Genomic DNA, 113,196 nt, shown 5'->3' with positions numbered 1-113,196 from the left:
GCCGAGCGCGGAGTCGTGCAGGAACTTCAGGCCCGGGTGCCGCACCCACGTCGGCTGGCGCGCGGTGCGCCAGGCGGCGTCCACGGTGCGCCAGCCGGATCCGCTGAGCACCTCGTGGCTCGCGCCGTGCGAGGTGACCATCCAGGCTCCCCACGGCATGCGTACCGCCGGGCCCATGGCCCGCAGCTCGTCGTAGACGGCGTGGGGGTCGGCGCGCCCTTCGGGCGTGCTCAGGTGCCGGATCAGCTTGGTCACGCGGCGGCGGGACCCGCGGTCCGAACTGGCTGCGGCGGCGTCTGTCGTCTTCCGGGATCTACCGCTGTGGTCAGGCACTGGGGGCTCCTTCTTCAGCCAAGACACCATCTCGTCTGCGGACGGACAACGTTAAACATAACGTGCATACCGGGCAGAACATTCGGCCCTTGTGGGTCACTGTGTAACCATTGCGTAAAGAAGTGACTATGGGCAGCCATATGACGGCGTAGGTAGTCTTGTGCGCCGTTGGCGCAACCTGGCAGCCTCGGCAACCGCCTGCCACGCCGACCCCGGTGTCGAAGACCCCCTGTCGGTTCGTCACGAACGACACCGTCATTGCCGGGTCGGTCGGCGGAGAGGTGCGACGCCTCGGGCAGGCTGCGGTGGACGAGGTCGAGTCCTGGGTGCGCACCGGGACGTTCCGTACGCCGGTGCACCCAAAGACCCTCGCCATCACGGCCTGAGTCACCCAGCCGCTGGTGCTCGTCCCGAGCATCGGTAGATCGAGTCGCCAACATCCTCGACGAGGCACGCTGGAACCTCGAGTTCATGCTCAAGATGCAGGTCCCCGACGGCGAACCTCGCGCGGGCATGGCGCACGAAGACTTGCGTGAACGGCAAGGCGCACGTCGATGCCGTCTGACGCTCCAGGGGCCTGACGCTCCAGGGGCAGGTCAGACGCGGGCAGGCGTGCGGGCGGCCTGGCGCTCGGGAGTGAACGTCACCGGCAGCGTCGACGGGTAGCGCGACCACGGCGATGGCGCCCACTTCACCACCGGGTCGGTGAGCCTCAGGTCGAGCCGCTCCATGAGGCTCTCCACCGCGATCTTGACCACGAGCCGCCCGGGGCGCTTGGCGGGGCATGCGTGCGGCCCGACGCCGAAGGACAGGTGCGACTGGTTGCCCGCCTCGAAGAGGTCGTCGCTGGTGCGTACCCGCGGGTCGTTGTTCGCGGCGGCCACGCCCATCACTATCGCGTCACCGGCGCGGATCCGGGCGGTGCCGAGGGTGCAGTCGGTCACGGCATACCGGGCGGGCAGGTTCGCCACAGGCGGCTCGCTCCACAGCGTCTCGTCCATCGCGTCGTCCAGGCCGCGGCGCACGCCGGTGACGCGGCCGGTGTACCGGGGGTCGGTGAGCATGCGGCGCAGCGTGGCCGCGATCCAGGTAACGAGCATCTCGTTGGCCGCGCAGATCGCCACGACCATGGAGTGCACGATCTCCGTGTCGTCCTCGAAACTCGGGTGCTTGATGAAGCTGGCGGTCAGGTTCGGGCCTGGCTTCGCCCGGGTCGCGATGACGTGGTCCAGCACGATCTGGTCCATCCGGACCAGGGCTGACACGGGATCGCCGCCGTGCCCGAAGATCTCGCTCGCGCAGCGCAACAGGTCGACCCCCTGCCGCTCGTCGAACCCGAACATGCCCGACACCGCCAGGAACGACACCGCCGCCGCATACTCGCCCATCAGATCCGCACTGCCCTTGGCGGCGAACGAGTCGATGAGCCGGGCGCAGACGACGCGCACGAGCGCTGCCGTCCGGACCTCGTCCATCTCGGCGAACGCCTCGTCCACCGGGAGCCGCAGCCGCCGGTGCTCCGCGCCGTCCGAGAAGTACAGGTTCCGCCGTCCGGTCGGGGACAGGATGGCGTGCAGGGTCGACTGCGGTGGTAGCTGCTCTCTCCAGTGCCGTGGGTTCCGGGCGAAGACGCTCTCCGTGCGCATCACCTCCATGACCTCGGCGTGCCCCAGCACGAGCCAGCCCGGTACGCCTGGCTCCAGGTCCACGGGGGCCACCGGCCCCCACTGGTCCTGCAGCTTGCGCAGTGCCGCAGTCATGTCCTCTGCACCGGTCAGGTCCACCAGCGCGACCCGGCCCTCGCTCCGCTGCGGTTCCAGGTCAGGCATGCCTCTCCACCCGTCGACATCCATCTAAATTATCCATCGAAATATGGGGCGACCTGCGTAGACGCCCGATGAGGCGTTTCTATCACGGGCAGCAGAGAACACGAAACACGCTGCGTTCTTCCCCACGGCGGCCAGGTCCGGGCTCATCGCCGTCGCGAACGCCGGCACCCGGAACGCCTCTCGCGAGACCCCCGCTCTGTTCATGACCGCTCAGGGCCAGCTCGGCCCCATCCTGTGGTGACCTGCGGTCCGCTCCGGTAGAACGATCGCTACGAGCTCGGTGGCGAACGTCATGATCTCGGTCGACATGGACGACACCGAGAACGCGGAGGCGCTGAGCGAGTGGCTGCGGACAGAAGCCCCCCGCCGGTCGAGTCCCGCTCGTACCGAGCGAGGACGACGAGGTCTTCTATCGGGAGTGACGAGCCAAGCACAAGGCCGTTCACACTCGGACGGCGGCGAGCCTGCACGCGGTCCGATAGAAGAGCCGCTCGGTACACATCGGGTACACATGACCGCCGTCTGAGGCCATCCGACGCCACCTCCACCGACGCGCCCCGGACCCGGCAGAACAGCGAAGTTCCAACGATCTCGCGGTGCCCAACCCACTTGTCGGACACCGCGAGACATACCAGCACACCATCCGGGAGAACCCGGCGTACAGACCGGCTCGTCCGCTCTTAACGCACTTCGCCGCGCGATCAGCGAAGTGAGTCCAGCTCGTCGAGGGCACGATGGCCGCGCTCGACCACCTGGGGAACGACGTCGTCACGCCCGTCACGGATGGGGAACTCGAGCATGTGCAGGGTGTGTGCCGCGGTAAGCACCGCCGCCCCCTCCCCACCGACCAGGTCGAGAATCCTCGTCCACAGCCGCCCTCGAACGTCGTCCAGCAGCGGGTCCTTGAAGCAGTACCAGACGAGGGTCGCGAGATCGATCGCCCGAGTGCCGCTACCCGCGTTCCCGATGTCTACGACCGCGACGACTGTTCCGTCAACGACCAGGACATTGCCGGGGGTCGCGAGATCGGCATGGACCATGTCGGGTGCGTCTCGTGGCGGTGGGACGTCGGCGGACACGAGCCGCAGGCGTTCGACCAGGGCCGACACAGCGGGGGAGTACCCCGAGAGCCCGGCGATGGACCGGCGGAGCCGCGACTGCTCGGGCGCCTCGTCGGGATCCCGTCCGGCGGCAGCCGGTTCCTGACCCGTGGCGACCCGCCAGGCGTACGACCAGTGGTCGTAGGGCTCGGAGGCCTGGCCGGCCTGGAGCTCGATGATCTCCATCAGCTGCTCCACGAGGGACGGGGTCAGCTCCGACGCGGGAGCCGCGTCGACGAAATCCATCAGCTGCCACACGTGGGTGGCTGTGGCCCCCACGGCGAGCCAGGCCGGCGTGGGATAGCCGCGCCCACGCATGTGCTCGACCACTCTCTGGGCGCGCAATGTCTCGTCCAGGTGGTGGGGGTGTGCCCGGGGCGCTGCCTTGAGAACTGCATCCGTCCTTCCGGCTACCTGGACGCGCACCGCGCCCCCGTTGATGCCCCCGGGGAGGCGGCTGACACGAGTGACCTCTGCCCTGACCGCGCTGGCCACGTCATCCAGGACCTCGGTCGGCAGCTCTTCGGGCGGGGTGCCCTGGTTCATCGGCTCGTGGCCGCAACGGCGGGTGCGCAGCACATGCGCGACACCCTACGGCCGGACGCGCCCACTCCCAACGGACTGCCGTCACCCCCGCGCCGGCGTCGGCGCGAACTCCCGCAGTTCCTCCCGGCCGCCCCGGACGACGAGGCACGTGGACTCCGGCACCTCGCGCCACGCTCCGTACAGGTCCCCGAGCGGTTCGGACACCACGAGCCGTGCGTCGTCGGACAGTTCGTGCAGCACCGGGTTGTCGGGGTACTGGTGCCTGAGCGTGGAGACGTCGGTGCTGTGGAACAGCGACCGGGACCTACCCACGCTGGAGTAGCGGAAAGCCCACGTGGTCTCCCCGTCGGTGGTGGCCACCGTCATCTGGATCGGGTGCTCGACGCCGTGGCGTCGTCCCGTCTCCTCGATGAGGCCGACCGCTCGGGCCACCGCTGCGGGAGGGTCCTCCTCCAGGCCGAAGGTCAGGGCCAGGTAGAAGAAGACCTCGGAGTCCGTCGATCCCTCGATCCCCGGGTAGAGGGCAGGGTCGACGGCCATCGCCAGGTCGCGCTTCACCGCCGCGAAGTCCGCGATGGACCCGTTGTGCATCCAGAGCCACCGGTGGTGACGGAACGGATGACAGTTGGTCTGCTGCACGTCCGTGCCGGTCGAGGCACGGATGTGCGCGAAGACCCGCCCGGCGGCCGCGTGGGCCGAGATCTCCTGCAGGTTGCGGTCGTTCCAGGCCGGCTCGGTGCTGTGGTAGACGCCCGGTTCCTCCAGGGCGCCGTACCAGCCGACGCCGAAGCCGTCACCGTTGATGGTCTCCGCGCCCAGCCGTGAGTGCCTGCTCTGCACCACCAGTGAGTTCTCCGGCTTGTAGAGCAGATCTTCCAGAAGTACCGGCGAACCGGAGTACGCGAGCCAACGACACATCTTTGACCTCACTCTCGACGCCAGGATGCGTCGGGAACGGGCCTCGCGCGTCATCCGAATCGGGTGAGGTCGGGCTCAGCGCCTCGTCTCGTACCGGTTCATGACCACACCACCGGGGAAGGTCCGTGTCCCCACCAGGTTCAGGTTCACCCAGCCGTCCAGGGCGGCGAAGAACGGTCTGCCGCCACCCAGGAGGATCGGATGGGTGACGACCGCGTACTCGTCGATGAGCCCGGCCCGCATGGCGGCCCCGGCGATCGCGGCGCCGCCGACCCGCATCGGCCCGCCGTTCTCAGCCTTGAGCCGGGTGATCTCCGCGATGGCGTCGCCGTCGAACAGGCGGGCGTTCCAGTCGACCGTGCCGATCGTCGACGAGAACACCACCTTGGGCGTGTCCCGCCAGTTCCGCGCGAACTCGATCTGCGCCGGGGTGGCGTCCGGCTGCTGGTCGCCCGTCGGCCAGTAGGAGCTCATGATCTCCCAGAGCTTGCGCCCGTACAGGAACAGCTCGATCGCGCGCTCCTCGTCGAGCCACCACTGGAACAGCTCGTCGTTCGGCTCGCTCCAGCCGATGTCGTCGCCGGGCGCGGCGATGTAGCCGTCCAGGCTCACGTTCATCCCGTAGCGCAGTTTCCGCATGGCTCCAGCCTTTCCCGTCAGTCGGTCTCCAGGCAGAGACCGGGACGACGCGGGAAACTCATCGGTGCGGCTGTTGCCGGCCGAGCCGATCAGCCACGCTTGGAAACGGCGTCGTTCGCGCGCTGCCACATCTCGTAGTTCCCGCATTCCGCGGTGATATCGGCCGTCGCCTGAGCCGCCGCGAAGAAATCGTCGGCCAGAGGCGAGGTTCGCGACGCCGCCATGGCGAGGTAGATCTGCTCGGGCGCCAGATCCGGGATGGGCACATAACTGATATCCGGACGTGAGTAGAACACGGTCTCCGAACGCCCCACGAACGAGATACCCCGGCCGGCGGCGACGTGCTCGAGCTTCTCCTCCACCCCGCGCACCCGGAGCCCGGAGTCGGGGTGCGGGAGCCTGGTGGGCTGCGTGCTCGCGTCGGCGTGCCAGACCAGCGGCTCACCGGCCAGGTCGGCCTCGCTGACCTCTTCCTTGCCGGCCAACCGGTGACCGGCGGGCAGCACCACCATGAGCGGCTCGGTGTAGAGCGGCGTGAGCCGCAGGCCGGTCTCGTCGATGGGCAGCCGCACGTAGCCGACGTCGACGCGGCCGTCGAGCAGCATCGGGGCCTGGTCGTCCCATTCCAGGCGCTGGACGTCCACGACGACGTCGGGGTGCCGGGTCTCGAACTCCCGGGCCGCCGGGATGACCGGGATGCCGGCCCGGAAGCCGACCACCAAACGCTTGCTGCCGTGGGCGGCGGCGGACACCCGGTGCCGGACGGCGTGTGCGGAGGCGAGCAGGGGACCGGCGTCGTCCAGCAGCTGTCGACCCGCGTCGGTCAGCGCTGCGCCGTGGCTGTTCCTCGTGAACAACGTGGCGCCGAGCTCGTGTTCGAGTGCGCGGATCTGCCGGCTGAGCACCGGTTGTGCGATGTGCAGGTCCTCGGCGGCGCGGCCGAAGTGCAGCCTGTCGGCGACGGCGACGAAGTAGCGCAGCTTGCGCAGGTCCAGATCCATGGCGCCTCCCGGTGCGGCAATGCCCCCAAGGTATCACCACGGCTGAAAAGGGTCTTGGACACAAAGTTCACGCCAATGGCATCGTTCATGGGAGCCCGAGCTGAGCGGTTCAAAGAATTCGGTTCAAGAATTCAGGACAAGAACTCAACACGGGCTTTTATTGCAATACCCATCAAGGCAACGGAGTGATCGTGGGAAAGCTCGATGGCAAGGTAGCGGTGATCACCGGCGGTTCCACCGGAATGGCACTGGCGGGCGCGAAGCTGTTCGTGGAGGAGGGGGCGCACGTCTTCATCCAGGCCCGGCGGCAGGAGGCGCTGGACGATGCCGTGCAGGCGATCGGCCGCAACGTCACCGCCGTCCAGGGCGACGCCGCCGACCTGGACGATCTCGACCGTCTGTACGACACCGTCAAGCGGGAGAAGGGCTCGATCGACGTGCTGTGGGCCAGCGCCGGGATGGGCGAGCCCGCCGCCCTCGGCGAGATCACCGAGGAACAGTTCGACCGCGCGTTCTCGCTCAATGCGCGCGGCACCCTGTTCACGGTGCAGAAGGCACTGCCGCTGTTCAACGACAACGGCTCGATCCTCATGACCGGGTCCAACGCCTCCCTCGGCGCTTTTCCCGGCTGGAGCCTCTACGCGGGGAGCAAGGCCGTCCAGCAGGCATGGGCCCGGGTCTGGCTCAACGAGCTGCGGGACCGCAGGATCCGGGTCAACGTCCTGACCCCCGGCCAGGTCGCCACGGCCAAGCAGGAGGAGCTGTTCGACGAAGCGACCAAGGCCGCCTTCGAGTCCCTCATCCCGCGCGGAGCGATGGGCCGCCCCGACGAGATCGCCACCATCGCCCTGTTCCTCGCCTCGGACGACTCCAGCTACGTCAACGGCCTGGAGCTGGTCGCCGACGGCGGCACCACCGCCATCTGACGCACGCACCAGAACCACGCACCAGAACCAAGCACCAGGAAGAGAGCACACCTCATGAGCAGCATCACCCTTATCGGTACGGGGAACATGGCCCGTGCCATCGGCACGCTCGCGGTGGCGGGCGGCAACACCGTCGAGGTCATGGGACGCGACCAGGCCAAGGCCGATGCCCTGGCCACGGCACTGGGGAGCGGCACGACGGCGGGCACGTGGGGCGCCGTCCCTGCCGGGGACATCGTCATCACGGCCCTGTTGGCCGACGGCGTCGTCCCGGTCGTCACCGAGTACGGGGACGCCCTGGCGGGCAAGGTCATCGTCGACATCAGCAACCCCTTCAACGCCACGTTCGACGGACTTGCCCACGGCGGCGAGGAGACCTCGATCGCGCAGGAGGTCGCCACGGTGGCCCCGGCCGGCGCCGCCGTGGTCAAGGCGTTCAACACGATCTTCCGCAACGTCCTGGAGCAGGGCCGGCCCGGCGTCTTCATCGCCGGCGACGACGCGCAGGCCAAGGCCGACGTGGCCGCGTTCGTCGAGAGCCTCGGGCTCCGCCCGCTGGACGTCGGCGGCCTCAGGATGGCGCACTGGCTGGAAGGGATGGGCCTGATCACGGTGAGCCTCGCCGGCAACGGCGTCGGCCACTGGGACTTCGCTCTCGGCGTCGACGAGTTCACCGGCTGAGCGCGCCCGCCCGCCCGCACGGCTCACCGATAGCTCACCCGCACACTCACAAGGAGCAGCAGCTTGCACGTCTTCGTCACCGGCGGGACCGGCCACTCCGGTTCGCACATCATCCCCGAGCTCGTCGCCGCCGGGCACGAGGTCACCGGCCTGGCCCGGTCGGACACCGCCGCGGCGGCCCTGTCTGCCCTCGGCGCCACGGTGCGCCGCGGCGACCTTGAAGACCTCGACGGGCTCAAGGAGGCGGCGGCGGACTCCGACGGCGTCATCCACGTCGCGCACCGGCAGGACCTGCTTCCGTCCGGCGGGATCGACGCCGTGGCCGCCGCGGAGATCCCGATCATGCTCGCGTACGGCGAGGCCCTCGCGGGAACCGGAAAGCCGCTGGTCGCGGCGGGAAGCATCGGCTCGCCCGGCACCGGGCGGGACCTGGGACGACCGTCCACCGAGGACGACCCGGCCCTTCCCGTCGGTGACGAGCACAAGGGCACCCTCCGGGCCCGTAACGTCGTGGAGACCACGGTCATCGGACTCGCCGAGCGGGGAGTCCGGTCCTCGATCGTGCGGATCGCCAACATCGCGCACAGCACGACGGACCGTGCCGGGTTCCTCCCGACACTGATCGCGCTCGCGCAGGAGAAGGGCTTCGCCGGCTACCCCGGAGACGGCGCCAACCAGTGGAACGCCGTGCACGCCCGCGATCTCGCCTCCCTGTTCCGCCTGGCGCTGGAGAAGGGCCCGGCCGGAAGGTACTGGCACGCGGTCGGGGACGGGGGCATCCCGGTCCGTGAGATCGCCGAGGCCATCGGCAGCCGGCTGGGCCTGCCCGCCGTGAGCGTGCCCGTGGACGAGCTGATGCTGCCGGCGCACTTCGGGTTCCTCGCGAACGTCGTCACGCAGAGCTACCCGGCGTCCAACGTCATCAGCCGCGAGACCCTCGGCTGGGAACCCGCTCAGCCCGGCCTGCTCGCCGATCTCGACAACGGCCACTACTTCCCCGCCGGCTGACGGCGGGGAACCCGGATCGGGGCAGGTCCCCGGATCACCAGGCGCCTCCCGTTCCTAGACTGTCGGCCATGACACGACCGTCGCAGATCCAGGAGCGGGAGCACGCGGCGCTCGTCGCCGACCTCCGCACGCTGACGCCCGAGCAGTGGCGCTCGCCGACGCTGTGCGGCGACTGGGACGTCGAGGACGTCGTCGCGCACCTGGGTGCCGCATCCCGGCTGACGTTCTGGGGCTGGCTGTGCAGCATCGCCGGTGCCCGCTTCGACGCGGACGTGCACAACCAGCGGCGGCTGGAGGAGTTCCGCGGGGACTCGTCCGCACAGACGCTGGAGCGCTACGCCGCCGTCGGGCCGATCGCGCTTCCCCGGAGGGAGAGTGTCGCGGGGCTGGGCGAGCTGGTCGTGCACGCCGAGGACATCCGCCACCCGCTGGGCCTGAAGCACGAGCCGGACGCCGAGGGCCTGCTCCTGGTCGCGCGGTTCTTCGCGGCCAAGGACTTCGCGGTGAACAGCAGGTCGCTGGTCAAGGGGCTCAGACTGACGGCTACGGACGCGGAGTTCCGGACCGGCGACGGGCCGGCCGCCACGGGTCCGCTGCTCTCCCTGGTCATGGCGATGGCGGGACGGCGCGAGGCGCTGGCGGACCTGGAGGGCGACGGCGTGCCGGTGCTGAGCCGGCGGCTGGGGGCGTGACGACCGGACGGTCGGATGTGGCGCGTCGCCGGGCCCCTGCGAGCAGGCCAGTACGCAGGCTGGCTCGTCCGCTGCTGGAGCCGAACTTCCGTCGATTTCCTGGCGGCTCGGTGGCACGCTTCACCCCATGAGCGACGAGACGGTCGACGAGACCAGCAGCACCCCGAAGGCCGCGTCCACGAGGCAGGTCGTGCACAGCTCGGCCAGCTCGCTCACGATCGGGCTCTGCCTGATCCTCGGGGGTGGGGTCGTCATCTTCCTGGCGGGCGTGCTCGTCGCTGGGCCTCTCCCAGGTGGATCCATGATCTTGATGTTCCTCGGGGGCACGGCGATCGTCTTCGGCGTTGTCCAGCTCGTCATCGGTGTCTACCAGCTCGCCGACAACATCGACCGGACGGCGCAGGCCGTGCTCAACGGGCAGCGACGCTAGCTCGACTCCCAGACCACGAGGTCGAACGCGACGGTCTCGGCGTCGGCATTGACCGCCGCGATGTGCGCGTACGCGGTGCGTCGCTCGTTGGTCTGCACGCAGAGGTGCATCCCTTCGGCCACCGCATCTGTGGCGATGGTCTGCTGCCAGGTCGTCTGCGCCTCGCAGTCCGCCCGGCCGGGGGCGCCGCTCATGATGGTGAGGCGCGCGCCCTCGACGCCGGCGTCGCCGTAGCAGAGGTCCTGGGGGACCGACGCGGCGCCCCAGTCGGCCGACGTCGTGTCCAGGTTGAGGCAGGTGTGGAGCATCACCTGGACGGGAGCGGCCGTCTCGCGCCTGATACCCGAGACGACGGCGGAGGCGCCCCCGGCGGAATCGTCCGGTGCCGTCCCGTCGTCAGCCCCTGCGTCGGTCCCGTCGTCAGCCCGGGCACCGTCGCCCGCGCTCGCCTGATCACGCAGCCGCTGGTTCTCCTCGCGCAGCTCCTGGTTCTGCGCTTCGAGGTCGTCGAGCTCGGCCTGCCGGCTGTCGTTCTCGGCGCGCAGGGAGGCCAGCTCCGCCTCGAGCTGGCCGTTGGCCGCCTCCAGATCCTTGACCCTGGCCTCCAGCACCCGGACCTGCTCCCCGGAGTCCGACGCGCCCGGCGTGAACAGGTTCTCGCCCCAGGCCGTCGCCACGCCGCCGAGCACCGCAGCGACGACGGCCGCCACGACGGCGACCGAGTGCTGGCCGAACCAGCCCGCCCGGCGGCTCGGCGGACTCTCCTGGGTGTCCACCATCGTGAGGATACGGGCATATGCCGCGAAAGCCAGGGGTAGTCGGGGAGCCCCGAGGCACAGGCGCTCGGCCCTCGCGCCGCTAACCTGGCGAGGTGCTGATCGAGCGAGTGAGCGTCAAACCCGCCCTGGTCGACGACGGCGTCTGGCCGTGGACGGTGCCCGCCGTCGCCGAGATCGCCGCGCGTGGCGTGCGGCTGACCAGCAGCATCGTGGTCCTGATGGGGGCGAACGGGTCCGGCAAGTCCACCGTGCTCGAAGCAATCGCGGAGCAGTACGGCATCGACGTGCGGGGCGGCCACGGCGGCAGACGGTACGCGAGCCAGCTCGACAGGAGCCCGCTGGGCGAGGCGCTCGTCCTGGACCGGACGATCGCCGGGGCCCGGATGCTCCGGCAGAAGGCGAAGGGGTTCTACCTGCGCGCCGAGACGGCCGCGGGGATGCTGGAGTTCATGACGGGCGCCGGGGTGAGCGGCTACGGCGACCGGCTGTCGACGGAGGTCAGCCACGGGGAGTCCTACCTCCAGGCCATCTCCGGCAGGTTCGAAGGCCCCGGCCTCTACCTCCTGGACGAGGCCGAGGGACCGCTGTCGTTCGAGTCCACGCTGCAGCTCCTGTACCGGCTGCAGGACCTGGTCGCCGACCACGCCGCCCAGGTGATCTACGCGACGCACTCACCGCTCGTGGCCGCGATCCCCGGGGCGCAGATCCTGGAGATGACCGAGCACGGCATCGCCGAGCGCACGTGGTCCGAGCTGGAGTCGGTCGCCCTCTGGAAGAGATTCCTGGGCCGCCCGGAGACGTTCTTCGACGGCGTCTGACCGGCCGACACCCGGTACAAGGGCGGATATGAGCTGGGTGGCGAACGCGATGATCTCGGTGGACACGACCGACAACGAGAACGTCGAGACATCGAGACGTTGAGCGAGTGGCTGCGAACAGCGGCTCCGCACCGGACGGGAACCGGTGCGACCGGAGTGGGGTTATCTCAGCCGGCTCTTCGGGCCCGGCAATCCGGGTGGGGCGGGTGGAAGGCGCCCGAGTGCGAGGTATGGGCAGGCGCCTTGAACCACGCTGATCTCGATGCACTCCGGCAGCGCTTCTTCGCGACGCCGTGGCATGAGCCGAACGAGGTGCAACTGCTCGTGATGGACCAGGAAGAGGGTTCTTCAGGTTATGGATGATCCGCGGTGGAAGCTGCGACAGTTCGCGCCCCTGGTCCCGACCGAAGAGGAAGACGACTTCTACCGGGGTTGAAGGCGCGGGAGGATCATCCGCTGAAGTGGCCGATCATGGCCTGTTCGTTGTCGGCCATCCGCTGGTAGAAGGTCCGCAGCTCGACGTGGAGGGCATCGATCAGCCCCCAGAACTGGTCGACGGTCCCTGGCTCGGTCGTGCCGAAGGTCTGGAGCCCCTCCAAAGGCGTCCGGGTGCCCACCATGTCGAGGTTGTCCCGGGCGAAGGCGTCCAGCTCTTCGCGTACGTCCCTGGCCGGTTTCGAGAGCGTGGCTGTCAACGTGACAACCTCGTCAGGCGACATGAGGAAGTACCACTCGCTGTACTCGTCCTCGCCGTACTTGACCTGTTCGCGGGCGAACCAGGAGTACGGATCGATCCCGTACGCCGCCTCGAGGTACGGATTGATCAGGTTCACGTAGTGGTGCTGGTATCGCAGCAGGTAGAAGCTGCGCGGGTCCTCCGTCGGCGCCGATTCGTCCTGCTCCCAGGCCCAGAACGCGTCGTCCCGCTCCCGGGTGTACTCGTCGAGCCACTCCTCTGTCCGCCGAACTACGGCGGGATCGACGGGGTACATCTCGAAGTAGATACCCATGAATCGCGATCGTAGGGCCAACCACTGACACGCCTCCGCCCGGTCAGAGCTCCGTCGTCAGGAACAGCGAGTCCCCGGGCACGGCGTCGTTCTCCACGCGGCCGGACTCCACGAACCCGATCTTGGCCAGCACCCGAGCGACGCGTCGTTCCAGTCCCGCACCGTGGCCCACAGCCGCCGGTGGCCCGACTCCCGCGCCGGCAGCCCGAGGGAGCCGGGCGGGGCGCCGTCGCGGACCCAGCCCTCGACGTCCTCGACGGTGGGGTGGCCGTCGGCGCGGATCCGCCGGTGCGCCGGAACCCGCGGGTCGCACTCGGACCACGTCTCGTGCGACGACCCCTGGACGCACCAGCCCGCGCGACGCCCGCGTGGCAGCATGCGGGGCATGAAGCTGCACGAACGCATCGAGGGCCGGCTGCGCGAGTTCGTCGACCGGCAGCCCATGTTCTTCGTGGCGACGGCTCCCCTGGCCGCCGACGGCCACGTCAACCTCTCGCCCCGCGGCGTCCCCGGCACCTTCGGCGTGGTCGACGACCACACGTTCGCCTGGCTCGACGCCACCGGCAGCGGCAGCGAGACCATCGCGCACCTGCGCGAGAACGGCCGCGTCACGATCATGTTCTGCGCGTTCGACGGCCCGCCGAACATCGTCCGGCTGCACGGCACCGGCCGCGTCGTGACCCGGTACGACGACGGGTACGCGGCGCTCGCGGGTCGGTTCGTCGAGGTGCCCGGCGCCCGCGCGGTCATCGTGGTCGACGTCGACCGCGTCTCCGACAGCTGCGGCTGGGGCGTGCCGCTCATGGCGTACGAGGGCGAGCGGGACCTCATGGGCCCCTACTTCGAGCGCAAGGGCGAGGCCGGACAGCAGGAGTACCGGCGTCGCAAGAACCTGACGAGCATCGACGGTCTCCGCGCCTTCGACGACGACCCGGCCGAAGCCCCCGCCGACGAACTGGCCGCCCGCCCGGCCCCTGCCACTCAGTAACCCGTACCGGTCTTGGCCTGCATCCGCTCGATCGGGTGCGCGCCGCCCTTGAGGTCGAGGGTCGTGCAGGCATCCTCGATGTCCTGGGTCAGCCGGTCCACCTGGGCCCGGCTCATCGTCTCCTTGACCAGGGCGCGGAGGATCTTCACGTCCTGCGCGTCGGGCGGGAGCGTGTACGCCGGCACCATCCAGCCGCGCTCCGCCGAGAGCTGCCAGGCGATGTCCGACTCGTCGTACCCTACGTGGTCACCCGCCAGCCGGAAGGCGACCAGCGGCAGCTGCTCGGCGTCGTCGCCGATCACCTCGAACCGCCCCGTGGCGCGCAGGTTGGCCGCCAGCACCCGCGCGTTCTGCTGCATCTGCTTCATCACGTACGTGTAGCCCTCACGGCCGAGCCGCACGAAGTTGTAGTACTGGGCCAGCACCATCGCCGCGCCGGTCGAGAAGTTGAGCGTGAAGGTCGCATCCGTCTTGCCGAGGTAGTTCTCGTAGAACACGAGATCCTTCGCGAGGTCCGACGTCTCGCGGAAGACCAGCCAGCCGATCCCGGGATAGACCAGGCCGTACTTGTGGCCCGACACGTTGATGGACCGGACCTGCTCCAGCCGGAAGTCCCACGGCGAGTCGGGGTACAGGAACGGCCAGACGAAGCCGCCGCTCGCGCCGTCGACGTGCATCGGGATGTCGAGCCCACGCTCAGCCCGGACGTCCAGGAGCAGCCGGTTGATGCCGACGATGTCGTCCATGTGCCCCGTGAAGGTGGTGCCGAGCACGGCCGCGACGCCGATCGTGTTCTCGTCGAGGTACGGGGCCACGTCGTCCGGCCCGATCGTGTACTTGTCCTTCGCCAGCGGGATGATCCGGGGCTCGACGTCGAAGTAGCGGCAGAACTTCTCCCAGACCACGTGCACGTCCCCGCCGAAGACCAGGTTGGGGCGGTCGACCGGCTGCCCGGCCGCCTCGCGGCGCTCCTTCCACTTCCACTTCAGCGAGAGCGCACCCAGCATGATCGCCTCCGACGACCCCTGGGTGCGGCACCCGGTGGTCTCCCCGGGGGCGTGGAAGAGGTCCGCGAGCATCCGCACGCAGCGCTGCTCGATCTCCGCGGAGATCGGGTACTCCGCGTGGTCGATGAAGTTGCGGTGCAGGTTCTCGGCGATGATCCGCTGCGCCTCGGGCTCCATCCAGGTCGTGACGAAGGTCGCCAGGTTGCGCATCGGGTCGCCCTCGAGCGCCAGGTCCTCATCCAGCATCCGCATGGTGTCGGTGGGACTCATTCCCACGGCCGGGAACACCGTGGAGGGTGCCTCCTCGGTGAGGAATCGGTTGCCGTAGAGCGCCGTCGTGCGCTCGTCGCGCGTGCCCATGTTTTCGAGTCAAGCACGGCGCCCTGGCCCCGGCGACCCGGGGCCGGGCGAACTTCGCCCGGCGCCCGCGGGATCGGTTCGCAGGGTCAGCGGTCCGGGCGTTCCGCGAGCTGCAGCCCTCCGCCGACGACGAAGCAGACCGCCCCCGCGAACGTGCCCCAGTTGACCAGGCCCAGGTCGACCACGGTCGACGTGGCCGGCCGGGTGAAGGCGGCGAGCCCGGCGAGGAAGAAGAAGACCGAGCCGACCTGGTTGACCGCCACCACCCACCAGCCGAGCTCGCGCGGCCGCAGCCCGATGCGCCCGTGACAGACCTCGACCAGGGCCAGGTGCCCCGAGACGAGGAAGCAGACGCAGCCCACGATGTCCGGGAACCAGACCCAGCTGTCGGACTGCCGGGCCGTGAGGCCGGAGGCGAACGCGGCGACCAGGCTGACCCCGAAGAACAGGGTCCCGGCGAACAGCACCGCCGCGCTGAGCCAGCCGATCTGCCGCGGCCACCACGCCCACCACCGCCACCTGGTGGTGCGCAGCGTGCCGCGTTCGTCGATGTCGGTCGGCAGGTTCGACGCCTGCACCACCGAGGCGTAGCCGCCGGCACTGAAGAACACCCCGCCGACGAGGTAGACCGTGTCGACGACCCGGACGTTCCCGGCGCCGAACTGGGCCAGCAGGGGGCCGAGGGCGAACAGGGACCCGCCGATCATGAAGGCGATGCCCGCCGCGAGGTTCGTCCGGGCCAGCCGGGTCGCGGTCGCGGGTTCGGCGCCGACGACGCGGGTCACGTTCCCGTCGGCGTCCCGGATCTCGACCCGGCCGCGGCGGCGTGCCGCGCGTGACGCCCAGCGGACCGAGGAGCCGTCGACGAGGTGCCAGGTCATCCGGGTGACGAACCCGCCCGAACGCTCGACCCGGCCCAGCGCCCACCGCGCCGGGCGGGCGATACGCAGGCCGTGCGGCGCGTCGTCAGCCACCTTCCGAAAGTAGCACCCGGGCCTTCCTCGGCCGATGCCGGCCGGACCCGCCCCGTCGGGGAGAATGCGCCCATGCGACTTCTGCTGCTGCGCCACGGACAGACCCCCTCGAACGTGGAAGGCCTGCTCGACACGGCGCACCCCGGGCCGGGCCTGACCCGGCTCGGCGAGCGGCAGGCCGCTGCCGTCCCCGCGGCGCTGCGCGACCGGCAGATCGACGCGATCGCCGTCTCCTCGCTGGTGCGGACGTCGTTCACCGCGGCGCCCATCGCCCAGGAGCGCGGCCTCGAGCCGCAGGTGCTGGACGGCCTGCGCGAGATCGACGCCGGCGACCTGGAGATGGCCGGCGCGCACGAGGCGCACCTGCGCTACCTCGACACGGTCTTCGGCTGGGCGCGCGGGGACGTCGGCCGCGCGATGCCCGGCGGCCCGGACGGCGTCGCGTTCCTCGCCCGGTACGACGACGCCGTCGCGCAGCTCGCCGCCCAGGGGCTGGAGAGTGTCCTCGTGGTCTCGCACGGCGCCGCGATCCGTGCGTGGGCGGCGGCGCGCGCGACGGACGTCGACGTCGACCACGCCGAGCGGACGCCGCTGGCGAACACCGGGCTGGTGGAGGTCGAGGGCGATCCCGTGGGCGGCTGGCGCGTGACCTCCTGGAACGCCGAGCCCGTAGGCGGGGCCGAGCTGGCTCCGCTGGTGGGGGAGGACCCGACGGGGGAGCCCGTCGAGCCCTGACGCCCCTTCACGTCGTGCCGACGTCGTGCCGGACGCCCGTGGCGACGGCCCCGAGCTTGTCCGGGTTGGCCACGTTGTGGATGGCCGTGATGCGGCCCTCGGCGTCGACGTCGAACGTGACCGTGGAGATGACGCGGCCGGCACCGCTGAACAGCATGCCCGGCCCGCCGTTGATCTCGACGAGCTCCGCCCGCATGTCGGCTGGGTCGATGCCCTGATAGGTGACCGTCCCCAGCGCCGCGAACCAGCCGGCCACCGTGTCCGCGCCCACCACGGGCTTCAGCGCCTGGCGGACCTTGCCGCCGCCGTCGGTCCACAGGGTGACGTCGGGCGACAGGAGCTCCAGCAACGCGTTGAGGTCGCCGCCGGTCGTGGCCGCGAAGAACCGCTCGGTCACCTCGCGCTGCCGGGCCCGGTCGGCGCTGTACCGCGGACGCCGGGCCTGCACGTGCTCGCGGGCCCGGTGCGCCGCCTGTCGCACCGCCGGCTCGGTGCGCTCCGTGGCCTCGGCGATCTCGGCATGGCTGAAGCCGAAGACGTCCTTGAGCACGAACACCGCCCGTTCGAGCGGGCTCAGCGACTCGAGCACGACGAGCATCGCCATCGAGACGGACTCGGCGCTCACTGCGGCGTCGGACGCGTCCCCGCCGGTCAGGATCGGCTCCGGCAGCCACGGGCCCACGTAGGTCTCGCGCTGGTGCCGGGTGGAGCGCAGCCGCTCCAGCGCCAGGTTGGAGACGATCCGCGTCAGGTAGGCCTTGGGGTCGGCCACCTGGGACCGGTCCGCGGAGGACCACCTGATCCATGCGTCCTGGACCGCGTCCTCGGCGTCGGCGGCGCTGCCCAGCAGGCGGTAGGCCACGGAGAACAGCAGCCGGCGGTGGTCCTGGAAGGCCTGCTGCCCGGGTGCGATGTCCTGCCCGGGTGCGACATCGTTCATCGCGCCGCCTCCCGGGTGAAGCGCCCGCCGGTGGGCCAGAACGCGCCGGAGGCGGGAACCTTCTTCATGCGGCCGTACGTGGGCCAGGGTGATGCGGTCACGGTCTCCTTGTACCGCATCGCCGTCCGCCCGGTCAGGCTGATCCGGCGCGGGCTGTCGTCCGGGTGCGTGAACTGGACCACGGCGTCCGCCCGGCCCAGGCTCACCGGCGTGTGGTAGTAGCCGAAGCGGAACGGCTTGGGCTCCTTGCCGCGCACCAGCCGGTCGATCGACAGCGCGGCGTGCACGCCGGTCGGCATGCCGCCCTGGCAGGTGCCGTGCATGACGCCGTAGCCCTGCCGGATCGCGGCCGCGTCCCCGATCGCCCAGACGTCCGGGTGCGACACCGAGCGCAGCGCCGCGTCGGTGACGATCCGCCCGCGGTCGTCGACCTCCAGGCCCGCGACGGCCGCCAAAGGGGACACCCGCGCGCCCCCTGTCCAGAGCACGACGTCGGCGGCGACGCGCTCGCCACCGGCCAGCTCGACGGCGTCGGGCCGCACCCGCACCGCGTCCGCGCCGGTGCGGACGGTGACGCCCAGGCGGTCGAGGGCGCCCCGCAGGTACGTCCGGGCCCTCGCGTTCAGCGTGGCGCCGGGCTCGGTGCGGCCCACCAGGACGACGGCGAGGTCCGGCCGCTGCTCGGCGATCTCCGCGGCCGACTCGACCCCCGTGAGCCCGGTGCCCACGACCACCACGGTGCCGCCCCGGAGCTGGCCCAGCCGGTCGGCCAGCAGCTCGGCGTCCTGTGCGCCGCTCAGGGTGTAGGCGTGGTCGTCGGCCCCCGGGACCTGCGCCGTGTCGGCCGCGCTGCCCAGCCCGTACACCAGGGTGTCGTAGGGCAGCACGCGGTCGTCGTCGATCCGCACCGTCCGTGCGTCGGCGTCGACCGCCGTCACCCAGCCGCGGACGAACCGCGCGCCCGTGCCGTCGAGCATCTCCGGGATGCTCAGCTCCGCGACCTGCTGCCCGGTCGCCGTCATGTGCAGCCGGAGCCGCTCGGTGAACCGCTCCTGCGCGTTGACGACGGTCACCTGCACCGCTCCGCCGCGCCGGGTCCGGGCGGCGAGCTGCACGGCCGCCGCCATGCCCGCGTAGCCCGCTCCCAGGATCACCACCCGGTGGGCGGTGGTGGCAGTGGCGGTGGTAGCAGCGGTGTTGGCGGTGGTGCCGGCGTCGGTTCGCTGTGCGCTCATGGTTCCTGCTCCTCGGGTCGGTCTCATTCGATGGTGTTGCCCGGTAGATGGAGGCAGGCCGCCCGTCCGTGACATCCGTCCGGTGTGACGCGTGACACAGCTCGACGGGTCCCGGGATCTCGTGAGTACAGCATTCCGTGAATACACGATCCCGTGTACTGTCGCGCCCATGACCGAGACGATCGCCGCGTCGGTGACGCTGACCCATACCGCCGCCCTCGCGCGGCTCGGGCACGCGCTGTCCGACGAGACGCGCACCCGCATCCTGCTCGCGCTGCGCGAGGCGCCCGCCTACCCGTCCGACCTCGCCGACGCGCTCGGCGTCTCCCGGCAGGTGATGTCCAACCAGCTCGCCTGCCTGCGCGGCTGCGGGCTGGTGGAGTCCGTCAAGGACGGACGGCATTCCTGGTACCGCCTCGCGGACACCCGGCTCGCGCCCGCACTGGGCGACCTGCTCGGCCTGGTGCTGGCAGTCGACCCCGCCTGCTGCGGCCCCGACTGCACGTGCGCATGACAGTGCTCCCCGTGCCCCGGCCGCCGAGCGCCGCCCGGCGTACCGTGCTGGCCCGCCGCATCCGCTGGGTCGTGGCCGCCACGATCAGCTACAACGTGATCGAGGCGGCGGTCGCCCTGGCCGCCGGGCACACGGCCTCCTCCAGCGCGCTGATCGGGTTCGGCCTGGACTCCGTGGTCGAGGTGCTGTCGGCGGCCGCCGTCGCCTGGCAGTTCGCGGGCCGCGACCCGGAGGCACGCGAGCAGGTCGCGATGCGCCTGATCGCCGTCTCCTTCTTCGGCCTGGCCGCGTTCGTCACCGTCGACGCCGCCCGCGCCCTGCTCGGCGCATCCTCGCCCGAACACTCCACGGTCGGCATCGTCCTGGCTGCCGTCAGCCTGCTCGTCATGCCGGGGCTGTCCTGGTTCGAGCGCCGCACGGGGCGCGAGCTCGGCTCCGCCTCCGCCGTGGCCGACTCCCGGCAGACCCTGATCTGCTCCTACCTCTCGGCGGCCCTGCTCGCCGGGCTCCTGCTCAACAGCCTGCTCGGCTGGTGGTGGGCCGACCCGGTCGCGGCCGTGGTCATCGCGGGCTTCGCCGTCCGCGAGGGCTGGGAGGCGTGGCACGGTGACGCCTGCTGCACCCCCGTGGCCCAGCTCGTGGGCGAGAGCGAGCGCGGGGCCGATCGCGGCGGCGAGCGCACGAGTGAGCAGGGGTGCAGCGACGACGGCTGCTGCTGCGGGAGCTAGCCCGCGACGCCGAGCTCCGGCGGCAGGTCGCCGTCGTGCCGCACCACCAGCGACGTGACCGCGCGGGTGAGGCAGACGTAGAGGCGGCGCAGGCCCGTGGCGTGGTTCGGCTCGGCGGCGACGATCGCGGCCGGGTCGTGCAGCACCACGTGGTCGAACTCCAGACCCTTCGCCAGGGACGCGGGCACCAGGTCTAGGTGGACGTCGAACTCCGAGGAGTCGTCCGGCTCCGCGCCGTCGCCCGCGTCGTCGTCCCCGGCGGCGCCTCCCGTGGCCGGGACGGCGTCCTCCTGCTCGCCCACGACGGCGAAGGTGAGCCCGACGGCGGCGAGCGTCTCGCGGACGTCCGGCACGGCGGCATCGGGCACGATGAGGCCGACCGAGCCCTCCAGGTCGGAGATGCCGACGCCGACGAGCACGTCGTCGAGCGGCTCCGTGGTGAACCGGAGCCGGCCCTTGGCACGCCGGACCGCGGTCGGCGGCTCCAGGCCGGGGGCGATGCTGGGCAGCAGCCGGGCAGCGAGCTCGATCACGTCGGCCGGCACGCGGAAGCCCGCCGTGAGCTGTTCCACGTACCCGTCCGGCTTGGCCAGGTGGCGCAGCACGTCCGCCCAGTCGCGGGCTGCCCACGGCGTCGTGGCCTGGGCCAGGTCGCCGAGCACGGTGAGCGAGCCGGTGGCGGCGCGCCGGCCGAGGGAGCGCAGCATCATCGCGGACAGGTCCTGCGCCTCGTCGACCACGATGTGCGCCACCGACGTGGTCCGGTCCAGCAGGTCGGCGATCTCGTCGAGCAGCACGAGGTCCGCCGTCGTCCAGCGGGCGGAGCCGGCGGCGCGGGGCGGTCTGGCCCAGGTCAGGAGGGCCTGCTCCGCGTCCGTCAGGACGTCCTCGGCGCACTCGGCCAGGAACTCCGGGTCGGAGTACAGGCGGAACAGCAGCTTGCGCGGGTCCACCGCGGGCCAGACGGCCGCGGCGTAGTCGCGGACCGGCTTGGTGCGGGCGAGCACGTCCCAGGCCTTGTCGTCGAGGGCGTCACCGGTCTCCTCGATCTGTACGAGCACCCGGTGCGCCAGAGCGTGCCGCAGCTGGGCCGCGCCGAGCGCGTACGGCACGTTCCGGCTCATGACCTGCTCCACGGCCTCGCGCGCCTCGTAGGCCGGGACCCGCCAGCGGAACGAGCCGCGCGGCAGCACGAGGGTCTCCTCCGGGGTGGCGACGTGCGACCAGACGGCGCGGCGCAGCACCTCGGCGAGCCGGCCGTCGCCCTTGAGGGTCGCGACGTCGGCGGGATCCGTGGCGCGGACCGGGGCGTGGCCGCTCACGATCTCCTCGATCGTCGCCTGCGTCGCGTGGATCTCGCCCAGGGCGGGCAGGACGTCGCGGATGTACCGCAGGAAGCTCTTGTTCGGCCCGACGACGAGCACGCCGCGGCGGGTGAGCTGGTCGCGGTGCGCGTACAGGAGGTACGCCGCGCGGTGCAGGCCCACCGCCGTCTTCCCCGTGCCCGGCGCGCCCTGGACCACGAGCGTGCGTTCGAGCGGCATGCGGACGATGACGTCCTGCTCGGGCTGGATCGTCGCGACGATGTCGCGCATGGGGCCGGAGCGCGGCCGCTCGATCTCGGCCTCGAGGATCTCGGAGTGCGTGCCGCCGTCACCCTGCTCGCCCTGTTCCCCCAGGTCGGCGCGGGTCAGGGTCTCGTCCTCGAACGCCGTCAGGTGGCCGCGGGCGAACCCGTACCGGCGCCGGGCGGTGATGCCCATCGGCTCCTTGGCCGTGGCGCGGTAGAACGGGGTGCTCACGGGGGCCCGCCAGTCCACGACCATCGGCTCGCCGTCCGGGTCGGACACGTGACGGCGTCCGATGTGGAAGGTCTCGCCGGCCGCGAGGTCGATGCGGCCGAAGAACAGCGGGATCTCCGGGTCGTCCGTGAGCTGCTCCATCCGGCGCGCGAGCGTGGCCTCCAGGACCTCGGCGCTCACCCAGTCGCCCGCGTAGCTGCCGTCGAGCGCGGCGACCTTGTCGCGCATCCGGCCGAGCTGTGAGCGGGCCTCGGCCAGGAACTCCCGCTCCGTGGCGAGCTCGGACGCGTCGGCGGGCATGGGAGGTCCTCCAGGGTGGGTGAGCGGGGTGGGCGAGCGGGGTGCATGAGCAGGGGTCCGTGCGGCCGTTCGGCGCGCGAGGCGCTCGTGCGAACAGCCGCGTGAGTCTAGTGCCCGGGACCTGAACGTGGCGGCATATTTTCTTGACCAGGTCGGTAGCTCGGCCGGTCAGGAACCATATGTCCTTCGAGTCCGTTTCCACTGTCGCGCCAACCTGCCCCACGGTACGGTCGGTGCACCGCCCGGCCTAACGAGGAGCCTCAGTGTCGTCCGACGAGCTGCCCCAGGAGTTCCAGATCGACGTGCCCGACGAGATGGAGACCGGCGTACCCGCCGACTTCGCCTCGGTGTGGCACACGCCGACGTCGTTCATCCTGGACTTCATCGCCGTGAAGCAGCCGCCGAGCCCCGTCTCGGACCCGGAGTCGGGAGAGGTCACGTCGATCACCGTGCCGGGCCGGGTGGTTTCGCGCGTGCGCATTCCTCCGCAGCAGGTGTTCGAGCTCGCCAAGGCACTCACTATGCAGCTCGATGCATGGGAGAAGGAAAGCGCACCGAACGTTCGCAATCCCGGTGCCTCCGAAGGCCCGGACGGCCCCAATCGGTCGTCGGAGAATTGATTCCGGTGAATTTTTTTCTTGGACGTATGTCCAACTCGGTATCTTTATGTCCGATCTGACCGGGAGTCTTGTGCTAGTTTGCCCGGAGAAATACTGGGTTATACCAGTGCGGCCTTGGAAATGTAACCCTTCCAGGCTGTTCCACTTGCGATCTTCACGGATGTAGGCTGCCCGTGATCGCGACGAAGGCGTTGCAATCTCCCAGAGTTGCCCGGGGGGTCGGGTGACCCGTTCCGGCGGCCATGTCGGGGAGCAATGAACAGGGGCGATGCAAGTGAGCAACACCGAATTCGACAACAGGGGGCGCACGGGCGGGATCCTGTTCGAGGAACAGGCTCGCACGAGCGTCGTGAGCATGTGGGGAGAGATCGATGTCTCTTTGCGCGGTGAGTCGAGTGCTGCCATAGCCAACGCCCTCGAGCGGGCCAAGGCGGTGGTCATCGACACGTCCAAGGTGACGTTCATGGACTCGACCGGCGTCGCGTTCCTCATGCAGATGTACACCTACGGGACGCAGGAGGGCCTGACCGTCAGCCTTCCGGAGCCGCCGCCGGTGGTCCGGAACGTCATCGAGATGCTCGGGGTCGACGCGCTCTTCGCGCACCCCGCGCACCGCGGCGCGGCGCGCGAGGCCTGACCGCGCCCGGCCCGGAGGCCGGGCGCCCGCCTCAGCGTCCGGCGGCCAGGGCCGCGGCCCCGACGATGCCGGCCGCGTTGCGCAGCTGCGCCGGGACGATCGGCGCCCGCAGGTGCAGGTGCGGCAGGTACTTCTCGTGGTGCTTGCTGACGCCGCCCCCCACGACGATGAGGTCGGGGGAGATCAGGTCCTCGACCACCCCGAAGTACCGCTGCAGCCGCTCGGCCCAGTCCTCCCAGGACAGGTCCTCGCGCTCCCGCGCGGAGTCGGCGGCGCGCGACTCGGCGTCGTGCCCGTCGATCTCCAGGTGGCCCAGCTCGGTGTTGGGCACCAGGATGCCGTCGACCACGAGGGCCGACCCGATCCCCGTGCCGAGCGTCGCCACCAGCACCACGCCGTCCGCGTCGCGCGCGGCGCCGTAGCGCACCTCGCCCACGCCCGCCGCGTCGGCGTCGTTCACCGCGACGACGTGGCGCCCGGTCGCGCGCTGCACGAGCGCGGGCAGGTCCACGCCGGTCCAGGACTGGTCGAGGTTCGCCATGGAGCGCACCACGCCGTGCTGCATCGGGGCGGGGAAGGCGACGCCGATGGGGACGTCGTCGGGCAGGTGGTACGTGTCGACGAGCTCCGCGAGCACGTCCGCCACGGCCTGCGGGGTGGACGGTTGGGGCGTGGGGATGCGGGTCCGCTTCTCCGCGTACTCGCCTGCCGTGAGATCGACGGGCGCACCCTTGATCCCCGAACCTCCGATGTCTATGCCGAACGCCAGGTCGCTCATGTCAGGATCGTCTCATGAGCACCGAGGAGCAGTACTGGTACAACACCGAGACCCGGGCGGTCGAAGTGGGACGCCGTTCGTCCTGGTCGCACCTGATGGGTCCCTACAGCACCCGGGCCGAGGCCGAGCGGGCGCTGGAGAGCGCGCGCTCGCGCAACGAGTCCTGGGACAAGGAGGACGAGGACTGGCGCAAGAACTAAGCGCCGGCCGCCGTGTCAGGCGTACAGGTCACCCGGGTGACCTGTCCGTCTGACACGCTACGCCCGACGACGCGCGTCACTTCTCGAACGAGTGCGCCTCGTCCGGGAACGAGGCGTCCTTGACCTCGGAGACGTAGTCCTCCGCGGCCTGCTGCAGCGCCGAGCCGAGCTCGGCGTAGCGCCGGGCGAACTTCGGCGACCAGTCGGTCATCCCGGCCATGTCCGTCCACACCAGCACCTGGCCGTCGCAGTGCGGCCCGGCGCCGATGCCGATGGTGGGGATGCGCACGATCTCCGTGATCCGTGCGGCGACGTCGGTGGGCACCATCTCCAGCACGACGGCGACGGCGCCGGCCTCCTCGACGGCCTTCGCGTCGTCGGCCAGGCGCTCGACGGCGTCGTCGCCCCGGCCCTGCACGCGCGGCCCGCCCAGCAGGTTCTCCGACTGCGGCGTGTAACCGAGGTGCGCGACGACGGGGATGCCGGCGTCGGTGAGCGCCCGGATCTGCGGGGCGGAGCGGACGCCGCCCTCCAGCTTGACGGCGTCGGCGCCGGTCTCCTTGAAGATCCGCACCGACGTCTCCAGCGCCTGCTGCGGCCCGGCCTCGTACGAGCCGAACGGCAGGTCGATCACCACGAACGCGCGCTTGGTGGCCCGCGCGACGGCGCGGGCGGCCGGGATCATGTCGTCCACGGTCACGGGGATCGTGCTGGTGTGCCCGTGCATGACGTTCCCGATGGAGTCGCCCACCAGCAGGATGTCCAGGCCGGCCGCGTCGAAGATCGCGGCGGTCACCGCGTCGTACGCGGTGAGCATCGCGAGCTTCTCACCCTTGGCCTTGGCCTCGGCCAGATGGTGCACGCGGACCCTCTTGGGACCCTGAGTGGGTGAGGTGTGGGCGGACATGGTCCTCCTGTGGTTCGAACGGCCTCGGTGCCGCTGGAAAGCCTACGACCGGTCGTCCATGCTCGGTACACGCACCTGTAACAGGTTTAGTGCAAGATGGGCCCATGGACAGGCAGCAGGAGTTCGTGCTCCGCACGGTCGAGGAGCGCGACATCCGCTTCATCCGGCTTTGGTTCACCGACGTGCTCGGCGTGCTGAAGTCGGTAGCTGTGGCACCCGCCGAGCTCGAGTCGGCGTTCAGCGAGGGCATCGGCTTCGACGGCAGCGCCATCGAGGGGCTCACCCGGGTCTTCGAGGCGGACATGGTCGCCAAGCCGGACCCGACCACCTTCCAGGTGCTCCCGTGGCGCGGCGAGCGGCACGGTACGGGCCGCATGTTCTGCGACATCCTGACGCCGGACGGCGAGCCGTCGCTGGCGGACTCGCGCAACGTGCTCAAGCGCACCCTCGCCAAGGCGAGCGACCGCGGGTTCACCTTCTACACGCACCCCGAGGTCGAGTTCTACCTGTTCAACCAGCTCACCAAGTCGGACCCGAAGCTGGAGCCGGTGGACCAGGGCGGGTACTTCGACCACCTGGCCCGGGGATCGACGCACGACTTCCGCCGTGCCGCGATCACGATGCTGGAGTCCATGGGCATCTCGGTCGAGTTCTCGCACCACGAGGCCGGCCCCGGCCAGAACGAGATCGACCTGCGGTACGCCGACGCGCTGACCACCGCGGACAACCTCATGACGTTCCGCACCGTGGTCAAGGAGGTGGCGCTCGAGCAGGGCGTCTTCGCGTCCTTCATGCCCAAGCCGCTGGCCGACCAGCCCGGCTCCGGCATGCACACGCACGTGTCGCTGTTCGAGGACGACCGCAACGCGTTCTACGAGCCCGGCGCCCAGTTCGAGCTGTCCAAGACGGCGCGCCAGTTCATCGCGGGCCTCATGGTGCACGCGGGCGAGATCACCGCCGTCACCAACCAGTACGTCAACAGCTACAAGCGGCTCTGGGGCGGGCAGGAGGCCCCGAGCTACGTGAGCTGGGGCCACAACAACCGCTCGGCGCTGGTCCGCGTGCCGATGTACAAGCCCGGCAAGGGCAACTCCGCGCGCATCGAGTACCGCGCGCTGGACTCGGCCGCCAACCCGTACCTCGCGTTCGCCGTGATCCTCGCGGCCGGCCTCAAGGGCATCGAGGAGGGCTACGACCTCCTGGACCACACCGAGGACGACGTCTGGGAGCTGACGCCGGCCGAGCGCCGCGCGCTGGGCATCGCGCCGCTGCCGCGCGACCTCGACGAGGCCATCCAGTTCATGGAGAAGTCCGAGCTCGTGGCCGAGACCCTCGGCGAGCACGTCTTCGACTACTTCCTGCGCAACAAGCGCGAGGAGTGGGAGGCGTACAGCGCCCAGGTGACGCCGTTCGAGCTCAAGCGGTTCCTCCAGCTCTGACAGGGGTGCTGCACCCCCCCGCCCGCGTCGTAGGGTCGGGGGGTGCAGAGCCGCCGACCCGAGACCCTGACGACCCATCTGATCCGGGCCGGGTTCGCCGACCTCACCCGGTCCGCCGCGCTGTGGCGCGACCCCGACCTGGTCGCCGTCCTCGACAGCCGCCGCCCGGACGACGGGGCGGGCCGCGCGGCCGGCCCCGACCGCGGTGCGGTCGTCCTGGAGCCCGCCGACGTGGCGCTCCTGCGCTCGCTCGCCGGCGTCGCCGACCCCGACCTGGCGCTGCTCCAGCTCGTCCGGCTCGCGGCGGCCGCCCCGGACCGGCTGCGCCAGGTCCTCGCGGCCTTCGGGCCGGCCGACTCCGCCCCGGACAACGGGGGACCTGCCAACGGGAAACTTGCCAACGGCGGCACGGACACCGGGACGGCCACCGGGACCGGCTCCGGCCCGGCCGACGACGACGCGCCCCGCCCGACCGCCGTCGACCGGCTGCTGCGCGTGCTGGGCTCGTCCTCGGCGCTCGGCGACGAGCTGGTCCGCCACCCCGCGCTGCTCGACCTGATCCGCGACCTCACCCCGGGCACCGGCGTCCCCGCCGAGGACGTGCGCGCCGAGCTGCTGCGCGCGATCGACGCTGACCCGGACTCCGCCGAGCCCGTCGCGGGCACCCACCCTCAGACGGGGCAGGCGGCGCCGGACGAGGGCGCCTCGCCGTCGTACACGGACCGGCTGCGCCGGGCGTACCGCGCCCGCCTGCTGCGGATCGCGGCGACCGACGTCACCGCGTCCGAGCCGACGGCGGTGCTGCCCGCCGTCGCGGCGGCGCTCGCCGACCTGGCGGCCGCCGCGCTGGAGGGCGCGCTCGCCGTGGCGCGCTCCGAGGAGGAGGACCACGCGGCCGGCGTCCGCCTGGCCGTGCTCGGCATGGGCAAGACCGGCGGGCGGGAGCTGAACTACATCTCCGACGTGGACGTCATCTACGTGGCCGAGCCGGGCGTGCTGCCCGACGGCGCGCCCGCGTGCGACGAGGACCACGCCCTGCGGGTCGCCACGCGGCTCGCGGGCCGCCTGGCCCAGGTGTGCTCGGGCGCGTCGGCGGAACCCGCGTTGTGGCAGGTCGACGCGGCGCTGCGGCCGGAGGGCAAGCAGGGGCCGCTCGTGCGCACCCTGGCCAGCCACGTCGCGTACTACGAGCGGTGGGCCGTGACCTGGGAGTTCCAGGCGCTGCTCAAGGCGCGTCCCGTGGCGGGCGACCTGGCGCTGGGGGAGGCGTACGTCGCCGCCGTCGGGCCGCTGGTGTGGCAGGCCGTGGAGCGACCGAACTTCGTCGAGGACGCCCGCGCGATGCGCAAGCGCGTCGAGGACAACGTGCCGGTGGCCGAGGCCGACCGGCAGATCAAGCTCGGCAAGGGCGGCCTGCGCGACGTCGAGTTCACCGTGCAGCTCCTGCAGCTCGTGCACGGGCGCGCGGACGAGGACATCCGGTCGAGAACCACGCTCGACGCCCTCGCGGCGCTGTCCCGGGGCGGTTACGTGGGGCGCGAGCACGCCCGCCGGATGGGGGAGTGCTACCGGTTCCTGCGGGCGCTGGAGCACCGGATCCAGCTCTTCCGCCTGCGCAGGACCCACCTCATGCCGACCGCCGAGGCGGAGCTGCGGCGGCTGGCCCGCGGGCTGGGGCAGGGCGGCGCGGACGACCTGGTCAAGACCTGGCGGTCCGTGCGGCGTGAGGTGCGCGACCTGCACGAGGCCGTCTACTACCGGCCGCTCCTGCCGGCCACGGCGCTGCTGTCCACGAGCGAGGCCTCGCTCGCGCCGCGCGCGGCCATGGCCCGGTTCGCGGCGATCGGCTACCGCGACCCGGCCGGCGCGATGCGCCACGTCCAGGCCCTGACCGACGGCGTCTCGCGGCGCGCGGCGATCCAGCGGCAGCTCCTGCCGGTGCTGCTCGGCTGGTTCGCCGAGGGCGCCGACCCCGACGAGGGGCTGCTCGCGTTCCGCAAGCTGTCGGACACGCTGGGCTCGACCCACTGGTACCTGCGGCTGCTGCGCGACTCCGCGGAGGCGGCGTCGCACCTGGCCCAGGTGCTGTCCTCGTCGCGCTACCTCGCTGAAGCGATCGGCAGGTCGCCGGAGTCGGTGCGCTGGCTGGCGCAGTCCGACTCGCTGGCGCCGCGGGGCGCGCGGCGGCTGGCCGCGGAGGCGGACGCGCTGCTCGGACGCGCCCAGGAGGTGGACGCGGCCACGATCGCCCTGCGCGCGCTGCGCCGCCGCGAGCTGGCCCGCACGGGCGTCGCCGAGGTGCTGGGCGAGCTCGGGCCGGTCGACGCCGCGCGGGCGATCTCGGACGCCGCCGACGTCGTCCTGGCGGGCGGGCTGCGCATCGCGGAGCACGAGGCCCGCGGCGAGCGGAACATCGCGCGCGGGGACGAGCCCGCCCGGCTGCTCATCGTCGCGATGGGCCGGCTCGGCGGCCAGGAGATGGGGTACGGCTCGGACGCCGACATCATGTTCGTCTACGAGGCGGTGGGCGGCGCAGGCGACAAGGAGGCCAACGACTACGCCCTGACGGTCGCGAAGGGCATGCGGCGCATCCTCACCGCCGTCGGGCCGGAGCCGGGCCTGCCCGTGGACGCCGACCTGCGGCCCGAGGGCCGCAACGGGCCCCTGGTGCGCTCCTTCCAGTCGTACGTCGAGTACTACAGCCGCTGGTCCTCGCCCTGGGAGGCCCAGGCGCTGCTGCGGGCCCGTGCCCTGTCGGGCACGCTCAGCGTCGTCGCGGCGGGCGGCCCGGACGAGGGTGCGGTCGCGGCCTCGCTGTCGGACGGCGGAGACGGGCTGCCGGACGGCGGGAGCGAGCTCGACCTCGGCCCCGGCGCCGAGGGCGGCCGGTCGCTGGGCGCGCGGTTCACCGAGCTCGTCGACCCCCTGCGCTACCCGGAGGGCGGGCTGGACGCCGCCGTGCTGCGTGAGGTACGGCGCATCAAGGCGCGCGTCGAGTCGGAGCGACTGCCGCGCGGGGCCGACCCGGCGCGGCACCTGAAGCTGGGCCGGGGCGGGGTCTCCGACGTCGAGTGGACCGTGCAGCTCCTGCAGCTCCAGCACGCGTACGAGGTGCCGGGCCTGCGGACCACGGGGACGGTCTCCGCGCTCCAGGCCGCGAACGAGGCCGGCCTGCTGACCGACGACGACGCCGAGGTGCTGCTGGAGGCCTGGGTGCTCGCGTCCCGGCTGCGGTCGGCGATCGTGCTGTGGTCCGGGCGGACGACGGGCGCCGGCGTCGACATGCTGCCGCACGACAGCCACGCCCTGACCGGCATCGCCCGCCTGCTCGGCGACGTGGGCACAGGCCCGGAGCTGGAGGAGCTGTACCTGCGGCTGGCCCGGCGGGCGCGCGCCGTGATGGAGCGGGTGTTCTACGGGGCGGAATGACGTGCGCGCCGACGGCGGTCTCGGCGTCCGTCAGGCGGTCAGACCCGCGCGGGTCGCGACCTCCTTGGCGACCTCGGCGGGCCGCAGGGTCGTCGTGTCGATCACCTCGGTGCGTGCGGTGAGCCAGGGGAGGGCCGCGCGGTAGTCGGCGGCGCGGTGGCGGCGCCAGCCCACGCCGTCGTCGTCGATCGTGATCTCCTCGATCGTGGCGTTCGTGACCGTGTCGCCGGCGATCCGCCGCTCGTGCTCGTCGGGGGTGCAGTCCAGCGTGAACGCCTTGAGCGCCACCCCGGCGGCCGCCAGGCCCGACGTGATCTCGTCCCAGTACTGCTCCACGACCACCGTCTGCGGGGCCACGATCGTGCGGCCGGTGTGGCGGTCCAGCGACGTCAGCGCCGCCACGACCAGCTCGCGCCACGGCCGCCAGTCCTGGAAGTCGCTGACCGGCTCGATGCCCGACAGCGTGGGCACCAGGGGTGGGCCCATCGACTCCGGGTCGAACACCACCGCTCCCGGCAGGAGCGCGTCGAGCTCAGCCGCCGTCGTGGTCTTGCCGCCGCCAAAGGGTCCGTTGAGCCACACGATCATGCGGGCAGGTTAGCGCGGGCCGACCCGTCCCGGCCGGTCTGGCCCGTCTGGTCGGCTCCTCGTGCCTCGGTGCCTCGGTGCCTCGGTGTTGAGCACAGCAGTTGCTGCCATGACCAGGCTCCTCCTGGCAGCAACTGCTGTGGTCAACACCGAGGCCGCTGGGAAAAGGCCAGGACCGGGGGCGTCAGGGGTCGTTAGCGTGGCGGCGTGGCCGCTCCTGTTCCGTTCCGCCCGATTCCACTCGACCTCGACGACGTGCGGTACGAGCTCGGGCCCGACTCGCGACGGCGTCCTGAGGTCCCGCCGGGCGAGACCGTCGAGCTGCGCCTGGACGACAGCGCCGTCTACCCCGGCACGACCCGCCGCGTGTGGATCCACGTGCCCGACGGCGTCGATGCGGCCGCCGTCGACCTTGCCGCCGTCGACCCAGCCGCCCACGACCTCGCCGAACCCGCCGGGCTCCTCGTGTTCCAGGACGGCTGGTGGTACCTCGACCCCGACGGCGACGTCCGCGGCGGCATCGTGCTGGACAACCTGGTGCACGACGGCGCGATCCCGCCGACGATCGGCGTCTTCGTCGACCCCGGCCTCTTCGCGGACCGAGCAGATCCCGCCGCGCGCAAGAACCGCAACACCGAGTACGACGCCGCCGACGACCGCTACGTCACCTTCCTGCTGACGGAGGTGATCCCGGAGGTCCGCCGCCGGTACGCCGTCAGCGACGACCCGGACCGCTGGGGCATCGTGGGCGGCAGCAGCGGCGGGAACTGCGCGTTCACCGCCGGATGGCACCGCCCCGACTGGTTCCGCCGCGTCGTCGGCTTCCTGTCGAGCTTCGCCCAGATGCCCGGCGGCAACCCCTACCCCGCCGCGCTCGCCGCCGAGCCGCGCAAGCCGCTGCGGATCTTCCTCCAGGCCGGGCACCGCGACCTCGGCTGGGACCGGCCCGAGCGCAACTGGCTCGCCGAGAACCTGCGGGTCGCGGCGGCGCTCGCGGAGGCCGGCTACGACTTCCGGCTCGTGCTCGGCGACGGCGGCCACAACCCGAACCACGCCGGCGTCCTGCTGCCCGACGCGTTGCGCTGGGCGTGGCGGGACGCGGCGCCGTCCGACTCGGTCACCGCCCCGCCGTCCGCCGTGGTAACCGGCCCGACCACCGCCCCGCAGTCCGTCCCGCCGTCCGACCCGATCACCGAAGGAGCGCACCGATGACCCGACCGGGGCACCTGCCCGGCTGCCTCGTGCTCACCGGCACACCCGGCGCGGGCAAGACGACCGTGTCCCAGCTCGTGGCCGAGCGGCTGCCGCGGGCTGCCCGGGTGGACGGTGACGTGTTCGGCCTGATGCTGGTCAGCGGCCGCGCGAACATGATCGACGAGCAGGGCAGCTGGAATCCCGGGCCCGACGGCCTGGCGCAGCTGCGGCTGCGCGCCACGGCCGCCTGCTCCACCGCGGACGACTTCGCGGACGCCGGGTTCACGCCGGTGGTCGACACCGTCGTCGAGACCCGGGCGGAGCTGCGCTACGTGCTCGGCGCGCTGCGGGTGCGGCCCCTGATGCTGGTGGTGCTGTGCCCGTCGCTGGAGGTGGCGCGACACCGGAACGCGACGCGAGCGCCTGAGACCAGGGTCGACTACGACGTCGCGCCCCTGGCGCGGAACCAGCGGCGCGAGCTGGGCGACCTCGGCTGGTGGCTGGACTCCGGCGAGCAGACGCCGGAGCAGACCGCCGACCTCATCGTGGCCGAGGCCGCGCGCCGGGCCGCGGTGACAGCCGACGACCTGGAGCGGCCACGGCCCGGGGCCGACCGGCCTGGCTTCACGGCCGGGCTCGCCTGACACCCGACCGGCACCGACCCGAATAAAGCGTTGCCGCGACCTCGGTCGGACGGGCAAGGTCGGGGCAACCCGAGAGATTGGAACACCGATGACAGCTGTCGCGCCCCGTGCCCTGACCCACCTGACCACGGACGTGACTGCTTTTGTCGTACCTCAACCTCGGGATCGTCGCTCATGTCGACGCCGGTAAGACCAGCCTGACCGAACGCCTGCTGCACCACTCGGGCGTGACCGACCGCCTCGGTTCCGTCGACGGCGGCGACACCCTGACCGACTCGCTCGCGCTGGAGCGCGAGCGCGGGATCACCATCCGCGCGTCCGTGGCGTCCTTCCCCGCGGGAGACGTCACCGTCAACGTGCTGGACACCCCGGGCCACCCCGACTTCATCGCCGAGGTGGACCGCAGCCTCGCCGTGCTCGACGGCGCGGTGCTCGTGCTGTCCGCCGTCGAGGGCGTGCAGGCGCAGACCCTCGTGCTGATGCGCGCCCTGCAGCGGCTGCGGCTGCCCGTGATCGTGTTCGTGAACAAGATCGACCGACGCGGCGCGCGCCCGGAGGCGGTGGCCGACGCCGTCGCGCGCCGCCTCAGCCCCGACGTCCTGCCGGTGCAGCGGGTGCTCGACGCCGGCACGCCCGCCGCGCGCGTCGAGCCCCTGCCGGACGACGGCCTACGGGCCTGGCTCGCGGGGGAGTCGCGGCGCGGGGCCGCGCACCCCGTGCTGTTCGGGTCGGCGGTGACCGGCGTCGGCGTGCCGGAGCTGGCCGCCGCGCTGGGGACGTACCTGCTGGTCGTGGCCGACGGCGGCTCGGGCGGTGAGTCGGACGCCGGGTCGGGCGGGGACCCGGGCGCGCCGTCCGGCGTCGTCTTCGCGATCGACCGGGAGGGTGGCCGCAAGCGGGCGTTCGTCCGGATGCGGTCCGGCGCGCTGCGGGTCCGGGACCGGATCGACCTGGGGCACGGGAAGTCCGAGCGGGTCACCGGGCTGCACGTCGCGCACCGCGGCACGCTCGACCCGCGGTCGGCGGCGCGGCCCGGCCAGATCGCCGTCGTGCAAGGGCTGGCGACGGCGCGCGTCGGCGACGTCGTCGGGCCGCAACGGCCGGGGGACGAGCGGGCGAGCCAGTTCCCGCCGCCGTCGTACGAGACGGTGGTGGACGCCGAACCCGCCGCGCGCGGGCGGCTGTACGCCGCGCTGTCCGCGCTCGCGGAGCAGGACCCGCTCATCCGGGTGCGGCGTCGCGACGAGGAGATCACCGTCTCGCTGTACGGCGAGGTCCAGCGCGAGGTGCTGGCTGCGATCCTGCAGCGGGAGTACCGCGTCGACGCGCGGTTCGGCGCGGTGCGGACGGCGCGCACCGAGCGGCTGGTCGGCACCGGGCACGCGCTGGAGATCAAGAAGCAGGACGGCAACGAGTTCCATGCCACGATCGGGCTGCGGGTCGAGCCCGCGACCCCGGGGAGCGGCGTGACGTTCGAGCTGGAGTGCGAGCGCGGGTCGATGCCGCCCGCGTTCTTCGACGCGACCGAGGACACCGTCCGCCGCGAGCTGGCCCGCGGACCCCTGCACTGGCCGGTCCCGGACGCCCGCGTGGTGATGACCCACTCGGGTTACTCGCCCCGGCAGAGCCACATGCACCAGAAGTTCAACAAGGCGATGTCCAGCACCGGGGCCGACTTCCGCGGGCTGGCGCCGCGTGTGCTCGCGGCGGCGGTCCGCCGGGCGGGGACGGTGGTGTGCGAGCCGGTGCATCGGTTCGTGATCGAGCTGCCGGAGGACACCGTCGGCCCCGTGGCGTCGCTGGTGGGCCGGCTGGGCGGGGTACCGTTCGAGTCACGCGTGGGGAGCGGTGGCATCGTCGTGATGCGCGGCGAGATCCCGGCCGGGAGCGTCGCCGCGCTCCAGCGGGACCTGCCGGGCCTGACCCACGGGGAGGGCATGTGCCGCACGGAGCACGACCGCTTCGAGCCGGTCCGGGAGGTGGTGCGGGCGTGAGGTGGTGGTGTGCCGGGCGGCGTGCGCTGCCGGCTGCGCTGCCAGCTCCGCTGCCGCCGCTGCCAGCTCCACAAATCGGGCATGCAGTTGCTGCCAGGATCGCTGCGGTCCTGGCAGCAACTGCATGGTCAACTCCGGCCCTCACACCGCCCGAGTCACGCCGGTCGTCGGCGGCACCCGCGGCACCCGCGGCGCCCCGCCCCCGCCGCCGTCCGACCTCGCCCGCAGGAACAGCTTGATGATCTCCTCGATCACCAGCAGGCTCAGCGCCAGCGCGATGCATACGCCCCACTGCCGCCCGTCGAGCTCGGTCGTCCCGAAGACCCGTTCGAGCAGCCCGATGGTGGTCACAGCGACGATCGCCAGCAGTGCCAGGCCGTACCGTCGCAGCTGGGCGGCGCCGGGGATGGCGTCCCGGTCGAAGATCGTGCCGAGCTGGTCACGCGACAGCAGGCCCGCGACGACGTGGAAGAGCGACAGCGTGGTGAGCAGCATCGTCGACGCGACCACCGTCCCGGCGTCGGCCCCGATCTGGTACGCCCACAGGGAGCCGGCCGTCATGACGACGCCCTGGACGCAGAGCCGCACCCAGGCCGCGCGGGACAGGACCGGTGCCCCGACCGGGCGCGGCGGGCGGTCCATCAGGCCCTTGGTGGGCTGGTCGAAGCCGAGCGCGATCGCGATCGGGATGTCCACGACCATGTTGAGCCACAGGATCTGCAGGGGGTTCAGGGGCGTGCCGGCCGCGATGTTCAGGATGCCGGCGAGCAGGAAGATCGCGATGTACGCGACCAGCGTGGACATCTGGAAGCGCAGGTACTTCACGAGGTTGTCGTAGAGGCTGCGGCCGTAGGAGACGGCGCCCACGATGGTCGCGAAGTTGTCGTCGGTCAGGATCATCACCGCGGCCTCCTTGGAGACCTCGGTGCCGGTGATGCCCATTGCGACGCCGATGTCGGCGGCCTTGAGCGCGGGCGCGTCGTTGACGCCGTCGCCCGTCATCGAGACGACGTTGCCCGAGCGCTTGAGGAGCTGCACCAGCCGGATCTTGTCCTCGGGCGCCACGCGTGCGATCACGCCGATGTCGTGGAGCTGGGCCAGCAGCTCGTCGTCGGTCAGGTCCGCGAACTCGTTGCCCGTCAGGGCGCGGCCCTCGATGCCGAGCTCCGTGGCGATCGCCGCGGCGGTGGTGGCGTGGTCGCCGGTGATCATCCGCACCCGGATCCCCGCGGAGCGGCACTCGGCGATCGCCGCCTTCGCCTCCGGCCGCGGCGGGTCCACGATGCCCACCATCGCGAGCAGTGTCAGGTCGGTGACCAGGGCGATCAGGTTCCGGCCGCTGACGCGCGCCGCCTCGAACGTCGCGGGGTCGACGTCCCGCTGGGCCACGACCATCACCCGCTCGCCGGAGTTCGCCATCCGGTCGTTCGCGTCCAGCGCCAGGCCGCGGTTCTGGTCGGTGATCGGCACCACGGCGCCGTCGGGGGACCGGTAGGCGGCGCCGCGGCCGATCAGCACGTCCGGGGCGCCCTTGACGTAGCAGCGCACCACGGGGCGTCCGGCGTCGTCGGTCATCTCGTGGAACGTCGCCATGAACTTGTACTCGGAGTCGAAGGGCACCTCGGCGACGCGCGGGAAGTCGCGGCGGGTCTCGTCGATGTCCAGGCCGCCCTTGGCGCCGAGCACGATGAGCGCCCCCTCGGTGGGGTCGCCGATGAGGTTCTCGCCGTCGAGCACGGCGTCCGCGCACAGCACCATGGGCAGCAGGTACGGGTCGAGGTCGATGCGCGAGCCGCCCACATGCCTGATCTCGCCGGCGGTGCCGTAACCCTCGCCCGTGACGGTGAAGGCGTTCTGCCCGGGGATCGCCAGCTCGCGCGCGGTCATCTTGTTCAGCGTGAGCGTGCCCGTCTTGTCCGAGCAGATGGCCGACGTCGAGCCGAGCGTCTCCACCGCGGGTAGCCGCTTGACGATCGCGTGGCGCCGTGCGATCTCGCGGGTGCCCATGGAGAGCAGGGCGGTCACGACGGCGGGCAGGCCCGTCGGGATCGCGGCCACCGCCAGCGCCACGCCGGTGATGAACAGCGTGTCGAACGACTCGCCCCGCACCAGCCCCAGCACCACCACGAACACCAGGGCGACGGCCGCGATGGTCGCGATGATCTTGGACAGGCCGTCGAGCTGCTTCTGCAGCGGCGTCTTGTCCGTCTCGGTGCCGGCCAGCAGGTTCGCGATGTGCCCGATCTCGGTGTTCATGCCCGTCGCGGTGACCACCATCTCGCCGCGGCCGCGCGTGACCGCGGTGTTCATGTAGGCCATGCAGGTGCGGTCGCCCAGCGGGACGTCGTCGCCCGCCACCGGGTCGGTCGACTTGCCGACCGGGAGGCTCTCCCCGGTGAGTGCGGCCTCCTCGATCTCCAGGGTGGCGGCGAGCGTGATCCGGCCGTCCGCGGGCACGCGGTTGCCGGCCTCCACCAGGACGACGTCGCCCGGCACCAGCTCACCGGCGTCGACCTCGACGGCCTGTCCGTCGCGCCGCACCCGCGCGACCGTCTTCATCATCTTGGCCAGCGCCGCGACGCTCTGCTCGGCCTTGGCCTCCTGCCGCAGGCCGATGACGGCGTTGAACAGCGTCAGCCCGGCCAGCACCAGCGAGGTGCCGACGTCGCCGGTGACCAGGAGATTCACGACCGCCGCGACCAGCAGGACGATCTGCATGAAGTCGCGGTACTGGCGCCCGAAGGCCTGCAGCGGCGACTCCTTCTTGGCCGCGGTCAGCCGGTTGGGCCCGTACATCTGCAGCCGCCGGCCCGCCTCGGCCGGGGGCAGCCCCTGCACCACGTCGACATGGAGCCGGTTGGCGACCTCGATCGCGTGGGTGGACGCCGGGTCCACCGAGATCCGGCCCACGGTCCGCGACATGGTCGCCTCCAGCGCGCTCCATCGGGCGCACCCCGGGGCAGGGCGGCGCCTCGTCCGCAAGGCCACGATGGCGGACGGCGGCCCGCGGGACCTCCCCCGAAACGGGCGACCGTGGTCCGGGCCCGGTGGTCGCGACTCCACACGGCCACCCGCGACGTTCAGTCGAACGCCACCACCAGCCGTACGCCGTCGGGCCCGAACCTGCCGGCGAGGGCGCGCATGACTGCCAGCACGTGGCCCCACGGGGTGCCGTTGCCGAAGTAGGAGCCGAGGTTCATCGGTCGATACCGATAGGTCGTGCCGTCGTGCTCCCACGTCGCGGCTTCGGCGGGGGCCAGCGCGGCCGACACTGCTGCCGGTCCGGCGAACGGGACCGCATCCGCCGTCCAGCCGCTCGGCAGCAGCATCGTTCGGTACATCGACGAGCCCTCGTTCGACTCCAGGTAGCCGACGACATGCCCGAACGGCTCGTCCGGGTCGAGTGCGGCCAGCTCGTCCCAGCCGATCCAGGAGGCGATCAGCTCGCCGGACTCGATGTAGCCGTGGAGATCGTCGCGGAGGGCACTCGAGACGTCGTCGGGCAGCCCGCGCGCCGGCGCCAGCGGCTCGAAGCCGTAGCTGTTCCGGATGCCGAAGAGGTAGGCGTGGGCCGGGTAGGCGCCCGCCGGGCCGCCGTCGTCGAGGAGCGGGTAGAGGTCCATGACCTTGCACCACGGCTCGCCGTCGTACCAGTCGGTGTGCGCACCCGGGTGCCGGGCTTCGATGCCGCCGTAGATGTCGGTGCCCACCCGCGAAGCGTACGCACCGACGAGATGCGTGACCGCACGGGTGTTGACCACAGCAGTTGCTGCCACGGCAGGCCAGTTCCTGGCAGAAACTGCTGTGGTCAACAGCTGTCGCTGTGGTCAACCGCTGTCAGGCCGAGCCGATCAGGGCCGCAGACGCCTGTCGTGCGGACCGCCCATGGATCACGGCGGCGGCTCAGTGGTCATCTGCCGCAGGCCCGTGGCCAGCGCGCTGATGCTTCGAGCCAGATCGGCGAGTGCTTGCGTCGTCGCCGCGTCGCCTCCCGTCAGCCCGGAGAGGCGGCTGTATGCCTGGCCGGCCCACTCCTCCGCTGATCTGAAGCTGCTCATTGCTTCGTCGGTGCTCATAGTTCGACGATGCCACGCCGCCCTGATTCGGCACTCCGGGGCCAGGGTGAACTCCGACGGCCCTTGTGGCGGCAGGCCCTGGACCTGGGCAGTTGCCCGAGAGTTACCCCCGAGAGCACGAGAAACGGCGACCGACGCTGCACGGCGTCGCGAGACGTAAGCGCAGGTCAGCCGCCGTTTCGGCGACACTGCCAGGCCCTACCGGGCCCAGGGATCAGATGTCGTAGGTCAGACAGTGATTTAGCCTCTGACCTGCGCAGACACCTCGGTTTCGGGCGGGAGTTCCACACTGGTTACACGAAGCAGCGAGTCGACGGCCTTCCGTGTGCGCTTGTCGCTGCCCGGCATGAGGTGCGTGTACGTCCGCAGCGTGAAGCCGGGGTCCGAGTGACCCAGGTACTCGGAGACGGCCTTGATGCTCTCGCCGTCGTGCAGGAGCGTGCTCGCGTACACGTGGCGCAGCATGTGGCAGCCGTTGTCCCGCTCGACAGGGACACCAGCCTTCTCCAGTGCCTTCTTCCAGATCAAGCGCGCCGCTTCGCGGCGCGGTCGGCGGGGCCCCGCGACGGGGACCCCCGCGCTCCGGGCGCTGCGCGCCCTGCGCGCACCCCCGCTGCACCCCGCCGACCTAGAAATCTTTGAGTCTGACTCCGAGCTGTTCTCGCTCCGCCACGGCGCGGTCTCGCGGAAGCCATTCGATCTCATACCGGCCGACGTGGCTGTGCTTACGGCCCGTGATCCTCCCGGAGCCACCATCCCAGTCGAGGTAGCCCGCGCGCATCTCCGCCACATACGTCCACGGCGCGTAGTCCTCGATCGACTCCTCCTTCGTCCCGTCGCTCCACACCACCACGAGCCATATCCACGGCTGACGGCCGCCACGGGTGGTGAAATAGCCCAGCGAGGACGCCACATGGCCGACGGGCTCACCGTCGCGCAGTAGAACCGCCAGCCCGTTGTGAAACCGCTCCAATTCCGGCCCAAAGTCGGGCTCAGGCAGAGGCTCTACCCGAGGCGTGCGACGGAACCACATACCGACCTCCCTGCTCCAGATTTCAACGCCTCCCTCCCTGCTCCAGATTTCAACGCCTCCGGCGGGCACCGCAGGAATCAAGAGGATCGAGGGAACGCGGTGTCCCTGGTCCTCCGTCATCCGTTGGCTTCACCGGGACCCTGACACCGAACCCGCCGGCAGTGCAACAGGTCCCGCCGCCCGAGCGCACCGCGTCACCCAGGCTCGATGGGGCGGGACCTGTTGCACTGACGGCAGAACCGATGTCCGAGACGTGCCCCGCGCCAACGGATGACGGAGGACCAGGGACCCCGAGCCGGGAGTATGGCCGGGTCGACGACCCGCGCGAGGCGCCACCGAGGAACGCGCCGGGGGAGCGGGACCGCCCGGGGGGGTACACGAGAGTTACACAGGAACACGAGAAACGGCGGCTAACGCTGCACAACGTCGCCAGACGAAAGTGCAGGTCAGCCGCCGTTTCGGGGCATCTCAGCAGGTCACGAGGGACCGGCCGTCAGATGTCGTAGTAGAGCTCGAACTCGTGCGGGTGCGGCCGCAGGCGGATCGGGTCGATCTCGTTCTCGCGCTTGTACGCGATCCAGGTCTCGATCAGGTCCTCCGTGAACACGTCACCGGCGGTGAGGTACTCGTGGTCGGCCTCGAGCGCATCGAGGACGCCGCCGAGCGACGTCGGGACCTGGGCGATCTGCGCGTGCTCCTCGGGCGGCAGCTCGTACAGGTCCTTGTCGACCGGAGCCGGCGGCTCGATGCGGTTCTTGATGCCGTCCAGGCCGGCCATCAGCATCGCGGAGAACGCCAGGTACGGGTTGGACGACGGGTCCGGCGCGCGGAACTCGATGCGCTTGGCCTTCGGCGACGTACCCGTGATCGGGATACGGATCGAGGCGGAGCGGTTACGAGCCGAGTAGACGAGGTTCACGGGGGCCTCGAAGCCCGGGACCAGGCGGTGGTACGAGTTCACCGACGGGTTGGTGAAGGCCAGCAGCGACGGGGCGTGCTTGAGCAGGCCGCCGATGTACCAGCGAGCCAGGTCGGACAGGCCGCCGTAGCCCTTCTCGTCGTAGAACAGCGGCTCGCCGTTCTTCCAGAGCGACTGGTGCGAGTGCATGCCCGAGCCGTTGTCGCCGAAGATCGGCTTCGGCATGAACGTGGCCGACTTGCCGGCCTCGAAGGCGACGTTCTTGATGACGTACTTGAACTTCATCAGGTCGTCGGCGGCGTGCAGCAGGGAGTTGAACTTGTAGTTGATCTCCTGCTGGCCGGCGGTGCCCACCTCGTGGTGCGCGCGCTCGACGGAGAGGCCGACCTGGCCGAGGGTCTTGACCATGTCGTCGCGCAGGTCCGCGAAGCGGTCGCTCGGGGAGGTGGGGAAGTAGCCGCCCTTGTAGCGGGTCTTGTACCCGAGGTTGCCACCCTCCTCCTCGCGGCCGGTGTTCCACGCGGCCTCGACGGAGTCGATGGAGTAGTAGCTCTCGTTCGACGCGGTCTTGAAGCGCACGTCGTCGAAGACGTAGAACTCGGCCTCGGCACCGAAGAAGACGGTGTCGGCGATGCCGGTCGACTTGAGGTAGGCCTCGGCCTTCGCCGCGATGTTGCGCGGGTCGCGGGCGTAGGCGTCACCCGTGAACGGGTCCACGATCGAGAAGTTCACGATCAGGGTCTTGGCCTTGCGGAACGGGTCGATGTACGCCGTCGCGATGTCCGGCACGAGCTTCATGTCGGACTCGTGGATCGCCTGGAAACCGCGGATGGACGAACCGTCGAACATGAGGCCCTCGCTGAAGGCGTCCTCGTCGAACTGCTCGACCGGGATGTTGAAGTGCTGAGTGACACCCGGCAGGTCGATGAACCGGACGTCGACGAACTCCACCCCCTCGTTGCGGGTGAAGGCAATCGCCTCCTCGGCGTTGTTGAACATCTGCGCTCCTTGCTCGCTCGATAAGTCCAGGGGGAGTCCGTCGCACGACGCCGAACGGCTGGGCAGGCTTGCACGCGGATCGCCACGAACCTAAGGGCAGGTGGTTTCTCTCGGGTTACTGATTGTTGCCGGAGTGTTTCTCGCGCCTCTCGACCGTGTAACCGTGGGGAGATGTGCTGGTGGTAGCTCCGGCAGCGTTATCACAGCGTGCCAGAACTCACATGCCGCGGCCCGACGGCGTCCGTCCATCGGACGGCGGTGGGCCGCGCAACGGAGTACGCACGAGGGGCGCCTCCCGGACAGGAGGCGCCCCTCACGAGGTCAGGTCGGTCAGCGACCGCGCATGCCCTTGCGGTCGGGACGGGCGCGGGTCGGGTCGATGCCCTTGGGGATCGGCAGCTTCATGCCGCCGATGGCCTTGAGGCGCTTGCTGATCTCAGCCACCTCGGCCCGGGTCAGCGTCGACTTGAGGCGCGTGACGGCGCGCGCGACCTTGGTCAGCGGCACCTGGCCCTCGCCGTCGCCGCACTGGATCACGGTGACCGGCACGTTGGACAGGATGCGGCTGACCCGCTTGCGCTCCTGGTCGAGCAGGCGCGTCACGCGGTGCGACGGCCCCTCGGAGACCAGCACGACGCCGGCCCGGCCCACACCCCGGAACACGAAGTCCTGGTTGCGGGCGTCGACGGCCACGGGCTCGTCCTCGAACGTCCAGCCGCCCCGCACGGTGCCGAGCGCGGCGCGGGCCGCGCCCGGCTGGCCGGCGATCTGCGTGTACGCGGCCTTCTCCGCACTGCGCGACAGCACGAACATCGCCGCCAGCACGCCGAACGGCACGCCGATGACGAGCGCGTAGACCCACGGGCCCGCGAGCACACCGATGAGCAGCGCGACCGCCACCACACCGACGAACGCGGCGAGCATCCACCAGGTGACGAGCGGGTTCTGCTTGCGGGTCATCTGGTAGACGTCCCACAGCTGGTGATACCAGCGGCGCTTCTTGGGCTTCTTCTGCTTGGTGACGGACGCGTCGTCGCGCGCTTCGCCTCCGGACGAGGTTCGGGCCATGGTCATCGATTCTAGTGCGCTGCGAGGGGTCGGCGTGCCGGGTCAGCGCGCCAGCAGGCTCGCCGCCTCCTGACGGGAAGTGGTGGGCTGTGCGAGGTGCGAGAGCGCCTCGGGGATCGCGCGGCCGTGCTTGGTCATCGCCTGGCCCCACAGCCGGCCCGCGCGGTACGACGAGCGCACCAGCGGTCCCGCCATGACGCCGAGGAAGCCGATCTCCTCCGCGGTCTCGGACAGCTCCACGAACTCCTCCGGCCGCACCCAGCGGTCCACCGGGTGGTGGCGCAGCGACGGGCGCAGGTACTGGGTGATCGTGATGATGTCGCAGCCGGCGTCGTGCAGGTCCTGCAGTGCCTGCTTGACCTCGTCGACGGTCTCGCCCATGCCGAGGATCAGGTTGGACTTGGTGACCAGGCCGGCGTCGCGGGCCCGGGTGATGACGGAGAGCGACCGCTCGTAGGTGAACGCCGGGCGGATCTGCTTGAAGATGCGCGGCACGGTCTCCACGTTGTGCGCGAGCACCTCGGGACGCGACTCGTTGACGGCGTCGAGCAGCTCGGGGATGGCGTTGAAGTCCGGGATGAGGAGCTCCACGCCGGTGCCGGGGTTCAGCGCGTGGATCTGGCGGACGGTCTCCGCGTAGAGCCAGGCGCCGCCGTCGGCCAGGTCGTCGCGGGCGACGCCGGTGACGGTCGAGTACTTCAGGCCCATGGTGCGCACGGACTCCGCGACGCGGCGCGGCTCGTCCTTGTCGAAGTCGGCGGGCTTGCCGGTGTCGATCTGGCAGAAGTCGCAGCGGCGCGTGCACTGGTCACCGCCGATGAGGAACGTGGCCTCGCGGTCCTCCCAGCACTCGAAGATGTTGGGACAGCCGGCCTCCTCGCAGACCGTGTGCAGGCCCTCGCCCTTCACGAGCGATTTCATGTCGCGGTACTCGGGTCCCATCACCGCCCGGGTCTTGATCCACTCGGGCTTCTTCTCGATGGGCGTGGCCGAGTTGCGCGCTTCGATGCGCAACATGCGTCGGCCTTCAGGTGCGATGGTCACGCAGATCCCTCCCAGGTCAGCGGGTGCGCCCAGCCTAAGCCTCGGGCGACCGGCGTCGCGCGGCCGTTCCGGGGGCGGCACGTGTCGTTCGTCACGTGCCCGGGCGAGCGATGGGTCACGCCGTCGCGGCGACGGCCTCGGCCGGCGCGGCGTCCCGCGCGAGCAGCGGTGCGAGACGCTCGATCAGGGCCGCCTCCAGCAGGGGCCGGACCTCGTCGACGGTGATCCGGCGGCCGGCCTCGGCGGTCAGCGAGGTGACGTCGGCGTCCTCCGCCGGGATGCCGCACGGCACGATGTGGTCGAACGCGGCCAGGTCGGCGTCGCAGTTCAGGGCCAGGCCGTGCATGGTGACGCCCTTGGCGACGCGCGCCCCGATGGCACACACCTTGCGTTCGAGCCGGGGGTCGTGCACGTCGGGGGAGTCGGCGGCGACCCAGACGCCGGAGCGGCCCTCGACCCGCATGGTCTCCACACCGAACGCGGTGCACACGTCCATCACGGCCTGCTCCAGCGTGCGGACGTACTCGACGACGTCGAACGGCTTGGCCAGCTTGATGATCGGGTAGGCCACGATCTGGCCCGGCCCGTGCCACGTGATCTTGCCGCCGCGGTCGACCTTGATGACCTCGGTGCCGTCGGTCGGGTACTCGTCGCGGTGCGTGCGCGCGCCCGCCGTGTAGACCGACTCGTGCTCCAGGAAGAAGACGGTGTCGGCCAGGTCCTCCACGCGGACGCCCTCGTGGGTGCGTCGCTGCAGGTCCCAGCCCTCGTGGTACTCGACGTGCCCGGTGAGGTGTCGGATGTCCATGGCCGCAAGCCTAGACCCGCCCCGCAGGGCCGCCGACGGGCCGCCGCGGGACTCCGTCAGCACGCAGGGGTGAAGCCCCGTCAGGACGCCGGGAGGGTCTCCGCCGGGCAGCTCGTCAGCACGTCCTCCATGGCGGCGTGCTCGGCGGGCGTGACCCACAGCTCGTACTTGGCCTTGACGGCGATCTGCCGGGCCACGTACTCGCAGCGGTAGGCCTGGTTCTCCGGCAGCCACTCGGAGGCGTCCTTGGCGCCCTTGCCCATGTTGGCGGGGCCGTCCGAGGCCACGAGGTTGAGCGGGTCGTTCGCGATCGAGACGCGCTTGTCCTTGTCCCACTCGGCCGCGCCGGTGGTCCACGCGTTCATCAGGGCGACGACGTGGTCGATCTGCACGTCGCCGGAGTTCTCGCCGCGCTCGAACTCGATGGTCTCGCCCGTGTACGGGTCGTCGAGCGTGCCTGAGGCGACCTCGCACGAGTCGCCCTCGGTGAGCACGAAGTCGTCGAGGTCCCGCTGGAGCATGTCGTTGCGGGTGTCGCAGCCGTTGTCGTCGACGTCCTGCCAGGCGCTGCCGAAGTCGGACTCGCGGTCGTAGCCGTCCTCGGGGGCGGCGTCCTGCACCTTCAGCGTGTCCAGCGCCGCGAGGGCCGAGCCCTGCGCGCCCTCGGCGGGGGCGACGTCGTCACCCAGTGACTTGACGACGAAGTTGCCGGCGAGCACGAGCGCCGCGACGGCGATGAGCACGAGCTGCAGGGTCTTACGGGTCTGGCTGGACTTCTTGGCTGTGGCGGACACGAGCCCCTCAATCTGTCGGCCGTTGGTCCGGACCGCAGATGGCCGGACAAAGTCTAAGAACGTGCGAAACGCACCTCTTGCCCCAGTCTGCCAGAGTTGTGTTACGGGGATTAAGCGGCTGACCAGTAATCTCGCGTCGCTGCGTCCCGCGGGGCACGATGGGGCCATGGCACTTCGGATCGGGATTGTCGGCTACGGCGGCGCGGGCAGGCAAATTCACGCTCGGCTGGCGCGAGCTGCGGGTATGTCGGTAACCGCGGTCGTCGCGCGCGACTCGGGACGGCGCGTCCAGGCCGCCGGGGACTGGCCCGGCGCGCGGCTCTTCAACGACCTGCCCTCGATGCTGGCGGAGCCGGGTCTCTACGACCTGGTCGTCATCGCCAGCCCCTCCTCCCTGCACGCCGAGCACGCGAACGCCGTCTCCGCGGCGGGCAAGCCCTTCGTGCTGGACAAGCCGATCGCGACGACGGCGGCCGAGGCGCGCCGGGTGGTCGCCGCGGCGTCGTCGTCCGGCACGCCGTTCACCGTGTTCCACAACCGCCGCTGGGACCCCGAGCAGCTCACGCTCAAGGCCCTGCTGGACCGCGGCGACCTCGGCAAGGTGCACACCTTCGAGCGCCACTGGGAGCGCTGGCGGCCCAAGCCCCAGCAGCGGTGGAAGGAGAACGACGTCGTGGGCGGCGGGCTGCTGCTCGACCTCGGCCCGCATCTCGTGGACTCGGCCACCCAGCTGTTCGGGCCCGTCGTCTCGGTGTACGCCGAGACCCGCTCGCTCTCGACGCCCACCGAGGACGACGTGTTCCTCGTGCTGCACCACGCCGCACCGGGCACCAGGCCGGGTGTGGTCCCGGGGCGCGCCGCGGCCGCCGACGTCCTGTTCGGCGTCGAGCCGCCCGCCAAGGGCGTGGTCTCGCGGCTCTGGGCGGGCTCCCTGGTGGGCGCGCCCGGCCCGCGCACGCGCGTGCTGGGGGACGGCGGCGCGTACCTGGTCAACTCGTTCGAGGGCGACGCCTCGCCCTTCGACGTGCTCGACGACGACCAGCCCGACGGCACCCACGGCTGGCTCACCCGCGGCCGCGAGCGGACCGCCGTGCCGCAGCCCCGGGGCGGGCACGGCGACTTCTACTCCGCGGTGGCCGAGTGGCTGGCCGGCGAGGCCGACGTGCCCGTCGATCCCGCCGACGCCGTCCGGACCGCGGAGGTCCTGGACGCGGCACGCGTCTCGGCCAAGGAAGGGCGGCTCGTCGACGTGTGATTCCCCGCGTGTGCCCAGGAGTTCACCCACAGGGCGTCGAATTCGGCAAATCCTGTGGATAAAGAGCGGGCTCCGATGCAACGGAGTTCTCATGATCGGGTGCACTACATCGAATCCGCGGAACTGGTCCGCGTAGCCGTCCCCACCGAGGCCGCGGCACGGGAACTTCTGGTGCGCCGCCTGGACACCCTCGCGACACTTGACCACCCCCATCTCGTGCCGCTCATCGCCATCTCGCCCAACGGCCCGGACAACCTCGACGTCCGCCTGTCGCGGACCGGCGCGGTCGACCTGCCGACCGCCGTCGGCTCGCGCGGCCCCCTGACCGCCGCCGAGGGCGCCGGGATCACCGTCGCCATCGCGCAGGCGCTCGCGGCGCTGCACGCCGTGGGCCTCGTCCACGGCGGCGTGCGGCCCACGGACGTGCTGCTGCGCAGCGACGGCAGCGCCGTGCTGCGCCCGCGCGTCACGCTGCCGGACCACAGCGACGACCCGGTCGACGTCACCTCGCTGGCCACGCTCGTCGAGTCGGTGCTGGGCTTCCCCGGCCCGAGCCTGGACTCCAAGGCCGACCAGGCGCTGCGGGCCGTCCTGGCCCGCGCCCGGGCCGAGGACCCGCGCGACCGGCCCGAGCCGGGCACGCTCGCTGCCCTCGCGAACGACGCCGTGAAGCCGGAGCCGGTGCGGCTCCCGGACGCCTCCGCCCTCGTCTCGGCCGCTATCAGCGGTCCCGTGCCCATCGCGGGCCACGTACCCCTCGGCGCGCACACGCCGTCCGCCTGGCGCTCCGCCGCCAAGACCCTGACGGGGTCCATCGCCGCGGTCGACGCGCGCTCCTGGGCGACCGGCGGGCGGCGCCGGGCGACGATGCCGGTCACGGGCCGGGCCGCCGGCGCGCGACCGGGCGCGAAGGCCGCCGAGCCGCGCGTCACCGCGGGCTCCGTGCTCGCGACGGTCATGATCGCCGCCGGCGTGGTCACGGGGATCACGGCGGGGGTCGTCGCTCTGCCCGAGGCGTTCGGCGGCGAGGAGCCCGCCGTCGCGGCACCCTCGCCCGAGTCCTCCGCCCCCGTCTGGGGCGGTATCAACCCGGTCAGCAACGCCAAGGACCCGGCAGGTGCCGCAGTCGAGCTCACGGAGCGCCGTCTCGCGCTGCTGGCCGGCGCCGTCTCCGACATCAGCACGGTCAACCTGGAGGGCTCACCGGCCTACCTGGCCGACCAGCAGATCCTCGACGAGCTCAAGCAGAACCGTTCCCAGGTGGTCGGCGCATCCGCAGAGGTGGAGTCCACCGAGGTCGTGACGCAGGGCCCGGGCGCCGCCTCGGCCGTGCAGAGCGCGACCACGGCGTCGCGCAAGACGGTCCAGACGTCGGACGACGCCGAGGGGCAGACGTCCGGCAAGAAGGTGCCGATCGAGGCGATCGTGCGGATCCAGTACACGATCACGGCGCACCGCCAGGTCTCCGCCGACGGCGAGACCGCGGTGCCCGCGTCGAAGGAGTCCGCCGACCTGACCCTGGTCTGGACGCCGGGCGGCTGGCGGGTCAGCGAGGTCCGCTGATCCGGCGCGGCTGAACCGGGCCGCGCCGGACCGGTTCAGCGCCCGGCGACCCAGCGCGCCGCCTCCTCGGGGGCGGCGTGCGTCCAGGTGAAGCCGGTGCGGCTCAGCACCGCGGGGACCACCCGCTGGGAGGCCACGAGGTCGCCGGCGAACTGCCCGAGCGCGATCCGCAGGGCGAACCGGGGCACCGTCAGGGCCGCCGGCCGGTCGAGCGCCCGGGCGAGTGCCCGGGTCAGGTCCCGGTTCGTGGTGGGCTCGGGCGCCACGGCGTTGACGGGGCCGCGTACGTCCGCCCCGATGACGTGCCGGATCGCCGCGACCTCGTCGGTGAGCGTGATCCAGCTCCACCACTGCCGGCCGCTGCCCAGCGGGCCGCCGACGCCCAGGCGGAGGAGCGGCAGCAGCCTCCCGAGCGCCCCGCCCGACGGCGCGAGCACGATGCCGCTACGCAGCCAGACGACGCGGGCCCCGGCGTCGGCGGCGGGTGCCGTGGCGTTCTCCCAGGCCTTGACCAGGTCCGCGAGGAAGTCGTCGCCGCGTTCCGACGCCTCGGTCAGGACCTCGTCCCCGCGGTCCCCGTACGCCCCGACCGCCGACGCGTTGACCAGCACGGGCGGCCCGTCCAGGCGCGCGATCGTGCGGGCGAGCAGGCTCGTGGTCGTGGTGCGCGAGCCCAGGAGCTTCTGCTTGTAGGCCGGGGTCCAGCGGTGGTCGCCGATCCCGGCCCCAGCCAGGTTCACGACGGCGTCGGCGCCGTCCAGGGCGGCCGGGTCGAGCTCGCCGGTGCGCGGGTCCCACGGCACGTGCCGGACGCCGGACGGCGCGGCCGACTCGGCAGTGCCGGACGACTCGCTCCCGCGCCGCACCAGCCGGCGCGCGCCGTGCCCTCGGGCGACGAGGTCCGCGACCAGCGCGGAGCCGATGAGGCCGTGCGACCCGGCCACGACTACGTCCATGCCGCGAATCTAGCCTGCCCGACGGCGCCGCACCGGCGGGCAGGACACAGCACGGCAGCCGTGCGCAGACGGCTGTGGCCGGTCCCGAACCCGGAACCGGCCACCACCCGCTGCTGCGGGGTCGACGTCAGGCGCGTGAGCTACCCGGCCGACCCGTTGGTCCTCGTCAGAGACCGACCTCGGCCTCGAACGCGCCCTCCTCGATCCGGTTCTTGATCGCGGTGAGGAAGCGCGCGGCGTCCGCACCGTCGACCAGGCGGTGGTCGTAGGACAGGAAGATGTAGGCCATCGAGCGCACCGCGATGCTCTCGTTGCCCTCGGCGTCGGTCACCACGACCGGGCGCTTGGTGATGGTGCCCGTGCCCAGGATGGCCGCGTGGCCCAGCGGCACGATCGGCGTGTCGATGAGCGAGCCGCCCGAGCCGGTGTTCGTGATGTTGAACGTCCCGCCCGAGAGCTCGTCCGGCGTCACCTTGTTGGCCCGGGTGCGCGCACCCAGGTCCTGGATCTGCCGGGCGATGCCCGCAAGGTTCAGGTCGCCCGCGTTCTTGATGACCGGGACCACGAGGCCACGCTCGGTGTCGACGGCGATGCCGACGTTCTCCGAGCCGTGGTAGGTGATCTCGCCCTTCTCGGTGTCGATCGTGGCGTTGATCTTCGGGTACGCCTTGAGCGCCTCGACGGCGGCCAGCGTGAAGAACGGCAGGAAGGTCAGCTTGGCGCCCTCGCGTGCGGCGAACGACTCCTTGGCCTTGGCCCGGAGCTTCGCGACGCGGGTGACGTCCACCTCCAGCACCGTGGTCAGCTGGGCCTGCGACTGGACCGCCTCGAGCATGCGCTCGGCGACGATCTTGCGCAGGCGCGACATCTTCTCCGTGGTGCCGCGCAGCGGCGACACCTCGAGCTTGGTCGCGGCCGGCGCCTTCGCGGCGGGCGCGGCAGCGGCGGCGGGCGCCGGGGCGGCCTTGGCCTCGGCGGCGGCGAGCACGTCCTCCTTGCGGATGCGGCCACCGACACCGGTGCCCTTCACCTCGGCGACGTCGACGCCCTTCTCCGCGGCGAGCTTGCGCACGAGCGGGGTCAGGTACGAGCCGGCGGAGCGACCGGCCGCGGGCGCCGGAGCAGCCGGGGCAGCGGGCGCGGGAGCCGGGGCGGCGGGAGCCGGGGCGGGGGCCGGAGCCGCCGGGGCAGGGGAGGCTGCCTGGGCCGGCACCGGGGAGTCCGCGGCAGGGTCCGGGACCGGGGTGGCCTCGGCCGGGGCCTCGGTCTTCGGAGCCTCGGCCTTCGGCGCCTCGGGAGCGGCCGGGGCCTCGGCCGCCGGAGCGGCGGCGCCGGAACCGACGCGGGCCAGGATGGCGCCGACCTCGACGGTCTCGTCCTCCTTGACCAGGATCTCCTGGAGCGTCCCCGCGACGGGCGACGGGATCTCGGTGTCGACCTTGTCGGTGGAGACCTCGAGCAGCGGCTCGTCGACGGCGACGTCGTCACCGACCTCCTTGAGCCAGCGCGTCACGGTGCCCTCGGTGACCGACTCGCCCAGCGCGGGCAGCGGCACGTCGGTGCCGCCACCGGCCGGAGCCGGGGCGGGGGCCTCGGCCGGAGCCTCGGCGGGGGCGGGCGCGGGCGACTCCGCAGCGGGGGCCTCGGCGAGAGCGGCCTCGGCCGGCTCAGGCGTCGCCTCGGGCGCGGGGGCCTCCGCCGCGGCGGGCTCGGCGGCGGGGGCCGCCGGGGCGGCACCGGAACCGGAGCCGTCGCCGATGACGGCGAGGGTGGCGCCGACCTCCACGGTGTCGTCCTCCTGGACGAGGATCTGCTCGAGCACGCCGGCGATCGGCGACGGGATCTCGGTGTCGACCTTGTCGGTCGACACCTCGAGCAGCGGCTCGTCGACGGCGACCTCGTCGCCGACAGCCTTGAGCCAGCGGGTGACAGTGCCCTCGGTGACGGATTCGCCGAGGGCCGGCAGCTGCACGTTCTCAGACATGACCTGTGGGGTCTCCTTTGTCGTTATGGTCAGTTGTGGGCGTGCAGAGGCTTGCCGGCCAGTGCCATGTGTGCCTCTCCGAGTGCCTCGTTCTGGGTGGGATGTGCGTGGACGAGCGAGGCGACGTCCTCGGGGAACGCCTCCCAGCCGACGATGAGCTGGCCCTCGCCGATCAGCTCGCCCACACGCGAGCCGATCAGGTGCATACCGACCACGGGTCCGTCCTTGCGGCGCACCAGCTTGGCGAAGCCCTGGGTACCCAGGATCTTGCTCTTGCCGTTGCCCGCCAGGTTGTACTCGATGGTCTCCACCCCGTCCGGGCCGTACAGCTCGGCGGCCCGCGCCTCGGTGACGCCGACCGACGCCACCTCCGGCTCGCAGTAGGTGACCCGCGGGATCGTCGCCTCGTCGATCGGTGCGGGAGACTTGCCCGCGATCTGCTCGGCCACGAAGATGCCTTGCGCGAACCCGCGGTGGGCAAGCTGCAGCCCGGGCACGATGTCGCCGACGGCCCAGACCTGCCCGCCGGCCGGCGTGGTGACGCCGGTGCGAAGCAGCTCGTCGGTCAGCACGAACCCACGGTCGACGCGCACACCGGCGGCCTCGTAGCCGAGGTCGGCGGTCCGCGCTCCACGCCCGACGGCGACGAGCAGCAGCTCGGCGTCGAACGTGGTGCCCGACTCCAGCTCGACCTGGACGCCGTCGTCGGACTGCTTGGCCTGGGCGAAGCGCTCGCCCAGGGAGAACTTGATGCCACGCTTGCGGAACGCGCGCTCCAGCGCCTTCGAGAGAGCGACGTCCTCGTTGGGGACGAGGTGGGGCAGCGCCTCGACGATCTGCACGTCGGCGCCGAAGGACTTCCAGACGCTGGCGAACTCCACGCCGATCACGCCGCCGCCGAGCACCACGACGGACTTCGGCACGGTCTCCAGCGTGAGCGCCTGGTCGGAGGTGAGGATGCGGCCGCCGAGCTGCAGGCCGGGCAGGGTCCGGGCGTACGAGCCGGTCGCGAGCACCACGTGGGTGCCGGTGACGCTGCTCGTCGCGCCGTCCGCGGCGGTGACCTCGACGACGCCGGGGGAGGCGAGCGTGCCGTGCCCCTCGACGACGGTGATCTTCCGCGAGGCGATCAGCCCCTGCAGGCCCTTGTACAGGCCGGCGACCACGGAGTCCTTGTAGGCGAGCACGCCGGGCATGTCGATGCCGTCCAGCGACGTGCGCACGCCGAACTGCGCGCCGTGCGCGGCGGCGTCGGCCACCTCGGCGGCGTGGAGCAGGGCCTTGGTGGGCACGCAGCCCACGTGCAGGCAGGTCCCGCCGAGCTTGCCCTCCTCCACGAGGGCCACGCTCAGGCCCAGCTGTGCCGAGCGGAGCGCGGTGGCGTAGCCACCGCTTCCCCCGCCGAGCACGACGACGTCGAACGTGGTCGGGCTGTCATGCGTAGGCACGTGCTGGCTCCTCGTTGACTCCGCGGAGGTGACCGCGTCGGCTGCGTCGGCTGCGTGGGTTGTCGCCGCATGCCATCTTGACACTTCAGCGGGCGTGGCCCCAATCGTGTACCGGGCTTGTCGGGTGTGACCGTGGCGACATTGACGCTCCGGCGGCCCTGTGACAGGTCGGCCCGCGAGCAGGGCCCGCGAGCAGAAGGTGCGAGTTTCCTGCGATGTGCGTGGAGATGCCTAGGACAGCGCCGGTCTCGCTAGTACCCTCGGTGCATGCCCCGCCAGTCCCGTAGCTCGCTCGCGCGCTTCTTCCAGCGACGCTCCGCACCCGGTAGCGCCGCGCGTCCCACCGGTAACGACGCGCGCCGCCAGACCCTGGCGCACCTCGGTGAGTTCATCGCCTCGCGGGTCGGGGTCGAGGCCTACGTGGAGCCCCCGACCACCGACATCCCCAGCACCATCCTGCTCGTGGCGAGCACCGGGGAGTGGACGCGCCGCCGGGTGCCCGACGAGCGCACCGCGTTCGACCTCGCGAACCAGCTCGGGGTGCCGGTGTACAACGTGCGGTTCACCGGCTACCCCCAGCGGATGCGCGACTGGAACAGCGCCCAGCGCAGGAAGTAGCTACTTCGCGGCGGCCCGGCCCTCGACGAAGGCCAGGAGGGTACGGACGCCGACGCCGGTGCCGCCGCCGGACGTGTAGCCGTGCGCGCCGCCCTCGTTGAACGCGGGGCCGGCGATGTCCAGGTGCGCCCACGGGTGGTCGCCCACGAAGGTCTGCAGGAACAGGCCGGCGTTGAGCATGCCGCCCCAGCGCGGGCCGGAGTTGGCGACGTCGGCCACCTTGGACTTGATGTTGGCCTTGAGCTCCTCCGGGAGCGGCATCGGCCAGAACAGCTCGCCCGAGGCGTCGGCGGCGGCCTTGACCTCGTCGCGCACCTCGTCGGTGCCCATGACGGCGGACGTGCGGCTGCCGAGCGCGACCATCTGGGCGCCGGTGAGCGTGGCGATGTCCAGCACCACGTCGTGGCCGTCCTCGACGGCCGAGACGAGGCCGTCGGCCATGACGATGCGGCCCTCGGCGTCGGTGTTCAGCACCTCGACGGTCTTGCCGCCGTAGATCGTGATGACGTCGGCGGGGCGCTGCGCGTTGCCGCCCGGCATGTTCTCGGCGAGGCAGAGGTAGCCGGTGACGGCGACCGGGAGGTTCAGCTTCGCGGCGGCGATCACCGTGGACAGCACCGCGGCCGCGCCGGCCATGTCGGACTTCATGGCCTCCATGCCGGCGGCCGGCTTGATCGAGATGCCGCCCGAGTCGAACGTGATGCCCTTGCCGACGAGCGCGACCTTCGCGTCCGGCTTGGCCGGCGCGTAGGCGACCTTGACCAGGCGCGGGCCGCGCGACGAACCCTGACCCACGGCCGTGAGGCCGCCGTAGCCGCCCGAGGCGAGCTGCTTGTCGTCCAGCACGGTCACCTTGACGTGCTTCACGTCCTTGGCCGCGGCCTTCGCCGCGTCGGCGAACGTGGCCGGGTACAGCTCGTTGGGCGCGGTGTTGACGAGGTCGCGCGTGGCGTGGACCGCCGCCGCGAGGATCTCGGCCCGCTCGGCGGCCAGCTTGGCCTTCGCGTTCTTGTGCAGCGGGGTGAGGATCTCGATCGCGGCGACCGGGTCCTTGCCGTTCTTCGCGGCGTCCTTGCCGGCGGCGGCCTTCGCACCGTCCTTCGCGGAGCCCTTGCCGGCGGTGCGGTAGCGGTTGAAGGCGTAGGCGCCCAGCAGCGCGCCCTCCGTGACGGCGGTGATCTCGGCGTCGTCGGACGCCGGCAGGGCGATCGCGGCGGACGCGAGGCCCGCCAGCTCGCGGGTCGCGGCGCCTGCCGCGCGGCGCAGCGTCTCGGCGGCGAACGTGCCGTCCTCGGCGCGCTCACCCAGGCCCGTCAGGACGAGGACGTCGGCGGCGAGCTTGTCGCCGGCCGGGATCTTGCGCACCTCGTCGCGGGCGCCGGTGACGCCGAGCTGCGGGGCGAGCGTCTCGAGCTGCGTCAGCAGGTCCGTGGGGAGCTGGTCGGACACGACGGCTACGCCGTCCGACGTCTGGGCGGTCGCCACCACGAGCGCTTCGGCCTTCACGGCGGTGGGATTCTTGCTGGAGAGGGTCACGTCGGTCACGCTGCCGATGGTATCCCGGGCCTCCGACAGCCGGGCCGGGCCCCATCGAGGCGCAGGTCACGCACGATCCGATTGCCGCCCCACAGGGAGCGCCCGGTAGTCTGCAGGACGTGATCCCTGCCCTCCTGCTCCTCGTGGTCGCGCTCTGCGTGGTCCTGGCCGGGTGGGCCGGCTGGTTCGTCGCCCGCGACCGCGCGGTCATCCTGAACCAGCTCTGGGGCGGTGCCGTCATCGAGCTCTTCCTGCTCGTGCAGGGCGTCGTCGCGATCGTGCAGGGTGCGAGCGGGGGCGGGGCGAGCGACCCGGTGCTGTTCTGGGGCTACTTCGCCACCACCCTCGTGATCCTGCCGGTCGCCGCCGCGTGGGCCTTCGCCGAGCGCACCAGGTGGAGCTCGGTGGTGCTGCTCGTGGCCTCGCTGACGGTGGCGTTCCTGGAGTGGCGCATGTGGCAGATCTGGACGGGGGCCTGATGACGATGCCGGAACGGACAGCCGGACGACGGACCGGGCGGGGCTTCGGCCGCGTGCTGGTGACGATCTACGGGGTCCTGGCGTTCGCGGCCATCGGTCGCTCGTCGTACGAGCTCGTCGTGAAGTTCGGCGAGGCGCCCGTGGCCTACACGCTCTCCACGCTCGCCGCGGCGGTGTACGTGGTCGCGACGTTCGCGCTCGCGATCGGCACCCCCGCCTGGCGCGTGACCGCGTGGATCACCGTCGGGATCGAGGCGGTCGGCGTGGTCACGATCGGGGCCCTGTCGCTCGCCGACCCGGACGTGTTCGGCGAGTCGACCGTCTGGTCCGGATTCGGCCAGGGCTACGGTTACGTGCCCCTGGTCCTGCCCTTCGTGGGCCTGTGGTGGCTGTGGCGGACGTCGCGCAGCACGTCCGAGGAGAGGACTGCATGAGCTGGCCGTACTCGTTGTTGTTCAACGGCGTCTTCCGCCGGATGGACCCGGAGCGTGCGCACGAGATCGCATTCTCGCTGATCGAGCGCGCCGGGAGCGTGCCGGTCCTGCGGGACGTCGTGCAGGGCGCGCTCGCCCCCTACCTCGGCCAGCGCGCCGGCGGGCCGGGCAGCGTGCGCCTCTTCGGCCGCGTGGTGCCCGCGCCGTTCGGTCTGGCCGGTGGGTTCGACAAGAACGCGCGCGCCGTCCGGGGCCTGACGATGCTCGGCTTCGGGTTCGTCGAGATCGGCACCGTGACCGCCCGTCCCCAGCCCGGCAACGAGAAGCCGCGCATGTGGCGCGAGCTCGACGTGCGGGGCGTGCGCAACCGGATGGGTTTCAACAACGAGGGCGCCGCCGCCGCCGCGGACCGGCTGCGCGCGCTGCGCCGCACCGCCGCGGGCCGGGCGATCGTCGTCGGCGCCAACATCGGTAAGTCCAAGGTGACGCCGCCCGAGTGCGCCGCCGCCGACTACGCGACGTCGGCCCGGCTGCTGGCCCCCTGGGCGGACTACCTCGTGGTCAACGTCTCGTCCCCGAACACGCCGGGCCTGCGCGACCTGCAGGCGACCGAGTCGCTGCGGCCCATCCTGGAGGCGGTCCGCGCCGCCGCCGACGAGGCCACCACCGGGACGGCCGCGGGCAAGGGCACGGGCCGCAGGATCCCGCTCCTGGTGAAGATCGCCCCCGACCTCGCGAACGAGGACGTCGATGCCGTCGCCGACCTCGTGCTGGAGCTCGGGCTGGACGGCGTGGTCGCCGTCAACACGACCATCGGCCACGACCGCGGCCCAGGCGGGCTGTCCGGCCCGCCGCTGCTCGGCCGGGGCATCGAGGTCGTCGCGCGCCTGCGCGAGCGGCTCGGCACGGGCCCCGTCATCATCGGCGTGGGCGGCATCACCCGGGCCGACGACGTCCGCGCCTACCTGCGCGCCGGAGCCGACCTGACCCAGGGGTACACGTCGTTCGTCTACGAGGGGCCGCTGTGGGCGTCGGAGATCAACCGCGCCCTGACCCGGTCGGCCGGCTCGACGGCTAGTGGGAGGTACGAGTGATCCGTCCGCAGTGGGAGTGGGCCCTGGACGACGCCGAGGGGCGCCGCCTGAGCGAGCCCGTCACGCCCGTCTTCACCGCGCAGTACGACGCCGAGCAGTGGCTCGGTGAGCACTGGCGCGAGCTGGCCGCGGCCGGCGCCGTGCAGGCGAGCCTGCTGCACGACGGCACGCAGGCCGCGCCCGGCGTGGAGCTGCGGATCCCCTAGGCGCTGTCAGCACCTGCGGGTCACCACCACCTCCGGGTCATCGCCGCGACCTGCCGGACGGCACCACCCGGCTCCAGGCCCGGGCGAGCCGCGGCACGGCGTCGGCCAGCTCGGCGGGGGACCGCGTGAAGGTGAGCCGCACACGGGACGCGGAGCCGGTGCTCTCGGGGCTGAAGATCGGCCCGGCCGCCACGAGCGCGCCCTCAGCGGCGGCGGCAGCGGCGAACGCCTGCGCGACCGGCCGCCCCAGGTCGACCCAGCAGAACAGCCCGCCCTGCGGCGTCGGCACGTCCCAGGAGGGGAAGGTCCCCCGGAGCCGGTGGACCAGCAGGTCCCGCCGCTCGCGCAGCATCCGGCGCCGGCCCGCCAGCACCTCCTCGTGGCGCCCGAGCAGCTCCACCACGGCGAGCTGTTCGAGCACGGCCGTCGCGATGTCGGCCGACTGCCGCGCCCGCGCGAGGTGCGAGATCACCTGCGGGTGCGCCCGGACCCAGCCGACGCGGAGCCCGCCCCAGAACGCCTTCGACGCGGAACCCACCGTGACCACGTGCGGCGACGTCCCGTCCCCGGCGAACGCCGGCGGCAGCTCGACGTCCGACAGGTTGAGCTCCACGAGCGTCTCGTCGCCCACGACCGTGACGCCGTACCGGTCCGCGATCTCCCGGACCGCCGCGCGCTCGTCGGCGGACATCACGAACGCCGTCGGGTTCTGGAAGTCCGGCACGAGGTACACCAGCCGAGGCTGGGCGCGCCGCACCGTGGAGGCGAGCAGGTCGACGTCGAGCGGCCCCGTGGGCACGCCGACCACCCGGCCCCCGGCGTCGCGCATCGACTCCATGGCGTGGAAGTAGGTGGGCGACTCCACGACCGCCCGGTCACCCGGGTGCAGGTGGGTGTTCGCCAGCAGCGCGATCGCCTGCTGGGCTCCGGTGGTCACCAGGATCTCGTCGGCGGTGGTCGGCACGCCGCGCTCGCGGTAGCGGGCGGCGACGGCCTCGCGCAGCGGCGTGAGGCCGTGCGGCTCGTACCCGCCCGAGTCGAGGTACGCGGGCAGGCGCTCCAGGGCCCGCGCGAACGCCTCGTGCAGCTCCGGCGGCGCGGGCGGGGTCGCCTGCCACAGGTCCAGGTGCCCGACGGCGGACGGCAGGCCTCCGGGCGTCACGGCCCGCAGGGCGTCGTCGGCCACCGGGGCGTCGCCGCCCGCCGGCCTCCCGGGGGCGGGATCGGCGCTGCGCTGCGGCAGCGTGGCGACCGTGCCCGACCCGACGCGGCTGACCGCGAAGCCCAGCTCGCGCAGCCGCGCGTACGCGCCCGACGTCGTGGTGCGCGACACCTTGAGCGTCGCCGCGAGCTCACGTTCGCTGGGCAGCCGGGTGTTGGGGGCGAGCGTGCCGGACAGGACGGCAGCGCGCAGGGCGTCGGCGAGCGCCACGTAGGCGGGCCCGCCCGCGTGCCACGAGCCGAGCAGCCGGGCGGTCGTGGCGGGGGAGAGCTGGCGCAGCACGGTCGGGGTCGCGGCGGACATAGGGGCCACTCTTGCGCGATTGGCCCTGGATGACAAGGCCAATGGAGCCGCACCATGGGCACATGACGACGACCACCGGCCGCCCGGCCGAGCCTGCCCCCGAGACCGCGGCCGTGTCCGCACCCGACGTGACCACCGCCGAGATCGCCGCCGGCGCTCCCGGTGCCCCCGTGCTGATGCGCCCGGTGCGCCGCGGCGTCCAGCTCCTGCTCGGGCTCGTGGGCTTCGGCGTCGCGACCGCGATGATGCTGCACTCGGGCCAGGGCGCCATGCCGTGGGCCGTGCTGGACCAGGGCATCGTGGACCGGACCGGGCTGGCGTACGGCTGGGTCGTGCTCGGGGTCGGGCTGCTGGTGATGCTCGCGTGGATCCCGCTGCGCCAGAAGCCCGGGATCGGCACGATCGCCAACATCATCGTGATCAGCCTCGTCATCGACCCCTCGCTGTGGGTGCTCGAGCGGCTGCTGCCCGAGCCGGCGCTCGCGACCGGGATCGCGCTCGCGCTGGCCGGGACGGTGCTCCTCGGCGTGAGCACCGCGGCCTACGTCGGCGCCCGGCTCGGGCCCGGGCCGCGCGACGGCCTGATGACCGGCATCGTGCAGCGCACGGGCTGGCCCGTGTGGCTGGTCAAGACCGTCATCGAGGTCACGGTGGTCGTGGTCGGCGTGCTGCTGGGCGGCACGTTCGGGTGGGCGACCGTGGTGTTCGCCTTCGGGGTGGGCCCGGTGGTCCAGGTCGCCGCGCGCTGGCTCGCGCCGCGCGGGCTCGTCGGGTGATCGCGCCGGCCGGCCTCGCCGTCGGCGGGTAAACCTGCGAGCCTCGGTGACCGTGGTGGGGGACATGAGCACCGACACGGACGAGACCGGTCAGACAGGGGCAGGACACGCGGAGGACGGGATCGCGGACACCGAGCACGCCACCGTCCGCGTGGCCCGGGCACCCGACGACGACTTCGTCGCGTTCGTCGAGACGGCCGGACCCTACCTGTACCGCACCGCGTACCTGCTGTCCGGTGACACCCACCGGGCCGAGGACCTGGTGCAGACGGCGTTCGAGCGCACCTACCGCGTCTGGGACCGGGTGCGGGACCGCGAGCCGCGGGCCTATGCCCGGCGCGTCCTGGTGAACCTGCGCATCGACACGTGGCGGCACACCCGGCGCGAGGTCGTGCCGGGTGACGACCACCTCCCGGTGGGCACCACCCCGGACCGGGCCGCCGAGGTGGAGCTCCGGGACGCCCTCGTCCGCGCGCTCGCGCGGCTCGCGCCGCAGCAGCGACGCGTCGTGGTGCTCCGGCACCTGCTGGACCTCTCGGAGGCGGACGTCGCGGCCGAGCTCGGCCGGAGCGTCGGCACGGTCAAGGCGACCAACGCCCGCGCGCTGGAGCGGCTGCGCGGGTTCGTCGCCGAGGCGGACCTGGACGCCGTCGACGCGCCCGCCCTGGACGGAGCCGCGGTGCTGCGGGGCAGCAGGGCGGCGCTGCGCCGTCGCCGGGCCGCGCAGGGCGCGACGTCGGGCGTCGCCGCGGTCCTGCTGGTGTGGTTCCTGGTGGGTCCGGTACGGGTGCCAGGCCTGGGGGAGGTCGCGCTGCCGGGCAGCCAGTGGTTCCGAGAGGTGACCGGCATCGAGCGGCTGCTCGAACGGCGCGACGACGCGGCCCCGGGGCCGGGCCTGACCACCGCGCCGGTCGGCACCGCCGAGGTGGAGCCACTGCTGGAGACCTTCGCCGTCGCCTATGACGGGACCGCCACGGCGACGCTCGCGGAGGACGGCTCGTACTTCATGGTGAAGCAGTTCGAGGAGTCCGGGGACCCCGACCTGCCCGAGGGTTCCGGCTCGTCGGTGATCGAGAGCGTGGAGATCCAGGGGGACGGGATCCCGCACGCCGTCGAGTACGAGGCCTCGACCGCGCTCGACGGCCAGAGCACCGTGGTCACCGCGGCAGCACGCCAGGACGACCGGCTCGCATGGGTCCAGTCACCCGTCAGCGACGGCGCCTCGGGCGTGTGGGCGATCCGCGTGCGGGAGCCGGGCTCGGGCGCGGTGACCGTGGTGGAGCACAGTGCGTCGGACCACGCGGAAGACGGTGCGGCCCTCGGTGACCCGTGGCTCGGGCTCACCGCCGGGCGGGTCGCCTGGCTGACCGAGACCCCCGGACCGGACGGCAAGCTCGTGCGCGCCGTCTCGGCGACGGCGCTGGACGGCCCTGGCAGCGGCGGCGGCACCGGCGGCGAGCAGGACGTCGCGACAGGGGTCCGCACGTTCGCGACCCACGACGACGAGCTGGTGGTCACGACCGTGGAGCGGGTCGCCGACGGCACGTTGCGGTACGCCATCACTTCTCACCGCGACGACGGGCGCACCGAGACCCTGCGGCCCGCCGCCCCGGTGCCGCCCGGCACCGGCGCCTACTGGGGGCGCGAGCTCGCGGCGTCCGACCAGCTCGTGGCCTGGAACGACGGCGCGACGATCCACGTGCTGGACCGTGCGACAGGCCGGGAGCGGGTCTTCGAGCCGGAGGCCGCCGAGGAGGTCGTGACCTCGCTGGACGCGTCGGCGGGCGACGTGGTGTGGAGCACCGACGGGAACGAGGGCACCACCGTGTACCTGGTCGCCGACGCGGTCGGAGCCGGGCGGCCCCAGGTGGTGGACCGGCTCGAGATCGTCCGCAACGACGCCGCGTCGTCCGCGGCGGTCGCGGGCGACCTCGTCGCCTGGCAGGTGGAGAGCGCGGGCGCCGGCACGGCGTCGCTGTACCGGGCCAGGTTCACGCCCTGAGCGTCCGAGGTCGGGCCGCGGTCAGCACCCAGGGCGGACGTGGCCATTCCGCTGCGCGAAACCGGGTCAAAGCGATTCGATCGTTGTCATAGGCTGATGCCATGGTCAACTACCGGTACCTCGGCAACAGCGGTCTCAAGATCTCGGAGATCACGTACGGCAACTGGCTCACCCACGCCTCGCAGGTGGAGAACGACGTCGCGACGGCGTGCGTCCGCGCGGCCCTCGACGCCGGCATCAGCACCTTCGACACCGCGGACGCGTACGCCAACACGGCCGCGGAGCAGGTGCTCGGCGACGCGCTGCAGGGCGAGCGCCGCGAGTCCCTCGAGATCTTCACCAAGGTGTACTGGCCCACCGGGCCGAAGGGTCCCAACGACGTGGGTCTGTCCCGCAAGCACATCCTGGAGTCGATCAACGGCTCCCTGACGCGCCTCGGCACCGACTACGTCGACCTCTACCAGGCGCACCGCTACGACGTGGAGACGCCGCTGGAGGAGACGATGCAGGCGTTCGCCGACGTCGTCCGCCAGGGCAAGGCCCTCTACATCGGCGTCTCGGAGTGGACCGCCGACCAGATCCGCGCCGGCGCCGCGCTCGCCAAGGAGCTCGGCTTCCAGCTCATCTCCTCGCAGCCGCAGTACTCGATGCTGTGGCGCGTCATCGAGGACGAGGTCGTGCCCGCCTCGAAGGAGGTCGGCGTCTCCCAGATCGTGTGGTCGCCGATGGCTCAGGGCGTGCTCTCCGGCAAGTACCTGCCGGGCCAGGCCGCCCCGGCGGGCTCGCGGGCCACGGACCAGAAGGGCGGCGCGCAGACGATCAGCCGCTTCATGAGCGACGAGACCCTGACCGCCGTGCAGAACCTCAAGCCGGTCGCCGACGAGCTGGGCCTGTCCATGGCGCAGCTCGCCGTGGCCTGGGTGCTGCAGAACGACAACGTGGCCGCCGCGCTCGTGGGCGCGTCCCGCCCCGAGCAGGTCGCGGAGAACGTCAAGGCGTCGGGCGTGACCATCCCGGCCGAGCTGCTCAAGCAGATCGACGAGGCCCTTGACGGCGTCGTCGAGCGCGACCCGGCCAAGACCCTCGAGGGCATGCCGAAGAAGCGCCCCGCCTGACCTTCGGCTCCCGGAGCTGAAAGACCTGTGGCGAGGCGGAACCCACCGGTTCCGCCTCGCCACAGGTCTGTGGTGTCAGTTCCGGGTCATTCCGGGTAGTTGCCGCGCTTCTTGCTCATCGGCTTGGGCAGCCGCGACCGGCGCAGCTGGTAGGCGCGCGTGACCGTGTACATCACGAGGCCGCGCGGGACCTCGCCGAACTTGGCCGTCAGGCGCTTCTTCAGCGAACGCCACAGCAGCCACACGTCGATGATCGTCAGGAACAGGAACCCGTACAGGCCGAGCATCACGAAGATGCTGAGCTGCGGGTACTGCGTCGTGAAGAACGTCGCGAACAGGAAGATGAACGCGACCGGCAGGAAGAACTCGCCGAGGTTCCAGCGCGCGTCCACGAAGTCGCGCACGTACCGGCGCACCGGGCCCTTGTCCTTGGCCGGCATGTACCGCTCGTCGCCGGTCTGCATCGCCTGGTAGGAGCGCTCCCGGTCGATGCGCGACTTCTCGCGCTGGGCCTTGCGGGCCGCCCGGCGGTCGTCCGGGACCAGGGGACGCTTGTTCGCGGCCTGCGCGACGTTGCGCTTGGGCGTGGGCCGGCCCTTGCCGGCGGCGGCGCCCGACGTCGGGTCGGACGTCGGCGTCACCTCGTCCGGGGAGTCGCCCACGGGGGTCACGCCGTCTGGAGTCGAAGTCTTGCTGCGGGAGAACACCCTCCCAGCCTAATCGCTCCCGGCACTGGCCGGTTCCGAGCCGTTAACGTGGGGCCGTGACCACCGATACCACCGCGGCCCTCCGGGCCCGCGTCACCGAGCTGTTCCCCGCCCTGCAGGCCGACCTCGAAGCGCTCGTGCGCATCCCGAGCGTCTCGGCCGCCGCGTTCGACCAGACGCACGTGGCCGCCAGCGCCGCCGCCACGGCGCAGCTCCTGCGCGACGCCGGACTGCCGGACGTCCAGATCCTGTCCGCCCCGCGCCCCGACGGCACGCCCGGCGCGCCCGCCGTCGTCGCCCGCCGCCCCGCGCCCGAGGGTGCGCCGACCGTGCTGCTGTACGCGCACCACGACGTGCAGCCGCCGGGCGACCCCGCGACCTGGGACACCGAGCCGTTCGAGCCCACCCAGGTGGGGGAGCGGCTCTACGGCCGGGGCGCGGCCGACGACAAGGCGGGCATCGTGGCCCACCTCGGCGCGCTGCGCACGCTCGGCCTGCCCGACGGCGCGGACCTGCCCGTCGGCGTCACCGTCTTCCTGGAGGGCGAGGAGGAGTCGGGCTCGCCGTCGTTCCGGGCCTTCCTGGAGCAGTACCGCGACCTGCTCGCGGCCGACGTCATCGTCGTGGCCGACTCCACGAACTGGAAGGTGGGGGTCCCCGCCCTCACGACGTCGCTGCGTGGCCTGGTCGACGGCGAGATCGAGCTGCGGGTCCTGGACCACGCGGTGCACTCCGGCATGTTCGGTGGGGCGGTGCTGGACGCCGTCACCCTGATGTCGCGCCTCGTCGCGTCGTTCCACGACGCGGCCGGCGACGTCGCGGTCGAGGGCCTGGTCACCGCGCCCGAGCCCGAGGTCGACTACTCCGAGGCCGAGTTCCGCGCCGACTCCTCGCTGCTCGACGGCGCGGAGCTCGCCGGCACCGGCACGCTCTCGGGACGGCTCTGGTCCAAGCCCGCACTGTCTGTCATCGGCATGGACGTGACGTCCGTGGCGGAGGCGTCCAACACGATCGCGCCGCGCTGCGCCGCGAAGATCTCGCTGCGGCTCGCGCCGGGCCAGGACCCGGTCGCGGCCGACGCCGCCCTCGCCGCCCACGTGGCCAAGCACGCGCCGTTCGGCGCGCACGTCACGTGGCGCTCGGGCGAGCAGGGCAAGCCCTTCCTCGCCCCGGGCGACACGGCGGCGATGCGGGCGGCCCGCGCCGCCTTCACCGAGGCGTGGGGCACCCCGCCGGTCGACGTCGGCGTGGGCGGGTCCATCCCGTTCATCGCAGACCTGCTCGAGATCTTCCCGGACGCCGCGATCCTCGTGACCGGCGTCGAGGACCCGGACTCGCGGGCGCACGGCGCGAACGAGTCGGTGCACCTCGGCGAGCTGCGGAACGTCGTGCTGGCCGAGGCCCTGCTGCTCACCAAGATCGGCGAGGGCCTCTAACCCTTGGTGGCGGGCTCGCGCGGTGCGACATCCATCGCGCGGGCCCAGGCCGCGACGTCCTCGGGGAGCGCGGGGGAGGGCAGGTCCTGCCCGGTCGCGTCCCGGACGACGTCGAGCGCCGAGATCCGGTTGCCCTTGCGGTCCAGGAACCGGCTGGCGACGATCCCGCGGGCGCACAGCTTGTCGCCCCGTGTGAAGACCTGCTCCAGGTAGAAGACGCGCTCGTCCCAGCCCAGGATCCGGGTCGTGATCTCGAACCGCTCGAACGGCTGCAGGGAGCGCCGGTACTTGATGGTCGACGCCGCGACCACGGGGGCCCAGCCCTTCTCCTTGGCGATCGGGAACATGCCGAGGTCGGCGATCTGGTTGTTCCGGGCCACGTCCATCATCTGCAGGTACGTGCCGTTGTTGACGTGCAGGTACGAGTCGAGGTCCAGGGGCCCCACACGCATCCGGGTGACCGACGGGTCGAGCAGGGTCTGTCCGGGGCGGGCCTTGCGCGGGAAGAGTCCGGTCCAGGTGAGCTGGAGCATGCGAGCCATGCGTCGAAGGTTATACCGGGAACCGGCAGTATCAGATACCTTGTCCGGCCCCTGTGGATGGTCCGGCGTCCGTGGAATGTCCGGCGCTCGTGGATCAGGTCGTGCCGGGCGGCGTCGCCGGGTGCTGGATCGCGTTGCGCACCAGCCGCCCCACGGCCGGCGTCTCCAGGCGTTCCACAAGGTGGAGCGCCATGTCGATGCCCGAGGAGACGCCCGCGGACGTGATCACGTCGCCGTCGTCCACGTACCGCGCCTCGGTGTCCACCAGCACGCTCGGGTCCAGCTCGGTGAGCTCGTCGTAGTGCTCGTGGTGCGTGGTGGCGGGCCGCCCCGCGAGCAGCCCGGCGGCGGCCAGGGGCAGCGCGCCCGTGCAGACACTCGCCAGGATCGGGGTCTGCTTGCGGATCTGACGCAGCCACTCCAGGTGCCCGGGCTCGGCCAGCAGCGGCCGCGTGCCCAGGCCGCCCGGGTAGACCAGCACGTGCAGCGGGCCTATGTCGTCCGCGCCGTGCGCGGGCAGGATCCGCAGCCCCTTGGCGAGCCGCACGCCGGCGCCGTCCCACGAGAACGTGCTCACGGTCGGCCGCAGCTGCGAGTGGGAGCCCCACTCCGCGAAGACCTCGAAGGGCCCGACGACGTCGAGCTCCTCCGCCCCGTCGAAGACGAAGATCCCGATGCGCAGCCCGCCGTTGCCGCTCACACGCTCAGCCCGGTCAGATTCCGGGAAGGGCCAGCATCTGGTCGAGCGCCACGCGCGCCCAGTGGGCGTCGTCGGCGTCCACGACGATCCGGTTCACCATGCGTCCCTCCACGAGCGACTCCATGGCCCACACCAGGTGGGGCAGGTCGATGCGGTTCATGGTGGAGCAGAAGCACACCGTCGAGTCGAGGTAGTGCACCTGCTTGTCGGGGTGCGCGCGGGCGACGCGGCGGACCAGGTTGAGCTCCGTGCCGATGGCCCACGAGGAGCCGGGCTCGGCGGCGTCGAGCTGCTTGATGATGTACTCGGTCGAGCCGACGTAGTCGGCCGCGGTGACGACCTCGTGCTTGCACTCGGGGTGCACCATCACGTTGATCCCGGGCACCGCCGCACGGATGTCGGTGACGTTCTGCTCCGAGAAGCGGCCGTGCACCGAGCAGTGCCCGCGCCACAGGATCATCCGGGCGTCGCGCAGCTCCTGGTCGGTGAGCCCGCCGTTCAGCTTGCGCGGGTCGAACACCACGCACTCGTCCAGCGACATCGCGAGCTCCAGCACCGCGGTGTTGCGGCCCAGGTGCTGGTCGGGCAGGAAGAGCACCTTGCCGGTGCCGTCGATGCCGCCCACCTGGTCGAACGCCCAGCGCAGCGCGACCTCCGCGTTGGAGGAGGTGCAGACGGTACCGCCGTGGCGCCCGGTGAACGCCTTGATGGCGGCCGACGAGTTCATGTAGGTGACGGGGATCGTCGAGTCCGCGACGCCGACGTCCTGCAGCACGGCCCAGGCCTCCTCGACCTGGCCGATCGCGGCCATGTCGGCCATGGAGCAGCCGGCGGCGAGGTCAGGCAGCACGACCTGCTGCGCGTCGGAGGTGAGGATGTCCGCGCTCTCGGCCATGAAGTGCACGCCGCAGAACAGGATGAACTCGGCCTCGGGACGGGCAGCCGCCTCGCGCGCGAGCTTGAAGGAGTCACCGGTGACGTCGGCGAAGTCGATGACCTCGTCGCGCTGGTAGTGGTGGCCCAGGACGAACGCGCGGCTGCCGAGGGCGGCCCGCGCCGCGCGGGCCCGGTCCACCAGGTCCGGGTCGCTCGGTGCGGGCAGCTCGCCCGTACACTCCACGCCGCGCTCGGAGGCCAGGTCACGCCCCTGGCCGAGCAGCAGCAACGGGGACGACGCGGGCTCGGAGAAGCCGGAGTATTCAGCCAGCAGGGTGCTCACGGTCACCATCATGACACGCGGTGGTGACACCTTGACCGGACGATGCCACGATGCCTCTCGTGCACGTGCTGCTGCTTGCCGAGACCCTGCCCGACGCCGAGCGACTGGCCTCCGCGTGGCGTGCCGCCGCGCCGCACGCCGGCACCGAGGCACGGGCCGTCCGGGTGCCCGCGGCTGCTGCCGTGCCCGCAGCTGGTCCGGGTACCGGGCACGACGACGGCGCGGGCCGCGGCGTCCTCCTCGCGGGTCCGGCGATCCCGGTCGGCCGGCCGGCCGCCGTCGGGCCGCAGGACGTGGGGCCCGCCCACCCCGGGCCGGCCGCGCCCGGCCCCGCCCCGTCGGCCCTGCCGCGGGCGGAGCAGGCGGCGCTGACCGACGCCGCCGCCCGCGCCGACGTCGTCGTGGCGTACGTCACGCTGCTCGACGGCGAGGGGCTGCACCGGGGGGTGGTCGTGGAGGCGGCGGCCGCCGCCGCGCCGCACGCCGTCCCCGTCGTCGTGCTCACCGGACGCAGCCAGGTGAGCAGGCGGGAGTGGTCCACGGCGGGCCTCAGCGGGGTGCACGAGGTGGCGGACGACGACGTCGCGCGTGTGGCCCGGACGTGGACGCCGGGCTGGGCCCGGTGACCGCGCGGGTGACGCCGCGCACGTGGAACGGTGATGGGCTCGGGCGGCACCTGGGCGTACGATCTGAGAACAGACCGGAACGCGGGAACAGACGGACCAGCCGATGAGTTGGCAACGTTCAAGGATCGACTACCGGTATGTCGAACACGATCGGGAGATGACATGACCGACACCACCACGGACATCGCTACCCACGGCGTCAACGTCACCGACGTCGCCGCGGGCAAGGTCCGTAGTCTGCTCGAGCAGGAGGGCCGCGACGACCTGCGCCTCCGCGTAGCGGTGCAGCCGGGTGGCTGCTCCGGGCTGATCTACCAGCTCTACTTCGACGAGCGGGTGCTCGACGGGGACGCTCTGCGCGACTACGACGGCGTCGAGGTCGTCGTGGACAAGATGAGCGTGCCGTACCTCGAGGGCGCCACGATCGACTTCAAGGACACCATCGAGCAGCAGGGCTTCACGATCGACAACCCGAACGCCGGCAGCGCATGCGCCTGCGGCGGGTCGTTCTCCTGATCGAAGCTCGCTGAGCGCAGTCTCGGCACGACGGGCCGGTCACCCCAGGGTGACCGGCCCGTCGTCGTCCCCGGTTGTCCCCATTGAGGCCCGGGTTTCTTCGCTTTGGCGCCGTCCAAAGCGAAGAAACCCGGGCCTCAAAGGGGAGTTCACAAATCAGCCGAGGCGGACCGTGACGGCCCAGCCGTCCCAGTCGTCGTCCTGACCCTGGTCCTTGCTCCGGTGCTGGTCGTTCGGGTCCTGGTCCGCCGGGTCGTGGGCCCGGTGCTCCCGGGTTCCCACGTGCTCGTGGCCGCGCATCCGGCACCACGCGGGGACGTCGTGCTTGGCCGCGGGGTCGGTCGACAGGACGGTCAGCTCCGTGCCCGCGGGCAGGCCCTTCGCGGCCGCGGCGAGCCGGATCACGGGCAGCGGGCAGCGCAGCCCGCGGGCGTCCACCAACGTGTCAGACACACGGGTCACTCTAGTGACCTGTACGTCTGACACGGGCGACGTTCGTCAGAGACCGCCGACGCCCAGCATCTCGCGGACCTTCGACACCGCGCCCGGGAGGACCGCGCAGAAGCGGTCGACCTCGTCGGCCGTGGTGGACCGGTCCAGGGCGATCCGCACGTTGCCGTGGGTGAGCACGCCCATCGCCGCCAGCACGTGCGACGGCTCCAGCGTGCTCGCGGTGCAGGCCGATCCCGAGCCGACGGCGAACCCGTGCCGGTCCAGCTCCGTCACGAGCGCCTCGCCGTCCACGTAGAGGAACGAGAACGTGGCGACGTGAGGGAGCCGGTCGTCCGGGTCGCCCACCATCTCGACGTCGGGGATCCGGGCCACGGCGGCGCGTACCCGTTCCACCAGGGCTCGACGCCGCGCGTCCTGCGCCACGCGGTCGGACTCGACGGCCTGCAGCGCCACCGCGGCGGCGAACGCGAGCGGCACGCTCACGCCACCCGGGGCCCACGGGTCCTCGTCCTCGGGTCCGACGGGCGCGGTGCGCACCCGCTGCCGGACGGCGAGGACGCCGACACCGGCGGGGCCGCCCCAGTCGGCCGGGTCGGCGGCGAGGAGGTCCCAGGTGTCGGGCACCGCCACGTGGCCGACGCTCGCCCCGGCGTCGACCAGCAGGGGGACGCCGGCCGCGCGGGCGGCGTCGTGCACCGCCTCGACCGGCTGGACCGTGCCCACCTCGCCGTTCGCGTGCTGGAGCGCGGCCAGCGCGACGCCGGGCGCCCCGACCGCCGCGACCATGGCGTCGACGTCGACCCGCCCGAGCCGGTCGACGGGCACGGGACCGGCCGGCACACCGGCACCCCCAGCACCAGCATCCCCAGCACCAGCACCACCCGCGGCGAGCGTCGCCGCGTGCAGCACGGCGGCCCGCTCGACCGCGCTGACGACGACCGCGGAGCCGGCGCGCCGCCGGGCCGCGGCCGCCGACGCGACCGCCGTGTGGAGGGAGGCGGTGTGGCTCGGCGTGAACCGCACCTCCTGGGTGCGCGCGCCGAGCACGGCGGCGATCGCCTCGCGGGCCCCGTCGAGCAGCCGGGCCGCACGGCGACCCTCGGCGTGCAGCCGGCGCGGGTCGGCCCAGCCGTCGGCGAGGGCCTGCTCGAACGCCTGCCGGGCGAGCGGGTGCCACGGGGCGCGTCCGCCGTTGTCGAGGTAGACCCGTTCGGGGATACCGGGGGTGGCGTGGCTCACACGTCCTCCTGCTGCTGTGACCTGGCTCGTCCGGCGGCTCACCGGAGGCCCGATCGGGGCCTGATCTCGGGTTCTGACGGCGGCCCGCGGCGTGCCGCCGCCGTCGTCCACCTGATCCTCGCACCCCCGCCCGCCGGTCCGTCGCGGCGATCGTTCTGACACGACCTGGGTGGGTGTCCTGAACAGCGTCGATGTGTGCCCGAGGTGCGGAGTGCGTCACGTTCCCGTGCGGGCCTTCCGGGCATCATCAGGCCCCGGAGCGCGCTAGGCTGCATCCCATCGAGGACGAAGGTTCTGCGTGGAGCTCGGGAGGAAACCGGTGCGACGCGCCGGACGAGACGTGAAAGGCCTCCCTTGCACTCGAAGCCACCTACCCGCACCCGGCGGGCCATCCTGCGTGCGTCGGCTCTTGCCGCCGCAGTCGCAGTGCTGGCCTCCGGCTGCGCAAGTGAATCCGTCCAGCGCGGATACCTGCCCGGCTACAGCGACGGGGAGGTGACTAACCAGACCGAGCGCATCACCGACCTGTGGGTGGGCTCGTGGATCGCTGCTCTCGCCGTGGGGATCGTGACCTGGGGCCTGATGCTGTGGTGCATCGCGGCCTACCGGAAGCGCAAGGACGACCACCAGCTCCCGGTGCAGACGCGCTACCACCTGCCGCTCGAGCTCATGTACACGGCCGTGCCCATCATCATGGTGCTGGTGCTGTTCTGGTACACCGACCGCGACGTGACGGCCATCAAGACCGTCGACGGCACCGCGACCGAGCACATCCAGGTCATCGGCAAGCAGTGGAGCTGGGACTTCAACTACCTCGACGCCGACGTGTACGACTACGGCGAGCACGAGGCGGACCCCGGCAGCGTCACGGCGGAGGACGAGCTCGACGGCGCCGTCGGCACCTCGACGTCCTTCCCGACGCTCTACCTGCCGGTGAACGAGACGGTCGAGTTCACGCTCGACTCGCGCGACGTCATCCACTCGTTCTGGATCCCCGCGTTCCTGTACAAGCAGGACATGATCCCGAACCGGACCAACACGTTCCAGGTCACGCCGACCCGTGAGGGCACGTACGCCGGCAAGTGCGCCGAGCTCTGCGGCGAGTTCCACTCCGGCATGCTCTTCAACGTGAAGGTCGTGTCCGCCGAGGAGTACGACGCCCACATGGCGGAGCTCGAGGCGAAGGGTCAGACCGGATCGCTCGGCATGGACCTCGCCCGCACCGCCGGCCCGGTGGAGGACCCGGCAGAAACCCTGGAAGAGGAGGCTGGGCACTGATGGCCGCAGCGACCACGACCGAGCTGATCCCGGGCCTGGCGCCCGGGAGGCAGACGCTCGGCCGGACCGTCATCAAGTGGATCACGTCCACTGACCACAAGACGATCGGGTACCTCTACCTGATCACGTCGTTCATCTTCTTCTGCATCGGCGGCCTGATGGCCCTGCTGATCCGGGCCGAGCTCTTCGAGCCGGGCATCCAGCTCGTGCAGAGCAAGGAGCAGTACAACCAGCTCTTCACGATGCACGGCACCGTGATGCTGCTGCTGTTCGCGACCCCGCTGTTCGCGGGCTTCGCGAACGTGATCATGCCGCTCCAGATCGGCGCGCCCGACGTCGCGTTCCCGCGCCTGAACATGTTCGCCTACTGGCTGTTCCTGTTCGGTGGCCTCATCACCACCGCCGGGTTCCTCACGCCGCAGGGCGCCGCGTCGTTCGGCTGGTTCGCGTACGCGCCGCTGTCGACCACCACCTACAGTCCAGGGTTGGGTGGAGACCTCTGGGTCTTCGGTCTGGCGCTGGCCGGCTTCGGCACGATCCTCGGTGCGGTCAACTTCATCACCACGATCATCACGATGCGCGCGCCGGGCATGACCATGTTCCGCATGCCGATCTTCACCTGGAACACGCTGGTCACCAGCCTCCTGGTGCTGATGGCGTTCCCGCCGCTGGCCGCGGCCCTGTTCGCGCTCGGTGCCGACCGTCGTCTCGACGCGCAGATCTTCAACCCGGAGAACGGTGGCGCCATCCTCTGGCAGCACCTCTTCTGGTTCTTCGGGCACCCCGAGGTGTACATCATCGCGCTGCCGTTCTTCGGCATCGTGTCCGAGATCTTCCCGGTCTTCAGCCGCAAGCCGATCTTCGGCTACACGGGCCTGGTCTACGCGACCATCGCCATCGCCGCTCTGTCGGTGACGGTGTGGGCGCACCACATGTACGTGACCGGCGCCGTCATGCTGCCGTTCTTCGCGTTCATGACGATGCTCATCGCGGTGCCGACAGGAGTGAAGTTCTTCAACTGGATCGGCACGCTCTGGCGAGGAAAACTCACGTTCGAGACACCGATGCTCTGGTCCATCGGCTTCCTCGTGACCTTCCTCTTCGGTGGCCTGACCGGCATCATCCTGTCGAGCCCGGCGCTGGACTTCCAGCTCTCCGACTCGTACTTCGTGGTCGCGCACTTCCACTACGTGGTCTTCGGCACCGTCGTCTTCGCGATGTTCGCCGGGTTCTACTTCTGGTGGCCCAAGATGACCGGCCGCATGCTGTCGGAGCGCCTGGGCAAGGTGCACTTCTGGATGCTCTTCGTCGGCTTCCACACCACGTTCCTCATCCAGCACTGGCTGGGTGTGGAGGGCATGCCGCGCCGTTACGCGGACTACATGCCGCAGGAGGGCTTCACCTGGGAGAACCAGGTGTCCACGATCGGCGCGTTCATCCTCGCCGCGTCCACCCTGCCGTTCTTCTGGAACGTCTACATCACCTGGCGCAAGGCGCCCAAGGTCACGGTCGACGACCCGTGGGGCTACGGCCGCTCCCTGGAGTGGGCCACGTCGTGCCCGCCGCCGCGGCACAACTTCGCCTCGCTCCCGCGCATCCGCTCGGAGTCGCCGGCGTTCGACCTGCACCACCCCGAGGTCGTCGCGATGGAGCACCCGGAGTACAACCGCGGTGTGCTCGACAACATCTACGGCGAGGCGGACCGGCGCGGTCAGGACAAGCAGGCCCAGCAGCGCGCCGCGAACGGCGGCGGCGAGTCGGGTCAGAGCAGCACGACCATCGTTGACCAGCCGGACGAGGGGACCAGCAAGTGAAGATCGAGAGCCGGCTGTTTCTCTGGGGCACACCCTTCTTCGTCCTGGCCGGGGTGGTCTACGGCTTCATGACGGACTGGCAGGAGCCGGTCGGCTACCTGGGCATGCCGCTGGTCGGCGCCCTGGTGGCGATGATCGGCGCCTACCTGACGCTGACGGCCCGGCGCATCGACGCCCGGCCCGAGGACGACCCGAACGGCAACATCGAGGACGCCGCGGGCGACCAGGGCGTGTACGCGCCCTGGAGCTGGTGGCCGCTCGCGATCGCCGGCTCCGCCGCGATCTGCTTCCTCGGCCTGGCCGTGGGCTGGTGGGTCCTGTACATCGGCTTCTGCGTGGCGATCATCGCCCTCGTGGGCTGGGTCTTCGAGTACTCGCGGGGCATCCACTCGCACTGAGTGGTCCCACGCGGCCCCTCCGCGACCAGGCAAGCGCCCCCGGACAGAGCTTCTGTCCGGGGGCGCTGCTTTGTTGTCGCGTTCGTCAGCGGCTGGCGGCGATCCAGCGGTCCAGGGTGGCCTGCGCCGCCCCGGAGTCCACGGCCTGGGCCGCGAGGCCGATGCCGGCGGTCAGCCGCTCCACGAGCGTCCCGGAGCCCGTGCCGGGCAGCGTGCCGTCGGCGACGAGGCCCGAGGCCGCGTTGAGCAGCACGGTCTCGCGGACCGGCCCGTCCTCGCCCGCCAGCACCGCCCGGGCGACGCCCGCGTTGTAGGCCGCGTCGTGGCCGCGCAGGTCCTCGACCTTGATGCGGGTCAGCCCGAGGTCGTCGGCAGGGTCGATGCGGTGCTCGGTGACCGTGCCCCCGGACACCTCCCAGACGGTGGCGCCCGCCGTCGCGGCGAGCTCGTCCAGCCCCTCGTCCCCGCGGAACACCAGCGCTGACTTGCCCCGCTCGGCGAAGACGCCCGCCATGAGCGGCGCCATCCGCGCGTCGGCGCAGCCCACCGCGGCAGCGCGGGGCTGGGCCGGGTTGGTGAGCGGGCCCAGGAAGTTGAAGGCCGTGGGCACGCCCAGCTCCTTGCGGGTCACGCCCGCGTGGCGCATGGACGGGTGGAACGCCGCCGCGAAGCAGAAGGTGATGCCTGCCTCGCGCGCGATCTGCGCGACCCGCTCCGGCGGGTGGTCCAGCCGGATGCCCAGCTCCTCCAGCACGTCCGCGCTGCCCGACGACGACGACGCCGCCCGGTTGCCGTGCTTCACGACCCGCAGGCCGGCGCCCGCGATGACCACGGAGGCCATCGTGGAGATGTTCACGGTGTGCGCACGGTCGCCGCCGGTGCCGACGATGTCCACCGACGGCCCGGGCACGTCGATGCGCACCGCGTGCTCGACCATGGAGTCGGTCAGGCCCGCGAGCTCCTCGACGGTCTCACCCTTGGCGCGCAGTGCCACCAGGAAGCCGGCGAGCTGGACGGGGGAGACCTCACCGGTCATCACCCGGTCCATGGCCCAGCGGGCCTCCTGCTGGCTCAGGTCGGCGCCGGTCATGAGCCCGGCCAGCAGGCCGGACCACGTGGGTGCCTCGAGGTTCACGCGGTACCCGCCGTCGAGGGGGCGAGCAGGCGCGCGACGGCCTCCTGGACCTTGATGGCGTCGAGCGGGCGCGCCACCACGCCGTCGGCCAGCGACCAGGTCGCGAGCCAGGCGTCCGCGGGTCGGCCCGTGAGGACCAGCACCGGGGGGCACTCGTAGATCTCGTTCTTGAGCTGGCGGCACAGGCCCATGCCGCCGGCCTGGTCGGCCTCTCCGTCGAGGACGAGCAGGTCCCACGTCTCGTTGTCGGCCTTGTCCACCACGGCGGCCGCGGTGGCGGCCTCGGCCCACACGATGTCGGGCTCGCCCGCGTGCAGGCGCGGGCCCACGGCGAGGCGTACCTGCTCGCGCACCGTGCGGTCGTCGCTGTACAGGAGGACTCGCGGGCTCGACGTCGCGCTGGGGGAGGGCGTACCGCTCGTGCCTGCGCTGGTCACATCCGTCGTCATGCCGGTCATGCGTCGATCGTGGCACAGACCCCGCCCCGGCGGCAGATGTGTCCGCGCCCTTTTCATGGCACTCTCTTCAATCGCGTCAGCAAGTGACAGCCCACGTAGGGCGTTGAAAGGACTTTGTGAGATTCGACGCGAGCGTCTGTGACGGTTCGGCGTTCGGGACACCCGAACGTCGGCCATAATGGCTGTCGTGTCGACCGCAACGGCTGCAGCCACCCCCACGCACCAGCACGTGACAGTCAATCGTCCGAACCCGGTCTCGGTCGGGACGATCGTCTGGCTCGCGAGCGAGCTCATGTTCTTCGCAGCGCTCTTCGCGATGTACTTCACCGTCCGGCAGACCATGCCGGCCGAGGAGTGGGCGCTACAGGCGGACAAGCTGAACATCACCTTCTCCACGATCAACACGATCGTCCTGGTGCTGTCCTCGTTCACCTGCCAGTGGGCGGTCTTCAAGGCCGAGCAGTTCAAGCCGTCGCGCTCCGGGAAGCTCTTCCAGTTCTGGACCTGGGGCATGCACGAGTGGCTGACCATGACCTACCTCATGGGCGCGTTCTTCATCGGCGGCCAGATCTTCGAGTACACCGAGCTGGTGCACGAGGGCCTGACCATCTCGTCCAGCCCCTACGGTTCGGTCTTCTACATGACCACCGGCTTCCACGGCCTGCACGTCACCGGCGGCCTGATCGCCTTCCTCTTCGTGCTCGGCCGCTCCTTCGCCGCCAAGCGCTTCGGTCACCACGAGGCCACCACCACGATTGTCACGTCCTACTACTGGCACTTCGTCGACGTGGTGTGGATCGCGCTCTTCGCGGTGATCTACCTGCTGCGCTGACCGGTCGCGCGGCCGCCCCCGGGCAGCCGCGCCTCACGGCCACGTGCGGTGGCATAGGTTCATAACAGAGAAGCTCAACACTCACAGCGAGACGAGGAAATTTTCGTGAAGGCACTCGCCGCCCGCAGGCATCACCGGCTCGCGCCGGTCGTTCTCCTGCTGCTGGCGCTGCTGACCACGGGCGGCGTCTACGCCGCCCTGGCTCCGAGCACGGCTAAGGCCGAGACCGTCAGCACCGCGGACATCGAGACCGGTAAGAAGCTGTTCCAGGCCAACTGCGCGACGTGCCACGGCGCGAACGCCGAGGGCACCGACGGCGTGCCGTCCCTGGTGGGCGTCGGCGCTGCCGCCGTCGACTTCCAGGTGTCGACCGGCCGCATGCCGATGCAGATGAACGGCCCGCAGGCCGAGGCCAAGCCGCCGCAGTTCGACGCGGAGCAGACCGCGGCGCTGGCCGCGTACGTCGCCTCGCTGGGCGCCGGCCCCGCCATCCCGACCGACGAGCAGGTCGATCCCGCGCTGGGTGACCCCTCGAACGGCATGGCCCTCTTCCGCACCAACTGCGCCATGTGCCACAACGCCGTGGGCGCCGGCGGCGCACTCTCGGAGGGCAAGTTCGCCCCCGCCCTCTGGGAGACGTCCGAGCGGAACATCTACCAGGCGATGCTCACCGGCCCGCAGTCGATGCCGGTGTTCAACGACGCGAACATCACGCCGGACGAGAAGCGCGACATCGTGTCGTTCCTCGTCGAGCAGCGCGAGGGTTCGGCCGGCGGTAACGCGCTCGGCGCCCTCGGACCGGTGTCCGAAGGTCTCTGGGCCTTCGTGATCGGCCTCGGCCTGCTCATCGGCGCCGCAGTGTGGATCGGAGCGAAGTCCTCGTGAGCGAGAACCAGAACAACCCCGCCGACACCTCGCGCGAGGTGACGGTCACCCCCGAGGCGGGTACCGCCGTCGGGCACCCGGAGCGGTTCCCGGACCCGGGCGTCCCGGAGCACAAGCACCGCCTGACGGACACCGACCCGCGCGCCGCCAAGCGCGCCGAGCGGACCGTCACCATCCTGTTCGTGCTGTCGATCCTGGGCACGGTCGGCTCGATCGTCGCCTACGTGATGGTCCCGCCGGACGGCACCACGTCGGGCGTCCGCCTGTCGACCCTGCTGCTCGGCCTCGGCCTCGCGGTGTCGCTGCTCGGCATCGGCATCGCCGGCATCCACTGGGCCAAGTCGCTCATGGGCGACAAGGAGATGGTCCAGGAGCGGCACCCGCTCGCGACGAACGACGAGGACCGCGCCATCGCGGTCCAGGACCTGAACGATGGCCTTGCCGACTCGGGCGTCGTCGGACGCCGTGGTGTGCTCAAGGGCGCTTTCTTCGGTGCCCTGGCGCTGTTCCCGCTGGCCATCGCGGTGCCGCTGATCGGCTCCGTGGGCGGCGACTGGAACGTCTCCAAGTTCAAGCACACGATGTGGAAGAACGGCACGCGCCTGGCGATCGACCCCTCGGGCCGGCCCATCAAGGCCGCCGACGTCACCGTCGGCTCCGTCTTCCACGTGATCCCGGAGACCACCGAGGAGTTCCGCTCGACGCACGAGTGGATCAACGAGAAGTCCAAGGCCGTGGTCCTGATGGTCCGCCTCAACCCGGAGGACCTCCGTACGGACCAGTCGCCCGAGGGCGAGACGTGGTCGCACGAGGGGATCGTCGCCTACTCGAAGATCTGCACGCACGTGGGCTGCCCGGTGGCCCTGTACGAGCAGCAGACCCACCACCTCCTGTGCCCCTGCCACCAGTCGACGTTCGACATCGCGGACAGCGCGAAGGTCGTCTTCGGCCCGGCCAACCGCCGGCTGCCGCAGCTGCCGATCACGGTCGACGACGAGGGCTACCTCGTCGCGCAGGACGACTTCGCCGAGCCCATCGGCCCGAGCTTCTGGGAGCGCCTGAAGTGAGCACCGCGACCCACGACACCAAGCCCGAGGCACCGGCCAAGCCGACGACGACCGTCGGCAAGGCCGCGGACTACCTCGACCAGCGCACCTCCATCGGCGTCGCCGTCAAGGAGTTCGCGCGCAAGGTCTTCCCGGACCACTGGTCCTTCATGCTCGGCGAGATCGCCCTCTTCTCGTTCGTGGTGCTGATCATCTCGGGCTTCTTCCTGACGATGTTCTTCGAGCCGTCGATGGCGCTCACCACCTACGAGGGTGAGCACCCCGCGACCATGCACGGTCAGCTCATGTCCGTCGCGTTCGCCTCGACCCTCGACATGTCGTTCGAGGTGCGTGGCGGTCTGCTCATGCGGCAGATCCACCACTGGTCGGCCCTGATCTTCATGGCCTCGATCGTGGTGCACATGATGCGCGTGTTCTTCACCGGCGCGTTCCGCAAGCCGCGCGAGATCAACTGGATCGTCGGCATCCTGCTCATGATCCTGGGCCTGGCGGCCGGCTTCACCGGCTACTCGCTGCCGGACGACGTGCTCTCCGGCAACGGCCTGCGCATCACCGACGGCGTGGTCAAGTCGATCCCGCTGATCGGCTCGTTCATGTCGTACATGATCTTCGGCGGCGAGTTCCCGGGCCACCACATCGTGCCGCGCCTGTTCACGCTGCACATCTTCGTGGTGCCGGGCATCCTGCTGGCGCTCATCGCGCTGCACCTGTTCCTGATGGTGCTGCAGAAGCACACCCAGTACCCGGGCGGCGGCCGCACCGACAAGAACGTCGTCGGCTACCCGGCCCTGCCGGTGTACGTCGCCAAGATGACCGGCAACTTCTTCATGGTCTTCGGCGTGCTGGCGCTCATGGGTGCCACGATGTCGATCAACAACGTGTGGAACTACGGGCCGTTCGACCCGTCACCGGTCTCCGCGGGTGCCCAGCCGGACTGGTACATGCTGTTCCTGGAGGGCTCGCTGCGACTGATGCCGGGCCAGGGCACGGAATGGGTCATCTTCGGCTACACGTTGCCGCTGAACGTGCTGATCCCTGCCGTGGTCATCCCGGGCATCCTGTTCACGTTCCTCATCGTGTACCCGTTCCTCGAGGCACGGGTGACCGGCGACGACCGCGAGCACCACGTGCTGGACCGCCCGCGCAACAAGCCGGCGCGCACCGGCCTGGGCGTCGCGTTCCTGACGGCGTTCATCATCCTGGCCCTGGCCGGGTCGAACGACCTCATCGCCACGCACTTCGCGCTGTCGATCAACGCGATCACCTGGGTGTTCCGCGTCCTGTTCTTTGTGGGGCCGGTGTTCGCGTACTTCGTCACCAAGCGCATCTGCCTCGGGCTGCAGCGCAAGGACCGCGAGCTGGTGCTGCACGGCCACGAGTCGGGCCGCATCGTGCGCTTCGCCACCGGCGAGTACATCGAGGTCCACACGCCGCTCGACGAGCAGGAGCGCTGGCTGCGCGTCAACTACGACGCGCCCGCCCCGCTGGCGATCGCCCCGAAGACGGACGCCCGCGGTGTGAAGCGCAAGGGTTACGGCGCCGACAAGCGCTGGCAGGGCCTGTCCCGGTTCTTCTACGAGGACCGTGTCTCGCCCGTGACCCCGGCCGAGGTGGCCGCCGCGCACTCGCACGGCGAGCACGACGAGCTGCACGGCTCCGAGCGCCAGGCCGTAGAGGCCGGCGCAGGAGCCACCTCGCGGGAGCACTGAGCGACCTGCGACACCAAGCGATGGCCTGTGTCTCCTGGTCCGCGTCTGCGGACAGGGACACGGGCCATTGCCGTCCCGGCGGGCACCACCTCGGCGCACGACCAGGACGGCGTCCCACCCTGCGCACCGTCCGGTGTGCGGACCGATCCTGGAGGTACCTCAGCAATGGCTGTTTACACGCTCCCTGACCTGACCTACGACTACGCCGCGCTCGAGCCCCACATCTCGGGCAAGATCATGGAGCTGCACCACTCCAAGCACCACGCGACGTACGTCAAGGGTGCCAACACTGCCCTGGAGCAGCTCGAGGAGGCCCGCGAGACCGGCAACCTCGGAGGCGTCAACAAGATCGAGAAGGACCTCGCGTTCAACCTCGGTGGTCACATCAACCACTCGATCTTCTGGACGAACATGGCACCGGAGGCCGGCGGCGAGCCGACCGGCGAGATCGCCACGGCGATCGACGAGCACTTCGGCTCGTTCGAGAAGTTCAAGGCGCACTTCACCGCCGTTGCCGCCGGTGTCCAGGGGTCCGGCTGGGCCGTCCTGGCCTGGGACTCCGTGGGCCAGAAGCTGGTCGTGGTGCAGCTGTTCGACCAGCAGGGCAACATCCCCTTCGCGCTCACCCCGGTCCTCATGCTGGACTGCTGGGAGCACGCCTACTACATCGACTACCTGAACGTCCGCCCGGACTACATCAAGGCCTGGTGGAACCTGGTGTCGTGGAGCAACGTCTCCGAGCGCCTGGCGCGGGCGAAGACGCAGACCGCGGGTCTCGTCGTCGCCTCTGCCTGACGGCTTGACCACCGGTCCGGCGCATCCCCAGGAGTTCTCTCCCGGGGATGCGCCGGACCTGTCGTGTCACGTTCCGGGGCCCCGATTCGTCGCCGAGGGTGGAAGCAAAGCCCGGCACGGTGTCTACTGGAGGTCAACGGTAGAGCCCGCGCCGCCGAACCCAGGGGTGATGACGTGGCAACGAAGCAGCGTCCGAGTACCGCGATCGGAAAGACCGCCGACTACCTGGACCAGCGCACCACCATCGGGGTGCTGGTCAAGGAGCTGGCACGCAAGGTCTTCCCTGACCACTGGTCCTTCATGCTCGGCGAGATCGCCCTGTTCTCGTTCGTGGTGCTCATCGCGTCCGGGTTCTTCCTGACGATGTTCTTCGAGCCGTCCATGGCGCTGGTGCGCTTCGAGGGCGACTACCCGCCGTCGATGCACGGGCAGCTCATGTCGGCGGCGTTCAACTCCACCGTGGACATGTCGTTCGAGGTGCGCGGCGGCCTGCTGATGCGGCAGATCCACCACTGGTCGGCGCTGATCTTCATCGGCTCGATCGTGCTGCACATGTTCCGGATCTTCTTCACGGGCGCGTTCCGCAAGCCGCGCGAGATCAACTGGATCGTCGGCCTGACGATGCTGATCCTGGCCCTGGCCGCCGGCTTCACCGGCTACTCGCTGCCCGACGACGTGCTGAGCGGCAACGGCCTGCGCATCATCGACGGCGTGGTCAAGTCGATCCCGCTGATCGGCGCCTATCTGTCGTTCCTGGTCTTCGGGGGCGAGTTCCCGGGCGACCACATCATCCCGCGGCTGTTCACCCTGCACATCTTCGTGATCCCCGGGATCCTGATCGCCCTCATCGCTCTGCACCTGTTCCTGATGGTGCTGCAGAAGCACACCCAGTACCCGGGCGGCGGCCGCACCGACAAGAACGTCGTCGGCTACCCGGCCCTGCCTGTCTACGTGGCCAAGATGACGGGCAACTTCTTCATCATCGCGGGCGTGCTGACCCTCATGGGCGGCACCATGGCGATCAACAACATCTGGAACTACGGCCCGTACGACCCGGCGCCGGTCTCGGCCGGCACGCAGCCCGACTGGTACATCCTCTTCGTCGACGGCGCGCTACGACTCATGCCGGGACCGGGCTGGGAGTGGGTCATCGGCGGCTACACGCTGAGCATGAACATCCTGATCCCGGCGGTCGTCGTGCCGGGCATCCTGTTCACGATCCTCTTCGCGTGGCCGTTCCTCGAGGCCCGCGTGACCGGGGACCACCGCGAGCACCACGTGCTGGACCGGCCGCGCAACCGGCCGGTGCGGACCGGCATCGGCGTCGCACTGTTCGTCGCGTTCCTGGTGTGCGCCCTGGCGGCGACGAACGACCTCATCGCCACGCACTTCGCGCTGAGCATCTTCGCGATCACCTGGGTGCTGCGTGTCCTCCTGTTCGTGGGGCCCGTGTTCGCCTTCTTCGTGACGAAACGGGTGTGCCTCGGGCTGCAGCGCAAGGACCGCGAGCTGGTGCTGCACGGCCACGAGTCGGGCCGCATCGTGCGCGTCGCCAACGGCGAGTACGTCGAGGTGCACACCCCGCTCGACCCGCAGGAGGTGTGGCTGCGCACCCAGCACACGTCCCCGAAGCCCCTGGAGATCAAACCCGCGACGGATGCCCGCGGCGTCAAGCGCAAGGGCTACCGGTCCGACCGGCGCTGGCAGCGGCTGTCCGAGTTCTTCTACGAGGACCGCGTGGAACCGGCGACGCCCGCGGAGCTCGCGGCCGCCCACTCGCACGGTGAGCACGACCAGATCGAGGCCAGGACCCCGGCGTCGCTGGGCTCCGGGACCGGCTCCGGCGGGCAGGGCACGGCTGGGCCCCGGACGGCTGGGCCCCGGACGGCCGGGCCAGGGACGACTGGACCGCGAACCTCCGGGGAGGGCCCCGCAGGACCGGGTGACGGGGCACGGGACGCCGGACGGGGCGAGGCCCCGCGGTAGCGGGGCCGTCGTGACGGGGGGTTCGGCAGCTTCGGCTGCGGGGCCGAGCTAGTCGTCGAGCCCCAGGGCGAACGCCTGCTCCAGGTCCGCCTTGGAGAACGCACGGAACGCGATGAGCGTCTCGGTGTTCTGCACGCCCGGCACCTTGTTCACCGTGTCGGAGACGACGCCGGCGAGCTGCTCGTGCTCGGGCACCCGCACGATCGCCACGAGGTCGGTCTTGCCGGTCACGGAGAAGACCTCGCTCACACCATCGATGTTCGCGACCTCCTGCGCGACCTCGGGAATGCGGGACGTCTCGGCGTCGATGAGGACGATCGCGGTCAGCATGCCGTCATCGTATCCACGTGCCGCGCGTTCTCGGGTCCCCGGACGACGGCGGTTCCGTCCGCGGTCTCGGCGTCGGCTGCCGTGCCGGCATCCGCGACGGCCGCAGTGCCGGCCGCAGCGCCGGCCTCCGCGTCGGCCGGACCCTCCGCCGCGCCGATCTCCGTCCGCACCCGCTCCGACGCCCAGGTCAGGTCGGCGTGCGCCCCCGCCGCGCGGACCGGGCACGCCCAGGTGTCGCTGACGTGCACCAGCCGGACGCCGGGGGAGTCGAGCCAGCCGAGCAGCAGGTCGGTCTCCTCGGGGTGCGCGGCCGGGGCCGGGGCGACGGGCGGCTCGACGTGCTCCGCCGTCGTGCGCAGGGCGTCCACGAGGGGGAGCGGGCTGGCGCCCGGGGCCGACACGTCGGTCGCGGCCAGCCGGCCGTGCTTGATCACCACGATCTCCCAGCCGCCGGGCTTGCCCGGGGCGTCGCCGATGCCGGACGGCCGCGCGGCGACCAGCTCGGCGCAGGCCGCCAGGGGTCCGAGCCGCTGGGCCCGGTGTGCGCCCTGCACGAAGGCCCGCAGACGCCGGGTGACCTCGCCGGCCTCCTCGTAGCGTTCCTGGTGGGCGAGCGTGGCGATCCGGTCGGAGAGGGCTCGCACCACGGGGGCGGGGTCGCCGGTCAGGGCGTCGCGCGCGGCGTCGGCCACGTCGGCGTAGGACGTGTCGGGCGCTTCCGTGGCCACGCACGGGGCCGAGCAGCGGCCCATCCCCGCCAGGGCGCACGGGCTGCCCGGGCGCTTGGAGACGAGCGGGATGCGGGCGGTGCACTGCCGCAGGTTCAGGGCGTCGTGCAGGGCGTGCACGGCCTCCTGTGCGGTGCGCCGGGACCCGAACGGGCCGATGTGCGCGGCGCCCGCCACGACGCCGCTCACGACCGACAGGCGCGGGTACGCCTCGTCGGTCAGGCGCACCCACGAGTGCCGCTCCGGGAACTTGGAGCGCCGGTTGTAGCGCGGCGCGTGCTCAGTGATCAGCCGCAGCTCCCGCACCTGGGCCTCCAGCGGCGTGGCGCACGCGACGGGGGTGACCCGCTCGGCGATGCGCACCATCTCCGTGATCCGCCGCCGCTTCTCGGCAGCCGTGAAGTACGAGCGCACCCGCTTGCGGATGTTGACCGAGGTGCCGACGTACAGCACCTCGTCGCCCGGGCCGCGGAACAGGTAGACGCCGGGCGACTCGGGCAGGCCGTCGGCCAGGTGCCGCTTGCGGCGCACCTCGGGCGGCACCGGGTCGGCCGCCGTGGCGAGGTCCTCCAGGTGCGTGACGCCCATCGGCGCGAGGCGTTCGAAGAGGGCGTGCAGTACGTCGACCGTAGCGCGCGCGTCCGCCAGTGCCCGGTGGTCGGGGGACACGGTGGCGTGGAACAGGTTCGCCAGCGTGGACAGCTTGTGGTTGGGCGCCTCGTCCCGCGTGACCAGGCGGCGGGCCAGCGGCACCGTGTCCACGACGGTGAAGCCGGGCCACGGGTAGTCCAGCCGGGCGCACATCGCCTTGAGGAAGCCGACGTCGAACGGCGCGTTGTGCGCCACCAGCACCGTGCCGTGCGCGAACTCCAGGAAGCTCGGCAGCACCAGCGCGATGTCCGGCGCCGTGGCGACCATGGCGTTCGTGATGCCGGTCAGCCGGGCCACGAACGCCGGGACGGGCTGCCCCGGGTTCACCAGCGACTGGAACTCGCCCAGCACCTCGCCGCCGCGCACCTTGACCGCGCCGATCTCGGTGATGCCGCCCTCTGTGGCGTTGGTCCCCGTGGTCTCCAGGTCCACGACGACGAAGGTCACGTCACGCAGCGGCGTGCCGAGCTCCTCGAACGTCGCCTGGTAGGCCGACTGCTGGACGGATGCCGCGGTGCTCACGAGGCCGAGGTTAACGGGAGACACTGACACGCTTGTTCGAGCCGCGCCGCCGGGCGGGGAAGGCTGCTGTACGGCCTTGTTCGTGAGCCCAGCAAGGAGCTACGAATCGGATCAGGCAGGTCGCCCGGATGGCGCGCTGTCCACAGGTGCGGGAAGCATGAGCACATGAACACAGACCTCGACCTGGACGAGACCGTCACCGAGTCGGAGCTCGGCACCGGCGCTGCCGAACTGCTGACGCGCGTCAGTACGGAACACTTGAGGGTCGGGGTCGTCCGCGACGGCGAGGTCGTCGCTGTCCTCATCGACCCCGACGACGCTCGCATCCTCGAACGCTTGGAGCTGGCTGCCGAGGAGAAGTGGGCCGCAGAGCGTGACTCCGACGACGGGCAGCGTTTCAGCCTCGACGAACTGGCACGAGACCAGGACGCCTGATGGGCCGGTACAGGGTCGAGGTGACGAACGCCGCTGCGCGTGAGCTGCGCAAGCTGGAGAGACAGGATGCGGACCGCGTCAGCAGTGCGATCCGCAAGCTGGAGGACGACCCGCGACCTCACGGGGCAACCAAGCTGTCGGGCAGGGACGAGTATCGGATCCGGTTCGGTGACCACCGGGTGATCTACGAGATCGACGACGACAAGGTGGTCGTCACCGTCATCAAGATCGGCAACCGCAGAGACGTGTACAAGGGGGCCTGGTAGCGAGGCGGAAGTGTCCGAGGCGGGCATGATGACGCGTGTGCGGCTTGCCCAGCGGCCAGTCAGGCCCAGCGTTCGCCCGTGAGCTGCTCGTAGATCTCGACGTAGCGCGCGCGGGTCTCCTTGACCACGTCGTCCGGGATCTCGGGTCCCGGGTAGGTGCGGTCCCAGCCGGTCAGGGTCGAGGACCAGTCGCGCACGAACTGCTTGTCGTAGGACCACTGCGCGCGGCCCGGCTCGTACTCGCTCGCCTTCCAGAACCGCGAGGAGTCCGGGGTGAGCACCTCGTCGGCGAGGGTCAGGACGCCGTCGGCGTCGAACCCGAACTCCAGCTTCGTGTCGGCGATGATGACGCCGCGCTCGCGCGCGATCTCGGCGCCGCGGTCGTAGATCGCGAGCGTCAGCTCGCGCAGCCGGTCCGTGGTCTCCGTGCCCAGGTCCTGGGCGATCTCCTCGACGGAGATGTACTCGTCGTGCCCCTCGTCCGCCTTGGTGGACGGCGTGAACACCGGCTCCGGCAGGCGGTCGGCCTCGACCAGGCCCGGGGGGAACGCCACGCCGGACACGCTGCCGGTCGCGTTGTAGCTGTCCAGGCCGCCGCCCGCGAGGTAGCCGCGCGCGATGCACTCGACCGGGACGATGTCCAGCTTCTTGCAGCGGATCGCGCGGCCCGCCCACTCCGCGGGCACGTCCTCGCTGATCACGTGGTTGGGCACCAGGTCGGCGAACTGGCGGAACCACCACAGCGAGAGCTGGGTCAGGATCGCGCCCTTGTCGGGTACGGCCGTGGGCAGCACGACGTCGTACACCGACACGCGGTCGGAGGCCACCAGGATCACATCGTCGCCGTCCGCGTAGACCTCGCGAACCTTGCCCTTCCGGATCAGTTCCACGGGGCCAAGGCTAACCCGGTACGCGGAATGGACCGGTGCGCGTACCGGGTGCCGAGCACCGGAGGCGCCTACGCGCCCGCGAGGTCCAGCACGGCGTAGCCGTGCCCCTCCAGGTGCACGACGTCGCCGGCCTCGGGCGCGCCGACCTCGCTGCCACCTGCCTCGCTGCCACCTGCCTCGCCGCTGGCCGCCTCGCCGCTGCCCGCCTCGACCCGGAGGCCCCGCGCGACCAGCGGCCGCGCGCCCGCGGCGCCGTCCAGCGGGAGCCGCACGGCCGCGCGGCCCGGGTTGAGCACCACGGCGAGCGAGCCGGCGCGCACGAACGCCAGGGGATACCCCGTGGCGAGCACCTCGGTCGGCGCCGCCACGTCGAGGCGCTCGTCGCCGTGCCGCAGGGCGATGAGGTCGCGCACGAGGCGGAGCAGCGAGCCGTCGTCGTCCACCTGGGCGGCGACCGTGGGCCGGTCGGGGTCCGGGTCCTGCGGCAGGTACGTGGAGGTCGCGGGCTTGCCGGGCCCGTACGGGTCCGCGGGCAGGTCGCCCCACTGCATCGGGGTGCGCGAGCCCGACCGGTCGTAGGTGGGGCCCAGCCGGGAGCCCTCCAGCGTCGGCGTGCCCGGCACGTACCGCATGCCGATCTCGTCCCCGTAGTAGACCGACGGCATCGCGGGCCACGTCATGGTGAGCACGTGCGCCACCCGCGCCTGCTCGGCGTCGCGCGGGCCCGCGACCAGCCGCGTGAAGTCGTGGTTCGACGTCGGCAGGCCCACCACGCCGCCGCGGCCGGCCGCGGCGATGGCGTCGGTCGCGGCCCGCCAGGCCTGGACGAACGTCGCGGCGTCGCCCGCCCCGTCGCCGTCCGCCCACGGGGAGAGCTCGCCCCACCCGGGGCTCACCGTGCCAGCGCCGTTGTTCCACAGGGAGCGCAGCGGCAGCCCGTCGTCGTCCCCGCCGAACTGGAGGAAGAAGTCGGCGTGGAAACCCGCGGGGACGGCCACCTTCGGGTCGCCCCACTCGCTGATGATCACGCGGCCGGGCCACTCGCGGTCCAGCCAGGCGCGCATCTCGTGCCACAGCCTGGCCGTCTCCACGTGGCCGGGGTCGTCCTTGACCAGGGACGCCGCCATGTCCACGCGGAACCCGGCCACTCCGAGCCCGAACCAGTGCGCCATGATCTCGCGCAGCGCGGCCCGGTTGGCCAGCGGGCCCGGGGCGTCGACGGGCTGGCGCCACGGCTCGGCCGGGTCGGTGCGGGCGTAGCCGAAGTTCAGCGCGGGCTGCACGGGGAAGAAGTTGGGCCTGTAGTACCCGCCCCGCTTGCCCGGGCCGGGCTGGAAGCCCTCGGCGGGCACGTCGCTCCACACGAACCGGTGGTCGTCCGGGTCGTCGGCCGACGCGCGGAACCACGGGTGCTGGTCCGACGTGTGGCCGGCCACGAGGTCGAGCAGCACCGAGATGCCGCGCCGCCCGGCCTCCTCCGTGAGGCGCGCCATGTCCTCGTTCGTGCCGTAGCGCGGCGCCACGGTCAGGAAGTCGGCGACGTCGTACCCGGCGTCGGCGAAGGGGGAGACGAAGCACGGGCTGAGCCAGATCGCATCCACCCCGAGCCAGGCGAGGTAGTCCAGCCGCTCCGCGATCCCGGCGAGGTCGCCCATCCCGTCGCCGTTGGAGTCCGCGAAGGACTGCGGGTAGATCTGGTAGAGCACGGTGCGCCCGAGGCGCGGGGCGAGGTCGACGGAAGCCAAGGAGCTACTCCTTCGTGGGTGGTGCGGAAGTTCCAATGTGTCAGACGCTCAGGTCCCCCGGGGGACCTGAGCGTCTGACACGTCGGGGGGCTAGGGGGTGCTAGTCGCGGCCGACGGCGAACGTCTCCATGGCCATCAGCGGGCGCACCTCGCGCTCCAGGGCGCCGGGCGCGACGTAGCGGCGCATCGCGTCGTCGGCCAGCTCGTTGCCGAGCGCGGCCATGATCATGCCCTGGTCCAGCGACAGGTACCGCTGCGAGACCTGCCCGCTGCGCACGGCGACGGCGTCGTAGAAGCCGCCCGGGCCGTACGCGTCGAAGTCCGTGGCGATGTTCCGCAGGTTGGTCATCGCGGCACCGTGCGCGTAGCGCAGCGCGAGGAACGACGCGTGCGGCGTCACCACGCCGTCGCCGTACTCCGTGGGCGCCGGCGAGCCCTCGCGGCAGCCCTCGTACGGCTGGTCCACCGTGGTGCGCTCCTGGTCGGACGTGTAGCCCGGACCGTCCATCCCGAGCTGGTCCACGCCGTACTCGCGGTACCCGCCCGCCGGGTTGTTGGACGGCGAGAAGCCCCAGTACCCGTAGTCCGCCTCCCGCAGGCCGTGCTCGATCTGACCCTGCACGTACAGCGGGTGGTTGCGGCCCCACGACCGCGGGCCCCACGTCTCCTCGGGCACGAACAGCGGCACCATGAGCGCCTCGAACATGCTGCCGCCCCAGGTCGGGACCACCCGCATCCCCCGGTACGGCAGCGCGCCCTCGAAGACCGGCACCCCGAGGTGCTCGGCCCACTGCCCGACCGGCCGGGTCTCGGTCCACGACCAGTCGCACGTGTCGGGGAACGTCCGGTACGTGCCGAAGTAGTGCTCCGCCGGGATCTGCCCCTCGGCGATGCCCAGGTACGAGGCGATCCGCGGCTCGGTGTTGAACGCGCCGTAGTGGTGGCCCGTGTACCAGACATCGGCGCCCATCTCGCAGTAGTCGCCCGCCACGGGCGCGGTCTCCTGCGGGTCCACGTCCCAGAACCCGCCCCGGATCTGGTTCTGCGCCGGGTCGTAGTAGCAGCCGAAGTCCATGTCCTCGCGGACGGCGTCCGCCGCGCGGGCCAGGGAGGGCTCCGCCCGCGCGGTCAGCAGCAGACCCGTCGCGAGCCAGCCGTTGTCCACGCTCGACAGGAACGGCTTGATCCGGTCGCCGCTCGTGGGGAACGTCAGGAGCTTGTCGCCCGTCGCCGGGTCGTACCAGTTGTAGAACATGCCGCTGGGCTCGTGCTTCTCCAGCCCGGCCACGGTGTGCAGCGTGGTCGCCAGGCGCTCGCGGGCCTCCGTGCGCCCGATCAGGCCCGTGTCGCGGGCCACCACCGTGCTCCACAGGTACGCGCCGATGTTGGTCGGCGAGGTGTAGCCGCCGCGGCTGGCCGGGTCCAGGTCGCCGCCGATGTTGTCGTCGGGCAGGCCGGTCTCCTCGTCGACCAGGGCCTCGAACGAGCGCCAGGTGTCCGCGGCCCAGGTGCGGAGCTGACGGCGGTCCTGCGCGGAAGTGCTCTGGGCTGCGGCTTCCGGGGCCGCCGTCGCCCCCGTGGCGCTCGCCGGCAGTGCGGTGAACGCCAGGGCGGCGACGGCGGCCGTCGCGATCGTGGTGCGGATCCTGCTCATCGGGTGTCTCCTACGTCGTCGTAGTGGTGACAGGTGCGGTGCTCTGGTCAGGTGCGGTGCTTCGGTGTGGTGGTGACGCGCAGTGGCGCCGCCGGGTCAGGCGGGCAGCGTGCCGGTGCGCGCGACCCGGCCGAGCCACGCGAGGCTCGGCTTGGGCGTGCGCTCGAACGTGGTGCGGTCCACGGCGATCAGCCCGAACGTGGGCCGGAACCCGCTCATCCACTCGTAGTTGTCGAGCAGCGACCAGTGCAGGTAGCCGTCCACCCGGCAGCCGGCGGACATCGCGCGGGCCATACCCTCGAGGGCGCCGGTCGTGTAGTCGATGCGGCGGGCGTCGTCGGACGTGGCCATGCCGTTCTCGGTGACGATCATCGGCACGCCGCCGGTGATCTTGTGGGTGTACTCCAGCGCCTCGCCGAGCGCCTGCGGGTAGTACTCCCAGCCGGTCAGCGTCTTCTCGACGTCGTCGCCGAAGGGGATGGGCTCGCCGTCCGCCCCGATGATGGTGCGCAGGTAGCTCTGCACGCCCACGAAGTCGTCGCCGCGCGCGACCTCCAGGAAGAAGTCCTCGCGCGGGTAGGCGTACGCGTCGCGCGCCTCCTGCGCCCCCGGCGCGGCCTGGAACACCTGGTTGGCGATGGTCCAGCCGGCCTGCACGTGCCCCAGCCCGTGCAGGATGTCGACGGCGCGACGGTGGGCCGTCGCCTGGATCTCGGAGGCCGCCTGGTCCGGGGCCGCGAGCCCGGCGGCGTCCAGGTTGGTGCGCCGGCTCGCGCCGAGCATCATCGAGGTGATGTTGGGCTCGTTGATCGTCACCACGTGGCGGACGTCGTCCAGGATCTGGCTGGCGGTCTCGACGTAGCGGCTGAACAGGTCGACGGCGTCGGGTGCGAACCAGCCGCCGCGCTCGGCGAACCACCGCGGCAGCGTGAAGTGCAGGAGCGTGACCACGGGCGTGACGCCCGCCGCGAGGCAGGTGTCGATCATGCGCCGGTAGTGCGCGAGCTGAGCCCGCGAGAACTCGCCCTCGGCCGGTTCGATGCGCGCCCACTCGATCGAGAAGCGGTACGCGTTCAGGCCGGCGTCCGCCAGCAGCGCGATGTCCTCGCCGTAGCGGTGGTAGCTGTCGACGGCGTCGCCGGAGCTCTCCGCGCACAGCGACCCGGCGACGTGCTCCTTGGCCCACCAGTCGCTGTTGGTGTTGCCGCCCTCGATCTGGTGCGCCGCGGTGGAGGCGCCCCACAGGAACTCGGGCGCGGTGGGCAGCGTGATCTGTTCGGTCACGGAAGAACTCCTACTTCAGGCCGGTGGTGGAGATGCCCTGCACGATGTGCCGCTGCAGGGCCAGGAAGACGATCAGGATGGGCAGCACGATGACGGTCGCGCCCGCCACCAGCAGGCCGTACTGCACGGTGTTCTGGCCCGTGGAGTACAGGGCCAGCGCGACGGGCAGCGTGTACTTGTCGGCCGACTGGACGGCGACCAGGGGCCACAGGAAGTTGTTCCAGGACCCGAGGAACGTCAGGATGCCGAGCGTCGCCAGCGCGGGCTTGGTCTGCGGCAGCACGACGGCGAAGAACGTGCGGAACTCGCCGGCGCCGTCGACCCGGGCGGCGTCGAGCAGCTCGTCCGGGATGTCGAGCATGAACTGGCGCATCAGGAACACGCCGAACGGCGCCGCCAGGAACGGCAGGATCAGCGCCGCGTAGGTGTTGATCAGGTCGAGGTTGGCCACGAGCACGAACAGCGGCACGAACGTGACCATGCCGGGGACCATCAGCGTGCCCATGATCAGCAGGAACAGGGCGCGGCGGCCGGGGAAGTCGAGCTTGGCCAGGGCGTAGCCGACCATGGCGCTGAACAGGACGGACCCGACGGTGACGACCAGCGCCACGATCACCGAGTTGGCGAAGAACCGCGGGAAGTCCAGCGACGCGAACAGCTCGGTGTAGTTGTCCCACGTGAGCTGCTCGGGCAGCAGGGTGGGCGGGAACTGCCGGATCTCGCCCTCGGGCTTGACCGACGAGACGACCATCCACACCAGGGGCCCGAGCGAGGCCGTCAGGCCCAGCAGGAGCACGACGTTGAGCAGGATCGCGCGCGGGGTGAGGCGGCGTCCGGCGGGCCGTCCGGGGGCGGAGGGGTGCGAGGCGGCGCGGCGCGTGCCGGACCGCTCGGTGAGGACCGTCATCACTTCTCCGTCCTGAGCAGGCGGAACTGGAGGTAGGACAGGATCACGATGGCGACGAACAGCACGTAGCTCATCGCGGCCGACAGGCCGTAGTTCCCGAACCCGAACTGGTTGAAGATCTCGTAGGCCACCGAGTTGGTGGCCCCGAGCGGCCCGCCCTGCGTCATGACGAACGGCTCCTCGAAGAACTGCAGGTAGCCGATGCCGGTGATGACGGCGCAGAACAGCAGGGTGGGCCGCAGCAGCGGCACCGTGATGGACCGGAACTGCCGCACGGCACCCGCGCCGTCGATGGCGGAGGCCTCGTACAGGTCGCGCGGGATGCCCTGCAGCCCGGCCAGCAGGATCACCATGGAGTACCCGACGTTGCGCCAGGTCGCCATCATGATCAGCGCGGGCATGGCCCACGTCTCGTCGGTGAGCCAGCGCGGCCCGTCGACGCCGACCAGGCCGAGGGCCGAGTTCACCAGCCCGAAGTCGGGCTGCAGGAGGAACCGCCACACCACCGCCACCGCGACGATCGACGTCACGACCGGGGCGTAGAAGCCCACGCGGAACACCGACCGGAACCAGGTCAGCCCCGAGTTCAGCAGGACCGCCAGCAGCAGCGCCACCCCGAGCGTGAGCGGCATGGCCACCCCGACGAAGTAGAGCGTGTTGCCGGCGGCCTGCTGGAACTTCGGGTCGGCCAGCACGGCCGCGAAGTTGTCGAACCCCACGAAGTTCACGGCCCACGGCGTCCGGAGGTCCGAGCCGTGCATGTCGGTGAACGCCATGTACAGCGAGGACGCCACCGGGACGAGCATGAACACGGCGAACAGGATCGTGAAGGGCAGCGCGAAGCCCCAGGCGGCGAGGCCCGTGCGACGGCGGCGTGCGGAGCTGGCCACGGGTCAGTCCAGGCCCGTCCCGATCGAGGTGGCCGCTTCCTGCATCGTGGCGGCGGCTTCCTCGGGGGTCAGGTCGCCCGCGATGGTCTGCTCGATGATGAGGTCGAGCTCGTGCTCGATCTCCGACCAGGTGGGGATCGCGGGGGTGGAGCGCGCGGTCTCCAGCACGCCCTGGTACACGGCCACGGCCTCGTCGTCGGCCAGCGCGGGGTCCTCCCACGAGCTCTGGACGGCCGGCAGGTCGTTCGAGATGCCGAACCAGTCGACCTGGGTGGCCGGGTCGGTGGCGAACTGCACGAACTTCCAGGCCGAGTCCGGGTTGGCGGCGTCCGCCAGGACGGCGAGGTTGGAGCCGCCGATGAACGACGCCGTCGCCTCGTCCGCGGGCAGCGGCACCACGCCGAACTTGTCGGCGAAGTCGTCACCCGCGGTGGTCAGCAGGTTGGCGCGCTCCCAGGGGCCCGAGACGAACGAGCCGAGCTTGCCGTCGATGAAGTTCTGTACCTTCTCGTCCTCGACGAGCACCGGCGGGGCGAGCCCGTCGCGCATGAACGAGGAGTAGTACTCCAGCGCCTTGACCTGGGCGTCGTTGTCGAGCGTGAACTCGCCGGCGTCGTCCAGGATCTCGCCGCCCGCCTGCCAGTAGAACGGGAAGTACATCAGGGCGGTCGAGTTGCCGCGCGTCTGCAGCGCGATGCCGTGCTCGGCCCCGGCGTCCTGCAGCCCGGCCGCGAAGTCGGTGAGGCCGGCCCAGTCCTGCGGCGCCTCGACGCCCGCCTCCTCGGCGAGGTCGGTGCGGTAGTACAGGACGCGTGACTCCACGTACCACGGCACGCCGTACGAGGTGCCGTCCACCTCGGTGGTCTCCCAGGCGCCCGGGAAGAACGCGTCGGAGTCGATGTCCTCCGGCGTCGGCGCGAGGCCGTCCAGCCCCACGAAGCCGCTCATCAGGGTGGTGCCGACCTGCATGACGTCGGGCACCTCGCCGGTGGCGATGGCGGTGTTGATCTTCTCGGTGGACGACTCCCACGGCACCGGGGTGACGTTCACCGTGACGTCCGGGTTGTCGGCCTCGAACTGCTCGGCGAGCTCGGGCAGCAGCTCACCCTCCGTACCCATCGCCCACACCTCGACGGTGCCCGTCGCGGGGCCCTCCGAGATGTCGCTGGCGCTGTCTGCCGTGGTGCCGGCCTCGTCGCTGCGTCCGCACCCGGTCAGGGCGAGGGCCAGCGTGAGGGTCGACGCCGTCGCCGCTGCGGCGAGGCGAGGTGTCCTGTTCACGATCACTCCTTTGTTGACCTGCTTCCGAAATTTCGAAGCCGAATCTCGGAAAGACCCCGGGAGGTTAGACGTGCCGCAGGGCGGTGTCAACCAGCCCACGGCCTCTTTTCGGTTGGTTTGCCGGGGCACGCGGCGCCATGGGCTACCATCCTGATTTCGGAAACGCTCGCTTCTCGCTTCACCGATGTCCGACGGAGGACCCATGGCAACCGACCAGCCGCACATCCCGCTCGCCGTCGTGGCGGCCGAGGCGGGCGTCTCGGTCCCAACGGTCTCCAAGGTCCTCAACGCACGGCCCGACGTGTCCGGCAAGACCCGGGCGCGCGTCACCGAGGCGCTGGCGCGGCACGGCTACGAGGTGCGCCCGCCGCAGGCCAAGCCGACCGGCATGATCGACGTCCGCATCGTCGACTTCGAGGGGACCTGGTCCGAGGCCGTGGTCCGGGGCGCCGTCGCCGGCGCCCGCCGGTTCGGGCTCGACGTGATCCTGGCCGTCGAGCCCGACCCCGACGACTGCAGCGCCTGGGTGCGGCACGCGCTGGAGCGCGGCACGGACGGGCTGGTCAGCATCGTCGCGGTGCCCGACGCCGAGGCGCGGCGCGCCCTGGAGCAGACCGGCACGCCGCTCGTCGTCGTCGACCCGCGGCAGCGGCCGCCGGAGGGCATGCTCAGCGTGGGCGCCACCAACTTCCAGGGCGGGCTGGAGGCGACGGCGCACCTGCTCTCCCTGGGCCACACGCGCATCGCCACCATCACCGGCGCGCTGGAGCAGGACAACGCCATCGCCCGGCTCGCGGGCTATCGCGCCGCCATGATCCGGGCCGGCCTGACCACCGACGACGACCTGGTCCACGTGGGCGCCTACGGCGTGACCTCCGGGTACGAGGGCGCGCAGCGCCTGCTGGCCCTGGACGACCCGCCCACCGCGATCTTCGCGAGCAGCGACGACACGGCGCTCGGCGCGCTCCGGGCCCTGCGTGAGGCCGGGCTCGTCGTGCCGCGCGACGTCTCGCTCGTGGGCTTCGACGACCTGCCCATCGCGCCGTGGATCGACCCGGCGCTCACCACGGTGCGCCAGCCGCTCGCGGAGATGGGCGCCACCGCCGTCGACCTGGTGCACCGCGCCCGCACGGCGAGCGGACACACGCTGCGTACCGAGCTCGCGACGAGCCTCGTGGTGCGGAGCTCGACAGCGGCGCCGGCGCGGTAGCCGGCCGCGGCCGTTCCGGGCCGGCCGGCGTCAGCGCTTCGGTCGACGCGGCTTCTCGACCTCCGGCAGGGGCAGGCCGCCGGGGCCCTCCTCCGCCGTCGGGATCGCCGGCTCGCCGCGGGCCGCGCGCTCCTTGGCGCTGGCCGCGTACGCGTCCACGTACTCCTGGCCGGACAGGGCGAGGATCGCGTACTCGATCTCGTCGGCGACGGCACGCAGCACGAACTTGTCGCTCTCCATGCCCTTGTACCGGCTGAAGTCGAGGGGCTCGCCGATCACGGCGCCGAGCGGCATGAACGTGGGGATCGTCCTACCCACCGGCTGGGCGACGTCGGTGTCGACCATGGCGACGGGGATGACCGGGGCGCCCGACTCGAGCGCCATCCGGGCCACGCCGGTCTTCGCCTTGTAGAGGCGGCCGTCGGGGCTGCGGGTGCCCTCGGGGTAGATGCCGAACAGGCTGCCCTCGCGCAGCACGCGCAGTCCGGTGCGCAGCGCGGCCTCGCTGGCGGCGCCGCCGGAGCGGTCCACGGGGATGACGCCGATGCCCGTCATGAACCAGGCGACGATCTTGCCCTTGAGGCCCTTGCCGGTGAAGTAGTCGGACTTGCCGAGGAAGGTCACGCGGCGCTTGATCAGCAGCGGCAGGATGAACGAGTCGATCACCGCCAGGTGGTTGCTGGCCACGATCGCGGCGCCGCTGCGGGGCACGTTCTTGCCGCCGACGACCCACGGCTGGTACGCGAGGCGCAGCAGCGGGCCGACCAGCACGTTCCTCATCACCCAGTAGAACAAGATTCCTCCTCAAGACCCGCCCCCGCGGGCCCGTGTCCGACAATAGAGTGTGCCCATGGCCGCATCGAACACCGACGACCGAGACGACGACGTGCCCGGCGACACCCCACGCGAGCTGGGCGACGACGACGTGGCATCGCGCTGGGCCGACATCGTCGCCACGCTCGGCGACATGGACGTCTCTCGGGCCGACGGGGAGACCGACGGCGCGGAGAAGTCCGCCGAATCTTCTCAGACATCGCGGCCCGGTGACGAGGGCAGCGACGACGACGGGCGCGCGGACGGCGACCGGCCGGGCGGCGGGTCCGGTGACGCGGGCGCCGGCCGCGCCGGCCGCCAGGTGGGTGGCTGGTCGGACGGCGGCTGGGCCGGTGGCGACTGGACGAGCACCGGCGACCCGGGCCCGGCCGACGAGCCGGGCGCGGGACGGGGCTCGTCGTCGGACCCCTCTGCGTCGCGTACGCCCTCGGGCCCGCGCGACTGGCCGCTGTCGCCCGACGCCGAGGCGCTCGAGGAGGCGGAGTCCCACTTCACGCCGCCGGAGCCGCCCGCGCTGCTGTCCCGCGACCCGCTGCTCACGATGGCGTGGAGCTTCGTTGTCGGCGTGCCCGTGCTCGCGGTGATCGGCATGATCGTGTCCGCCGCGGTGCCGGCCGTCTCGATCCCGCCGCTCGCGGGCCAGATCGGGCTCGGCCTGTTCGTCGCCGGCCTGGGCGTGCTGATCTGGCGCATGCCGCACCAGCGCGACCCGGACGACGACGGCCCGGGCGCCGTCGTCTGAACCGGAGCGGAGCCGCAGGTTCAGACGACAAGAAGCATCGTGTAGCCAGCTTTCACACCAACGTGTCAGACCCTCAGATCACCCGGGTGATCTGAGGGTCTGACACGTTACGGGGAACGAGTCAGCGGCGCGCGAGGTCCGCCGCGCCGACTATGCCGGCCTCGTTGCCGTGCTCGGCCAGCTCGATCTTGGCCACGGGCCGGTGGCCCATCGCCGAGAGCTGGGCCTCGAAACCGCGCCGCACCGGGCCGAGCAGCAGGTCGCCGGCCGCGCCGACGCCGCCGCCGATCACGATGAGCTCGGGGTCCAGCAGGGCCGCGACCGACGCGGACCCCTCGCCGATCCAGCGCCCGAGGGTCGCGAGCAGCTCGATCGACAGCTCGTCGCCCTCCTGGGCGGCCTCGGTCACCATGCGGCCGCGGATCTTCTCCGGGTTGCCGCCCGCGAGCTCGAGCAGGCGGTCCGCCTGGTCCACCCGGGCGACGGCGGCGTGCTGGGCGTCGCGCTCCAGGGCGCTGCCCGACGCGTACTGCTCCCAGCAGCCCTCGTGGCCGCACCCGCAGTAGTGGCCCTCCGGCACGACGCGCATGTGCCCGACCTCGGCCGCCATGCCCCACTTGCCGCGCACGAGCTCCCGCTCGGAGATCACGGCGCCGCCCAGGCCGGTGCCGACCGTGAGCATGAGCATGTCGGTGGCCTCGCGGCCCGCGCCGAACCGGAACTCGGCCCAGCCGGCGGCGTTCGCGTCGTTCTCCACGACGATCGGCAGGTCGGCGTCCACCAGCTCGGCGACCTTCGCGGCCAGCGGGTACTCCCGCCAGGCGATGTTGGGCGCGAAGTTCACGGACGTGCGGTCCGGGCTGACGAAGCCGGCCGCGGCCAGGCCGATCGCACCGACCTCGTGCTCCTTGACGAGCTCGTTGCACGCGTCCGCGATGGCCCGGTCGATGTGCGCGACGTCGTCGGCGTCGGTCTCCCGGCGCACCTGGGCGAGGATCTTGCCCTCCTCGTCGACGACTCCCACAGCGATCTTGGTGCCGCCGATGTCGACCCCGATGGCGTGCATTCGTCCTCACGTTCTCTCGTTGCGCGACGGCCGCGAGGACCGTCGAAAAGGGGGCTGCACCAAGAAGGTGCGCACAACCAGGGTAGCGACCGCCGGGAGTGCAACACGCGGCGTCCGTTTCCCGGTATCTTTGCAGGCACGGTCAGTACTGCCACTGGAGTCAGAATGGACGAGATCTTCAGCCCGATCCTCATCGAGCTGCCCCCCACCTCCAATCTCAACGATGTGCTCGCCGAGCGGGTCGGCGCCGGCGCCGACAAGCCGATGATGGAGGTTCCTGCGGGGAAGGGCGAGCCCTGGCGGGTCGTCAGCGCCGGTGAGTTCGACGCCCAGGTGGTCGCTGTGGCGAAGGGCCTGGTGGCCCGTGGGATCGAGCCCGGGGACCGCGTCGGCATCATGTGCCGCACGCGGTACGAGTGGGCCGTGCTGGACTTCGCGGCATGGGCCGCGGGTGCGGTGCCCGTCCCGGTCTACGAGACCTCCTCGGCCGAGCAGGTCGAGTGGATCCTCTCCGACGCCGAGGTGAAGCTGGTCTTCGCCGAGACCGCGGCCAACGCCGCCACCGTCGCCGAGGTGCGCGACGCGACCCCGCTCGTGACCGACGTGCTCGTCATCGACGACGGTGCGCTCGACGCGGTCGCGGCCGAGGGCACGGACGTGTCCGACGACGAGATCGCCCGGCGCCGGGGCCTGTCCGGCCTCGACGACCTGGCCACGATCATCTACACCTCGGGCACCACGGGTCGCCCCAAGGGCGCCGAGCTGACGCACCGCAACTTCGCGTCGCTCGCCGTGAACGCCGTCGAGGCCGTGCCGGAGGTGTTCGCCAAGGAGGGCGGACGCACCCTCCTGTTCATCCCGATGGCGCACGTCTTCGCCCGCTACATCCACGTGCTCGCGGTGGCCGGCGGCGTCGTCACCGGGCACTGGGGCGACACGTCGACGCTGGTCGACGCGCTGGGTGAGTTCAAGCCGACCTTCATCCTCGCGGTGCCGCGGGTGTTCGAGAAGGTCTACAACACGGCCGAGCAGACGGCGGCGGCCGGCGGCAAGGCGAAGATCTTCCACTGGGCCACGGCGACGGGCATCGCGTGGTCGCGGGCGCTGGACACGGCGTCGGGCCCGGGGCTGGGCCTGCGGCTGCAGCACGCCGTCGCGAGCGCGCTGGTCTTCTCCAAGCTGCGCGCCAAGCTCGGCGGGCGCGCGGAGTTCGCGGTCTCGGGCGGCGGCCCGCTCGGCGAGCGCCTCGGCCACTTCTACCGGGGTCTGGGGCTGAAGGTGCTGGAGGGTTACGGCCTCACGGAGTCCACCGCGCCGACCAGCGTGAACCGTCCGACGGCGACGAAGATCGGCTCGGTCGGCCTGCAGCTCCCGGGCTGCGGCGTCAAGATCGCCGAGGACAGCGAGATCCTGCTCAAGGGCCACCACATCTTCCGGGCGTACCACAAGAACGAGGCCGCCACGGCGGAGGCGTTCACGGAGGACGGCTGGTTCCGCACGGGCGACCTGGGCGTGCTGGACGACGACGGGTTCCTCACGATCACCGGCCGCAAGAAGGAGATCATCGTCACGGCCGGCGGCAAGAACGTGGCGCCCTCGATGCTGGAGGACCGCATCCGCGCGCACGCCCTGGTGAGCCAGTGCGTCGTGGTCGGCGACGGCAAGCCGTTCATCGGCGCGCTCTTCACGCTCGACGCCGAGGGCCTGCCGGGCTGGCTCAAGATGCACGGCAAGCCGGCGATGTCGGTCGACGAGGCGCGCAAGGACCCCGACGTCCTCGCGGCCCTCGACGGCGCGGTGCAGCGGGCGAACAAGGCGGTCTCCAAGGCCGAGTCGATCCGCAAGTACACGGTGCTGGCGGGCGACCTGACGATCGAGAACGGGTACCTCACGCCCAAGCAGAGCGTGAAGCGGGCGGTGTTCCTCAAGGACTTCGACGCCGACGTCGAGCGCCTGTACGCCGACAAGAACAAGGACAGCCTGCACCTGCTCAACTGAGGATCTGGGGTAGGGGCGCGCGACTTCGGTCGGTTGGTTCGAGATCGGTCCGACGATGGACCGATCTCGAACCGACCGACCGATCTCGTTCCTGGCTGGTCGTTCCTAGCTGGTCGTTCCTAGCTGGTCGTTCCTAGCTGGTCGTGAACGAGATCCAGGTGTCCGGAGGCAGGTCGGGGCGGCCCGGGACCGGGCGGTGCTCCTCCGTCCAGGCCGCGCCGACGGCGTCCGTGGCCACCGCCCGCCAGAACCGCACCGCGGGCGGGTTGGCGTCCTGGAACGCGACGTCCCAACGGCCGGGGAACGCGGCCAGCACGTGCGCCGCGAGCTCCCGCCCGACGCCGATGCGCCGCACGGCGCGCACCACGAAGAACGAGCTGAGCACCCGGATCGGCCCGTCGAGGCCGCGTACCAGCGCGAACCCGACCGGCGACGGCGGTGCGCCGGCGGGCTCAAGGTGCGCGACGACGCCGCGCCAGCCCGGGTCGGTGAACGCCGCGTCCAGCCGCTCGCGCCGGAACTGGCCGGTCGGATCGGGCAGTGCTCCGGAGACCTCGGACATGTCGTGCCGGAACAGGAGCCAGAGCCGTTCCAGGACCGGCTGGTCGGCCGTGGTCGTGGGCCGGATCGTCAGTCGGGCGGGCGGGGTCTGCGGTGAGCTCGGGATCACGGAGTTCGTCATAACGGAAAGCCTCCCGGGCCACTAGGCACCGGGAGGCTCGCACGCATTCTCTCACGCGCGGGCCGCGCTCCGACAGGGTGCTCAGTCACCGGACGTGCCGAGCGCGACCCTCACCGCTCAGTAGGATGACGACGAAGGGTGCCGCGCGGGCGAACGCCGGCCGCGGTGCCCCCGAAATTTCCCTGATGAGAGGTGCTCCTCCGATGGCTGTTCGTCGTGTGGCCCTGCTGACCGCCGGCGGCTTCGCGCCCTGCCTGTCGTCCTCGGTCGGCGGTCTGATCGAGCGTTACACCGAGCTCGACCCCGAGATCGAGATCATTGCCTACCTGCACGGCTACCACGGCCTGCTGACGGGCAACAAGATCGAGATCGACGACGAGGCTCGCAAGCAGGCTCACGTCCTGCACAAGTTCGGCGGCTCGCCGATCGGCAACTCGCGCGTGAAGCTGACCAACGTCAAGGACGCGGTCAAGCGCGGCCTCGTCCAGGAGGGCCAGGACCCGCTGCACGTCGCCGCGGAGCAGCTCAAGGCCGACGGCGTGGACGTGCTGCACACCATCGGTGGTGACGACACCAACACGACCGCCGCCGACCTCGCCGCCTACCTGCACGAGAACGGCTACGAGCTGACCGTCGTGGGCCTGCCCAAGACGATCGACAACGACGTGGTGCCGATCAAGCAGTCGCTCGGCGCGTGGACGGCCGCCGAGGAGGGCGCGAAGTTCGCGGCCAACGTCATCGGCGAGAACCGCGTGGGCCCGCGCATGCTGATCGTGCACGAGGTCATGGGCCGCCACTGCGGCTGGCTGACCGCTGCCACGGCGCAGTCCTACCGCGGCTGGCTCGACGAGCAGGAGTGGGCCCCCGCCCTCGGCCTGTCGCGCGAGCGCTGGGACGTGCACGCCGTGTTCCTGCCGGAGCTCGAGATCGACCTGGAGGGCGAGGCCAAGCGCCTGCGCGGCGTCATGGACGAGATCGGCAACGTCAACATCTTCCTGTCGGAGGGTGCGGGCATGCACGAGATCGTGGCTCAGCTCGAGGCGGCCGGCGAGACGGTGGAGCGCGACCCGTTCGGGCACGTGAAGCTCGACACGATCAACCCCGGCCAGTGGTTCGCCAAGCAGTTCGCGGAGAAGCTGGGCGCCGAGAAGGTCATGGTGCAGAAGTCCGGCTACTTCTCGCGCGCCGCGGCCGCCAACTCCGAGGACCTGCGCCTCATCAAGTCGATGACCGACTACGCGGTCGAGTGCGCGCTGCGCGGCGAGTCCGGCGTCATCGGCCACGACGAGGAGGACGGCGACCGGCTCAAGGCCATCGCGTTCCCGCGCATCGCCGGCGGCAAGGCGTTCGACGTCTCGCAGGAGTGGTTCGGCCAGATCCTCGCCGAGATCGGCCAGCCGCTCGTGCCGGCCGCTCCCGCGGAGCACTGAGCACCGTGCGGGCACCACTGGCGTCACAGGTGGCACCGGCACCGCTGGTCGCACCGGCGGCACCGGCACCGCGGACGGCGGCGGCTCGATGAGCACCGTCGCCGACCCGGCCGAGCGCGCCGCCGGTCCGGCGGGGCTGGACCACTACCGCACGCTGGAGGCGCGCCAGCAGCCGACGTGGCCGGACCCGGCCGCGCTGGCGGCCGCCACGGGCCGCCTGGCCCAGGCCGCGCCCATCGTGGTGCCCGCACAGGCCGACACCCTGACCGAGCGGCTCGCCGCCGCCGGCCGGGGCGAGGCGTTCCTGCTCCAGGGCGGAGACTGCGCGGAGACGTTCGCCGAGGCGAACGCCGACCGCATCCGCAACAAGATCCGCACCATCCTCCAGATGGCGGTGGTGCTCACGCACGGCGCGAGCACGCCCGTGGTGAAGATGGGCCGGATGGCGGGCCAGTACGCCAAGCCGCGCTCCAGCGACACCGAGACGCGCGACGGCGAGACACTGCCCGCCTACCGCGGCGACATGATCAACGGGTTCCCGTTCACGCCGCAGTCGCGGATCCCGGACCCGGAGCGGCTGGAGCAGGCGTACCGGATCTCGTCGGCCACGGCCAACGTCGTGCGGGCCTTCACACAGGGCGGCTTCGCCGACCTGCGGCAGGTGCACGAGTGGAACCGCGGCTTCATGAGCAACCCCGCCTACGCGCGGTACGAGAAGACGGCGGACGAGATCGACCGGGCCATCCGGTTCATGCACGCGTGCGGCGCCGACTTCGACGCGCTGCGCTCCGTGGAGTTCTTCCTGAGCCACGAGGCCCTGGTGCTCGACTACGAGCGGGCGCTGACCCGTACGGACCAGCGCACCGGCAACGCCTACGACACCAGCGCCCACTTCCTGTGGATCGGCGAGCGCACGCGCCAGCTCGACGGCGCCCACGTCGACTTCATGTCCCGGATCGCCAACCCGATCGGCGTGAAGCTCGGCCCGACGACGACGCCGCACGACGCCCTGGCGCTCACCGAGCGGCTCAACCCGGACAACGTGCCGGGGCGCCTGACGTTCATCACGCGCATGGGCGCCGGCCGGGTGCGCGACGTGCTGCCGTCGTTGGTCGAGGCCGTGACCTGGTCCGGCGCGAACGTCACCTGGGTCACCGACCCCATGCACGGCAACACCATCACGTCGGACAGCGGCTACAAGACCCGCCGGCTGACGGACGTGCTCGACGAGGTGGCCGGGTTCTTCGAGGTGCACAAGGCGCTGGGCACCGTCCCGGGCGGCCTGCACATGGAGCTCACGGGTGACGACGTCACCGAGGTGCTCGGCGGCAGCGAGGAGATCTCGGACGCCGGCCTCGCGCTGCGCTACGAGACGCTCGTGGACCCGCGGCTGAACCACCAGCAGTCGCTGGAGCTGGCCTTCCAGGTCGCGGAGATGCTCCGCGCCTAGCTGGTCCTGCGGCCGCCCCCGAGGGCGGCCGCGGGAACGGTCAGAGCAGCGTCTGCGCCACCCGGCGCACCGCGGCGCGCTTGCCGCCGATCAGGGCGTCCACGGGCCGCTCACCGAGCTCGTCGTTGGGCGTGAACAGCCACTCGAGGATCTCCTCCTCGGTGAACTGCGCGTCGGACAGCACCATGATGGTGCCGCGGAGCGTCGGGATCACGCCGGGGCGGCCCTCGACGTCGGGCAGCACGAAGACCGCCGGGACCTGGAAGGTCGTGCGTTCGCCACGCTTGATGCCGACGACGTGCCGGTCGCTCACCAGGCCGCGGGCCTTGCCGACCTCGATGTCGAGGGCCTCGGCGAGGTCAGGGAGGGTCAGCCATTCGCCCACGAGGGCGTCGAGATCTGTCACGGGAGAAGCCTAGGCGACGCGGCCCGGACGGGAGACACGGCAACGATCCGGCAACGGCCCGCCGTCCGGTATGCGCGTTCCGGCCGGGCCGTGGGTGGTCACCCGTACACTCCCACCCGTGGCTCAGGTGACGGCAGACCCTCTCATCGGCCGCCTGGTCGACGGGCGGTACGAGATAGTCGCGCGCGTGGCGCGCGGAGGCATGGCCACGGTGTACCGCGCCCACGACACGCGGCTGAACCGTGAGATCGCGCTGAAGGTGATGCATCCGCACCTCGCGGAGGGCGAGCAGGCCGCGAGCTTCCGGCAGCGCTTCGAGCGCGAGGCCCGGTCGGCCGCGGGCCTGCAGCACCACGGCGTCGTCGCCGTCTACGACCAGGGCACCGACGGCGACATGCGCTACCTGACCATGGAGTACGTGCCGGGCACCAACCTGCGCCAGCTCATCCGCGACGGCGACCTCACGCTGCGCCGCTCGTTCGCGATCCTCGACGTGGTGCTCTCCGCGCTCGCCGCCGCGCACGCCAAGGGGATCGTGCACCGCGACATCAAGCCGGAGAACGTGCTGCTGGAGGAGGGCACGGGGCGGCCCAAGGTGGCGGACTTCGGCCTGGCCCGCGCCATCTCCGAGGTGTCGAACACGACGACGGGCACGATCCTCGGCACGGTGGCCTACCTCGCGCCGGAGACCATCGCCACGGGCCACGTCGACGCGCGCGCCGACGTGTACGCCGTCGGGATCCTCGCGTTCGAGCTGTTCACCGGCCGCCTGCCGCACGAGGGGGAGGGGCCCATCCAGGTCGCGTTCGCGCACGTCAACACCGACGTGCCGCCCGTGAGCGCGTTCGCCGGCCACCTGGGCCGCCCGCTCGACCTCCTGGTCCGCGCCCTGACCGCGCGCGACCCGGACCGACGCCCGCACGACGCCGCGGTGGCGCTCGACGCCCTGCGCAGCACGTTCCGGCAGATCCCGAACGAGGTGCTGGACATCCCCGCGAAGGCGGCGCCGCCGCCGTCGTCCGCCGCGGTGAAGGCGGCGCGCACCGCGGTCGTCGAGCGGCCGCCGGCCGGCCAGTGGGTGGTGGCGCAGCAGCAGACGCCCCCGCCGCCGCCCCCGCCGCCGCCCGCGCCCCGGCCGCGGCGCGGCGGCAGGATCCTGCTCGGTGTCGCGGTGGTCGCGGTCCTGTTCAGCGCCTGGTGGTACACGGAGCACGGCCCGGGCGCCTACGCGGTGGTCCCCGACGGCGTGGTGGGCGTGGCCGCGGCCCAGGCCGAGGAGGCGCTGACCGAGGCCGGGCTCACGCCGTTGAAGGTGCCGCAGCACGACTCCGACGTGCCCGAGGGCGAGGTCATCTCGGTGGCCCCCGACGAGGGGCGGCGCTCGCTGCGTGACGAGCCCGTGCGCCTGGTCGTCTCGCTCGGACCGGAGCTGGCCGAGGTGCCGGCGGGGCTGGTGGGCATGACCGAGGAGCAGGCGCGGGCGGCGCTGCGCGACGTCGGCCTCGTCGACGTCGAGGTCTCGCGCGAGTACTCCGCCGACGTGGCGCGCGACCAGGTGATCTGGGCCTCCGTGCGCGACGGCGGCACGGTCCCGACCGACGAGACCGTGCGGCTCACCGTCTCCGACGGGGCCCCGCCCGTCACCGTGCCTGAGCTGACGGGCCTGTCCGCGGCCGAGGCGCAGGACGCGCTGGCCGCCCAGGGCTTCGACGTCGTCCGGGAGGACAAGTTCGACAAGAAGGCCGAGGCCGGGACCGTGATCCGCACCCAGCCGGGCGGGGGCAAGGGCGCCGAGCCGGGCAGCACCGTCACGATCGTGGTGAGCTTGGGCGCCCAGGGCACCGTGCCCGATGTCGTCGGGATGTCCGTCGAGGACGCCCAGGCCCTGCTCGACGAGGCCGGCTACTCGTCGGCGGTGCGGGGGTTCGGCGAGCTGTTCGACGAGGGTGTCAAGGAGACCGAGCCCGCCGCGGGGGAGAAGCTGAAGAAGGGCGAAGAGGTCACAATCTGGACGTGGTGAGGCTCGACCTCGGGAGGCTCAGGCCGTCCGGTCGACCGCCGCGTGGGCGAGATCGGTGAGCAGCCCCCGGCCCGGCTCCGCCAGGTCCGCCAGGTCCAGCAGCGCGTGACCGCGCACGGCGAGGTCGGCGATGAGCTGCTCCACGGCGTCCAGCGCTCCGGAGCCGACGATGACCTCACGCACCCGCGCCACGTCCTCGTCGGACAGGTCGGGGTTGCCGAGTGCGGCGACCAGGACGGCCGCCTCGGGGCCGTCGGTGTCGGGCAGCAGCGCCAGCGTGCGGGCGACGACCACCGTGCGCTTGCCCTCGCGCAGGTCGTCGCCGGCGGGCTTGCCCGTGACGGCCGGGTCGCCGAAGACGCCGAGCACGTCGTCGCGGAGCTGGAACGCCTCGCCCAGCGGCTTGCCCGCCGCCTCGATCCCGGCCGCCGCCTGCGGTCCGGCGCCGGCCAGCAGCGCACCCAGCGCGAGCGGGGCGGCCACGGAGTAGCTCGCGGTCTTGGCGCGCAGCACGTTCCGGGCGCGCTCCTCGTCGGCGGCGGGGTCCTGACCCCACGGCTCCGCCTGGACCAGCACGTCGAGGAACTGGCCCACCACCACCTCGCTCTGCATCTCGTCGAAGCGGGCGCGGGTCGCCTCGGCGACGTCCGCCGGCAGGGGCGCGAGCGCCGCCGACAGCTCGCGCTGGGCGGCCAGGAGCACCAGGTCGCCGATCAGGATGGCGGCGGAGTCGCCGAACCGCACCGGCTCGCCGGCCCAGGCCGCGCCCGCGTGCCTCGCGGCGAACGCGCGGTGGGCCGTGGGGCGGCCGCGGCGCGTGTCGGAGTTGTCCATCACGTCGTCGTGCAGCAGGGCCGCGGCCTGGAACAGCTCGAGCGCGGCGCCCACCCGGACGGTCGCGACACGGGCGGGGTCGGCCGGGTCGGCGGAACCGCCGTGCGCGCGGAACGACCAGTAGCAGAACGCGGCCCGCAGCCGCTTGCCGCCTGCCAGCAGCCCGGCGGCCTCCTCGACCATGGCCTCGGCGCTCGGGCTGATCGCGCCGACCTCGGCCGCCAGCCGGGCGAGGTGGGCGCTCACGGCGGCGTCCACGTCGTCGCGGAGATGCTCGGCGTCCACGAGGGCGGCGGGGTCCAGGGGGGTGGGGCTCAGAGCGGTGGGACGGGCAGGAGAGACGGGCACGACACCAGCCTATGGGGTGCGGACGGTGCCGCTGATCGAGCCGAGGCGCCGCTCGCCGTCGTCGAGCACGCCCACCACGAGCGACTCCTGCACCTCGCCCGACTTCTCCTGGGTGATGCGGAGGAACGCCGTCTGCGCGGTGAGACCGCTCGCTTCCGGCGCGTCGATCCGCCGGAAGCCCTGCGCCGTGAGGATCTTCTCGGCCTGCTTGATCACCTGGTCGGTCGGGCGGCTCGACGACAGGTTGAGCGTGACCTGGGTCATCGGGACGCTCTTCGTCTTCGACCCCTTCGACCCCGCGGCCGCGGGCACGGGCTGCGCCGACGAGGCGAGCAGCGTCGCGTCCTTCGGCATCGGGAAGAGCTCCGGCGGGAACCCCTGCGCATAGGTCGCCACCGCGGACGACGGGTCGAAGGTCGGCAGCTCGGTGGGTCCGCCGGTCGCGACGTCACTCGGGCCGGGGCTGCTCGTGGTGCTGCCGTCGGTGGTGGTGCTGCCCGTCGCGGACTGCTCGGTCCCGGCGCCGCACCCCGTGGCGGCGAGCGCCAGCCCGATGGCGGCGGCGAGCGCGGCCGTGCGGCGGGCTGTGGCGAAGCGGGGCACGTCGCACACCGTAGCCGCACAGGCCCGGGTGACGACAGCGTGCGGTGATGAGAGCGTGCCGTGACGAGACCGTCGGGACGGGGCGGTGCGGGAGCGAGCGCGACCACAGGAAGCGCGTTGTCCACACGGCCCGACTGGGCGCGCAGCCGTCGATCCGGCGGGCTGAGATCGTCCACATGAACCCCGACAACGGCACGGTCCGGGACGGCGTCCCGGACGACAGCTCAGCGCACGACAACTGCGTCACCGACAGCCCTGCGCACGACAGTCCCGCCAATGACAACTCCCGTCGCGACCTCGCGGGGAACGCCATCCCCGGGTACGGCATCTCCCCGGACGACCTCCGGCGGTCGGCGGTCCCGAACGGCCGACAGGTCCCGGCCGCTCTGGTGGTCCGCGTGGCCGGGCCCGAGGACCTCCTCGCCTACGTCCCGTACCGGCTCGGTTTCGAGCCGGTCGAGTCCGCGGTCGTGGTGAGCCTGAGCGGCCCGCGCCAGCGGGTGGGGCTCGTGGCCCGGGTCGACCTGGCCGACCTCCGCCTGCGCCGCCCGGGCGACCCCGACGGTCCCGACGGCGCGGCCACGGCCCGCTGGCTCGCCGACCACGTGGTGGCCGACGGCGCGGACCGGGCGGTCGTGGTGCTGTACACCGCCACGGACGTCACCGCGCCTTCCGGTGCCGCACGGCGCGCCGCGGACCTGCTGCGGGCACGGCTCGACCGGCGGCTCCCGGGAACCGAGGTCTGGCTCGTGACGCCGACGGGCTTCCGGGCGCTCGACTGCACCGACCCGATGTGCTGCCCGGCGCAGGGCCGGCCGCTGTCCGCGCTCCAGGGCACCCGTGTCGCCGCCCACATGGTCCTGGAGGGCCGCACCGTGGCCGGCACCCGCGAGGAGCGGTACACCCTGCGGCCCGCGCCGGAGGCCGCCCGGACACAGGCGCGACGGGCCGCGGCGCGCTGGACCGACACCTACCGCCGGCTCCTGACCCGGACCAGGTTCCCGAACGGCGGCGCGATGTTCCCGAACGGCGGCCTGGTCGACGGCGCGGCGTTCGGACCGCGGCCCGCGGGAGGCGGCGCCGGAAGTCCCGCCGGAGGTACGGCCCGAACCTCCGGCCGAGGCATCGCCGTGCGGGCCGAGCAGGTCGCGCAGGCCGAACGGGCGCTCGCCGACTGGGGTGCGGAGAGCCTGAGCCTGTGGCGCGCCGCGGTGCGGGCCACGTCGCGCGCGGCGCCGGGGGAGCACGTGCCACTCTCCCCGGTGGACCTGGGCAAGATCGGTGCGGCGCTCGCGGACACGCCCGTCCGGGACGCGGTGCTGCTCAGCCTCGTACCGGGCACGGCGGAGACGGCGCTCCGCACCGCGCGGCGGGAGGCGGACGGCGACACGGACCGGTCCACCGGGGCGGTCATGGCGCAGATCATCGACCCGCAACGGGGCATCCCGCCCGACGAGGACATCACCCGGCCGGCCCGCGCCGTGCTGGAGGCGGTGGTCAGGCACGTGCCCCGCAACCGGAGGGCCCCGGCGTACCTCCTGCTGGCGCTCGTGGCCTGGTGGCACGGCGACGGTGGCCTGGCGGCCGAGCGGGTGACGGACGCACTCGGGGTGGACGCGGACTACCGGCTCGCGCTCCTGCTGCGCAGCGCGATCGTCGGTGGGGTCCCGCCGGGCTGGGTGCGGCGGGAGCAGGCCCTCTTCCACGGTGACTCCCGCGGCGACTCCGGCGGCGACTCCGGCGGCGACCCCCGTGGCGACTCCCGTGGGGACGCGGGTTCGGACGAGATGGCCGCCGTGTGAGTGCGGTCCGCGCGCCGTGTGCGGCATCGACGGGGCCGGGGTGTGGGGTAGCGTCGGCTGACATGACGATCGTCGTCGGCCACCTCGCCACGTCCGAGGGCCGAGAGGCCCTCAGCACCGCTGTCACCGAGGCCCGGGAGCGCAGTGCCCCGCTGGTCGTCGTCACGAGCGGGAAGCGTCCCGTCGACGAGTGCCAGGCAGAGCTCGACGAGCTCATGAGCGGCCCGGCGGCCGGGCTCGACGTGCGCGTCGAGGAGGGCACCGGCGATCTCGCCGAGGACCTGATCCGTACGGCGACGAGCACCGGCGCCGAGCTGATCGTGATCGGCCTGCGCAAGCGCAGCCCTGTCGGCAAGCTCATCCTCGGTGCGGGTGCGCAGCGGATCCTCGTCGAGGCGCCATGCCCGGTGCTCGCCGTCAAGGTCTGAGGTCCCGGCGGCTGATTCCACGGAACCCGATCCCGCGGAACCCGATCCCGCGGCGCCCCGTCTCGCGGCGTCGGGCGGCGTCGGCACATCCGGCCGCGGGTGAGCCGGGGGTGAGCTGCGGGTGATCCCGAGGCGGTGTTCGTTCCGGCGCGGGCCCGGTCAGGTGTCCGGGCCCAGGCCTGGTCGAGGCCTGCCCTGACCAGGCGCATCAGACCCTGACGGGTCCTGGCCAGCCGGACCGCCGGCCCCGCGGCGGGTCCCGTGCCTGGTCCAGGACGGATTGGCCGCAGATTCGCCGAACTGGGAATGGTGCACGGGTGCCAGTCGTTGACTCTTGGCACGCGAAATCAGAAACCCCGTGGGATGGTCCCGCCCGACGTGACTTCGCACTGACTTTGCCCATATCACCGCGTTCGTCGCGGGGTACAGGGAGGCCGACGGTACAATATATATGTTCGCCGGCGGAAGAAGAAGGTCCAGTGACGGCCCCGCCGGCGGTACACCGCCCCCTCGAATGCCGAAAGGTCGGTTTGTGGCGCCCACTCCGCTGAAAGCCCCCCAGGACACCGCTCCTGTCCCTGCACGCGACAACCTGCCCCGTGAGTTCGAGCATCCTGCCTTGCAGGAGCTCCTCGCTCGCGGTGCCGCCGACGGCTCGGTCGACGCCGAGAACTTCCGGCGTGCATGCGAGACGGCGCAGGTCGGTGACGCCAAGCGGCTGAAGGCGGTGCTGCGCGCACTGGCCAACGCCGGTGTGCAGGTCGGGCTTCCCACTGTTACCAAGGTGGCCGCGGCGTCGGCCACCCGTTCCACAGCGGTCGCCGCCAAGGCGCCCGCCGACGAGGCGGAGGCCTCCGCGAAGCCGGCCCGGCGCACCCGGGCGACGGCGGCGAAGACCACGACCGCCAAGAAGTCGACCCCGGCGAAGCCGAAGGACGACGACGAGATGCCCGACGACGTCGATCTCGAGTTCGACGACGTCGACGAAGACGATGACGAGGCAACGACGAGCACGCGCAAGAAGCCGGCGGCCAAGGCCGGCGCCAAGAAGCCTGCTGCTCGGGGCAAGTCGAAGTACGACAACATCGAGCCCGACGGCGTCGCCGTCGAGGACCCCGAGGACGAGACCGACTCCGGTCCCGAGACCGTCACCAAGACGACTCGTGGCCGAGCCGGCAAGACGGCCAAGGAGGGCGACGAGAGCTCCGGCTTCGTCGTCTCCGACCGGGACGACGACGACCAGCCCGCACAGCAGGTCGTCACCGCCGGTGCCACGGCCGACCCGGTCAAGGACTACCTGAAGCAGATCGGCAAGGTCGCGCTGCTGAACGCGGAGCAGGAGGTCGAGCTCGCGAAGCGCATCGAGGCCGGCCTGTTCGCGGAGGAGCGCCTCGCCACCACGGAGTTCAACCGTGACGACAAGGACCAGCGCCGCTTCGAGCGCGACCTGAAGTGGATCGCGCACGACGGCAAGCGGGCCAAGAACCACCTGCTGGAGGCCAACCTCCGCCTCGTGGTCTCGCTCGCCAAGCGCTACACGGGCCGCGGCATGCTGTTCCTGGACCTGATCCAGGAGGGCAACCTCGGTCTGATCCGTGCGGTCGAGAAGTTCGACTACACCAAGGGCTACAAGTTCTCGACCTACGCTACCTGGTGGATCCGGCAGGCGATCACGCGTGCCATGGCCGACCAGGCCCGCACCATCCGCATCCCGGTGCACATGGTCGAGGTCATCAACAAGCTGGCCCGCGTCCAACGCCAGATGCTCCAGGACCTGGGCCGCGAGCCCACTCCGGAGGAGCTGGCCAAGGAGCTGGACATGACTCCCGAGAAGGTGGTCGAGGTCCAGAAGTACGGCCGCGAGCCCATCTCGCTGAGCACCCCGCTCGGCGAGGACGGCGACAGCGAGTTCGGTGACCTCATCGAGGACTCCGAGGCCGTCGTCCCCGCGGACGCCGTGTCGTTCACGCTGCTCCAGGAGCAGCTGCACCAGGTTCTCGACACCCTCTCGGAGCGCGAGGCCGGCGTGGTCTCCATGCGGTTCGGTCTGCAGGACGGCCAGCCCAAGACGCTCGACGAGATCGGCAAGGTCTACGGCGTGACGCGAGAGCGTATCCGGCAGATCGAGTCCAAGACGATGTCGAAGCTGCGCCACCCCTCGCGGTCGCAGGTGCTGCGCGACTACCTCGACTAAGCGACTCCACCACCATCCCGGGCACGAACCGGGACTGACGCCGGGCGGGTGAACTTCTGCGGAAGCTCACCCGCCCGGCGTCTTCGTGTGGGAGCGTGCCCGATGTGTCCACCTCGATCAGCGCCGCTCCCGGAGCACGACGTGCCCGGACGCTCGCGGCAGCCCTCGTCTCGTGTCTCACCGCCGTGCTCCTCACGGTCGGCCTGTCCGCCGTCCCCGCCGCCGCGGCGGGGTACACGCTGACGGCGTCCGGCACGGCCACGACCACGGCGGCCACCGCCAAGACCCTCTCGGTGGTCTACCGGTACAACGGCGTCGCGCGGAAGAACGCGTCGGTGGCCGTCCAGCAGTACCGGGACGGTGCCTGGGTGCGGATCAAGACCGTGACCACGGGCTCGACCGGCAAGGCGACGACGTCGGTGAAGCCGTCCGTCACCACGAAGTACCGGTTCAAGACGGTCAAGGCCACCAGTGCCACGCTGACGGTGACGGTCGTGCCGGGGTCGTGGGCGATCGCCGGCTCGGGCAACGGGCACGGCGTGGGCATGGCCCAGTACGGCGCCTACCAGATGGCGCGCACGGGTAGCACGGCGGCGCAGATCCTGGGCTACTACTACCCGGGTGCGACCGTCGGCACCGCCAACAACCCGCGGACGTCGATCGACGTCCAGGTGCTCGGCAAGGCGGCCGACCCGACCACCACCACGATCAGCCTGTCCGCGGGCTCGTGGCGGCTGCTCGACGGCGCGCAGGCGCAGCTCGCCACCGGCACCTCGGCCCGCAAGCTCTCGATCGCCCGCACGACGTCCGGCGTGACCGCCAAGATCACCGAGAACGGCACGGTGCGCCAGACGATCAGCGCCCGCCGCACGCTGTGGCTCGAGTGGACCGGCACCGACTACTGGGCCGGTACCGCCGGGACCGTGACCGTCTCCGGGGCGCAGGGCAGCTACCGGCACGGCCGGCTGCGGCTGACCAGTCCCAACCCGCGGCCCAACGTGGTCAACCAGGTGGTTCTCAACGACGAGTACCTCTACGGGCTCGACGAGATGCCGTCCCTGTGGGGCACGAGCGGCTACGGCGGCGCCGCCGCGCTCCAGGCGCAGGCGATCGTCGCGCGCAACTACGCCATCCTGGCCAAGACGGCGGGCCTGAAGACGTCGTGCGACTGCCACCTCTACGACGACACGAGCAGCCAGAACTACACCGGCTGGAAGAAGGAGGGCGGCGAGGCGGGCTCGACGTGGCGCGCCGCCGTGGACGCCACCCGGCAGGACGCCGCCTCGACCGTCTCGATCGTGCGCAACCCCGCGGGC

At 71.7% G+C, this 113,196-nt stretch carries 105 protein-coding genes and 1 pseudogene (2 of these 106 running past the window's edge); 52 read left to right on the top strand and 54 right to left on the bottom strand.

Translation table 11 applies throughout. The features are described 5' to 3' along the window. From ACH45N_RS20860 to ACH45N_RS20835, 6 genes are all read right to left on the bottom strand, one after another. On the bottom strand, positions 1-255 hold the beginning of the coding sequence (locus ACH45N_RS20860; RefSeq protein ID WP_397397343.1) for a cytochrome P450. The gene continues 1,755 nt to the left of window position 1, outside the view; only the first 255 of its 2,010 coding nucleotides appear in the window; its start codon is at positions 253-255; the stop codon falls past the left edge of the window. A 674-nt stretch (positions 256-929) separates the two neighbouring features. Continuing rightward, positions 930-2,162, bottom strand: coding sequence for a cytochrome P450 (locus tag ACH45N_RS20855; RefSeq protein ID WP_397397341.1), 1,233 nt, complete (start codon positions 2,160-2,162; stop codon positions 930-932). A gap of 701 nt (positions 2,163-2,863) precedes the next feature. After that, positions 2,864-3,841: a phosphotransferase gene (locus ACH45N_RS20850; RefSeq protein ID WP_397397339.1), complete on the bottom strand. Its 978-nt coding sequence runs from the start codon at positions 3,839-3,841 to the stop codon at positions 2,864-2,866. A gap of 48 nt (positions 3,842-3,889) precedes the next feature. Beyond that, positions 3,890-4,726 (bottom strand): class II glutamine amidotransferase, encoded by an 837-nt coding sequence (locus tag ACH45N_RS20845; RefSeq protein WP_397397337.1) that lies wholly within the window; start codon positions 4,724-4,726, stop codon positions 3,890-3,892. Positions 4,727-4,801: 75 nt separating this feature from the next. Further along, positions 4,802-5,365 carry a dihydrofolate reductase family protein gene (locus tag ACH45N_RS20840; protein ID WP_397397335.1) on the bottom strand — a complete coding sequence of 188 codons (564 nt, stop codon included), beginning with the start codon at positions 5,363-5,365 and terminating at the stop codon, positions 4,802-4,804. Between the two features lie 89 nt (positions 5,366-5,454). Next, a complete protein-coding gene (locus tag ACH45N_RS20835; RefSeq protein ID WP_397397333.1) occupies positions 5,455-6,366 on the bottom strand; it encodes a LysR family transcriptional regulator in 912 nt (303 codons plus the stop codon). A gap of 191 nt (positions 6,367-6,557) precedes the next feature. Between ACH45N_RS20835 and ACH45N_RS20830 the strand changes: the two genes are divergently transcribed. The 5 genes from ACH45N_RS20830 (at position 6,558) to ACH45N_RS20810 (ending at position 10,103) form a co-directional block, all read left to right on the top strand. Then, positions 6,558-7,292 carry an SDR family NAD(P)-dependent oxidoreductase gene (locus tag ACH45N_RS20830; RefSeq protein WP_397397331.1) on the top strand — a complete coding sequence of 245 codons (735 nt, stop codon included), beginning with the start codon at positions 6,558-6,560 and terminating at the stop codon, positions 7,290-7,292. A gap of 54 nt (positions 7,293-7,346) precedes the next feature. Beyond that, positions 7,347-7,973 (top strand): NADPH-dependent F420 reductase, encoded by a 627-nt coding sequence (locus tag ACH45N_RS20825; protein ID WP_397397329.1) that lies wholly within the window; start codon positions 7,347-7,349, stop codon positions 7,971-7,973. 63 nt (positions 7,974-8,036) lie between these two features. Then, the gene (locus ACH45N_RS20820) at positions 8,037-8,981 is read left to right on the top strand and encodes an SDR family oxidoreductase (RefSeq protein WP_397397327.1); all 945 of its coding nucleotides are present in this window, start codon (positions 8,037-8,039) and stop codon (positions 8,979-8,981) included. A gap of 68 nt (positions 8,982-9,049) precedes the next feature. Then, positions 9,050-9,673 (top strand): maleylpyruvate isomerase family mycothiol-dependent enzyme, encoded by a 624-nt coding sequence (locus ACH45N_RS20815; RefSeq protein WP_397397325.1) that lies wholly within the window; start codon positions 9,050-9,052, stop codon positions 9,671-9,673. 127 nt (positions 9,674-9,800) lie between these two features. Beyond that, complete coding sequence (locus ACH45N_RS20810; protein ID WP_397397324.1) at positions 9,801-10,103, top strand: hypothetical protein; 303 nt, start codon at positions 9,801-9,803, stop codon at positions 10,101-10,103. Here ACH45N_RS20810 and ACH45N_RS20805 read toward each other — a convergent pair. Beyond that, positions 10,100-10,879, bottom strand: coding sequence for a hypothetical protein (locus ACH45N_RS20805; protein WP_397397322.1), 780 nt, complete (start codon positions 10,877-10,879; stop codon positions 10,100-10,102). The genes ACH45N_RS20810 and ACH45N_RS20805 overlap by 4 nt on opposite strands. 95 nt (positions 10,880-10,974) lie before the next feature. Here ACH45N_RS20805 and ACH45N_RS20800 point away from each other — a divergent pair, with 95 nt between their 5' ends. Then, positions 10,975-11,700 carry an AAA family ATPase gene (locus tag ACH45N_RS20800; protein WP_397397320.1) on the top strand — a complete coding sequence of 242 codons (726 nt, stop codon included), beginning with the start codon at positions 10,975-10,977 and terminating at the stop codon, positions 11,698-11,700. Between the two features lie 449 nt (positions 11,701-12,149). On the opposite strand, the gene ACH45N_RS20795 is transcribed toward ACH45N_RS20800, so the two are convergent. Beyond that, on the bottom strand, positions 12,150-12,710 hold the full coding sequence (locus ACH45N_RS20795; RefSeq protein WP_397397318.1) for a hypothetical protein: 561 nt from the start codon (positions 12,708-12,710) through the stop codon (positions 12,150-12,152). 385 nt (positions 12,711-13,095) lie between these two features. Between ACH45N_RS20795 and ACH45N_RS20790 the strand changes: the two genes are divergently transcribed. Further along, positions 13,096-13,698 carry a pyridoxamine 5'-phosphate oxidase family protein gene (locus ACH45N_RS20790; RefSeq protein WP_397397316.1) on the top strand — a complete coding sequence of 201 codons (603 nt, stop codon included), beginning with the start codon at positions 13,096-13,098 and terminating at the stop codon, positions 13,696-13,698. On the opposite strand, the gene ACH45N_RS20785 is transcribed toward ACH45N_RS20790, so the two are convergent. Both ACH45N_RS20785 and ACH45N_RS20780 read right to left on the bottom strand, forming a co-directional pair. Continuing rightward, positions 13,692-15,065: a glutamate decarboxylase gene (locus tag ACH45N_RS20785; protein WP_397397314.1), complete on the bottom strand. Its 1,374-nt coding sequence runs from the start codon at positions 15,063-15,065 to the stop codon at positions 13,692-13,694. The genes ACH45N_RS20790 and ACH45N_RS20785 overlap by 7 nt on opposite strands. 86 nt (positions 15,066-15,151) lie before the next feature. After that, positions 15,152-16,039 carry a hypothetical protein gene (locus tag ACH45N_RS20780; RefSeq protein WP_397397312.1) on the bottom strand — a complete coding sequence of 296 codons (888 nt, stop codon included), beginning with the start codon at positions 16,037-16,039 and terminating at the stop codon, positions 15,152-15,154. A gap of 72 nt (positions 16,040-16,111) precedes the next feature. Here ACH45N_RS20780 and ACH45N_RS20775 point away from each other — a divergent pair, with 72 nt between their 5' ends. Then, on the top strand, positions 16,112-16,774 hold the full coding sequence (locus tag ACH45N_RS20775; protein ID WP_397397310.1) for a histidine phosphatase family protein: 663 nt from the start codon (positions 16,112-16,114) through the stop codon (positions 16,772-16,774). A gap of 7 nt (positions 16,775-16,781) precedes the next feature. Here ACH45N_RS20775 and sigJ read toward each other — a convergent pair whose 3' ends face one another. Both sigJ and ACH45N_RS20765 read right to left on the bottom strand, forming a co-directional pair. After that, on the bottom strand, positions 16,782-17,714 hold the full coding sequence (gene sigJ / locus ACH45N_RS20770) for an RNA polymerase sigma factor SigJ (RefSeq protein WP_397397308.1): 933 nt from the start codon (positions 17,712-17,714) through the stop codon (positions 16,782-16,784). Next, on the bottom strand, positions 17,711-18,949 hold the full coding sequence (locus tag ACH45N_RS20765) for an NAD(P)/FAD-dependent oxidoreductase (protein ID WP_397397306.1): 1,239 nt from the start codon (positions 18,947-18,949) through the stop codon (positions 17,711-17,713). The genes sigJ and ACH45N_RS20765 overlap by 4 nt, the downstream gene beginning before the upstream one ends. A gap of 169 nt (positions 18,950-19,118) precedes the next feature. Between ACH45N_RS20765 and ACH45N_RS20760 the strand changes: the two genes are divergently transcribed. Continuing rightward, positions 19,119-19,463 (top strand): ArsR/SmtB family transcription factor, encoded by a 345-nt coding sequence (locus ACH45N_RS20760; RefSeq protein WP_397397304.1) that lies wholly within the window; start codon positions 19,119-19,121, stop codon positions 19,461-19,463. Further along, the gene (locus ACH45N_RS20755) at positions 19,460-20,191 is read left to right on the top strand and encodes a cation transporter (RefSeq protein WP_397397302.1); all 732 of its coding nucleotides are present in this window, start codon (positions 19,460-19,462) and stop codon (positions 20,189-20,191) included. Before ACH45N_RS20760 ends, ACH45N_RS20755 begins: the two co-directional genes overlap by 4 nt. On the opposite strand, the gene ACH45N_RS20750 is transcribed toward ACH45N_RS20755, so the two are convergent. Further along, positions 20,188-22,293 (bottom strand): HelD family protein, encoded by a 2,106-nt coding sequence (locus ACH45N_RS20750; RefSeq protein WP_397397300.1) that lies wholly within the window; start codon positions 22,291-22,293, stop codon positions 20,188-20,190. The genes ACH45N_RS20755 and ACH45N_RS20750 overlap by 4 nt on opposite strands. A gap of 263 nt (positions 22,294-22,556) precedes the next feature. Between ACH45N_RS20750 and ACH45N_RS20745 the strand changes: the two genes are divergently transcribed. Together ACH45N_RS20745 and ACH45N_RS20740 are read left to right on the top strand one after the other, a co-directional pair. Further along, entirely contained in the window at positions 22,557-22,913 is a 357-nt protein-coding gene (locus tag ACH45N_RS20745; RefSeq protein ID WP_285104248.1) for a DUF3467 domain-containing protein, read from the top strand. 268 nt (positions 22,914-23,181) lie between these two features. Then, complete coding sequence (locus ACH45N_RS20740) at positions 23,182-23,550, top strand: STAS domain-containing protein (protein ID WP_397397297.1); 369 nt, start codon at positions 23,182-23,184, stop codon at positions 23,548-23,550. A 31-nt stretch (positions 23,551-23,581) separates the two neighbouring features. On the opposite strand, the gene ppgK is transcribed toward ACH45N_RS20740, so the two are convergent. Beyond that, positions 23,582-24,328, bottom strand: a complete 747-nt coding sequence (gene ppgK, locus ACH45N_RS20735; protein WP_397397295.1) for a polyphosphate--glucose phosphotransferase — start codon at positions 24,326-24,328, stop codon at positions 23,582-23,584. Between the two features lie 14 nt (positions 24,329-24,342). Here ppgK and ACH45N_RS20730 point away from each other — a divergent pair, with 14 nt between their 5' ends. Then, a complete protein-coding gene (locus ACH45N_RS20730; protein WP_397397293.1) occupies positions 24,343-24,528 on the top strand; it encodes an SPOR domain-containing protein in 186 nt (61 codons plus the stop codon). 76 nt (positions 24,529-24,604) lie between these two features. Here ACH45N_RS20730 and panB read toward each other — a convergent pair whose 3' ends face one another. Beyond that, positions 24,605-25,435: a 3-methyl-2-oxobutanoate hydroxymethyltransferase gene (gene panB / locus ACH45N_RS20725; RefSeq protein ID WP_397397291.1), complete on the bottom strand. Its 831-nt coding sequence runs from the start codon at positions 25,433-25,435 to the stop codon at positions 24,605-24,607. Positions 25,436-25,539: 104 nt separating this feature from the next. Between panB and ACH45N_RS20720 the strand changes: the two genes are divergently transcribed. Both ACH45N_RS20720 and ACH45N_RS20715 read left to right on the top strand, forming a co-directional pair. Further along, positions 25,540-26,874 carry a glutamine synthetase family protein gene (locus ACH45N_RS20720; protein WP_182617795.1) on the top strand — a complete coding sequence of 445 codons (1,335 nt, stop codon included), beginning with the start codon at positions 25,540-25,542 and terminating at the stop codon, positions 26,872-26,874. Positions 26,875-26,916: 42 nt separating this feature from the next. Continuing rightward, positions 26,917-30,303 carry a bifunctional [glutamine synthetase] adenylyltransferase/[glutamine synthetase]-adenylyl-L-tyrosine phosphorylase gene (locus ACH45N_RS20715; protein ID WP_397397288.1) on the top strand — a complete coding sequence of 1,129 codons (3,387 nt, stop codon included), beginning with the start codon at positions 26,917-26,919 and terminating at the stop codon, positions 30,301-30,303. A 30-nt stretch (positions 30,304-30,333) separates the two neighbouring features. Here ACH45N_RS20715 and ACH45N_RS20710 read toward each other — a convergent pair whose 3' ends face one another. Further along, the gene (locus ACH45N_RS20710) at positions 30,334-30,891 is read right to left on the bottom strand and encodes a hypothetical protein (RefSeq protein ID WP_397397286.1); all 558 of its coding nucleotides are present in this window, start codon (positions 30,889-30,891) and stop codon (positions 30,334-30,336) included. Between the two features lie 207 nt (positions 30,892-31,098). On the opposite strand from ACH45N_RS20710, the gene ACH45N_RS20705 reads away from it, so the two are divergent. From ACH45N_RS20705 to ACH45N_RS20695, 3 genes are all read left to right on the top strand, one after another. After that, positions 31,099-32,103, top strand: coding sequence for an alpha/beta hydrolase (locus ACH45N_RS20705; protein ID WP_397397284.1), 1,005 nt, complete (start codon positions 31,099-31,101; stop codon positions 32,101-32,103). Further along, positions 32,100-32,729 carry an AAA family ATPase gene (locus ACH45N_RS20700; protein ID WP_397397282.1) on the top strand — a complete coding sequence of 210 codons (630 nt, stop codon included), beginning with the start codon at positions 32,100-32,102 and terminating at the stop codon, positions 32,727-32,729. The genes ACH45N_RS20705 and ACH45N_RS20700 overlap by 4 nt, the downstream gene beginning before the upstream one ends. A gap of 143 nt (positions 32,730-32,872) precedes the next feature. Continuing rightward, positions 32,873-34,723, top strand: a complete 1,851-nt coding sequence (locus ACH45N_RS20695) for a GTP-binding protein (RefSeq protein WP_397397280.1) — start codon at positions 32,873-32,875, stop codon at positions 34,721-34,723. A 141-nt stretch (positions 34,724-34,864) separates the two neighbouring features. Here ACH45N_RS20695 and ACH45N_RS20690 read toward each other — a convergent pair whose 3' ends face one another. The 10 genes from ACH45N_RS20690 to ACH45N_RS20645 all read right to left on the bottom strand — a co-directional run bounded on the left by ACH45N_RS20690 (position 34,865) and on the right by ACH45N_RS20645 (position 45,464). Continuing rightward, positions 34,865-37,645 carry a cation-translocating P-type ATPase gene (locus ACH45N_RS20690; RefSeq protein ID WP_397397278.1) on the bottom strand — a complete coding sequence of 927 codons (2,781 nt, stop codon included), beginning with the start codon at positions 37,643-37,645 and terminating at the stop codon, positions 34,865-34,867. A 158-nt stretch (positions 37,646-37,803) separates the two neighbouring features. Beyond that, complete coding sequence (locus tag ACH45N_RS20685) at positions 37,804-38,433, bottom strand: hypothetical protein (protein WP_397397276.1); 630 nt, start codon at positions 38,431-38,433, stop codon at positions 37,804-37,806. 180 nt (positions 38,434-38,613) lie between these two features. After that, positions 38,614-38,799, bottom strand: coding sequence for a hypothetical protein (locus ACH45N_RS20680; protein WP_397397274.1), 186 nt, complete (start codon positions 38,797-38,799; stop codon positions 38,614-38,616). A gap of 240 nt (positions 38,800-39,039) precedes the next feature. Further along, complete coding sequence (locus ACH45N_RS20675; RefSeq protein WP_397397272.1) at positions 39,040-39,504, bottom strand: tyrosine-type recombinase/integrase; 465 nt, start codon at positions 39,502-39,504, stop codon at positions 39,040-39,042. After that, positions 39,428-39,952: a hypothetical protein gene (locus tag ACH45N_RS20670; RefSeq protein ID WP_397397533.1), complete on the bottom strand. Its 525-nt coding sequence runs from the start codon at positions 39,950-39,952 to the stop codon at positions 39,428-39,430. The genes ACH45N_RS20675 and ACH45N_RS20670 overlap by 77 nt, the downstream gene beginning before the upstream one ends. A 373-nt stretch (positions 39,953-40,325) precedes the next feature. Continuing rightward, entirely contained in the window at positions 40,326-41,750 is a 1,425-nt protein-coding gene (gene glnA / locus ACH45N_RS20665) for a type I glutamate--ammonia ligase (RefSeq protein WP_397397270.1), read from the bottom strand. Positions 41,751-42,080: 330 nt separating this feature from the next. After that, positions 42,081-42,818 (bottom strand): DUF4191 domain-containing protein, encoded by a 738-nt coding sequence (locus ACH45N_RS20660; RefSeq protein ID WP_397397268.1) that lies wholly within the window; start codon positions 42,816-42,818, stop codon positions 42,081-42,083. A gap of 42 nt (positions 42,819-42,860) precedes the next feature. After that, a complete protein-coding gene (gene lipA, locus ACH45N_RS20655; RefSeq protein WP_108493590.1) occupies positions 42,861-43,862 on the bottom strand; it encodes a lipoyl synthase in 1,002 nt (333 codons plus the stop codon). A gap of 115 nt (positions 43,863-43,977) precedes the next feature. Further along, complete coding sequence (gene lipB / locus ACH45N_RS20650; RefSeq protein ID WP_397397266.1) at positions 43,978-44,670, bottom strand: lipoyl(octanoyl) transferase LipB; 693 nt, start codon at positions 44,668-44,670, stop codon at positions 43,978-43,980. A gap of 80 nt (positions 44,671-44,750) precedes the next feature. Continuing rightward, on the bottom strand, positions 44,751-45,464 hold the full coding sequence (locus tag ACH45N_RS20645) for an HNH endonuclease family protein (RefSeq protein ID WP_397397264.1): 714 nt from the start codon (positions 45,462-45,464) through the stop codon (positions 44,751-44,753). Positions 45,465-45,630: 166 nt separating this feature from the next. Between ACH45N_RS20645 and ACH45N_RS20640 the strand changes: the two genes are divergently transcribed. Then, positions 45,631-46,719, top strand: a complete 1,089-nt coding sequence (locus ACH45N_RS20640) for a Gfo/Idh/MocA family oxidoreductase (protein ID WP_397397262.1) — start codon at positions 45,631-45,633, stop codon at positions 46,717-46,719. A gap of 99 nt (positions 46,720-46,818) precedes the next feature. Then, entirely contained in the window at positions 46,819-48,282 is a 1,464-nt protein-coding gene (locus tag ACH45N_RS20635) for a hypothetical protein (RefSeq protein WP_397397260.1), read from the top strand. A 35-nt stretch (positions 48,283-48,317) separates the two neighbouring features. Here ACH45N_RS20635 and ACH45N_RS20630 read toward each other — a convergent pair whose 3' ends face one another. The 3 genes from ACH45N_RS20630 to lpdA all read right to left on the bottom strand — a co-directional run bounded on the left by ACH45N_RS20630 (position 48,318) and on the right by lpdA (position 52,670). Beyond that, positions 48,318-49,238 (bottom strand): TIGR01777 family oxidoreductase, encoded by a 921-nt coding sequence (locus ACH45N_RS20630; protein ID WP_397397258.1) that lies wholly within the window; start codon positions 49,236-49,238, stop codon positions 48,318-48,320. A gap of 166 nt (positions 49,239-49,404) precedes the next feature. Then, positions 49,405-51,222 (bottom strand): 2-oxoglutarate dehydrogenase, E2 component, dihydrolipoamide succinyltransferase, encoded by a 1,818-nt coding sequence (gene sucB / locus ACH45N_RS20625; RefSeq protein WP_397397256.1) that lies wholly within the window; start codon positions 51,220-51,222, stop codon positions 49,405-49,407. A 29-nt stretch (positions 51,223-51,251) separates the two neighbouring features. Continuing rightward, positions 51,252-52,670 (bottom strand): dihydrolipoyl dehydrogenase, encoded by a 1,419-nt coding sequence (gene lpdA / locus ACH45N_RS20620; RefSeq protein ID WP_397397254.1) that lies wholly within the window; start codon positions 52,668-52,670, stop codon positions 51,252-51,254. A gap of 267 nt (positions 52,671-52,937) precedes the next feature. Here lpdA and ACH45N_RS20615 point away from each other — a divergent pair, with 267 nt between their 5' ends. Further along, the gene (locus tag ACH45N_RS20615; protein ID WP_397397252.1) at positions 52,938-53,288 is read left to right on the top strand and encodes an oxidoreductase; all 351 of its coding nucleotides are present in this window, start codon (positions 52,938-52,940) and stop codon (positions 53,286-53,288) included. Here ACH45N_RS20615 and ACH45N_RS20610 read toward each other — a convergent pair whose 3' ends face one another. After that, positions 53,289-54,833 (bottom strand): leucyl aminopeptidase, encoded by a 1,545-nt coding sequence (locus tag ACH45N_RS20610; protein ID WP_397397250.1) that lies wholly within the window; start codon positions 54,831-54,833, stop codon positions 53,289-53,291. Between the two features lie 110 nt (positions 54,834-54,943). Between ACH45N_RS20610 and ACH45N_RS20605 the strand changes: the two genes are divergently transcribed. From ACH45N_RS20605 to ACH45N_RS20590, 4 genes are read left to right on the top strand one after another with little or no spacing between them, the layout of a single operon-like run. Then, positions 54,944-55,303, top strand: coding sequence for a hypothetical protein (locus tag ACH45N_RS20605; protein WP_397397248.1), 360 nt, complete (start codon positions 54,944-54,946; stop codon positions 55,301-55,303). Beyond that, a complete protein-coding gene (locus tag ACH45N_RS20600) occupies positions 55,303-55,737 on the top strand; it encodes a hypothetical protein (RefSeq protein ID WP_397397246.1) in 435 nt (144 codons plus the stop codon). Before ACH45N_RS20605 ends, ACH45N_RS20600 begins: the two co-directional genes overlap by 1 nt. After that, positions 55,734-56,831, top strand: coding sequence for a quinone-dependent dihydroorotate dehydrogenase (locus tag ACH45N_RS20595; protein WP_397397244.1), 1,098 nt, complete (start codon positions 55,734-55,736; stop codon positions 56,829-56,831). The genes ACH45N_RS20600 and ACH45N_RS20595 overlap by 4 nt, the downstream gene beginning before the upstream one ends. After that, entirely contained in the window at positions 56,828-57,037 is a 210-nt protein-coding gene (locus ACH45N_RS20590) for a hypothetical protein (RefSeq protein WP_397397242.1), read from the top strand. The genes ACH45N_RS20595 and ACH45N_RS20590 overlap by 4 nt, the downstream gene beginning before the upstream one ends. A 37-nt stretch (positions 57,038-57,074) precedes the next feature. Here ACH45N_RS20590 and ACH45N_RS20585 read toward each other — a convergent pair whose 3' ends face one another. Next, positions 57,075-58,562, bottom strand: coding sequence for a PLP-dependent aminotransferase family protein (locus ACH45N_RS20585; protein ID WP_397397240.1), 1,488 nt, complete (start codon positions 58,560-58,562; stop codon positions 57,075-57,077). Between the two features lie 62 nt (positions 58,563-58,624). Between ACH45N_RS20585 and ACH45N_RS20580 the strand changes: the two genes are divergently transcribed. From ACH45N_RS20580 to ACH45N_RS20570, 3 genes are all read left to right on the top strand, one after another. After that, positions 58,625-59,338 carry a YitT family protein gene (locus ACH45N_RS20580; RefSeq protein ID WP_397397238.1) on the top strand — a complete coding sequence of 238 codons (714 nt, stop codon included), beginning with the start codon at positions 58,625-58,627 and terminating at the stop codon, positions 59,336-59,338. Positions 59,339-59,402: 64 nt separating this feature from the next. Further along, positions 59,403-61,340 (top strand): SigE family RNA polymerase sigma factor, encoded by a 1,938-nt coding sequence (locus ACH45N_RS20575; protein WP_397397236.1) that lies wholly within the window; start codon positions 59,403-59,405, stop codon positions 61,338-61,340. Between the two features lie 101 nt (positions 61,341-61,441). Further along, a complete protein-coding gene (locus ACH45N_RS20570) occupies positions 61,442-62,455 on the top strand; it encodes an aldo/keto reductase family protein (RefSeq protein WP_397397234.1) in 1,014 nt (337 codons plus the stop codon). An 86-nt stretch (positions 62,456-62,541) separates the two neighbouring features. Here the strand turns inward: ACH45N_RS20570 and ACH45N_RS20565 are convergent, their stop codons facing one another. Beyond that, complete coding sequence (locus tag ACH45N_RS20565) at positions 62,542-63,162, bottom strand: DUF3043 domain-containing protein (protein ID WP_397397232.1); 621 nt, start codon at positions 63,160-63,162, stop codon at positions 62,542-62,544. A gap of 56 nt (positions 63,163-63,218) precedes the next feature. Between ACH45N_RS20565 and ACH45N_RS20560 the strand changes: the two genes are divergently transcribed. Further along, the gene (locus ACH45N_RS20560; RefSeq protein ID WP_397397230.1) at positions 63,219-64,598 is read left to right on the top strand and encodes a dipeptidase; all 1,380 of its coding nucleotides are present in this window, start codon (positions 63,219-63,221) and stop codon (positions 64,596-64,598) included. Here the strand turns inward: ACH45N_RS20560 and ACH45N_RS20555 are convergent. The 3 genes from ACH45N_RS20555 to nadA all read right to left on the bottom strand — a co-directional run bounded on the left by ACH45N_RS20555 (position 64,595) and on the right by nadA (position 67,068). Further along, on the bottom strand, positions 64,595-65,140 hold the full coding sequence (locus tag ACH45N_RS20555; protein ID WP_397397228.1) for an acyl-CoA thioesterase: 546 nt from the start codon (positions 65,138-65,140) through the stop codon (positions 64,595-64,597). The two genes, ACH45N_RS20560 and ACH45N_RS20555, sit on opposite strands and share 4 nt — an antisense overlap. A 94-nt stretch (positions 65,141-65,234) precedes the next feature. Next, entirely contained in the window at positions 65,235-65,840 is a 606-nt protein-coding gene (locus ACH45N_RS20550) for a DJ-1/PfpI family protein (protein WP_397397226.1), read from the bottom strand. Between the two features lie 13 nt (positions 65,841-65,853). After that, entirely contained in the window at positions 65,854-67,068 is a 1,215-nt protein-coding gene (gene nadA, locus ACH45N_RS20545) for a quinolinate synthase NadA (RefSeq protein ID WP_397397531.1), read from the bottom strand. Positions 67,069-67,109: 41 nt separating this feature from the next. Here nadA and ACH45N_RS20540 point away from each other — a divergent pair, with 41 nt between their 5' ends. After that, positions 67,110-67,685 carry a hypothetical protein gene (locus ACH45N_RS20540; RefSeq protein ID WP_397397224.1) on the top strand — a complete coding sequence of 192 codons (576 nt, stop codon included), beginning with the start codon at positions 67,110-67,112 and terminating at the stop codon, positions 67,683-67,685. A 162-nt stretch (positions 67,686-67,847) separates the two neighbouring features. Next, the gene (erpA, locus tag ACH45N_RS20535) at positions 67,848-68,201 is read left to right on the top strand and encodes an iron-sulfur cluster insertion protein ErpA (protein ID WP_020014294.1); all 354 of its coding nucleotides are present in this window, start codon (positions 67,848-67,850) and stop codon (positions 68,199-68,201) included. 156 nt (positions 68,202-68,357) lie between these two features. Here erpA and ACH45N_RS20530 read toward each other — a convergent pair whose 3' ends face one another. Beyond that, entirely contained in the window at positions 68,358-68,654 is a 297-nt protein-coding gene (locus ACH45N_RS20530; protein WP_397397221.1) for a sulfurtransferase TusA family protein, read from the bottom strand. Between the two features lie 45 nt (positions 68,655-68,699). Then, positions 68,700-69,893 (bottom strand): cysteine desulfurase family protein, encoded by a 1,194-nt coding sequence (locus tag ACH45N_RS20525; RefSeq protein WP_397397219.1) that lies wholly within the window; start codon positions 69,891-69,893, stop codon positions 68,700-68,702. A gap of 354 nt (positions 69,894-70,247) precedes the next feature. Here ACH45N_RS20525 and coxB point away from each other — a divergent pair, with 354 nt between their 5' ends. From coxB to ACH45N_RS20510, 3 genes are read left to right on the top strand one after another with little or no spacing between them, the layout of a single operon-like run. Beyond that, on the top strand, positions 70,248-71,171 hold the full coding sequence (gene coxB, locus ACH45N_RS20520; protein ID WP_285104330.1) for a cytochrome c oxidase subunit II: 924 nt from the start codon (positions 70,248-70,250) through the stop codon (positions 71,169-71,171). After that, a complete protein-coding gene (gene ctaD, locus ACH45N_RS20515) occupies positions 71,171-72,985 on the top strand; it encodes a cytochrome c oxidase subunit I (RefSeq protein WP_397397217.1) in 1,815 nt (604 codons plus the stop codon). Before coxB ends, ctaD begins: the two co-directional genes overlap by 1 nt. Then, on the top strand, positions 72,982-73,383 hold the full coding sequence (locus ACH45N_RS20510; protein WP_285104334.1) for a cytochrome c oxidase subunit 4: 402 nt from the start codon (positions 72,982-72,984) through the stop codon (positions 73,381-73,383). Before ctaD ends, ACH45N_RS20510 begins: the two co-directional genes overlap by 4 nt. An 85-nt stretch (positions 73,384-73,468) precedes the next feature. On the opposite strand, the gene trpD is transcribed toward ACH45N_RS20510, so the two are convergent. Together trpD and ACH45N_RS20500 are read right to left on the bottom strand one after the other, a co-directional pair. After that, positions 73,469-74,518, bottom strand: a complete 1,050-nt coding sequence (trpD, locus tag ACH45N_RS20505) for an anthranilate phosphoribosyltransferase (RefSeq protein ID WP_397397215.1) — start codon at positions 74,516-74,518, stop codon at positions 73,469-73,471. After that, positions 74,515-74,976, bottom strand: coding sequence for a hypothetical protein (locus tag ACH45N_RS20500; protein ID WP_397397213.1), 462 nt, complete (start codon positions 74,974-74,976; stop codon positions 74,515-74,517). The genes trpD and ACH45N_RS20500 overlap by 4 nt, the downstream gene beginning before the upstream one ends. Before the next feature lie 178 nt (positions 74,977-75,154). Between ACH45N_RS20500 and ACH45N_RS20495 the strand changes: the two genes are divergently transcribed. The 6 genes from ACH45N_RS20495 to ACH45N_RS20470 all read left to right on the top strand — a co-directional run bounded on the left by ACH45N_RS20495 (position 75,155) and on the right by ACH45N_RS20470 (position 82,250). Then, entirely contained in the window at positions 75,155-75,808 is a 654-nt protein-coding gene (locus ACH45N_RS20495) for a heme-copper oxidase subunit III (protein ID WP_397397211.1), read from the top strand. Positions 75,809-75,913: 105 nt separating this feature from the next. After that, positions 75,914-76,693: a c-type cytochrome gene (locus ACH45N_RS20490; RefSeq protein ID WP_397397209.1), complete on the top strand. Its 780-nt coding sequence runs from the start codon at positions 75,914-75,916 to the stop codon at positions 76,691-76,693. Continuing rightward, the gene (locus ACH45N_RS20485; protein WP_397397207.1) at positions 76,690-77,760 is read left to right on the top strand and encodes a Rieske 2Fe-2S domain-containing protein; all 1,071 of its coding nucleotides are present in this window, start codon (positions 76,690-76,692) and stop codon (positions 77,758-77,760) included. Before ACH45N_RS20490 ends, ACH45N_RS20485 begins: the two co-directional genes overlap by 4 nt. Then, positions 77,757-79,469 carry a cytochrome bc complex cytochrome b subunit gene (locus ACH45N_RS20480; RefSeq protein ID WP_397397205.1) on the top strand — a complete coding sequence of 571 codons (1,713 nt, stop codon included), beginning with the start codon at positions 77,757-77,759 and terminating at the stop codon, positions 79,467-79,469. The genes ACH45N_RS20485 and ACH45N_RS20480 overlap by 4 nt, the downstream gene beginning before the upstream one ends. A 165-nt stretch (positions 79,470-79,634) precedes the next feature. Further along, positions 79,635-80,264 (top strand): superoxide dismutase, encoded by a 630-nt coding sequence (locus tag ACH45N_RS20475; RefSeq protein ID WP_397397203.1) that lies wholly within the window; start codon positions 79,635-79,637, stop codon positions 80,262-80,264. A gap of 174 nt (positions 80,265-80,438) precedes the next feature. Beyond that, positions 80,439-82,250, top strand: a complete 1,812-nt coding sequence (locus ACH45N_RS20470; protein ID WP_397397201.1) for a cytochrome bc complex cytochrome b subunit — start codon at positions 80,439-80,441, stop codon at positions 82,248-82,250. A gap of 48 nt (positions 82,251-82,298) precedes the next feature. Here ACH45N_RS20470 and ACH45N_RS20465 read toward each other — a convergent pair whose 3' ends face one another. Both ACH45N_RS20465 and ACH45N_RS20460 read right to left on the bottom strand, forming a co-directional pair. Further along, positions 82,299-82,580: an Lrp/AsnC family transcriptional regulator gene (locus ACH45N_RS20465; protein ID WP_253867636.1), complete on the bottom strand. Its 282-nt coding sequence runs from the start codon at positions 82,578-82,580 to the stop codon at positions 82,299-82,301. Further along, positions 82,574-84,481: a DEDD exonuclease domain-containing protein gene (locus ACH45N_RS20460; protein WP_397397198.1), complete on the bottom strand. Its 1,908-nt coding sequence runs from the start codon at positions 84,479-84,481 to the stop codon at positions 82,574-82,576. The genes ACH45N_RS20465 and ACH45N_RS20460 overlap by 7 nt, the downstream gene beginning before the upstream one ends. Positions 84,482-84,646: 165 nt before the next feature. On the opposite strand from ACH45N_RS20460, the gene ACH45N_RS20455 reads away from it, so the two are divergent. Together ACH45N_RS20455 and ACH45N_RS20450 are read left to right on the top strand one after the other, a co-directional pair. After that, positions 84,647-84,916 carry a hypothetical protein gene (locus ACH45N_RS20455; protein ID WP_397397196.1) on the top strand — a complete coding sequence of 90 codons (270 nt, stop codon included), beginning with the start codon at positions 84,647-84,649 and terminating at the stop codon, positions 84,914-84,916. 20 nt (positions 84,917-84,936) lie between these two features. Continuing rightward, on the top strand, positions 84,937-85,182 hold the full coding sequence (locus tag ACH45N_RS20450; protein WP_397397194.1) for a type II toxin-antitoxin system RelE/ParE family toxin: 246 nt from the start codon (positions 84,937-84,939) through the stop codon (positions 85,180-85,182). A 59-nt stretch (positions 85,183-85,241) separates the two neighbouring features. Here ACH45N_RS20450 and ACH45N_RS20445 read toward each other — a convergent pair. From ACH45N_RS20445 to ACH45N_RS20415, 7 genes and pseudogenes are all read right to left on the bottom strand, one after another. Further along, positions 85,242-86,078 (bottom strand): annotated as a pseudogene (locus ACH45N_RS20445) (phosphoribosylaminoimidazolesuccinocarboxamide synthase); the annotation flags it as partial. Positions 86,079-86,140: 62 nt separating this feature from the next. After that, the gene (locus tag ACH45N_RS20440) at positions 86,141-87,817 is read right to left on the bottom strand and encodes an alpha-amylase family glycosyl hydrolase (protein WP_397397192.1); all 1,677 of its coding nucleotides are present in this window, start codon (positions 87,815-87,817) and stop codon (positions 86,141-86,143) included. Positions 87,818-87,917: 100 nt separating this feature from the next. Then, positions 87,918-89,471 (bottom strand): glucoamylase family protein, encoded by a 1,554-nt coding sequence (locus tag ACH45N_RS20435; protein WP_397397190.1) that lies wholly within the window; start codon positions 89,469-89,471, stop codon positions 87,918-87,920. A gap of 96 nt (positions 89,472-89,567) precedes the next feature. Beyond that, a complete protein-coding gene (locus tag ACH45N_RS20430) occupies positions 89,568-90,755 on the bottom strand; it encodes a glycoside hydrolase family 1 protein (RefSeq protein ID WP_397397188.1) in 1,188 nt (395 codons plus the stop codon). Between the two features lie 10 nt (positions 90,756-90,765). Beyond that, positions 90,766-91,662, bottom strand: coding sequence for a carbohydrate ABC transporter permease (locus ACH45N_RS20425; RefSeq protein ID WP_397397186.1), 897 nt, complete (start codon positions 91,660-91,662; stop codon positions 90,766-90,768). Then, on the bottom strand, positions 91,662-92,552 hold the full coding sequence (locus tag ACH45N_RS20420; protein WP_397397184.1) for a carbohydrate ABC transporter permease: 891 nt from the start codon (positions 92,550-92,552) through the stop codon (positions 91,662-91,664). Before ACH45N_RS20420 ends, ACH45N_RS20425 begins: the two co-directional genes overlap by 1 nt. 3 nt (positions 92,553-92,555) lie before the next feature. Further along, positions 92,556-93,833: an extracellular solute-binding protein gene (locus ACH45N_RS20415; protein WP_397397181.1), complete on the bottom strand. Its 1,278-nt coding sequence runs from the start codon at positions 93,831-93,833 to the stop codon at positions 92,556-92,558. A gap of 202 nt (positions 93,834-94,035) precedes the next feature. Here ACH45N_RS20415 and ACH45N_RS20410 point away from each other — a divergent pair, with 202 nt between their 5' ends. After that, on the top strand, positions 94,036-95,043 hold the full coding sequence (locus ACH45N_RS20410; protein ID WP_397397179.1) for a LacI family DNA-binding transcriptional regulator: 1,008 nt from the start codon (positions 94,036-94,038) through the stop codon (positions 95,041-95,043). Between the two features lie 30 nt (positions 95,044-95,073). On the opposite strand, the gene ACH45N_RS20405 is transcribed toward ACH45N_RS20410, so the two are convergent. Beyond that, entirely contained in the window at positions 95,074-95,838 is a 765-nt protein-coding gene (locus tag ACH45N_RS20405) for a lysophospholipid acyltransferase family protein (protein ID WP_397397177.1), read from the bottom strand. Positions 95,839-95,893: 55 nt separating this feature from the next. Here ACH45N_RS20405 and ACH45N_RS20400 point away from each other — a divergent pair, with 55 nt between their 5' ends. Continuing rightward, positions 95,894-96,619: a hypothetical protein gene (locus tag ACH45N_RS20400; RefSeq protein ID WP_397397175.1), complete on the top strand. Its 726-nt coding sequence runs from the start codon at positions 95,894-95,896 to the stop codon at positions 96,617-96,619. Between the two features lie 121 nt (positions 96,620-96,740). Here ACH45N_RS20400 and ACH45N_RS20395 read toward each other — a convergent pair whose 3' ends face one another. Continuing rightward, entirely contained in the window at positions 96,741-97,685 is a 945-nt protein-coding gene (locus tag ACH45N_RS20395; RefSeq protein WP_397397173.1) for an ROK family glucokinase, read from the bottom strand. Between the two features lie 165 nt (positions 97,686-97,850). On the opposite strand from ACH45N_RS20395, the gene ACH45N_RS20390 reads away from it, so the two are divergent. Beyond that, the gene (locus ACH45N_RS20390) at positions 97,851-99,683 is read left to right on the top strand and encodes an AMP-dependent synthetase/ligase (RefSeq protein ID WP_397397171.1); all 1,833 of its coding nucleotides are present in this window, start codon (positions 97,851-97,853) and stop codon (positions 99,681-99,683) included. 133 nt (positions 99,684-99,816) lie between these two features. Here the strand turns inward: ACH45N_RS20390 and ACH45N_RS20385 are convergent, their stop codons facing one another. Next, the gene (locus ACH45N_RS20385) at positions 99,817-100,365 is read right to left on the bottom strand and encodes a GNAT family N-acetyltransferase (protein WP_397397169.1); all 549 of its coding nucleotides are present in this window, start codon (positions 100,363-100,365) and stop codon (positions 99,817-99,819) included. 203 nt (positions 100,366-100,568) lie between these two features. Between ACH45N_RS20385 and ACH45N_RS20380 the strand changes: the two genes are divergently transcribed. Further along, a complete protein-coding gene (locus tag ACH45N_RS20380) occupies positions 100,569-101,795 on the top strand; it encodes a pyrophosphate--fructose-6-phosphate 1-phosphotransferase (RefSeq protein WP_108495681.1) in 1,227 nt (408 codons plus the stop codon). A gap of 88 nt (positions 101,796-101,883) precedes the next feature. After that, the gene (locus tag ACH45N_RS20375) at positions 101,884-103,245 is read left to right on the top strand and encodes a class II 3-deoxy-7-phosphoheptulonate synthase (RefSeq protein ID WP_397397167.1); all 1,362 of its coding nucleotides are present in this window, start codon (positions 101,884-101,886) and stop codon (positions 103,243-103,245) included. 40 nt (positions 103,246-103,285) lie between these two features. On the opposite strand, the gene ACH45N_RS20370 is transcribed toward ACH45N_RS20375, so the two are convergent. Further along, the gene (locus ACH45N_RS20370; protein WP_397397165.1) at positions 103,286-103,651 is read right to left on the bottom strand and encodes an Rv2175c family DNA-binding protein; all 366 of its coding nucleotides are present in this window, start codon (positions 103,649-103,651) and stop codon (positions 103,286-103,288) included. A 118-nt stretch (positions 103,652-103,769) separates the two neighbouring features. Here ACH45N_RS20370 and pknB point away from each other — a divergent pair, with 118 nt between their 5' ends. Then, positions 103,770-105,671, top strand: a complete 1,902-nt coding sequence (gene pknB, locus ACH45N_RS20365) for a Stk1 family PASTA domain-containing Ser/Thr kinase (protein WP_397397163.1) — start codon at positions 103,770-103,772, stop codon at positions 105,669-105,671. 18 nt (positions 105,672-105,689) lie between these two features. Here pknB and ACH45N_RS20360 read toward each other — a convergent pair whose 3' ends face one another. Next, positions 105,690-106,853 (bottom strand): polyprenyl synthetase family protein, encoded by a 1,164-nt coding sequence (locus tag ACH45N_RS20360; RefSeq protein WP_397397161.1) that lies wholly within the window; start codon positions 106,851-106,853, stop codon positions 105,690-105,692. Positions 106,854-106,862: 9 nt separating this feature from the next. Further along, the gene (locus tag ACH45N_RS20355; RefSeq protein WP_397397159.1) at positions 106,863-107,456 is read right to left on the bottom strand and encodes a hypothetical protein; all 594 of its coding nucleotides are present in this window, start codon (positions 107,454-107,456) and stop codon (positions 106,863-106,865) included. 176 nt (positions 107,457-107,632) lie between these two features. Here ACH45N_RS20355 and ACH45N_RS20350 point away from each other — a divergent pair, with 176 nt between their 5' ends. The 4 genes from ACH45N_RS20350 to ACH45N_RS20335 form a co-directional block, all read left to right on the top strand. After that, on the top strand, positions 107,633-109,258 hold the full coding sequence (locus tag ACH45N_RS20350) for a DUF4192 domain-containing protein (protein WP_397397157.1): 1,626 nt from the start codon (positions 107,633-107,635) through the stop codon (positions 109,256-109,258). 62 nt (positions 109,259-109,320) lie between these two features. Next, positions 109,321-109,686: a universal stress protein gene (locus ACH45N_RS20345; protein ID WP_397397155.1), complete on the top strand. Its 366-nt coding sequence runs from the start codon at positions 109,321-109,323 to the stop codon at positions 109,684-109,686. A 514-nt stretch (positions 109,687-110,200) separates the two neighbouring features. Further along, a complete protein-coding gene (locus ACH45N_RS20340; protein WP_397397153.1) occupies positions 110,201-111,880 on the top strand; it encodes an RNA polymerase sigma factor in 1,680 nt (559 codons plus the stop codon). A 104-nt stretch (positions 111,881-111,984) separates the two neighbouring features. Next, positions 111,985-113,196, top strand: the 5' portion of a protein-coding gene (locus ACH45N_RS20335; protein ID WP_397397151.1) for a SpoIID/LytB domain-containing protein. The gene runs 381 nt beyond the window's last position; 1,212 of the gene's 1,593 nt are visible here — the first part of the coding sequence; its start codon is at positions 111,985-111,987; its stop codon lies beyond the right edge, outside the window.

Origin of the sequence: Promicromonospora sp. NPDC019610 (genome assembly GCF_044389365.1) — a bacterium.
In the GTDB taxonomy this organism is placed as follows: Bacteria; Actinomycetota; Actinomycetes; order Actinomycetales; family Cellulomonadaceae; genus Promicromonospora.
This window is presented reverse-complemented; position numbering and strand designations above follow the sequence as displayed.

Coding starts and splice junctions, on each gene's coding strand:
- ACH45N_RS20855 (WP_397397341.1), bottom strand. CDS start 2,162: ATGCCTGACCTGGAACCGCAGCGGAGCGAGGGCCGGGTCGCGCTGGTG.
- ACH45N_RS20845 (WP_397397337.1), bottom strand. CDS start 4,726: ATGTGTCGTTGGCTCGCGTACTCCGGTTCGCCGGTACTTCTGGAAGAT.
- ACH45N_RS20840 (WP_397397335.1), bottom strand. CDS start 5,365: ATGCGGAAACTGCGCTACGGGATGAACGTGAGCCTGGACGGCTACATC.
- ACH45N_RS20835 (WP_397397333.1), bottom strand. CDS start 6,366: ATGGATCTGGACCTGCGCAAGCTGCGCTACTTCGTCGCCGTCGCCGAC.
- ACH45N_RS20825 (WP_397397329.1), top strand. CDS start 7,347: ATGAGCAGCATCACCCTTATCGGTACGGGGAACATGGCCCGTGCCATC.
- ACH45N_RS20815 (WP_397397325.1), top strand. CDS start 9,050: ATGACACGACCGTCGCAGATCCAGGAGCGGGAGCACGCGGCGCTCGTC.
- ACH45N_RS20810 (WP_397397324.1), top strand. CDS start 9,801: ATGAGCGACGAGACGGTCGACGAGACCAGCAGCACCCCGAAGGCCGCG.
- ACH45N_RS20795 (WP_397397318.1), bottom strand. CDS start 12,710: ATGGGTATCTACTTCGAGATGTACCCCGTCGATCCCGCCGTAGTTCGG.
- ACH45N_RS20790 (WP_397397316.1), top strand. CDS start 13,096: ATGAAGCTGCACGAACGCATCGAGGGCCGGCTGCGCGAGTTCGTCGAC.
- ACH45N_RS20785 (WP_397397314.1), bottom strand. CDS start 15,065: ATGGGCACGCGCGACGAGCGCACGACGGCGCTCTACGGCAACCGATTC.
- ACH45N_RS20775 (WP_397397310.1), top strand. CDS start 16,112: ATGCGACTTCTGCTGCTGCGCCACGGACAGACCCCCTCGAACGTGGAA.
- sigJ (WP_397397308.1), bottom strand. CDS start 17,714: ATGAACGATGTCGCACCCGGGCAGGACATCGCACCCGGGCAGCAGGCC.
- ACH45N_RS20765 (WP_397397306.1), bottom strand. CDS start 18,949: ATGAGCGCACAGCGAACCGACGCCGGCACCACCGCCAACACCGCTGCT.
- ACH45N_RS20760 (WP_397397304.1), top strand. CDS start 19,119: ATGACCGAGACGATCGCCGCGTCGGTGACGCTGACCCATACCGCCGCC.
- ACH45N_RS20755 (WP_397397302.1), top strand. CDS start 19,460: ATGACAGTGCTCCCCGTGCCCCGGCCGCCGAGCGCCGCCCGGCGTACC.
- ACH45N_RS20750 (WP_397397300.1), bottom strand. CDS start 22,293: ATGCCCGCCGACGCGTCCGAGCTCGCCACGGAGCGGGAGTTCCTGGCC.
- ACH45N_RS20740 (WP_397397297.1), top strand. CDS start 23,182: ATGCAAGTGAGCAACACCGAATTCGACAACAGGGGGCGCACGGGCGGG.
- ppgK (WP_397397295.1), bottom strand. CDS start 24,328: ATGAGCGACCTGGCGTTCGGCATAGACATCGGAGGTTCGGGGATCAAG.
- ACH45N_RS20730 (WP_397397293.1), top strand. CDS start 24,343: ATGAGCACCGAGGAGCAGTACTGGTACAACACCGAGACCCGGGCGGTC.
- panB (WP_397397291.1), bottom strand. CDS start 25,435: ATGTCCGCCCACACCTCACCCACTCAGGGTCCCAAGAGGGTCCGCGTG.
- ACH45N_RS20720 (WP_182617795.1), top strand. CDS start 25,540: ATGGACAGGCAGCAGGAGTTCGTGCTCCGCACGGTCGAGGAGCGCGAC.
- ACH45N_RS20710 (WP_397397286.1), bottom strand. CDS start 30,891: ATGATCGTGTGGCTCAACGGACCCTTTGGCGGCGGCAAGACCACGACG.
- ACH45N_RS20700 (WP_397397282.1), top strand. CDS start 32,100: ATGACCCGACCGGGGCACCTGCCCGGCTGCCTCGTGCTCACCGGCACA.
- ACH45N_RS20690 (WP_397397278.1), bottom strand. CDS start 37,645: ATGTCGCGGACCGTGGGCCGGATCTCGGTGGACCCGGCGTCCACCCAC.
- ACH45N_RS20680 (WP_397397274.1), bottom strand. CDS start 38,799: ATGAGCACCGACGAAGCAATGAGCAGCTTCAGATCAGCGGAGGAGTGG.
- ACH45N_RS20675 (WP_397397272.1), bottom strand. CDS start 39,504: ATGAGATCGAATGGCTTCCGCGAGACCGCGCCGTGGCGGAGCGAGAAC.
- ACH45N_RS20670 (WP_397397533.1), bottom strand. CDS start 39,952: ATGACGGAGGACCAGGGACACCGCGTTCCCTCGATCCTCTTGATTCCT.
- glnA (WP_397397270.1), bottom strand. CDS start 41,750: ATGTTCAACAACGCCGAGGAGGCGATTGCCTTCACCCGCAACGAGGGG.
- ACH45N_RS20660 (WP_397397268.1), bottom strand. CDS start 42,818: ATGGCCCGAACCTCGTCCGGAGGCGAAGCGCGCGACGACGCGTCCGTC.
- lipB (WP_397397266.1), bottom strand. CDS start 44,670: ATGGACATCCGACACCTCACCGGGCACGTCGAGTACCACGAGGGCTGG.
- ACH45N_RS20640 (WP_397397262.1), top strand. CDS start 45,631: ATGGCACTTCGGATCGGGATTGTCGGCTACGGCGGCGCGGGCAGGCAA.
- ACH45N_RS20630 (WP_397397258.1), bottom strand. CDS start 49,238: ATGGACGTAGTCGTGGCCGGGTCGCACGGCCTCATCGGCTCCGCGCTG.
- sucB (WP_397397256.1), bottom strand. CDS start 51,222: ATGTCTGAGAACGTGCAGCTGCCGGCCCTCGGCGAATCCGTCACCGAG.
- ACH45N_RS20615 (WP_397397252.1), top strand. CDS start 52,938: ATGCCCCGCCAGTCCCGTAGCTCGCTCGCGCGCTTCTTCCAGCGACGC.
- ACH45N_RS20600 (WP_397397246.1), top strand. CDS start 55,303: ATGACGATGCCGGAACGGACAGCCGGACGACGGACCGGGCGGGGCTTC.
- ACH45N_RS20595 (WP_397397244.1), top strand. CDS start 55,734: ATGAGCTGGCCGTACTCGTTGTTGTTCAACGGCGTCTTCCGCCGGATG.
- ACH45N_RS20585 (WP_397397240.1), bottom strand. CDS start 58,562: ATGTCCGCCGCGACCCCGACCGTGCTGCGCCAGCTCTCCCCCGCCACG.
- ACH45N_RS20580 (WP_397397238.1), top strand. CDS start 58,625: ATGACGACGACCACCGGCCGCCCGGCCGAGCCTGCCCCCGAGACCGCG.
- ACH45N_RS20575 (WP_397397236.1), top strand. CDS start 59,403: ATGAGCACCGACACGGACGAGACCGGTCAGACAGGGGCAGGACACGCG.
- ACH45N_RS20570 (WP_397397234.1), top strand. CDS start 61,442: ATGGTCAACTACCGGTACCTCGGCAACAGCGGTCTCAAGATCTCGGAG.
- ACH45N_RS20555 (WP_397397228.1), bottom strand. CDS start 65,140: ATGGCTCGCATGCTCCAGCTCACCTGGACCGGACTCTTCCCGCGCAAG.
- nadA (WP_397397531.1), bottom strand. CDS start 67,068: ATGGTGACCGTGAGCACCCTGCTGGCTGAATACTCCGGCTTCTCCGAG.
- ACH45N_RS20540 (WP_397397224.1), top strand. CDS start 67,110: ATGCCTCTCGTGCACGTGCTGCTGCTTGCCGAGACCCTGCCCGACGCC.
- erpA (WP_020014294.1), top strand. CDS start 67,848: ATGACCGACACCACCACGGACATCGCTACCCACGGCGTCAACGTCACC.
- ctaD (WP_397397217.1), top strand. CDS start 71,171: ATGGCCGCAGCGACCACGACCGAGCTGATCCCGGGCCTGGCGCCCGGG.
- ACH45N_RS20500 (WP_397397213.1), bottom strand. CDS start 74,976: ATGACCGGCATGACGACGGATGTGACCAGCGCAGGCACGAGCGGTACG.
- ACH45N_RS20495 (WP_397397211.1), top strand. CDS start 75,155: ATGGCTGTCGTGTCGACCGCAACGGCTGCAGCCACCCCCACGCACCAG.
- ACH45N_RS20475 (WP_397397203.1), top strand. CDS start 79,635: ATGGCTGTTTACACGCTCCCTGACCTGACCTACGACTACGCCGCGCTC.
- ACH45N_RS20465 (WP_253867636.1), bottom strand. CDS start 82,580: ATGCTGACCGCGATCGTCCTCATCGACGCCGAGACGTCCCGCATTCCC.
- ACH45N_RS20455 (WP_397397196.1), top strand. CDS start 84,647: ATGAACACAGACCTCGACCTGGACGAGACCGTCACCGAGTCGGAGCTC.
- ACH45N_RS20435 (WP_397397190.1), bottom strand. CDS start 89,471: ATGAGCAGGATCCGCACCACGATCGCGACGGCCGCCGTCGCCGCCCTG.
- ACH45N_RS20425 (WP_397397186.1), bottom strand. CDS start 91,662: ATGACGGTCCTCACCGAGCGGTCCGGCACGCGCCGCGCCGCCTCGCAC.
- ACH45N_RS20410 (WP_397397179.1), top strand. CDS start 94,036: ATGGCAACCGACCAGCCGCACATCCCGCTCGCCGTCGTGGCGGCCGAG.
- ACH45N_RS20400 (WP_397397175.1), top strand. CDS start 95,894: ATGGCCGCATCGAACACCGACGACCGAGACGACGACGTGCCCGGCGAC.
- ACH45N_RS20395 (WP_397397173.1), bottom strand. CDS start 97,685: ATGCACGCCATCGGGGTCGACATCGGCGGCACCAAGATCGCTGTGGGA.
- ACH45N_RS20390 (WP_397397171.1), top strand. CDS start 97,851: ATGGACGAGATCTTCAGCCCGATCCTCATCGAGCTGCCCCCCACCTCC.
- ACH45N_RS20385 (WP_397397169.1), bottom strand. CDS start 100,365: ATGACGAACTCCGTGATCCCGAGCTCACCGCAGACCCCGCCCGCCCGA.
- ACH45N_RS20380 (WP_108495681.1), top strand. CDS start 100,569: ATGGCTGTTCGTCGTGTGGCCCTGCTGACCGCCGGCGGCTTCGCGCCC.
- ACH45N_RS20375 (WP_397397167.1), top strand. CDS start 101,884: ATGAGCACCGTCGCCGACCCGGCCGAGCGCGCCGCCGGTCCGGCGGGG.
- ACH45N_RS20350 (WP_397397157.1), top strand. CDS start 107,633: ATGAACCCCGACAACGGCACGGTCCGGGACGGCGTCCCGGACGACAGC.
- ACH45N_RS20345 (WP_397397155.1), top strand. CDS start 109,321: ATGACGATCGTCGTCGGCCACCTCGCCACGTCCGAGGGCCGAGAGGCC.
- ACH45N_RS20340 (WP_397397153.1), top strand. CDS start 110,201: ATGCCGAAAGGTCGGTTTGTGGCGCCCACTCCGCTGAAAGCCCCCCAG.